General features: G+C 38.2%; 77 protein-coding genes (2 of these 77 running past the window's edge). 22 read left to right on the top strand and 55 right to left on the bottom strand.

Annotated features, from left to right (window positions below; translation table 11 throughout):
- Positions 1–246 carry the 3' end of a hypothetical protein gene (locus H1R81_RS10865; protein ID WP_181840732.1) on the top strand. Its footprint begins 1,392 nt before the window's first position, so only the last 246 of its 1,638 coding nucleotides appear in the window; the start codon falls outside the window, past its left edge; it ends in the stop codon at positions 244–246.
- 49 nt (positions 247–295) lie between these two features.
- Entirely contained in the window at positions 296–850 is a 555-nt protein-coding gene (locus H1R81_RS10860; RefSeq protein ID WP_181840731.1) for a DUF255 domain-containing protein, read from the top strand.
- 344 nt (positions 851–1,194) lie between these two features.
- Here H1R81_RS10860 and H1R81_RS10855 read toward each other — a convergent pair whose 3' ends face one another.
- Both H1R81_RS10855 and H1R81_RS10850 read right to left on the bottom strand, forming a co-directional pair.
- Complete coding sequence (locus tag H1R81_RS10855; RefSeq protein WP_181840730.1) at positions 1,195–2,454, bottom strand: MFS transporter; 1,260 nt, start codon at positions 2,452–2,454, stop codon at positions 1,195–1,197.
- A gap of 92 nt (positions 2,455–2,546) precedes the next feature.
- Positions 2,547–3,155, bottom strand: a complete 609-nt coding sequence (locus H1R81_RS10850) for a DUF1080 domain-containing protein (protein ID WP_181840729.1) — start codon at positions 3,153–3,155, stop codon at positions 2,547–2,549.
- A gap of 76 nt (positions 3,156–3,231) precedes the next feature.
- Here H1R81_RS10850 and H1R81_RS10845 point away from each other — a divergent pair, with 76 nt between their 5' ends.
- The 3 genes from H1R81_RS10845 to H1R81_RS10835 all read left to right on the top strand — a co-directional run bounded on the left by H1R81_RS10845 (position 3,232) and on the right by H1R81_RS10835 (position 5,661).
- Positions 3,232–3,975 carry a hypothetical protein gene (locus H1R81_RS10845; protein ID WP_181840728.1) on the top strand — a complete coding sequence of 248 codons (744 nt, stop codon included), beginning with the start codon at positions 3,232–3,234 and terminating at the stop codon, positions 3,973–3,975.
- A gap of 287 nt (positions 3,976–4,262) precedes the next feature.
- Entirely contained in the window at positions 4,263–4,721 is a 459-nt protein-coding gene (locus H1R81_RS10840) for a nuclear transport factor 2 family protein (RefSeq protein WP_229251093.1), read from the top strand.
- A 40-nt stretch (positions 4,722–4,761) separates the two neighbouring features.
- On the top strand, positions 4,762–5,661 hold the full coding sequence (locus tag H1R81_RS10835) for an SMP-30/gluconolactonase/LRE family protein (RefSeq protein WP_181840727.1): 900 nt from the start codon (positions 4,762–4,764) through the stop codon (positions 5,659–5,661).
- 123 nt (positions 5,662–5,784) lie between these two features.
- On the opposite strand, the gene H1R81_RS10830 is transcribed toward H1R81_RS10835, so the two are convergent.
- Positions 5,785–6,309, bottom strand: a complete 525-nt coding sequence (locus H1R81_RS10830) for an NADPH-dependent FMN reductase (protein ID WP_181840726.1) — start codon at positions 6,307–6,309, stop codon at positions 5,785–5,787.
- Between the two features lie 103 nt (positions 6,310–6,412).
- Between H1R81_RS10830 and H1R81_RS10825 the strand changes: the two genes are divergently transcribed.
- Together H1R81_RS10825 and H1R81_RS10820 are read left to right on the top strand one after the other, a co-directional pair.
- Positions 6,413–7,135: a DNA alkylation repair protein gene (locus H1R81_RS10825; RefSeq protein ID WP_181840725.1), complete on the top strand. Its 723-nt coding sequence runs from the start codon at positions 6,413–6,415 to the stop codon at positions 7,133–7,135.
- A 51-nt stretch (positions 7,136–7,186) separates the two neighbouring features.
- A complete protein-coding gene (locus H1R81_RS10820; protein WP_181840724.1) occupies positions 7,187–8,449 on the top strand; it encodes an aminotransferase class V-fold PLP-dependent enzyme in 1,263 nt (420 codons plus the stop codon).
- Positions 8,450–8,511: 62 nt separating this feature from the next.
- Here H1R81_RS10820 and H1R81_RS10815 read toward each other — a convergent pair whose 3' ends face one another.
- Positions 8,512–9,771 (bottom strand): DUF937 domain-containing protein, encoded by a 1,260-nt coding sequence (locus tag H1R81_RS10815; RefSeq protein WP_181840723.1) that lies wholly within the window; start codon positions 9,769–9,771, stop codon positions 8,512–8,514.
- Positions 9,772–10,109: 338 nt separating this feature from the next.
- On the opposite strand from H1R81_RS10815, the gene H1R81_RS10810 reads away from it, so the two are divergent.
- Entirely contained in the window at positions 10,110–10,415 is a 306-nt protein-coding gene (locus tag H1R81_RS10810) for an isoamylase early set domain-containing protein (RefSeq protein ID WP_181840722.1), read from the top strand.
- A 54-nt stretch (positions 10,416–10,469) separates the two neighbouring features.
- Here H1R81_RS10810 and H1R81_RS10805 read toward each other — a convergent pair whose 3' ends face one another.
- Complete coding sequence (locus H1R81_RS10805; protein ID WP_181840721.1) at positions 10,470–10,763, bottom strand: Dabb family protein; 294 nt, start codon at positions 10,761–10,763, stop codon at positions 10,470–10,472.
- 48 nt (positions 10,764–10,811) lie between these two features.
- Positions 10,812–14,255 (bottom strand): ThuA domain-containing protein, encoded by a 3,444-nt coding sequence (locus H1R81_RS10800; protein ID WP_181840720.1) that lies wholly within the window; start codon positions 14,253–14,255, stop codon positions 10,812–10,814.
- Between the two features lie 348 nt (positions 14,256–14,603).
- On the opposite strand from H1R81_RS10800, the gene H1R81_RS10795 reads away from it, so the two are divergent.
- Entirely contained in the window at positions 14,604–14,975 is a 372-nt protein-coding gene (locus H1R81_RS10795) for a DUF1801 domain-containing protein (RefSeq protein ID WP_181840719.1), read from the top strand.
- 129 nt (positions 14,976–15,104) lie between these two features.
- Here the strand turns inward: H1R81_RS10795 and H1R81_RS10790 are convergent, their stop codons facing one another.
- The 3 genes from H1R81_RS10790 to H1R81_RS10780 all read right to left on the bottom strand — a co-directional run bounded on the left by H1R81_RS10790 (position 15,105) and on the right by H1R81_RS10780 (position 19,959).
- Positions 15,105–17,537, bottom strand: a complete 2,433-nt coding sequence (locus H1R81_RS10790; RefSeq protein WP_181840718.1) for an ABC transporter permease — start codon at positions 17,535–17,537, stop codon at positions 15,105–15,107.
- A gap of 344 nt (positions 17,538–17,881) precedes the next feature.
- Positions 17,882–19,105 (bottom strand): rhodanese-like domain-containing protein, encoded by a 1,224-nt coding sequence (locus H1R81_RS10785; RefSeq protein ID WP_181840717.1) that lies wholly within the window; start codon positions 19,103–19,105, stop codon positions 17,882–17,884.
- Between the two features lie 44 nt (positions 19,106–19,149).
- A complete protein-coding gene (locus tag H1R81_RS10780) occupies positions 19,150–19,959 on the bottom strand; it encodes a sulfite exporter TauE/SafE family protein (protein WP_181840716.1) in 810 nt (269 codons plus the stop codon).
- 155 nt (positions 19,960–20,114) lie between these two features.
- Between H1R81_RS10780 and H1R81_RS10775 the strand changes: the two genes are divergently transcribed.
- Both H1R81_RS10775 and H1R81_RS10770 read left to right on the top strand, forming a co-directional pair.
- Positions 20,115–21,131 (top strand): sensor histidine kinase, encoded by a 1,017-nt coding sequence (locus H1R81_RS10775; protein ID WP_181840715.1) that lies wholly within the window; start codon positions 20,115–20,117, stop codon positions 21,129–21,131.
- Positions 21,128–21,817 (top strand): LytTR family DNA-binding domain-containing protein, encoded by a 690-nt coding sequence (locus H1R81_RS10770; protein WP_181840714.1) that lies wholly within the window; start codon positions 21,128–21,130, stop codon positions 21,815–21,817. Before H1R81_RS10775 ends, H1R81_RS10770 begins: the two co-directional genes overlap by 4 nt.
- Before the next feature lie 86 nt (positions 21,818–21,903).
- On the opposite strand, the gene H1R81_RS10765 is transcribed toward H1R81_RS10770, so the two are convergent.
- The 7 genes from H1R81_RS10765 to H1R81_RS10735 form a co-directional block, all read right to left on the bottom strand.
- Positions 21,904–24,264 carry an ABC transporter permease gene (locus H1R81_RS10765; protein WP_181840713.1) on the bottom strand — a complete coding sequence of 787 codons (2,361 nt, stop codon included), beginning with the start codon at positions 24,262–24,264 and terminating at the stop codon, positions 21,904–21,906.
- Positions 24,265–24,367: 103 nt separating this feature from the next.
- Entirely contained in the window at positions 24,368–26,761 is a 2,394-nt protein-coding gene (locus tag H1R81_RS10760) for an ABC transporter permease (protein ID WP_181840712.1), read from the bottom strand.
- Between the two features lie 76 nt (positions 26,762–26,837).
- On the bottom strand, positions 26,838–29,273 hold the full coding sequence (locus H1R81_RS10755) for an ABC transporter permease (protein ID WP_181840711.1): 2,436 nt from the start codon (positions 29,271–29,273) through the stop codon (positions 26,838–26,840).
- Positions 29,274–29,402: 129 nt separating this feature from the next.
- Complete coding sequence (locus H1R81_RS10750; RefSeq protein ID WP_181840710.1) at positions 29,403–31,841, bottom strand: ABC transporter permease; 2,439 nt, start codon at positions 31,839–31,841, stop codon at positions 29,403–29,405.
- Between the two features lie 202 nt (positions 31,842–32,043).
- Positions 32,044–34,491: an ABC transporter permease gene (locus H1R81_RS10745; protein WP_181840709.1), complete on the bottom strand. Its 2,448-nt coding sequence runs from the start codon at positions 34,489–34,491 to the stop codon at positions 32,044–32,046.
- A 194-nt stretch (positions 34,492–34,685) separates the two neighbouring features.
- Entirely contained in the window at positions 34,686–37,118 is a 2,433-nt protein-coding gene (locus H1R81_RS10740; RefSeq protein WP_181840708.1) for an ABC transporter permease, read from the bottom strand.
- A gap of 73 nt (positions 37,119–37,191) precedes the next feature.
- The gene (locus tag H1R81_RS10735; protein WP_181840707.1) at positions 37,192–39,582 is read right to left on the bottom strand and encodes an ABC transporter permease; all 2,391 of its coding nucleotides are present in this window, start codon (positions 39,580–39,582) and stop codon (positions 37,192–37,194) included.
- Positions 39,583–39,882: 300 nt separating this feature from the next.
- Here H1R81_RS10735 and H1R81_RS10730 point away from each other — a divergent pair, with 300 nt between their 5' ends.
- On the top strand, positions 39,883–40,065 hold the full coding sequence (locus H1R81_RS10730) for a hypothetical protein (protein ID WP_181840706.1): 183 nt from the start codon (positions 39,883–39,885) through the stop codon (positions 40,063–40,065).
- Here the strand turns inward: H1R81_RS10730 and H1R81_RS10725 are convergent.
- The 8 genes from H1R81_RS10725 to H1R81_RS10690 form a co-directional block, all read right to left on the bottom strand.
- Positions 40,062–42,431: an ABC transporter permease gene (locus tag H1R81_RS10725; protein WP_181840705.1), complete on the bottom strand. Its 2,370-nt coding sequence runs from the start codon at positions 42,429–42,431 to the stop codon at positions 40,062–40,064. The two genes, H1R81_RS10730 and H1R81_RS10725, sit on opposite strands and share 4 nt — an antisense overlap.
- Positions 42,432–42,513: 82 nt before the next feature.
- Positions 42,514–44,883 carry an ABC transporter permease gene (locus H1R81_RS10720; protein WP_181840704.1) on the bottom strand — a complete coding sequence of 790 codons (2,370 nt, stop codon included), beginning with the start codon at positions 44,881–44,883 and terminating at the stop codon, positions 42,514–42,516.
- 83 nt (positions 44,884–44,966) lie between these two features.
- Positions 44,967–47,387, bottom strand: a complete 2,421-nt coding sequence (locus H1R81_RS10715; RefSeq protein WP_181840703.1) for an FtsX-like permease family protein — start codon at positions 47,385–47,387, stop codon at positions 44,967–44,969.
- 74 nt (positions 47,388–47,461) lie between these two features.
- Positions 47,462–49,852, bottom strand: a complete 2,391-nt coding sequence (locus H1R81_RS10710; protein ID WP_181840702.1) for an ABC transporter permease — start codon at positions 49,850–49,852, stop codon at positions 47,462–47,464.
- 73 nt (positions 49,853–49,925) lie between these two features.
- Positions 49,926–52,355 (bottom strand): ABC transporter permease, encoded by a 2,430-nt coding sequence (locus H1R81_RS10705; protein ID WP_181840701.1) that lies wholly within the window; start codon positions 52,353–52,355, stop codon positions 49,926–49,928.
- A gap of 69 nt (positions 52,356–52,424) precedes the next feature.
- Positions 52,425–54,818, bottom strand: a complete 2,394-nt coding sequence (locus H1R81_RS10700; protein ID WP_181840700.1) for an ABC transporter permease — start codon at positions 54,816–54,818, stop codon at positions 52,425–52,427.
- A gap of 100 nt (positions 54,819–54,918) precedes the next feature.
- Complete coding sequence (locus tag H1R81_RS10695) at positions 54,919–55,881, bottom strand: alpha/beta fold hydrolase (RefSeq protein ID WP_181840699.1); 963 nt, start codon at positions 55,879–55,881, stop codon at positions 54,919–54,921.
- Between the two features lie 88 nt (positions 55,882–55,969).
- Entirely contained in the window at positions 55,970–58,363 is a 2,394-nt protein-coding gene (locus tag H1R81_RS10690) for an ABC transporter permease (protein ID WP_181840698.1), read from the bottom strand.
- A gap of 286 nt (positions 58,364–58,649) precedes the next feature.
- Here H1R81_RS10690 and H1R81_RS10685 point away from each other — a divergent pair, with 286 nt between their 5' ends.
- The 4 genes from H1R81_RS10685 (at position 58,650) to H1R81_RS10670 (ending at position 61,696) form a co-directional block, all read left to right on the top strand.
- Complete coding sequence (locus H1R81_RS10685) at positions 58,650–59,240, top strand: hypothetical protein (protein ID WP_181840697.1); 591 nt, start codon at positions 58,650–58,652, stop codon at positions 59,238–59,240.
- Positions 59,227–60,333 carry a sensor histidine kinase gene (locus tag H1R81_RS10680; RefSeq protein WP_181840696.1) on the top strand — a complete coding sequence of 369 codons (1,107 nt, stop codon included), beginning with the start codon at positions 59,227–59,229 and terminating at the stop codon, positions 60,331–60,333. The genes H1R81_RS10685 and H1R81_RS10680 overlap by 14 nt, the downstream gene beginning before the upstream one ends.
- Positions 60,333–61,088, top strand: a complete 756-nt coding sequence (locus H1R81_RS10675) for a LytTR family DNA-binding domain-containing protein (RefSeq protein ID WP_181840695.1) — start codon at positions 60,333–60,335, stop codon at positions 61,086–61,088. The genes H1R81_RS10680 and H1R81_RS10675 overlap by 1 nt, the downstream gene beginning before the upstream one ends.
- Before the next feature lie 86 nt (positions 61,089–61,174).
- On the top strand, positions 61,175–61,696 hold the full coding sequence (locus tag H1R81_RS10670; protein ID WP_181840694.1) for an META domain-containing protein: 522 nt from the start codon (positions 61,175–61,177) through the stop codon (positions 61,694–61,696).
- A 143-nt stretch (positions 61,697–61,839) separates the two neighbouring features.
- Here the strand turns inward: H1R81_RS10670 and H1R81_RS10665 are convergent, their stop codons facing one another.
- The 13 genes from H1R81_RS10665 to H1R81_RS10605 all read right to left on the bottom strand — a co-directional run bounded on the left by H1R81_RS10665 (position 61,840) and on the right by H1R81_RS10605 (position 91,431).
- Positions 61,840–64,236, bottom strand: a complete 2,397-nt coding sequence (locus H1R81_RS10665) for an ABC transporter permease (protein WP_181840693.1) — start codon at positions 64,234–64,236, stop codon at positions 61,840–61,842.
- Positions 64,237–64,381: 145 nt separating this feature from the next.
- On the bottom strand, positions 64,382–66,811 hold the full coding sequence (locus H1R81_RS10660; RefSeq protein WP_229251092.1) for an FtsX-like permease family protein: 2,430 nt from the start codon (positions 66,809–66,811) through the stop codon (positions 64,382–64,384).
- A gap of 12 nt (positions 66,812–66,823) precedes the next feature.
- Positions 66,824–69,223: an ABC transporter permease gene (locus tag H1R81_RS10655; RefSeq protein WP_181840692.1), complete on the bottom strand. Its 2,400-nt coding sequence runs from the start codon at positions 69,221–69,223 to the stop codon at positions 66,824–66,826.
- A 110-nt stretch (positions 69,224–69,333) separates the two neighbouring features.
- The gene (locus H1R81_RS10650) at positions 69,334–71,757 is read right to left on the bottom strand and encodes an ABC transporter permease (protein WP_181840691.1); all 2,424 of its coding nucleotides are present in this window, start codon (positions 71,755–71,757) and stop codon (positions 69,334–69,336) included.
- Between the two features lie 79 nt (positions 71,758–71,836).
- Complete coding sequence (locus H1R81_RS10645; RefSeq protein ID WP_181840690.1) at positions 71,837–74,251, bottom strand: ABC transporter permease; 2,415 nt, start codon at positions 74,249–74,251, stop codon at positions 71,837–71,839.
- Between the two features lie 84 nt (positions 74,252–74,335).
- The gene (locus H1R81_RS10640; protein WP_181840689.1) at positions 74,336–76,702 is read right to left on the bottom strand and encodes an ABC transporter permease; all 2,367 of its coding nucleotides are present in this window, start codon (positions 76,700–76,702) and stop codon (positions 74,336–74,338) included.
- Positions 76,703–76,827: 125 nt separating this feature from the next.
- Positions 76,828–79,215 (bottom strand): ABC transporter permease, encoded by a 2,388-nt coding sequence (locus tag H1R81_RS10635; RefSeq protein ID WP_181840688.1) that lies wholly within the window; start codon positions 79,213–79,215, stop codon positions 76,828–76,830.
- A 132-nt stretch (positions 79,216–79,347) separates the two neighbouring features.
- Entirely contained in the window at positions 79,348–81,735 is a 2,388-nt protein-coding gene (locus H1R81_RS10630; protein WP_181840687.1) for an ABC transporter permease, read from the bottom strand.
- Between the two features lie 69 nt (positions 81,736–81,804).
- Positions 81,805–84,222 (bottom strand): ABC transporter permease, encoded by a 2,418-nt coding sequence (locus tag H1R81_RS10625; RefSeq protein WP_181840686.1) that lies wholly within the window; start codon positions 84,220–84,222, stop codon positions 81,805–81,807.
- A gap of 73 nt (positions 84,223–84,295) precedes the next feature.
- The gene (locus H1R81_RS10620) at positions 84,296–86,740 is read right to left on the bottom strand and encodes an ABC transporter permease (protein ID WP_181840685.1); all 2,445 of its coding nucleotides are present in this window, start codon (positions 86,738–86,740) and stop codon (positions 84,296–84,298) included.
- A gap of 123 nt (positions 86,741–86,863) precedes the next feature.
- A complete protein-coding gene (locus H1R81_RS10615) occupies positions 86,864–89,287 on the bottom strand; it encodes an ABC transporter permease (RefSeq protein ID WP_181840684.1) in 2,424 nt (807 codons plus the stop codon).
- A 158-nt stretch (positions 89,288–89,445) separates the two neighbouring features.
- Positions 89,446–90,123, bottom strand: coding sequence for an ABC transporter ATP-binding protein (locus H1R81_RS10610; protein ID WP_130018924.1), 678 nt, complete (start codon positions 90,121–90,123; stop codon positions 89,446–89,448).
- Positions 90,124–90,180: 57 nt separating this feature from the next.
- The gene (locus H1R81_RS10605) at positions 90,181–91,431 is read right to left on the bottom strand and encodes an efflux RND transporter periplasmic adaptor subunit (protein ID WP_181840683.1); all 1,251 of its coding nucleotides are present in this window, start codon (positions 91,429–91,431) and stop codon (positions 90,181–90,183) included.
- A gap of 368 nt (positions 91,432–91,799) precedes the next feature.
- On the opposite strand from H1R81_RS10605, the gene H1R81_RS10600 reads away from it, so the two are divergent.
- On the top strand, positions 91,800–93,152 hold the full coding sequence (locus H1R81_RS10600; RefSeq protein WP_181840682.1) for a sigma-54 dependent transcriptional regulator: 1,353 nt from the start codon (positions 91,800–91,802) through the stop codon (positions 93,150–93,152).
- 38 nt (positions 93,153–93,190) lie between these two features.
- Here H1R81_RS10600 and H1R81_RS10595 read toward each other — a convergent pair whose 3' ends face one another.
- Entirely contained in the window at positions 93,191–93,835 is a 645-nt protein-coding gene (locus tag H1R81_RS10595; RefSeq protein WP_181840681.1) for a pyridoxamine 5'-phosphate oxidase family protein, read from the bottom strand.
- Between the two features lie 100 nt (positions 93,836–93,935).
- Between H1R81_RS10595 and H1R81_RS10590 the strand changes: the two genes are divergently transcribed.
- On the top strand, positions 93,936–95,396 hold the full coding sequence (locus tag H1R81_RS10590) for a PLP-dependent aminotransferase family protein (protein ID WP_181840680.1): 1,461 nt from the start codon (positions 93,936–93,938) through the stop codon (positions 95,394–95,396).
- A gap of 5 nt (positions 95,397–95,401) precedes the next feature.
- Here the strand turns inward: H1R81_RS10590 and H1R81_RS10585 are convergent, their stop codons facing one another.
- The 6 genes from H1R81_RS10585 to H1R81_RS10560 all read right to left on the bottom strand — a co-directional run bounded on the left by H1R81_RS10585 (position 95,402) and on the right by H1R81_RS10560 (position 99,316).
- Entirely contained in the window at positions 95,402–95,764 is a 363-nt protein-coding gene (locus tag H1R81_RS10585; protein ID WP_181840679.1) for a Spx/MgsR family RNA polymerase-binding regulatory protein, read from the bottom strand.
- Positions 95,765–96,025: 261 nt separating this feature from the next.
- Positions 96,026–96,571, bottom strand: a complete 546-nt coding sequence (locus tag H1R81_RS10580; RefSeq protein WP_181840678.1) for a DUF4136 domain-containing protein — start codon at positions 96,569–96,571, stop codon at positions 96,026–96,028.
- Between the two features lie 15 nt (positions 96,572–96,586).
- The gene (locus H1R81_RS10575; RefSeq protein ID WP_181840677.1) at positions 96,587–97,147 is read right to left on the bottom strand and encodes a DUF4136 domain-containing protein; all 561 of its coding nucleotides are present in this window, start codon (positions 97,145–97,147) and stop codon (positions 96,587–96,589) included.
- Positions 97,148–97,364: 217 nt separating this feature from the next.
- Entirely contained in the window at positions 97,365–98,390 is a 1,026-nt protein-coding gene (gene aroB, locus H1R81_RS10570; protein WP_181840676.1) for a 3-dehydroquinate synthase, read from the bottom strand.
- Positions 98,391–98,505: 115 nt separating this feature from the next.
- The gene (locus H1R81_RS10565) at positions 98,506–98,742 is read right to left on the bottom strand and encodes a hypothetical protein (protein WP_229251091.1); all 237 of its coding nucleotides are present in this window, start codon (positions 98,740–98,742) and stop codon (positions 98,506–98,508) included.
- On the bottom strand, positions 98,711–99,316 hold the full coding sequence (locus H1R81_RS10560; RefSeq protein ID WP_116982786.1) for an RNA polymerase sigma factor: 606 nt from the start codon (positions 99,314–99,316) through the stop codon (positions 98,711–98,713). The genes H1R81_RS10565 and H1R81_RS10560 overlap by 32 nt, the downstream gene beginning before the upstream one ends.
- A 346-nt stretch (positions 99,317–99,662) precedes the next feature.
- Between H1R81_RS10560 and H1R81_RS10555 the strand changes: the two genes are divergently transcribed.
- Positions 99,663–100,994 carry a hypothetical protein gene (locus tag H1R81_RS10555; protein WP_181840674.1) on the top strand — a complete coding sequence of 444 codons (1,332 nt, stop codon included), beginning with the start codon at positions 99,663–99,665 and terminating at the stop codon, positions 100,992–100,994.
- 60 nt (positions 100,995–101,054) lie between these two features.
- Here H1R81_RS10555 and H1R81_RS10550 read toward each other — a convergent pair whose 3' ends face one another.
- From H1R81_RS10550 to H1R81_RS10510, 9 genes are all read right to left on the bottom strand, one after another.
- Positions 101,055–101,747 carry a YjjG family noncanonical pyrimidine nucleotidase gene (locus H1R81_RS10550; protein ID WP_181840673.1) on the bottom strand — a complete coding sequence of 231 codons (693 nt, stop codon included), beginning with the start codon at positions 101,745–101,747 and terminating at the stop codon, positions 101,055–101,057.
- A 19-nt stretch (positions 101,748–101,766) separates the two neighbouring features.
- Positions 101,767–102,084, bottom strand: coding sequence for a ferredoxin (locus H1R81_RS10545; protein WP_181840672.1), 318 nt, complete (start codon positions 102,082–102,084; stop codon positions 101,767–101,769).
- Between the two features lie 83 nt (positions 102,085–102,167).
- A complete protein-coding gene (locus H1R81_RS10540; protein WP_181840671.1) occupies positions 102,168–102,599 on the bottom strand; it encodes a hypothetical protein in 432 nt (143 codons plus the stop codon).
- Between the two features lie 93 nt (positions 102,600–102,692).
- Positions 102,693–103,430 (bottom strand): shikimate dehydrogenase, encoded by a 738-nt coding sequence (locus H1R81_RS10535; RefSeq protein ID WP_181840670.1) that lies wholly within the window; start codon positions 103,428–103,430, stop codon positions 102,693–102,695.
- 2 nt (positions 103,431–103,432) lie between these two features.
- Positions 103,433–104,077 (bottom strand): VTT domain-containing protein, encoded by a 645-nt coding sequence (locus H1R81_RS10530; protein WP_181840669.1) that lies wholly within the window; start codon positions 104,075–104,077, stop codon positions 103,433–103,435.
- A gap of 445 nt (positions 104,078–104,522) precedes the next feature.
- Complete coding sequence (locus H1R81_RS10525) at positions 104,523–105,347, bottom strand: phosphosulfolactate synthase (RefSeq protein ID WP_181840668.1); 825 nt, start codon at positions 105,345–105,347, stop codon at positions 104,523–104,525.
- A gap of 120 nt (positions 105,348–105,467) precedes the next feature.
- Positions 105,468–107,201 (bottom strand): pseudouridine synthase, encoded by a 1,734-nt coding sequence (locus H1R81_RS10520; RefSeq protein ID WP_181840667.1) that lies wholly within the window; start codon positions 107,199–107,201, stop codon positions 105,468–105,470.
- A gap of 202 nt (positions 107,202–107,403) precedes the next feature.
- Positions 107,404–108,021, bottom strand: coding sequence for an inorganic pyrophosphatase (locus tag H1R81_RS10515; protein ID WP_181840666.1), 618 nt, complete (start codon positions 108,019–108,021; stop codon positions 107,404–107,406).
- A 63-nt stretch (positions 108,022–108,084) separates the two neighbouring features.
- Positions 108,085–109,572, bottom strand: a complete 1,488-nt coding sequence (locus H1R81_RS10510; RefSeq protein ID WP_181840665.1) for a sorbosone dehydrogenase family protein — start codon at positions 109,570–109,572, stop codon at positions 108,085–108,087.
- Positions 109,573–109,654: 82 nt separating this feature from the next.
- On the opposite strand from H1R81_RS10510, the gene uvrB reads away from it, so the two are divergent.
- Entirely contained in the window at positions 109,655–111,679 is a 2,025-nt protein-coding gene (gene uvrB, locus H1R81_RS10505) for an excinuclease ABC subunit UvrB (protein WP_181840664.1), read from the top strand.
- Between the two features lie 63 nt (positions 111,680–111,742).
- On the opposite strand, the gene H1R81_RS10500 is transcribed toward uvrB, so the two are convergent.
- Entirely contained in the window at positions 111,743–112,213 is a 471-nt protein-coding gene (locus H1R81_RS10500; protein ID WP_181840663.1) for a single-stranded DNA-binding protein, read from the bottom strand.
- A gap of 242 nt (positions 112,214–112,455) precedes the next feature.
- On the bottom strand, positions 112,456–113,898 hold the full coding sequence (locus H1R81_RS10495; RefSeq protein ID WP_181840662.1) for a PLP-dependent aminotransferase family protein: 1,443 nt from the start codon (positions 113,896–113,898) through the stop codon (positions 112,456–112,458).
- A 128-nt stretch (positions 113,899–114,026) separates the two neighbouring features.
- On the opposite strand from H1R81_RS10495, the gene H1R81_RS10490 reads away from it, so the two are divergent.
- Positions 114,027–114,986 carry a ketopantoate reductase family protein gene (locus tag H1R81_RS10490; protein WP_181840661.1) on the top strand — a complete coding sequence of 320 codons (960 nt, stop codon included), beginning with the start codon at positions 114,027–114,029 and terminating at the stop codon, positions 114,984–114,986.
- Positions 114,987–115,014: 28 nt separating this feature from the next.
- Positions 115,015–115,343 carry the beginning of an APC family permease gene (locus H1R81_RS10485; protein WP_181840660.1) on the top strand. The gene runs 1,144 nt beyond the window's last position, so only the first 329 of its 1,473 coding nucleotides appear in the window; its start codon is at positions 115,015–115,017; its stop codon lies off the right edge, out of view.

The following is a 115,343-nucleotide window of genomic DNA, read 5'->3' as shown; positions in this document are numbered from 1 at the left end:
GAAGAATATCGTTATAATTATGAAAACCCGGCAGACCCGAATATCAAGCGTACGAGTTGGGAAGGTAAAACCGGAGGCTATCCTTTCAGTGTTTTAAACCTTTCAATGGGATATGAACGTCAGTTTTTGAGACGTTTGACATTTCAGGCAGAGCCATTTTATAAGGCTCCATTGGGTAAAGTGGGTTATGGGAAGGTTCGGTTAGCGACTGCAGGTGTGTTTTTCTCAGTAAAATATCCGTTCTAATGTGTATATTGGTACACAAATTGCTATTTTTGATTAAAAACTCATACTCATGAAGAAAATCTTCTTACTAATAGCCTTATTAACAGGCACTTTTACCACTTTCGCTCAGCAGGCCAATTCCTCTGCGCAAACGAAAGAAATACAATGGATAAGCCTGCAGGAAGCCTATGCCCGCACCCAGAAAGAGCCACGAAAAACAATAGTTGATGTTTATACGGCATGGTGTGGCTGGTGTAAGGTAATGGACAAACAAACTTACACCAACCCTGATGTGATCGACTATCTGAATAAGAACTATTATATGGTAAAGTTGGACGCAGAGACGCGTCAGGAAATAGTAGTGGGCGGCGTGAAGTACATGTTTGACGAGAAAAATAACACTAATCAGGCAGCAATTGCTTTGTTACAAGGTAAATTGAGCTATCCAACAACGGTATTCTTAGATGCTCAATATAATATGATTCAGCCTTTACCGGGGTATCTCGATGCAAAAGCGTTTCATCAGGTAATTACTTTTATTGGCGGCGACAACTATAAAAAAGAATCGTTCGACCAATACAAGGAAGGTACTTACAAAGAAACTTTTAAAGGTACAAAATTATAGTCAAAAGCGTAAAGTGTTTTGAGTTCAAAGGGCGGCTGACTTCTTTTATAAGTTGTCAGCTCTTTTTATTTCATGACTATAATTGACTACCACAAATATACAAGCTATTGCTTTACACTCATAGCGTAAAAATACGCAATTCATCAGGGGTTTTTACGCATTGTGCATCTTATAAATTAATAAAGACATATTCCAGTAAGATGTATAAGTATTAATTGCTTAAAATCAGATACTGATTTACCTTCTGTAAAACCCTTTAATCAGAATTAATGTACACAATACACAAAACAAAAAAGTCCCGACAAATGGCTTTATCGGGACTTTCTGGAATTTTTAACCTGGAACTATTCTTCTAAAAAATCCAAATCTTTTCCGTGTGTTTCTGGTATAGTAAGCGTTGAGTAAAAACCTATCGCAAAGCAGATAGCCCCAACCAATGCGCCGGCTAAAATCACTCCCTGGTCAGGTTTAAAGAATTTGTATAAGATAGTCATGAAAACAACTGTTCCTCGCACCATATTAGGGACTGTTGTAGCCGCGGTAGCTCTCAGGTTTGTACCAAATTGTTCGGCACCTACTGTTACAAACATTGCCCAGTATCCTGTTCCTAAACCTAACCAGCAACATACGCCGTAGAGCATATTCGGGCTTTTGATAGCACCCGAAAACAAGAAAAATATTACCCCTATAAAAGCAAAAGCCATCATGGCGGCAATAGCTCGTTTCCGTGAATGAAATAAATGGCTGATGAATCCGCTCAGAAAATCTCCAACCGAGATACCTATGTATGCCCACATAATAGCCAGACCGGGATCAACTTTCTCTGTTATCCCCATCGCTTCCCCAAACTCATTACTGAAATAGGTGAGAATACCAATACAAAACCAGGTAGGAAGCCCGATACCTATACATTTCATGTATTTAATGAAACGCTCTCCGTTGGTAAAAAAAGAAAAGAAATTACCCCTTTGTACATGCTTTTTCCCGACTACATCTTTATAAATGCCTGACTCAATAACCCCTACCCTAAGCAACAAAAGAGCAACACCCAAGCCACCACCAATCAGATAAGCAATCGTCCAGTCTCCTGAAAGCTTTACTGTAAAAGTAGCCACTACTGCACCACACAGGCCAATACCTGCTACTAATGAAGTACCAATGGCACGGAGGTGTTTCGGCAAAACTTCTGACACCAAAGTAATGCCTGCTCCTAACTCTCCTGCCAACCCTACTCCCGCAATAAAACGAAGCCATTTATAAGCCTCTACCTTATCCATAAAACTGATATGGGGAATAAGACCACAGGCAATATTAGCCAGAGAATAAGTAATGATTGACCCAAAAAGTACAGAGAGCCGACCTTTTTTGTCGCCTAACACGCCCCATAAAATCCCTCCGAGTAAAAGCCCTATCATCTGAAAATTAATGATAGTTGTACCCACCGACGAGATTTCTTCTTTGGTAGAAAGCCCAAGGCTTTCAAGGCTTTGCACACGTACAATACCAAATAATTGCAGGTCATAAATATCAACAAAATAACCAAGGGCAGCAACAATTACGGGAAGGCTAAAAAGATATTGTAATGTAGATTTTTCTTGCTTCATAGTGTTTAGGTATTTGTAGTTCTTTTAGTTTGGCCAGGTTTCATAAAAACAGGTCGGATAAGGCTATCCGACCTGTTTTTATCCAATCTATATCAGAGTTCTCTCACAACAATGTTTTTCCACCTTACTTTAATTCCACCACCGCTATGAATCTGCAATGCCAGAATACCATCTCTTTCTCCAATTTTAGGGTCATCTAATTTAATCATTTCCGTACCGTTCAGAATAGTAGTAACCACATTGTCTACCACTCTTACAGTCATTGTATTCCACTCTCCCATTTTCAGAGCTTTGTCTTTTTCAGGTTCTGGTTTAATTATCCAGCCACGCCCATGCGACTCGTAAATACCACCTGTATTGTGGCCTGGAGGGGCTACTTCTGCCTGCCAGCCTGTGATTGTAGTGCCAGCAATTGATGAATGAAAAAACACCCCGCTATTACCATTTGCTTCTTGTTTAAAATCAAGTGTCAATTCAAAATTCTTGAATTTCTTTTCAGTACCCAAGTAACCGTATTGTTTATCAGGACCACTCTCACATACAAGAATACCATCTTCAACATACCATTTTTCTGTGCCATACACCACCCACCCGGTCAGGTCTTTACCATTAAAAAGTTTTTGTTTTTTGCTTTTTTGTGCAAAGCTTAAAGTAGAAATCAATAAAAAAGTAATAGTTAGGAAACTAAGTTTTGTTTTCATTTTGAATAGAGTTTATTTACTGTTACAAAGAAAAGATAAATTTCTTATCTTGCATCACCAAGCAAAAACTATTTCTATGATTAAGCGAATATTCAGCATTTTTCTTTTGTCATTTTCTCTTTTCAGTTCTTTTTCTTTTGCTCAGAATTCATTGTCGAAAGAAACTTTTGATGGTTTAATCAATAACAGAATTCCTATCTTAATGACCCTTACTTTCGATGACAACCTGATTTACGGAACCTTGGTTTATAAAAGAGTAGGGCAAGCCATAAAAGTAGTAGGCTCTTTAGAAAATGGCAATGTTCTATTGCATGAGTTTGACCCTAAAACTGAAGTTACAGGAATCTATTATGGAACAAGAAAAGGAGATGATATTACAGGATTCTGGTCTAAACCAAACAGTGAAAAAGAAATGAGTTTTAGCCTGAAAAAAGCTTCAGAAATTAAAATTGAATCTGAACCTATTAATACAACAGGTGCATATGCTTACAGCTACGGCAAAGAAGCTGGAACGGGAAGTTTATATGTAAACCAGATCAGCAAAGACAAAATCATAGTTGAGATGCAGGCTATCAGAGGGGCACCCAGCTATAATCAGGCTATTATTGAAAAAACGACACTCAAACTCAATGGTAATCAGGCGATTTATGAAAATACTGAATTTGGTAAATGCAAACTGAAACTTATTTTTTTTGAAGGTGGTGCTACTATCGTTTATCAGGAGGAAGCCTTTGAATGTGGATTTGGCAATGCAGCAACCGTAGCCGGAAATTACCTCAAATATGACAGTAAGGTTCCAAAATTCGAAAAGCAAGATTGATTTACAAGATATAAAATTATCATAATTTCTTTCCGTTTAACCTAATGAAACATTCTCATTAATGATTCATAAAATTAATGCCCCAATCTCATAAATGATTTTGGGGCTGATTTTTGTAAGTAATTGCATCCATTTTCTGGATTTTTTCATGGCCATAAATTTTTTCTAACAAAAAATTTATGGCACAAAGTTAAGCGGAGAAGATATTATATTTTAGCGTAAAAAGTCCCTAATCGTAGCGTAGAAATACTTATTTTCCTTATATTTCATTCAATTAAACTAAAAAAATGATGAAAAACTTATTTACCATTTTATTTTTATCAATTACGATTTCTTCTTTTGCACAAACCGACGAAGACCAGATCAAGGCAAGCATCAATCAGGTTTTTGATGGTATGCGTAAAAACGATACGACGCTTATCCGTCAGGCATTATACCCTTCCTGTTTTCTGAAATCAATCGGAAAAAATAAAAACGGTGAAGTAAAACTGCAGGAAGACCAGATAATTGACTGGTTGAAATCTGTAGGTACTAAACGTGACGGTGTGGTACTTGATGAAAGACTAACAGCCTATGATATAAAAATTGATGGCGAAATGGCTATGGCCTGGACCCCCTATGAATTTTATGTCAACGACAAATTCAATCATTGTGGCGTAGATGTATTTACTATGATGAAAACCGACAAAGGCTGGAAAATTGTAGGAATTGTTGATACACGGCGCAAGGATAATTGTAAGAAATAACCTTGTGAAACGTTCTCTATTATAGATATAAAAATATGCCATGAAAAAGATAGTCTTACTTGCAGCTCTATTACTTAACACTACTTGTATTTTTGCGCAAAAAAATATCTTTATTGCTACTGACCTAACCAGAGAAGGTGAATTTACCAATAACTGTGAAGGGCCATCGGTAGATAAAGACGGTAATATCTATGCTGTAAATATCAATCAGGATGGTACTATTGCTAAAATTACACCTGATGGAAAAACCACGGTTTTCCTGACCTTACCTGATGGCAGTGTAGGCAATGGGATTCGTTTTGGAGCAAAGAATACCTTTTTCGTGGCCGATTTCATGCAACACAATGTACTGAAAATTGACCTGAAAACCAAGCAGGTAGGTATATTGGCGCACGTGCCGGGCATGAATCAACCAAACGACCTTGCCATTATGAGTAATGGAACTATTTTTTGTAGCGATCCTAACTGGAAAGAAAGTACAGGACAGATATGGAAAGTAACCCACGATGGTAAAGCAGGTTTATTAGCTAAAGATATGGGCACAACCAATGGAATTGAGGTTAGTCCTGACGAGAAAACCTTGTATGTAAATGAATCAGTTCAGAAAAACGTATGGGCTTTTGATATTACCCCACAAGGCACATTGGCCAATAAACGTCTGCTGATAAAATTTGAAGATGGTGGTATGGACGGTATGCGTTGTGACGACAAAGGCAATTTGTACATAACCCGCCATGGATTAGGTACAATAGATATTGTGTCACCCGAGGGCAAGGTTATTCAGACCGTAAAAATGAAAGGCAAACTTACCTCTAATATATGTTTTGGTGGAAAAGACGGGAAAACCTGTTATGTAACCCTACAAGACCGTAAATGTCTGGAGACTTTCCGTACTATCAATCCGGGCAGAGAATGGAAAATGATGAAGGAATTTAAATAAAAACATTTTCAGTTCATTTCTCAGTTCCTCCACTCTATTAACCCGGTTTATTGAATCCTTCTTATAAAATCATTCTGTTACAGGTGGGTGAGCGAGTTGAAGGTATCATGCACAATGCTGGTGTCAGAACTCGATCAATTGCTTCGCTTGTCGCTCTAAAAAATTACGATACACTTCAAATGTAAAATCTTCTCCATTAAAATGGCTTCTGATACTGCCCAATTTTATGCGCAACCCCAGCACATCTGTACCCATATAACTCAGTATATCATTCAGATGCCCTAACCCTACTGCATTACCCTGTACACCTGATGAGATTCCTACCAACGCGGCTTTTTTATAATTAAAGCTATCGGGATAGCGTAAACCGTCCAGAAAAGTTTTCAGTACCCCCGGAAACGACCCATTGTATTCAGGTACAATAAAGACAAATTTCTCAGTGGTATCAACAATTGTCTGAAACTGATTAAAGGCATCGTTTGTACCTGATTTATGATACAATGCCGAAAAAGCAAAGTCTTCCGGCAAATCAGCCAGGTCTATAATCTGGCTTTCAGCACCTAATGATTCTAACAATTTCTGATAATATATACCAACTTTTCGGGAAAGTGAATTCTTACGGTTAGTGCCAATGATTACTCCTATCATTTTCGGAAAAATTATTAAAAACAAATTGAAGAATTACTATTTTGCCTCAACTTGTATCCTATCTTATTACTATCTTTAACAAAAAAAACCTCAAATCGTTTCAATGAACGAACTCATTTCAGAATTACAGGCGATTGCTACACCTGAACGAGCTAAAGCATCGGCATGGTTTTTCAAAACAGGAAAAGGTCAGTATGGAGAAGGTGATGTCTTTATAGGTATATCTACCCCGAACCTGCGCGCGATTTGCAAAAAATACTTCTCATTGACATTAGACGAATTACAGGTTTTACTCAACAACCCTATCCACGAATACCGCATGGCTGCATTGATGATTCTGGTGGGTCAGATGAAAAAAGCCAAAGCAGATGCGCAGAAAAGTATTTATGACTTCTATTTAAAGAACACAAAACAAATCAATAACTGGGATTTGGTAGATGCTTCGGCTCGTGATATTGCCGGATACTATTTATTTGACAAAGACCGGCAGATATTATATGATATGGCTCGCACCGACCATCTCTGGACACAACGCATAGCTATTATTGCGAGCTGGTATTTTATCAACAAAAATCAGTATGAGGACACTTTCCGTATTGCAGAAATCCTGTTATCCCATAAACACGATCTGATTCATAAAGCAGTAGGCTGGATGCTTAGGGAGATATGGAAAAAAGAAGAAGTTGGAGGAATTGAGACGAAACAGGTAGAAAAGTTTTTAGAGAGAAATATCAACCTGATTCCACGAACTGCATTAAGATACAGTATAGAAAAAATGACAGTCGCACGGAAGACCTATTTTATGAAATACCGCCCCAATCTCTAAATAGATGTATTTCTGTCAATTGATTTAAATAATTTATACACTATTCCATCAATGAACAAACGTCAGTTTATTAAAACATTAGCAGCTACCGGGCTGGTTGTTCCTGCCTTTGGGAAGGGTTTCGATAAAGCCTTAGCAAAGATTCAACTACAAACACCTGAGGACACTGCCAGGAATGAGGAATTCTGGGCGGAAGTCAGGCGTGGGTATAAAATTAAACCTGATTATGTGAATCTTGAGAACGGCTACTATTGCTTTACTCCGCAAGAAACCTTGCAGAATTTTATCGGACACGTGCAGGAGATTAATTTCCAAGGCTCTTATTATATGCGCACCAGGCAGTTTGACGATAAAGCTGAAATAAGAAAAAAGTTAGCAGCATTAGCAGGTTGTTCGCACGAAGAATTGATTGTTACCCGAAATACAACCGAATCCTTAGATACTGTTATTGCCGGAATAGACTGGAAAGCCGGCGATGAAGCAGTAATGGCCGAACAAGATTATGGTGCCATGCTTGATATGTTTAAATTACAGGCACGCCGATATGGCATCATAAACAAAATTGTTTCAGTACCCAACCATCCGGTATCTGACGAAGAAATAGTTTCTGTTTATGAAAAAGCTATCACGCCTAAAACCCGCCTATTAATGGTTTGCCACATGATTAATATCACTGGTCATATTCTGCCTATTAGAAAAATATGTGATATGGCCCATAGTAGAGGTGTGGAGGTAATGGTTGACGGAGCTCATGCTTTTGCCCACATCAATTATAAAATAAGTGATTTAGGTTGTGATTATTACGGAAGCAGTTTGCATAAATGGCTAAGCGTACCATTAGGCACTGGCATTTTGTATGTAAAGAAAGATAAGATTGCTAAACTCTGGCAAATGTTTGGTGATATGGGTTATAAAGATGATGATATCAGGAAACTGAATCATACCGGAACTAACCCTGTCCATACAGATTTAACCATTGCCGATGCTATTAATTTCTATGAAACAATAGGCAGAGATCGTAAGGAGGCACGCTTGCGTTATCTACAGGAGTACTGGACAAAACAAGTAAGAAACCTACCAGATATAGTTTTAAACACTCCAGCCGAAAGCCATAGAGCCTGTGGAATAGCCAACGTAGGTATCAGTAAAATTAAACCCGCCGATCTTGCCAGGACCCTATTAGAAAAATATAAAATCTGGACAGTCGCTATTGATTCGCCCACCGTAAAAGGTTGCAGAATTACCCCTAATATCTATACGACAACCACCGAGTTAGATACTTTCGTGAAAGCATTAAAAGAATTAGCTGCATAAAAAATGCCCACGAGTAAATCGTGGGCTCATAACAATAGCAATCACCAGCAGATACTGATTCTCTATTTTTTTACTTTTATGGTTATTTTCGCATCAACGTCGCCTACTGATTTAGACTGTACTTCAATCTGGCTTTCTCTTACCCCTCTTTCTAATAAAACTTCTCGTAAAGCATAGGCACGATCTTCACCTAATGTTCCACCACTGCTTTGTGCACCACCCGCAATGGTTATTTTAGCTTTTGAATTATTCTTCAAAAACCTTACCAAATCGTTTACATTACCCCTGCTACTAATCTCTGCACTGCCTTTTCTGAAATTCAGATTTGGTAAAGCAACCCAGGAATTACTGTTTGCTAACTCTTTACTTAATGATCCTGCATAGGTTGACTGAGTACTATTGCCTGTCGAATTTGCAGGCTTGGTCTCTACTTTAGGCAAATCTGCTTTTTTATCCTCCACTTTCGTATCAACAGGCTTAGGTTCGACCTTTTCTACGGGAGTAGTGATAGTCAAGGTATCTTTTGGTACTATATTGAAAGATGAGGTATCCGGCATTACACTTGCTGTTGAATCAACCCCTGGTAATACCTGTGCCTGATTTTCCTGTTGTTTCTTGTATTTGAATATATAAAACAGAATCGCAATTAATACTAAAGCCAATAAAACCCAAGGAATCCAGACAGCGGGACCTCCACCAGACGTATTAGGATTCAGATTAGAACTTTTATCTTTTTCCTTTTTCTTTTCTCTGTTCTGCTCTTTCGTTGTTTTTTTATCAATAGTCTCTTCTTTCGTAACCAGTTTATTAATTAAAACCGGAGGTAAGGCTGCCAATACAGCATCCCGTTGCTCATTCAATAACTTCATCAGGCCTGAGACTCCCATGCCTTCTCTTGCTATTACTTTACCCAAAGCCCCCAAAACCAAAGGAGTTGCCAGCCCAACCAGAGACGAAGCGGAAGTTTTACGTATATTACTCAAAGATGAGATTGACTCAACCAGACTATTGCTTTTATTGCCTAAAAAATGGTTGAAAATATTTGTTCCAATCGTAATCAATAATTGCGTTTTGTCGAAGTTATCTAAAAGATTAGGCAAATCGTCAAGAATTTCTCCTGTGTGCCCCCCATCTTTCAACACGTCCATTACCTTACCTGCATTCTCTTCAGTAGTAGTATTCTGAATAATACCCCCCAGTACTGTAGGAACGGCTTTATCTAAAGCAAGGCTGATATTCTCAGGGTGCTCTCCCAGAAAATTGCTTACTTTTTCAATTACCGAGTCTGTCAGTTTGTCTTTTATCAATCCAATTATATTCATACAAATCTTTTTCTCGTGGTAGCTAATGATTAATTTGGGATACTATCATAACAACTATGTTTTTACAAAAACTATGCCCAAAATCGAGGCATTTCTAAAAAAAAACATACCCGCTTAATAACAAAACGAAAAACTAAAGAAGCTATTTTCTGCTGTATATTGTTTATATTAAACTGTCTCTAAACCTGTAAAAAGGAGTATCCATTTAATACAGAAATATTACCATTTAAAAATAATATATAATTTTTTAAAGAATTTTACTATATAAATAACTGATAATCATTTAATTATGATTTTTATAATATAATTTTGTAGTGAAAATCAAACTTATGCACAAAATGGCACTTGTAAAACAATTTTCTAAAACCAAATCAGTTTGTAAAGTTACGTTCACGCTACCTTCAGAAGTGGTTAATGAAGCTAAGAAAGTAGCTCTTGTAGGTGAGTTCAACGATTGGAACTCAACTGCTACTTTGTTGAAGAAACAAAAAGATGGTCAATATAAAGCTTCGGTAGAACTTCCTATCGGTTCAGAATTTCAATTCCGATATTTATTGGATGGAACTAACTGGATTAATGATGAAGCTGCTGACAAATATGTGGCTAATGAATTTACTTCAGACAACTCGGTTGTTGTATTGTAATTTCAGCAAGAAATTAGAAAGCCCAAACTTTTACGGTCTGGGCTTTTTTTTGCACTATGAGAAAGGTTCATAATCTAATTCCAGAAAACCTTCCACATTTGCCAACCAGTATTGCTCAACAAATGCTACATGCTCAGGGTGCGAATTATACTTTTGATAGACCTCTTTATTGGCAAAATCCATAAACAAGCCATAATCAAATGAGCTATGAACACTTGTCTGGCGGTAACAAATAAAATTCTCTACCCCTTCTATTGTTGCCAGTTTATTGACGGCTTCAAAGAATAAGTGTTCTGCCTGCGATCCTACTGGGTGTTTTAATTTAAAAACAACAGAATGTCTTATCATGTAACTATTTATTGAGTGATTAATCTACTGACTATCCATTGATTTTACTCAATCAAATTTAATTGTTTTGAATTTAATTAAATTATCACTTGGTTTATCAGTTTTCACACCCATAATATACAAATCTCGGAAACCTTCAATCGGTTTATCCAGTTTACTTTCTACCCATTTCATTTTTCCCCAACCCTCTGTAGGGCTAAAGGTTGTTCTGGCAATAACAGGCCCGGCTACTGAGTTTTCTCTTACCTCTATGACGCCTGATTTATCCTGCGAAGCGTATTCAACGGCAATGGTTTTGATGTTGGTCAGGTCTATATTCTTAAATACGAGATATGCCTTGGATGGCCCCTGGCGAAGCTCCCCCCAGTCAAACACAAAACCAGGGTGTCTGTCAGAATCCATTGCTCTCAGTTGGTGATAGCGTAGGCGTATAATATCTTCTGCTTTCTCAGGTTTAGCACCGGCTACGCCATTATCTGTATAAGTAGCCTTAACAGTATAGTATCCGGTAGTTTTGTTTTCCAGATGCTCTTTTAAAGGAATAGTCCCACTTATACTGATAGGTTTAAAGTTCTTATTAGGGTCGTTAATAGCCAAGATATACTTCACCATTTCATCGGCATCTTGCGACGAGATCTGAGGATGCGCACTCATTACATGGACACTACCCCAGCTGCCACCACCACCTTCTATAATCTTCTTCGACAGAGTTCTGATAGTTTTATTATCACCACTGCCATACTTCTTTGAAATAGCCAGGAACGACGGTCCGACTGAAGTCTTATCAACTGTATGACAAGCCTTGCAATCACTGGCATCAACCAATGTTTTACCTAACGACCCAAGCTCTACTTTAGAGTCTGATTTTGCTCCTGTAACAGGTTGGTAGGGATTTGGATAATAATTATATTCTATCTTTCGCTTTTTGGCATTAATAGCTTTATCTTCCACATCACTTACAGACACATGATATTCAAAGGGCTGATTATCCCAATAAAACGATTTATTCTTCTTGGCATTGATAGACACAACCGGAACAGCATTACCTACCCTTACACTCAGTGTATCAGTACCTGTTTTTCCTGCCGCATCTTTGGCTAAAAACACTACTTTATAATTTCCATTTTTAGTAAAAGTATGCGTGTACATTGGTTTATCGGCAGATAGTTTTGTTCCGTTGATATACCATTCATAACTGAGTTTGTCATCAAAGTCTAAATCTACTCCTCTACCCGAAAAACGTAATTTTAATGGAGCTTTGCCTGCCCATTCCTTATATTGCGGCACATCTCTGATTTCGGAAGTGATAAAAGATTCTTTATTTTTCTTTACTGCCATTACGGTATCTACAATACTTGCTATGGCTTGTGGAGCTCTGTTATCATAGTTATATTCTATTTTCACCAGACGGGCATCTGTATTATCGGCACCATAAACCGATCCATATTCTAACACATACATAATGCCTTCCTTACTGAATGCCAAATCAATTGGGCGTCTGAAATCCCCTTTTGTTGGCATAAAAGCCTCCGTCTTTAAGTAGTTTTCATTTTTATCAAATCTGGTTGCCAACATCCAGTTACGCATCCAGTCAAAAACAAACAAGGCTCCATCATAATATTTCGGTATCTTGTTTTTAGTGGCAGATGCTTCGTTAAAAGTATAAAACTCTCCTGCCATAGCACTACGGCCACCTGTACCTAATTCAGGAAAATCAGGGGATAAAGCATAAGGATACCATATCATAGGTGGTGTAGCCGGAGGTAGTTCTTTCAGACCTGTATTATTAGGCGAGTTATTAAGAGGCTTTTCAGGGTCATAGTTAGGGCCGGGTTTTCCTGTTTCAAAGTCCCATTCAGCATAAGCATAGTTGTTCCCCACAAAATAAGGCCAGCCAAAGTTACCCGGCTTTTTCGCCTGATTAAATTCATCATACCCTCTTGGCCCCCTTGGGCTGTCTTCCCCGGCATCAGGCCCGATTTCTCCCCAATAAATAGTGCCTGTCTGCGGATTGATGGCAATTCTATAAGGATTCCGACAACCCATTGCATAAATTTCAGGCTTGGTATTCTCCTGCCCTATCTCAAACAGATTTCCTTTCGGAATAGTATAAGTTCCATCCGGTTGAGGATGAATACGAAGAATTTTACCTTTAAAGTCATTCGTATTTGCGGCCGAACGTTGCGCATCCATCGGATAATATTGTGGGTCTTTACGTTCATCAAGTGGTGCATAGCCATTCGAAGGAAAAGGTGTAGTGCCGTCTCCGGTTGATAAAACCAAGTTTCTGTCTTTATCAAAAGCCAGAGACCCTCCATGATGAGAACCACTGTTGATTTGCACAGGCACTTTCAGTAAAATTTTTTCTGAACCCAAATCAATTTCGTCTTTGGCTGAAAGCGTAAATCTCGACAAATTAAAGTAAATAGGTTCACCCTCAATTGGTGGCGAATAATACAGGTATATCCAACGATTGGTATCAAAATCAGGGTCAAGGGTAATACCTATTACACCTGTACCGCCTTTCATCACCACCGGAAAGCGATGAATCAATCTGAACTTATTTGTTTTTGTATCAAAAACTGATAAGTTTCCTGCAAGTTCGGTCATATATACTTTGCCAGCATTCGACACCGCCAATTCCATCGGATTATTCAGGTCATTTACCAGAACCGTTTTTTCAAATCTGTTTTCTTCCGGCATGGTTATCGAATAAGCTTTTGAGTAATCCAGAGGTTTGCCGTTACCCATTGCATAGTTGATACCCCCTAAGAGATGTTTCAAAAACAAAGGCTCTGAAAAGCTTTCGTCAGCGTGCCCACCTCCTGTGAAGAAAGACCTGCCACCGTCAAACTCATGATACCAGGCAATCGGGTGATTCCCCCCGTTAGTCCCTCCATCATAGGTACTTTCATCTAAATAAGCCAAAGGTTTTATGTTTCGGTAGATAGACTTGTAGTTATACCATTCGTCAGTACGTTCCCAGGAATCCGGCAAATGACTTGTTGAAATATGTGTTTTATCTGTTACCAACACAGTTGCCTTTCTGACATTCGAGTTATTAGGGTGGCTTTCAAAATAAGCTCCAACCAACTGTCCATACCAGGGCCATTCATATTCCGTATCAGCAGCCGAGTGAATGCCCACAAATCCACCCCCTGCCTGTATATATCTTTCAAAGGCAGCTTGCTGGTCATTATTAAGAATGTTTCCGGTAGTTGAATTGAATATAACGGCACTATATCTTTTGAGATTTTCGTCGTTGAAATCATCAGAATTTTCTGATATATCAACCCCGAAATTATTCTCCTGTCCAAGCTTTTTAATAGCTTCTTTACCAAACGGAATACTTGAGTGTCGCCAGCCTCTTGTTTTAGAAAATACTAAAACTCTTTTTTGCTGAGCCGATGCGCCATGATAGACGAGAGTCGTTAAGAATAAGGCACAAATAACAGATAAGCTGAAAAAAAATCTTTTAGCAGGTTGTTTCATTGTATATGGTTAAATAGAGAGATTCAAATATAACTATTTCCTGCTAAAACTATCCTATTTTAAGATAATTCAGAATAATTATGAGATAAAAAAGCAGAAGTACGCAATAAACAATAGCCTATTGATTTACTTGGCAGTATTTTCTTTGAAATAACAGGAACTTACGGTGAATCATATTACAATGAATGAGATAGCAACTAAGTATTACTTTCTGATGAATTTTTGATTAGTTTTGATAGCCTGTAAGAGTAGTATTGATAGCTTATACCTAAGTACTTATGTGAAACTTCGTTTTAAGTACCAAACCTTAATAATCTCTAAAAGTTATGCCCCTTCATTCTATAATATATGCTAAGCCCTGTTGATAATTATTTTGAACAGCAAGAAGAGCCGGCAAAAAGTTGTCTGCTATTTCTGAGGTCTCATTTGCTGAATTATAACCCAGCAATTACAGAAACCTGGAAATACAAAATGCCGGTTTATTGCTACAAAGGTAAAATGCTGTGCTACCTCTGGACTCATAAAAAATATAAGGTCAATGGTATGTCGCTACCCTATATTGGCATTATTGACGGAAATCTGATAGATGAGCCCGATTTAATTAAAGAAGAACGAGCCAGGATGAAAATCCTGCTTATTGACCCCAATTCAGATATTCAGGTTGAAAGGATTGAGAGGCTTTTGGTGGCAATGTTGGGTTTGAGAGATTCTGAAAAATAATCCATCCCTTTTCCCATTGTTGAGAAAGGGATGGATTATTGATAATTTATATCACTATGTGTTCAGACTAATTATTACAGAAATATTCCTTGTTTTTATCTTTGCTACTGGCTTCAACTTCTTCTCTGATCACTCCGTTTTCAAGGATTTTACCGGATTCATTAAAGCCGCTTTAATAGATTGAAAGCTGATAGTAACAAAGGCAATGATAATGGCCATTACTCCTGCCAGAACAAATACCCACCAGTTTATTTCCGTTTTGTAGGCAAAGTCCTGTAACCAGCTATTCATAAAATAATAGGCAATAGGCGATGCTACCAGCAGGGCAATCAACACCAGTTTTAAAAGATCTTTCGAAAGTAATAGTATAATGCTCGGCACAGTAGCCCCTAAAACCTTTCGGATACCTATCTCTTTGGTGCGTTGCTGAACAATATAACTCACCAAACCTAACAGGCCCATACATGCTATAAGAATTCCTAAACATGAAAATATCCAGAACACCTGCTGAGAAACCTTTTCATTTCTGTATAGTTCGGCCAGATCGGCATCCAGAAATGCGTAATTAAATGGTTGCTCAGGCAGAAATTTCTTCCATGTCTTTTGCAATTGGCTTACCACCGACTCGAAGTCGGGCGTATTGATTCTTACACCTATCAGGTTACTTGTTCTGGCAAAAAAGCGATTATTGACAATAAATAAAGGCGTAATTTTTTGATGCAAAGATGAGAAATGGAAATCCTTAACTACCCCTACTATTGTATAAGACACCTCGGGGCCATCGCCTTGCACAAAATTATCAGGGCTGAATATTTTCTGTCCGATCGGATTCTTTAGTCCTAAAGCCTTCACGGCTTCCTGATTCAGAATAATAGATAATGAATCATTAAATTCTTTGTTAAAAAATCTTCCTTCTGCCGTTTCCATATTCAGCGTTTGCAGATAACCCTCATCGGCAATCATAGCCTTACCCGTTACTGTTTCTTTCTCTCCTCCCTTACGAAAACTAATACCAAAAAAGTTTTCCTGACCCGGTTCAGCACTTGTTCCACCTACTTTTTCAACGCCTGCAATTTTCTGTATCTCGTCTTTAAAGACTTGTGTACGATCGCCTAAAAAACCTGCACCTCTTAGGTGAATCACAAAATCTTTTGAATACCCCAGTTCTTTATTCTGAATATAATTTAATTGTCTGTAAACTATAAGCGTACTGATAATCAGAATAATAGAAATAGAAAATTGAAAAACCACTAATCCGTTTCGTAAAGCATGACCCTGTTTTTTAGAAGTAAACTTACCCTTCAAAACCTGTATTGGTTGGAACGAAGACAAAACACCTGCCGGATACACGCCTGCCATTAAGCCCACTGCTATTGATAAAATCAGCATTAAAGGGATGGTTTTCAAGGTAAAGAAATTATCTAATATCAGGGTTTTATTGGCTAAATTATTAAAAAATGGCAATACTAATACCACTATCAGAATAGCTACAAACAGACTTGCTACACTCAGTAAAACTGATTCTGTCAGAAACTGAATGGATAACTGCGATTTTGTTGAGCCCAGTGTCTTACGGATACCCACTTCTTTTGCTCTTTCGGTTGAACGCGCAGTGGCTAAATTCATGAAATTGATACAGGCAATCAATAATACAAAAACCGCGATCACCATGAAAATATACACTAAATTTTTACTCCCGTTTGCCCCTAATTCGGCTTCTAAATGCGATTCCAGATGAATATTCTGCAAAGGTTGTAAGAAATAAAAGTACCCGTTACCAGCTTTCAGGTAATCTTTAAATGATACCCCGAAATTCCGCTGTACTTCACCTGCGGCATATTTTTCTACAATGGACGGGAATTTTGCCTGTACCTGCTCAGGAGAAGTATGAGGTTTTAGCAATAGATAGGTTGAGGCCGCAAAGCTGATATGATTGGTAGCTTCGGCAAAACGATTTCCTTTTACCGAACCTAAAAAATCGAATTGGAAATGGCTGTTTTTAGGAACATCAGCACAAATGCCAGTTACCTGCAACTTGGGTCCCTGCACCAGTTCGAGGTATTTGCCCATCGCATTAGTAGTTCCAAAAAAACGCTTGGCTGTGCTTTCGGTCAATACTATGGTGTTTGGTGCTAATAATGCTTTATCAGGATTGCCAAAGAGTAATGGCAACTTAAATACCTTGAAGAAATTAGAGTCGGCAAATAATACATGATTCTTCTCATATACCTGATTATTATGTCTGACGAGGGTCCCGCCTCCATTATCAAAGATTCTGACGCTTTCTTCTACTTCCGGTAATTCTTTCCTTACCGATTGGGCATACGAGGGTGGAATAATGGCATATTTTGTAGCCCTGCCCGGATAAATACGTTCGAGTGCCATACGATATATCCTATCACCATTCTCCCAGGATTTATCATAACTCATTTCATCAAATACAAACATCAGAATCAGAATGCATGATGACATACCAATCGAAAGCCCTGTAATATTAATCAGGGTTTGCAGTTTGTTCTTCAACAAGTTCCGCCAGGCAATTTTCAAGTAATTTCTTATCATAGTACTTTAGTCCAAAGGGTATTTAAGAGTTGAGAAGTTATCATTTTATCTTAATTTTACACTAAATCGGGTTTACAAATCTTAGCATAAAAGCGTGAGTCATGTATTCAGTAATAGCTTTATTTTCATACCCCTCAAAAAACATACCTAAAGAACTAAATCACTTATTATCAATACATTACAACAAAACTCACGACTAATATTCGTCCAGAAGCGGACATTCTTTGTACGCCAGCGTACAGTGCAATTTTAAAGAAAAAAGATTCTGTCATTAAAAGAATAATAACAGAATCTGATAACTCAACAAACTGTATAAGGAAATATATACTTCTATAAAAAGTATCTTATAAATTATCTGATGGCACATCTACTACCCATTTCATCAGGTGTGCCAAACCTTTAATATTAGCCGCTTTCCATCTGACATTCCATAAACCGCCAGTCAGTACTTTTACTTTTTCAAAACCGTTATCAGCCAGAAATTTTGCGGCTTCAAATGCCTCAGGATTATTAGAAAAAGCATAGACCACAATGCTTTTATCCTTATAAGCTGCCATCTCCGTTAACTTTGCATTTAATTCTCCCAAAGGTGTATTCACCGCATTCTGAATATGCCCCCTATTCAGGTAAGTTTTAGTCTTTTCCCGATTAGTAAATTCATCTCTGGTTCGCACATCTAATAGTAAGGCAGGAGGATTATGAGCCATCGAATAGTCGAACTCTTCGGCCGTGATAAATCCATAATCTTTTGAGTGAATCCACAATTTTTCTTTTTCAGGCATTGTTTTTTCACTAACCCAGTTATCCAGGCCATTAAATAGCACACTTACATCAGTATAACCCTGTTCGCTTAGCAGCTTTGCTATTTTAATGCTCTCATCGCCGTAATTATCAACCAATAGAACCGGCTTGTTCTGAGGTATTTTTGAAAGAGATTCGCTGATTTTTGAGGAAGGAATATTGATAGAGCCTCTAATATGCCCGAAAGCATTCAGTTTGGCTATTTTCGATATACTTTTATAAGCAGAATCAGCACGAACGTCTATTATTGAAATGTCTCTTCTATTAGATAGTAAGTGTACTACATCTCCGGTCGAAAGTATTTTGAAGTGATTATTCGTAGCATACAAATCCTGTAAGCAAGGGTCTGCTGAATTTCTTAACAAGTTCATTTCTGTCATACCCCCATTTACATTTACGACGTTCGTAAAACCACTATCGGCCAACATTTTAGAAGATACCCTGCTCCGTTGGCTATGTGAGCAATAGACATAAACAGGCTGATTTTTATAGTCTTTTAACTCTCCTAAACGCTTACCTAATTCTCTGACGTTGATATTAACCGCACCTTTCAGATGTCCTATATTCAGTCCGGTATAAACCGAAGTATCGCTGTATTCCCCTGCCGACCTGACATCTAACAAAAGAGCGTTCGATGACTTTCTTAGTTCATTACACAAATCATTAATGTAGACTGTCTTGTACGCCGTATTATCAAATTTATATTGGGCTGATGCCTTAGAGACTGTAAACAGCCCGATGATGAAGGTAAAGAATAAATTTTTCATATTTGTTTGCTTTAGTTTTGAATCGGTTTTAGATAGAATCTGATTTATACAAAAGAACTTATCAATTCTTTGGAAATAATATACACCCCCATCACCAGTACAAGCCACCCGAAAGTTTGTTTCAGTTTCTGGTTTTCTACAAATTGAGACAGATAAGACCCGACGAATATGCCAGTGACAGACAGAATAGTAAAAGCTGAAAGGAAAGTCCAGTCAATTGAGAGACCTGATAAATCGCTTGTAAATCCTATCAACGATTTAACAGCAATAATCAGTAATGAAGTACCCACAGCCATTTTCATAGGCAATCGGGCTATTAAAACCAAAGTTGGAATAATGAGAAATCCACCGCCAGCACCGACAAGCCCGGTAATGATACCTATAATAAAACCACTAATGGTAATCAACAGGAAATGAGGTGCGTCCGAATGACTTTTTTCAACTGATTGAACCTTGTTCTTAATCATAGAATAAGAAGCGGCTACCATCAATATCCCGAAGAAAACCATGATAGCGACATTTTTTGGAATCTCATAATCAGCTATAAGAAAAAACGGTTTGTTAATAACGCTCAATAAGTATTGGCGGGTAAAGTAAACCCCCATAAACGACGGAATAACAAAAACGAAGGCAATCGTATAATTAACCTGCTTCTTTCTCATGTAGGTCAGCGAGCCAACCAAAGAAGTAGCACCTACTACAAAAAGCGAGTAAGTAGTTGACAGTAATGGATTGATACCCAATAAATACACCAACACTGGAAGTGTCAGGAGACTCCCGCCCCCACCGACCAGACCAAGGCTGATACCGATAAGGACGGAAGACATAAAACCCAGTAATTCTGTTACGTTCATAATTTTGTATGAGAAAAATCTCATATCAAAAATCACTAAGTTTTTTGTATAATATTAATATACTATACCAACGACCTAAATAATAGACCAATAGCAGGAGAGCTCGTAACAAGCAGCGATTTTAATTGGTAATTTTGCATCATAAACAGAAAACAATGAAGAAACTCTTACAGAATGACAGGATATATCATCTTTGGATATGGCTCTTGCTGATAGTTCCCAGGGGCATAGGAAGTATGTATATTGTAAAAAATAGTTTGTGGTTGTATCTGTTGAATTTACTATTGCAAAACGGGCTTTTATTACTCTTGATTTATATTAACCTGCTTTATCTGATTCCGAGATTATACGAGCATAAAAGATATAAACCTTTTTTTACGATTCTGGCAGGGCTGACTATTCTGCACGTCATTTCTGTTCATTTTCTGAATGAATTCGTCTATAACAAAATGGGGTTCAATGAAGAAAGAAACACGCTAATTGAAATTCCTTTCTATTTTTTCAATACAGCCCAATATCTTGTCATTTCTTTTTTATTATATGGATTACAGGAGAGATTCAGACAGAAAAAGCAAATCAGTGAAATGCAGGTAGAAAAACTGAATACTGAAATGAACTATCTGAAAGCACAGATCAATCCTCATTTTTTGTTTAACACTCTCAACAATCTTTATGCGCTTTCGCTTGAAAAATCAGACAAAGCCCCTGAAACGATTCTGATGTTATCAAAAATGATGGATTATATGTTGTATGAAACTTCTGAATCGAAAGTGAGCCTGAAAAAAGAGATTGAAAATATTGAAAATTATATTGGTCTTGAACGAATCAGGCAAGGAAACCAGGCTAAAATCAATTTTTTATTAAAAGGTGATATAAGCGATCAAAAAATAGTGCCGCTAATCCTATTACCGCTTATTGAAAATGCTTTCAAACATGGGGTAAATCAATTAATTTATGGTGCTTATATCAGTATTATATTAACTATTAATAAGGAAAATCTGGAACTGTCAGTAGAAAACAATTATAAAACCAATGAAACACATAAAAGCCACGGTATTGGTTTGATAAATCTTAATAAACAGTTGGCTTTGTTTTATAAAGACACCCATAAACTATTGATTCAGAAAGATACAAATCTTTACAAAGCCCTTTTAACGCTGGATTTATCATGAGCTACACTTGCATAATCGTTGATGATGAACCACTGTCGCATCAGGTTTTAAAAAATCATATAGCGCAAGTCAAATCATTGAAAACACCTATCAGTTTTTTCAACGCCATTGATGCGAAGGCATTTTTAGCTGAAAATGTAGTAGACATTATGCTACTTGATATTCAGATGCCTGAAATAACAGGGCTTGAGTTTTTGAAAGGTCTTAACAATAGACCAGTTACTATCTTTTCAACTGCTTATCGTAAATATGCCCTTGACGGCTTCGATCTGGGCGTGGCAGATTACCTGCTCAAACCCATTAGTTTCAAGCGTTTTGAAGTCGCTATTCAAAGAGCTATTGATTTAGTAGAATCTAAAAAAACTGATAAAAATTACGAAATTGAAATCAGGACTGGTACACAGACAATTTTATTGGATTATCGGGAAATCGAATACGCCAAAGGTCTAAAAGATTATACGATTCTCTACCTGCCTGATAAAAAATATGTAGTGTTGGGTTCACTCAAAAGTTATGAAGAGAGCCTACCTACTCAATACTTTATGCGGGTGCATAAATCATATATGATAGCCAAAAACAAAATAAAAAACATCAACCAGCAGAAAATCCTCTGGAATCAGGCCGCTATTCCTATTGGCAGAAGCTATAAAGCAAAGGTTGAGGAGTTTCTGAAAGGAAATAAATAATGCCTCTAATCTATCAAGGGCAATTGTAATGAAAGAAAAAGTAACACGCAGAAAATACATTTTCCTTTCTTCGTGTTACTCTCTCCCTATTCTGATTTCAATGACCTTACCGGATTCATTAATGCAGCTTTGACCGCCTGATAACTAATCGTTAATAAGGCAATTGCTACTGCCATTAATCCGGCCAAGGCGAAAGTCCACCAGCCTATAGTTATCCGGTAGGTATAATCAGAAAGCCATTGGGTCATGGCCCACCATGCAATTGGAGAAGCTACCGCAAAAGCAATAATTACCAACCGCAAGAAGTCTTTTGAAAGCAGGGTTGTCAGATTAAAAGTACTTGCTCCCAATACTTTACGGATACCAATTTCCTTGATGCGGTTTTCGGCAGTAAATGTTGCTAAACCAAACAAACCCAGGCAGGAAATAATAATGGCTAAAGTAGAGAACACTCCTGCAAAAGTACCAAAGCGTTGTTGATTACCAAATTTTTTGCCGTAATCGTCATCAACAAACTGATATTTGAACGGATAGGCAGGGTTATACTTTTTGATTACAGCCTCTAATACCGCCAGATTCTTTTGAGTAGAGCGGCCCTTATTAAAACGAACCGTGATGACGTTGTCCCAGTTGGCAGGCTTTACGATAAGTTGTTTCATTTCTCCATATGGCGACCGCAATATGAAATCTTTCAGCACACCAACAATTGTAAAGGTTTTGCCATCATTCTTCACCCACTCTCCTATTGGATTTTTCAAACCCATGACTTTTGCAGCCGATTCATTGATAAGCATAGATAGAGAATCTGTTTTATAGGTATATATGTCTATATCCCTGCCTTCCACGAGGGTCATACCCATCGTTTTGGCAAAATCAGCAGATGATGCTATAACGTCAAAATCAATTTTATGATTCTCAGGACTACCCTTCCATTGCACACCCCAGGTATCACTCCACCCCTGTGAGACGGGTGAATTTGTTTTACAGATACTTTCGGCTGTGCCATTATTCAGTAATTCAGACCTGATCAACTCATAATTTTTCCCCATATCTCCGGTCATATACATAAATATCAGATTTTCACGGTTATATCCGGACGGACGGTCCTGGCCATGCCTGATTTGTCTGTAAACAATAATAGTACTGATAATTAGCATTATAGAAAACGAAAACTGAATCACCACCAATACCTTTCGCGGAGTAACCGCCTGCTTACCTGCCTTGAAAAATCCTTTTAAAACTTTGATAGGTCTGAAAGAAGACAGATAAAAGGCAGGATAAGACCCTGCCAGTAACCCTGTCAGCAATATAATTGTTACAGCTGCAATCCAGTAATAAGGATTCAGGAGATCAAGTGTTAATTGCTTGTTTGTAAGCGTATTGAAGCTTGGTAAAGTAGTATAAACCAATAATAGAGCTATACCAAAAGAAATGGTCGCCATCAGTATTGACTCACCTAAAAACTGCCAGATAAGCCCTTTGCGCTCGGCCCCTACCACTTTTCTGACACCCACTTCCTTGGCTCTTTTTTCAGAGCGCGCCGTACTCAGATTCATGAAATTAATGCAGGCTATCAGCAATACAAATGCCGCTATAATTGCCGACAATCTAACATAAGTGATGCCTCCACCTACTATTTTACCTTCTTTAAACTCTGAATATAAATGCCAGAATTTGGCCGGGTGCAAAAATACCTCAGTATCTTCCTCTTTATTAGAGTGATTAATGGTAATATCTTTAATCTTTTTGTTCACCAGATCTACTGATACATTAGGTTTTAGCTCTACGTAGGTCTGATAAGAGTTATTGCCCCAATACGAGTTTTCATTCCCTTCTTTTACTAAGTATTTCCAGGGGAGCAAATAATCAAAATTAAAGCGGGTATTATTCGGTAAGTCTTTTAATATGCCTGTTACTTTAAAATTATCCTTATTATCAATTTTCAGAATTTTGTTCATGGCAGGTTCATCACCAAAGACTTTCTTAGCCATTTTCTCGGTAATCACAATGCTATAAACACCATCCAGGGCATTTTTAGCATTACCCTCTTTAAAAGGAAATCCGAAAATAGTTAGTAAACCGGGGTCACAGATATTACCTGAAATAAAAACGCCTTTTTCTTTGTAGCTCACCAGGCGCTCACCTCCCCAACTTACAAATCTGGCTGTTTCGGCTATATCAGGATATTCCGCTTTTAAAGCAGGCCCTAAAGGGGCAGGCGTTGTTCCCCAGCAATATAGCTGCCCATCGAAAGTATTACGGTTGTAAGCCTGATAAATCTGGTCTTTTTTTTCATAAAACTGGTCAAAACTCAACTCATTTTCAATCCAGAGTAAAAGCAACATAGTACCTGCCAGACCTACCGCAAGCCCAATAATGTTGATAAAAGAATAAACCTTGTTTTTAAACAGGCTTCTGAAGGCGATTTTGAAGTAGTTTTTAAGCATAATTTTGTAGGTAAAAGGAAAAAGGTTAACAGAGAAAGGAAGAAGATGCCTCCATCTAAAGAATAATTAAAAGGATAATACTCTTCAGATTCTTCTTTCCGTTTTACTCCGACTTCAATGACTTCACCGGATTCATTAATGCCGCCCTGATGGCCTGATAAAGAACTGTGAGCAAGGCAATGCTGATAGCTAAAATACCTGCTGTTACAAAAATGCCCGCACCTATATCGGTTTTGTAGGCAAAGCCTTGCAGCCAGTCATTCATGAAATAATAAGCTATCGGAAAAGCAATACCATTGGCGATTAATACGAGGCGAATGAAGTCTCTGGATAATAGACCCACAATATTCCCAATAGTTGCACCTAATACTTTTCTGATACCAATTTCTTTTATTTTTTGCTCGGCTGTAAAAGTAATCAGCCCAAACAGACCCATGCAGGCAATAAGAATAGCCACAGTTGTAAAGCCGGCAAAAAGGCTTCCCATACGTTGCTCTGAGCGATATTGTTTGTTAAAGGCATCGTCTAAGAAATAATAATCGAAAGGCACATCGACTTCGTATTTTTTATAGACTTTTTCAATAGAAGCTAATCTTTTTTGCAGGTCTACTTTCGGGTCTATTTTCAGATATAGCGTCCGTAGTTGAGTAGTATCTTTTACCACCATTAGCAACATACCATCTATTTTCTGCTGTAAAGAAGTAAAGTTAAAGTCTTTAACTACCCCCACAATTTCCCGGTTGTGTCCGGCTAAATTCAAATGCTGCCCGATAGGCTTCTCTACTATTTTAAGCTTTTCGACAGCCGTTTCATTAATCACAATCTTATCGTCACCAAAAGCTAACTGTTCTATACTGGCAGGTTTCACTTTCCAGTCCAATTGCAGAATTTTCAGAAAATCTTCGTCTACTTCCATATTATTGATACTCACATCTTCGTTGGTAGTCGGGGTTTTGGTAAAATACATATTCCAGCCACCCGAAAACATCGATAAGGAAGAAGCACCTATCTGTTGAATACCCGCCTCTTGCTTTAAGTCGTGTCTTAATGCAATTGGGTGCTTGCGGGCTTCATTCGGGAGAGGTAACACCAATACCTGTTCTTTGTTCAAACCTATTTTCCTGGTTTGGAGATACCTTAATTGTTTCTGCACCACCATACTACAAATAATCATCACCACTGATGCCATGAACTGAAACACAATAAAGACACGACGTAAATTAGTGCCTTGATTACCAGAGGCAAACTTACCTTTCAGTACCTGAATAGGCGAAAATTTAGACAAAAGCAAAGCCGGATAACTACCTGCTACTAAAGATGTGAAAACCAGTAAAGCCAATAGGATACTCAAAAACAGTGGGCTTGTAATGAAAGAATCATCAATATTAAGGCTCAATAAATTATAAAAAGGCTGTTTTAAAAGCTGAAATAAAATCAATGCCAGTACAAATGAAATCAGGCTTACTATAATAGACTCTCCATAAAATTGCGTGGCCAAATGTTGACGATTAGCTCCTAAAACCTTGCGTACTCCGACCTCTTTTACCCTAACCGTAGACCGCGCTGTTGTAAGGCTCATATAGTTAATTAAAGCCAGAAGCAATACAATTCCAGCAATAATCAGGAATATAGAAACATATTTGGTATTAGAAAAATCGCCCCAGTTATTGCCTAAATGAGAGTCAAGAAATGGTGTTAATACAAAAGTAGAATGCGAAATAAGGCCATTATTTTCGTCTTTGGTTAACACTTTCGGGATGACCTTTTCTACCTTAGCAACTGATTCAGGCTTATTCAATAAAAAATAGGTTTCATAGCTTCCTGTTCCTACCATCTCATCCGACTCATACATTTGCACCCTTTCCCGTTTCATAATGGCATCATAAGTTAAAAATGAACCTATGAAATCAAAATCAAGCGTAGAATTGGTAGGCAATTTCCTGAATATACCTGTAATAGTCAGAACATCTTTTTTATTATAAGTAATGGCCTTGCCTACAGGGTCTGTTTTCCCAAAATATTTCTGCGCCATTTCTTCATTAATCACCACTGTATTTGGTTCGGCCAGCACAGTTTTCGGGTTACCCTGCAGAAGATTTATCGAAAAAAGATTAAACAAAGAGGGTTCTGAGAAAACGAATTTACGCTCAAAAAACTTGTGATTTTCGTCAGACTTAATCACCACATCATCTCCAAAAGGAGTACCGATACGTACATAATCAAGCACCTCAGGATTCGTCTGTTTTACGGCATTACCAAAGTTTTTTGATACCAGATTAAACTGTACTTCATTAGCACCAAACTTCATCTTCACCAGAGTTTGAAAGATATTCTTCCCATTCCTGTGAAATTTATCATAACTTAACTCGTGTGAAACATACAGCAGAATCAACATACAAACAGCCATCCCTATGGCCAGCCCTACTATGTTGATAATACTGAAAACCTTGTTTTTCAGTAAATTTCTGAAGGCGATTTTGACGTAGTTTTTGAGCATAGTTTTTTGCTTTGGACAAAGAGCAGGGAGCATAGGGCAAGGCTATCTCCCTGAACTCTATACTCCCGACTCATTGCTATTCTGATTTCAAAGATTTTACCGGATTCATTAGTGCAGCCCTGATAGTCTGGTAACTGATTGTAAGCAAGGCTATTGTTATGGCTATCATACCTGCCAGCGCAAATACCCACCATTTTATGTCAATATGATAAGCAAAGTCTTGCAGCCAGTTGTGCATGGCCCACCAGGCTATCGGAAAGGCAATGAGAGCTGCTATCAATACCAGTTTTACAAAGTCTTTTGTCAGAATCACAATGATGCTACCGATACTTGCTCCTAAAACCTTGCGGACACCTATTTCCTTTATACGTTGCTCGGCTGCATAAGTTGCCAGACCAAACAACCCTAAGCAAGCAATCAGAATTGTGAGTATTGCTACAATCAAGAAGATGGTTTGCTGTATCTGGTCTTGTTGATAGAATAAATCCCATTGCTTATCCAAAAAATGGTATTCAAACAAATGATCGGCATCTATGCTGTGTAGAATATTATCCATCTGCTTGAGGGTCTGGCTGATATTATCTGAGTTAACTCTGCTGCTGAAATAATCAATACTTTGAAAAGGATTATTTCGAAACCCTAATATCATGGGGGAAACGGACTGATGTAATGACTGGAAATTGAAGTCTTTAACTATACCTACCACCCTTACATTAAACGAAGCATCGAGTTTTTCGATACTACCACCATAATCAACACTCGGAATCTCAATTATCTGGTTTGATGCCTGTGTAATACCCAATTGTTTAGCAGCACTTTCATTAATAATAACAGCAGTAGAGTCAGTTGTACCTGTATTAGTAAAGTTTCTACCCTTTACTAACTGAATATCATAGGTTTTCACGAATTGGTCATCTATGCCTAAAAAATACATATCCTTACCTTCTAAGGAGGTAATATTCTCATTTTTCGCCCGTACTTTCACCAGATTTTTCCATTCACCGGGCACACGAGAGCTAACTGATACATTTTTTACCTGAGATAGTTTAGCAAATTCTCTTTTGATGGTTTCGGCACCACGTCTTACTTTACCACTATTTATATCTACTATTACTAACTGATCTTTCTTAAAACCCATATCTTTTGTGTCTATATATCTCATTTGAAGATACACTATGGCAGTAGCCACTATCATAATAATAGACAGAGAAAACTGGAAGATAACAAGCAGGCGGCGGATTGAAAGACTACCTTTACCTACGTTGATTTTATTTTTCAGCAATAAAATCGGCCTGATACTGGATTGAAACAAAGCAGGATACATCCCTGACATCAGACTGGCTACTACTACAACAATACCTACACCAACCCAGATACGATAATCTGTATTAAAATTAAGTGTGAGTTCTTTATGGGTAAAATTATTGAAGTAGGGTAACAATGCCTGCACAACCAATAAGGCTAAGAATAACGCAATGGCTGTCATCATAAATGCCTCGGCTATAAACTGTTTAATCAGGTTTTCGCGAGTAGCGCCTGCTGTTTTACGTACGCCTATTTCTCTGGCACGGTTAGCAAACCTGGCTGTTGTAAGATTCATGTAATTGATGCAAGCAATCACCAATACAAAGACTGCCAGTACAGCAAAAATATAGATATAGGCAAGGTTACCTCCCGATGCTCCCTCAAAATCGTTTGAGTAAAAATGAATGTCTTTTATCGGCTGAAGCGAATAGGTGTACTTATCTTTTTCGTCAGATGAGCGTTTAGATTTTATTAACTGGTTGAGCTTTGACTCCAGACTTTTCGGTTCAGCTTTTGCGTCGAGCAAAAGATAGGTCGTAAAGTTATCAGAACTCCAGTCTGAACTGATGAAATCACGGAAACGCTTACCCGTAATACTTGACTCCGAAAAAACTATATTGAATGAAATATGCGAATTGACAGGAATATCTTTCAGAACGGCTGTAACTGTATAAGGAAGAGAATCGCCGTCTACTTTAATCGCTTTACCGATTACATTGGTAGAATTAAAGTATTTCATCGCAGATTCTTCAGTGAGAACTACTGAATTTGGAGCAGTTAAAGCCGTCTTTCGGTTGCCTGACAATAAATCGAAGTCTAGCACCTCTAAAAAATCGCTATTGGCAATTGAATAATTTTCATAAAAAACGTTCGTATTTTCCTGTGTCCCTACATTGGTTCTACCCGAGGTAGTAAATCTGGCTGCTTTTATGATTTCCGGAAAAGTAGTTTTCCCGGCCTCTGAAATCTGATAGGCTACACTGGCCACTTTAGCCTCTTTGCCTTCAGCAGAGACTTTTTTATTCACTAACCGATAAATATTATCGGCATGGGTATGAAAACTGTCGAATGTCAGTTCATCAAAAATGTATAAGGCAATTAAAAGAAAGCTGGTTAAGCCAACCGTTAAGCCAAAGATATTGATGAAAGAAAACACCTTGTGTCTCATCAAATTCCTCCAGGCGATTTTGAAATAGTTTTTTAGCATAATTTTGTCAGGTTAACGAAAAACGGAGAAAGGAAAAAGGATTGAAAAAATCCCTTTTCCTAATCTATTCTAATTTAAAAACTCTAATATTTAAAAAATCCTTTCTCCGTTTTCCGTCTCCTTTCTCCACTATTCTGTCTTCAACGATTTAACCGGATTCATCAGGGCTGATTTAATAGCCTGATAACTTACTGTCAATATAGCAATCAAAATAGCGATTACACCTGCTAAGGCAAAGACCCACCATTCAATATCAATACGATAAGTAAAATCTGTGAGCCATTTGTTCATTAGCCAATAAGCTATCGGACTGGCAACAAGCAAGGCTACTACCACTAATTTGATAAAATCTTTGGTTAGCAGTGTCGTAATACTAAAAACCGATGCTCCCAATACCTTTCTTATACCTACTTCTTTAGTGCGTTGTTCAGAGATATACGTTACAAGGCCAAATAACCCAAGGCAAGCAATCAACACCGTAAGAATAGCAAAAGTGATGGCTATTTTACCAACTCTCTGCTCGGCACGATACATCTGGTCAAAGCTTTCATCTAAAAAATTATAGCTGAATGGCATTTCAGGAGCCATAGCTCTGTATTTCTGTTCTATTTTATTGACCAGTGCTTTCAAGTCGTCAGTACGCACTTTAAATGCCATTGACCAGTTGCTTCTGCCCAAACGCATACTTAAAGGCCCGATGGTTTCATGCATAGAAGAAAAATGAAAATTTTCAACTACTCCAACTATTTCATAGGTTATATTCTGACCAGAATTGGGTGGCCCATCTGAAGTGTACAATTTTTTTCCAATCGGATTTTCATAACCTAATATCTTTGCGGCTGCTTCATTGATAATAATGCCGCTTGAATCAGCACCAAATTGCCTGGAGAAGTTTCTACCTTTTACAATTTTCATTCCCAAAGTAGGAATATAATCATAGTCTACCCTCCATACCTGCATATTGAAGCCATTTTTCATATCCATTACAGCTTCTTTAGAAAAACTGTTATCATTACGGGAAGAATTGGATACCGGTAGATAACCTGCATTAGTACCGTTCTGAACACCAGCCAGCTTCATAACTTCATTTTTGAAAGATTCAGATTTCTGGCCTAAGGCACTTGTCCCATCAATAATTAAAACCTGATCTTTGTTGAAACCTACATTTTTGGTCTGAATATAGTTTAACTGCCGATAAACAATAATGGTGCTTATAACCAGAAATATTGAAGTAAAAAACTGGAAGGTCACTAAAGCATTACGAAAATTACTTTTCTGGAATCCGGCATTTATCTTACCTTTTAGCACAACAATCGGTCTGAAAGAAGAAAGAAAAAATGCAGGATAATACCCTGCTATTATACCCACTGCCACAGGTAATAATAAAAGCAAAGGTAAAGTTTTTAATGAGAACAAGGTGCTAAAAGTAAACGACTTAGCGGCCAGATCATTAAAGTAAGGTAAGATAAGCCAGGTAAGCAATAAGGCTACCACAAAAGCAAGATAACTCATCAAAGCCGACTCCGCCATAAACTGACTCATTAAAGTACCTTTGCCAGTACCTAAAACCTTGCGGATGCCTACTTCTTTAGCCCGATTGGCTGAACGGGCAGTTGAGAGATTCATAAAGTTAATACAGGCCAATAATAGCACAAACAAGGCAACTGCCGAGAAAATATAAACGTATTGTATATTTCCATTCACACCTAATTCAGGGAATCTATCAGATTTCAGATGAATATCAGTAAGAGGCATTAAGCTATATTCTAATTTATTGCCCGACTTCCTAAATTCCTCAATGCTGTTCACCTGCATAAATTCTTTGGCTTGCGGAACCACATATTTAACAATTACCTGTTCTAATTTTTTTTCAAAGGCCTTATAGTCAGTTCCTTTTCGCAGAACAATATAAGTATGAAAATTATGGCTCAGGAAATTCCCGAAACCATAATCCACATTATCCATTGAGAAAATCATATCAAAATGAAAATGTGAGTTCTTCGGAATATCCTTCATTACTGCCGTAATATTATAGAGTGTCTTTTCCTGAATCCCCACTTCAAGGCTCTTTCCTAAAACATCGGTATTACCAAAATATTTTTTTGCAGTACTCTCACTAATAACAACCGTGTTAGGCTTGTCTAAGGCAGTTTTAGGATTACCAGCAATTACAGGCAAAGTAAATACATCAAAGAGTGTAGAGTCGGCATATACAACGTCGTTTTCTGTAATATACTCATTACCCTTTTTTACAAACTTAGAGCCTTCGCTGGCATAGAATCTTACATATTGTTCTACTTCAGGATAATCTTTTTTCAGTACAGCTCCGGCGGGGTCAGCACTTACAGCGAGGCGTAAATCAGTTCCACCGAAACGTATATCGGCTTCAAGGCGGTAGATCCGGTCAGCTTTTTCATTAAATTTATCGTAGCTGAGTTCATCAATCACATATAAGCCAATCAATATAAAGCTGCTGAAACCAATAGCCAGCCCTGAAATGTTAATAAGCGAAAATGTTTTGTTTTTCAACAAATTCCGCCAGGCGATTTTCAAGTAATTGCGTATCATAATTTTTTAGGAGAATGGAAAATGAAAGAAATGAAGGTAATCTAACCCTGAAGTTTTCCTCAATTTTCCTTTATTGGTTTATGTTATTAATAATATCTTTTACGATACTTTAGATGCAAAAAAAGGCTACTAAGTTGCAGTAAATCAATACATTTCACTTTCTTTTTCATTCCACCATCTCCAAGCCCTATCACCAATACCTTTATTCTGTTTTTAAAGATTTCACCGGATTCATCAAGGCCGCTTTGATTGATTGAAAACTGATGGTGATAAGTGCTATTATGAGGGCTGAAATACCTGCTGTCAGGAACACCCACCATTGTATATTAATCCGACTGGCAAAATCCTGAAGCCATTGATTCATAACCAACCAGGCAATCGGAAAAGCAATTAAGGAAGCAATGATTACCAGTTTCAGAAAATCTTTAGATAGTAGTACCACAATACTTGAAATACTGGCGCCTAATACTTTTCGTACCCCAATTTCTTTGGTACGTTGCAGAACATTGTAAGAAGATAAACCCAAAAGCCCTAAGCACGCTACAAAAATGGCCAGCATGGCAAAAAAACCGAATACTTTTCCGAACAGAATATCTGATTTATACTGGCGGTCAAAATGCCTGTCCAGGAAGAAATAATTGAATGGGTCATTCGGAAAATAGCGATTCCATAAGCCTTGAATTTCAGCCAAGGTTTTGCTTACATCTGTTGTTTTCAATTTAATAGAATGAAAACCCCCATTTTGAAGGTTTATTCGGGCTACCATCGGGTTAACCGCTCTCTTCAAACTTTCCTGATGAAAATCTGCCATTACCCCAATTACCTTTACGGTATCACCACCTACTACTACGTTTTCATTGATAGCTTTCTGTGCACTTTCTATACCCAAAGCTTTTACGGCTGATTCATTCAGCAATATATTTTTGCGATGCTGGTCTTCTCCAAATTTTTCAGAGAAAGCTCTGCCTGCTACCATTTTCATATCGTAAGCCGGAACGAAATCATAGTCCATCGACATGATATACATAGTTGTATTAAATTCCTTAGGTTTGCGCATCCATCTTGCGCCATTTGTCCAATACACTTCATCGCCAGGCACTGTAGAAGAAATACTGATATTTTCAGCGCCATTCAGTTTTAGTATATCATTTTTAAATGGTTTGAACGAAGATTGGAATACTGAATCCCTAACAGAGCTTGCTCCTTCCAGTACCAGTGTTTGTGCAATGTCAACGCCCAACTTCTGATTTCTCATATAATTGATTTGCTGATACACCACGATAGTTCCTATGATTAATGCAATAGAAGCCGAAAACTGAGAAACAATCAGTATCCGCCGCATAGATACCCCACCAGTCAACCTTGGCATAATACCTTTCAGTACGATTATTGGCTTTACTCCTGACATAACAAAGGCGGGATACATGCCTGAAAGGAAAGTACCTGCCACAAAAACAAGTAACATAATGAGCCAGAAACCTACATTATTGCTAAAATTGAAAGCAATCTGCTGCTCTAAAAAATTACTGAAAGTTGGCATGGCAAAGTGAGCAACGGTAAAAGACAGTGCTAATGCCGAAAGATTAAGAATCAGGCTTTCCATCATAAACTGACCAACCAACTGTTCTCTTAAAGCACCCATTACTTTACGCACTCCTACTTCTTTTGCACGTTCTAATGAACGAGCAGTGGCAAGATTAATATAGTTTGTCCAGGCAATAGCCAGAATAAAGAAAGCAATCAGAAACAACCACGATACAGCCTGTCCATTGCCATTCACTTCTGCCTCCTGATTAAAGTTGGCATATAAATGAATATCAGTCATTGGCATCAGGTAAGCTTCGGTTTTACGATTGCTCTTAGGATCTCTCTTTGAATTAATATAGCGGTCACACAAAGCCGGAAGCTTTGCTTGTACCTGCGCTATAGTCGCATCAGGACGCAGCTTAAAATAGGTATAGAAATCATACCAACCCCAAGCCGTTTCAGTAGCGTTTTCTGTATCACCCTGCTCTTTAAGGTATTTCCCAAGCGTGGAATATGAGACCAGATAATCAATTATAAGATGAGAATTTTTAGGATAATCTTTAAAAACACCTGTCACCTCAAAGGCACGTGCATTTCCCAAACCATTCACTTTTAAAACTTTACCTATAGGATTTTCATCAGTAAAATACTTTTTCGCATAGCTTTCTGATAACATTATCTTTTCAGGCGCATTTAATGATGTGGCAGGATTCCCCTTTACCATCGGTATTGAGAATATTTTCAATATGGAAGGGTCGGCAAAATACCCTTTTTGCTCATTGAACTTGATATTACGCGCCTCGTTGGTAAGTAATACATTGGCATCAATCAGCCTACCGGCTTCTTCAATCTCCGGAAACTCTTTCTTCATGGTCGGCGCAAAAGCTGGAAAAACCGTGGCAGATTTCCAAAGCAATTTGCCCTCATTATAACTATCTATACGTAAGCGTGCAACTCTGTCGGCATCCTTATGAAATTGATCAAAACTACGTTCATAATTCACATATTGCAAAATAAGCAGACAGCAGGTCATACCAATAGCCAGGCCGAAGATATTGAGTAGTGTAAAGCCTTTCCTTTTCAAAAGGTTTCTTAAGGCGATTTTCAGGTAATTGCGTATCATAGTTTTACAGGTCAATGAAAAGCAGAAACGAGAATGGAAAGTTGAAATTTCACATATCCCATATTAGTTTCTTCCTTATTAGTTTAAGTTAAGATTATTAATACTTACAAAATACTCGGTACAAAAAGACTTAATCGTTGCAGAAAAAATCGTATTCTTTTTTCTTGATTAATTCTCCATTTTCCTTTCTCCACCTATTCCGCTTTCAACGATTTCACCGGATTCATCAACGCTGCTTTGATGGCCTGATAACTTACCGTGAGTATCGCAATGGCAACCGCCACGATACCTGCCACTACAAAAAACCACCATTCCATATCAATTTTGTAGCTAAAATCCTGTAGCCATTTATTCATAAAATACCAGGCTATCGGGCTTGCTACAACAATAGCTATCACTACTAATCTGATAAAGTCTTTTGTAATAAGCGTAGTAACACTAAAGATTGAAGCACCTAATACCTTACGGATACCGATTTCTTTTGTGCGTTGCTCGGTAGCAAAAGAAGTGAGTCCATATAACCCAAGACAGGCAATCAACACTGAAAGAATTGAAAAATACAGGAATATTTTAGAGAAGCGAGCTTCTGCTTCATATTGCTCACCCAGTCTTTTATCGACAAAATCATACATAAAAAGTGCATCAGGAAAATGTTTTTTCCATTCACTTTCAATCACAGCAATAGCCTTTTGTGCCTGGTTCATATCAATTTTCAGTATTACACGGCTAAAGGTTTCTCCGCGTAACAACATCGCCATTGGCTCTACTTTGTGTTGGAGTGAATTAAAATGAAAATCTTTTACAATACCAACCACTTTCCCTTTTCTGCCACTCATAGCAAAAGGCTTACCTATACCTTTGTCAGGGGTTTCCCAACCATATGCAGCCACGGCTGCCTCATTCAGAATATAATTTTGTGTTGAGTCAGTGCGGGAATCAGAAGGAAATTCACGAGAGAAATTCCTTCCGGCTATCAGCTTGATACCCATGGTATTCATATAGTCATAATCAACCATCAGCCTATAGGTGTTCGACCGTATCTCTTTTCCCTTATTATCAATTGTTTGAGTCCCATTATTGCCCATGCCTCCAACCAGAATACTATTTGATGTAGTCATGCTTTTTATATATGGGTTTCTTAATATGTCATTCCTGAAACCTTCAATACCCTTAAATACTTCTTCATTCGGATATGCCGTTACTGTCAGAAGAGCATCTTTGTTAAAGCCTAAGTCTTTATTCCTGATAAAAGACATTTGAGAGTTTATAACCAATATACCTACAATAAGCACTATTGTAACCGTAAACTGCATAACAACCAAAGATTTTCTTAACCATACGCCCTTGCCAGAAGTAGCAAAAGAACCTTTTAAGACTGTCGTAGGTTGGTATGATGAAATAAAAAAAGCAGGGTAAATACCGGATAGTACACCTAATAACAAGGCAATACCTGCCATAAATGCTATCAGTTCAGTAGAATTGAAGAGGCTGATATCCTTATTAGTAATCTGATAAAAAACAGGTTGAAGAAAATAACATAAACACAGCGCAAATACCAAAGAGCTTACTGCCAATAAAACAGCTTCAAGCAGATACTGTCCTACTAACTGGCTTTTTAAAGCTCCCATTACTTTTTTCACACCTACTTCCCTGGCTCTTTGTACCGAACGTGCCGTAGCCAGATTCATGTAATTAATACCTGCGATCAATAAAATAAATAAACCAACCGTGCCAAAAATATACAAGTTTGTCAGGCTACCAGTAGGGTTAATCTCATACCTGCGATGCGATTTCAGATAAATGTCTGGTAATGCCTGTAAAGAATAATCTGCGCCCCATTTACCACCATATTTACTCGATAAAGGGTCAAGATGTTTTGCTTTAAATTGAGGAAATTTGGCTTCAAAAGCCTTAGAATCACTTCCTTTAGTAAGCATCACATAAGTATAGTAACTATTGTTCCCCCAAACATCATCTGAGTAGTAGCTACGGCGGTCAAAAGCAATTAATGTCTCAAAAGAAACCAGAAAATTGAACGTAAAATGAGCGTTCTTAGGCGCATCTGGTATTACTCCGGTTACTTTGTATGGCACACCTTTTCCGGTGCTGTCATATAAAACGAAATCAAGCGTTTTACCAATAGGGTCTTCATTCGGGAAGTATTTTTGCGCCTTGCTTTCAGTTAATACAATGCTATAAGGTTCTTTTAAAGCTGTTTTGGGGTCACCTTTTGTGAGTTTATAACTAAATACATCAAAGAAAGAATGGTCGGTCAGTAAGATTTCTTCTTCAACAAACTGCTGATTTCCTTTTTTTGCTATGGCATCGTTTTCATCAAGACGCACAAAGTTTTCAACTTCGGGATAATCATTTTTTAACGCCGGCCCCATAGCCGCACCCGTAACAGCCTGTTCAAAAACTTCAGAGTCAGAACTTACAGTACCTACCACCCGATAGATTCTATCGGCATTTTCATTAAAACGGTCATAACTCCATTCATCTTTAACCCAAAGAACAATAAAGGCAAAGCAGGTCAGACCGATAGTTAAACCGAGAACATTCAACAAGGTGTAAGCCTTATGATTGATAAGATTCCGAAAGGCGATTTTCAAATAGTTACTTATCATATATTTGTACGGGTTAGAGCAGAGCAGGGAGCAGAGGGAGTTCTATACCATGCCCTCTGCCCTTTGCTCCATCCTATTCTGTTTTCAAACTCTTCACCGGATTAGCCAATGCAGCCTTAATGGCCTGATAGCTTACTGTCATTAACGTAACTATTAATGCCACTACCAGCACTAATAAAAATACACCCACACCAATGTCTATTTTATATGTGTAGTCGTTTAACCATTGTGTCATACCATACCAGGCGATAGGTGAGGCAATGGCACAAGAAATTATGATTAGTGTTACGAAATCTTTTGAGAGTAATCCCCAGAGATTGGCTACGCTGGCACCTAATACTTTTCTTACACCGATCTCCTTTCTACGTTGTTCGGCCATAAATGAAGCTAAACCAAACAAGCCCAGACATGAAATAAAGATGGCCAGAATCGAAATAATGGCTGCCAGATTACCTATCAGTTCTTCGTAGTTGAATTTTTTCAAATATTCGCTGTCGGCAAACTTATATGAAAATGGGAAGCCCGGATTGTATTTATCGAAAATAGGTTGAATACGTTTAATGGCTTGAGCACTCGAAACATTCGGGTTGATTCTTATATTAATAAAGTTTACCCAGTCTTTTTCAAATACGATAGTCAAAGGTCTGATATCGCGGTAAGGAGACTCCATCATGACATCAGATACAACCCCTACTATCTGGCGGTTTTGACCGTTCCATTTCACCATTTCTCCTACGGGATGTTTCAGTCCCATGCGTTTAACAGCAGCCTCATTCAGAATTACTCCGGTAGAATCAGTCGAAAATTCTCTTGAAAAATCCCGACCTTCTTTTAATTTAACACCTATTGTCTTTACATAATCAAAATTGGTAGCAATAGTATTAAAAATGGCTGATTTGTCTTCTGGTGTTGAGCCTTTCCACTCCCAACCGCTATTATTGCTATAGATGTCGGTTGGAGGTGAATTGGATTTGCATATAGAAGATACCACGCCAGATGCAAGCAATTCGTTTTGAACTGACTGAAAATTATCACCCAGGTCTTTAGACCATTCTACTGAAATAAGGCCCTGGCTATTAAAACCAATCGGACGGTTCTTGGCATGTTGTACCTGCTGATAGATAATCGCAGTCCCAATCATCAATACAATTGAAAAAGTAAACTGTATTACTACCAGAATTTTGCGCGGCAAAGAGGCACTCTTGCCTACATGCACTCCACCCTTAAGAATTTTAACAGGGTTGAATGAGGATAGATAAAGCGCAGGATAGCTTCCGGCTAATAAGCCTGTAAATAAGGTAAAGCCTAAAATAATTGCCCAGAAAACAGGATTACCAAACTGAATAGTCATCAGTTTTTCAGTCAATTTATTAAAATAAGGCAAAGAAATTGCTACCAAAACAATGGCTACTAACAAAGCCATAACTGCAATCAGGATAGATTCGCTCAAAAACTGGCTGATTAATTGTTTTCGGGCTGAACCAACAGCTTTGCGAACACCTACTTCTTTGGCACGTTTTTCTGAACGGGCCGTACTCAGATTCATGAAATTGATACAGGCAATAACCAAAACGAAAATACCGAAAATACCAAAAAGTTTTACGTATTTGATGAATCCACCTGAAGGTTTTCCATCTGTAAAATCCGAATACAAACGCCACTCTGACATTGAGTGAATGAAAACCTCCGGCTTAATGCTTTTTTGCATTAGCTCATTATCTTTAAAATGGTCTAATACTACATTCTTGATTTTAGCATTCGTTTTTTCAGGAGTTACCCCATCTTTCAACTGTACGTAAGTCTGGTGTGAATTATTACCCCAGTTAGTTTTATGAAATTTAGCAATCCAATCATAAACTTTTTCCTGTAAATGCCAGGGTAATAGATAATCGAACTGAAGAGTGGCATTCTTGGGTTGTTTTTCAACTACAGCTGTTACTTTCAGATTCATTGTATTATCTACTCTCACCACCTTGCCAACAGGGTCTTGTTTACCAAAAAGGGCCTCGGCAGTTTCTTCTGTCAAGACAATTGAATAAGGTTCTTTCAATGGATTCTTATCTCCATTTTTAACCTTTAATGAAAACATATCAATAGCCTCATCACCAATATAATGACCATATTTCAGGAATTTCTGATTACCTACCACCAATGAACGGGTACTTCCCCAGTCACACATGGCTACCGCTTTGAAATCAGGGTACTTAGTTTTCAACTCCTCTCCCATCGGATAAGGTAAGGCATCTTGTGTACCCCTGCGCCCATCAAAAGTCTGGTGCATTTTTACCTGATAAAGTGTAGCATAATTGGCATGATGCTTATTGGCGGACATTTCATCGTTTATCCAAAGACCAATCATCATTGCAACGGCCATACCTACTGCAAGACCAAAGACATTAATAAATGAGTAAACTTTGCTCTTAGCAAGATTCCTCCATGCGATTTTCAAGTAATTGCGTATCATAATTTGTACGAGTAATGGAAAATAAAAATTAGAGAATGGAATAAGGAAAAGTTTTCTCGAGCGGGGTACTCCGTTCTCCAAGTTATTCAGCTTTTAAACTCTTTATAGGATTAGTCAGTGCTGCTTTGATAGCCTGAAAACTAATCGTAAGCAATGCTAAACCGATAAGACCTGCACCTACTATTACACATACAGGTAATGAGATTACATTATTATTATAGCATCTAAAGCCATGCCAAAATCACAATATCTTTATTATCAGCACATTACATCCGATTGACAATAAAATCCTGTCCGAAAATGGACAGGATTTTGTACAGTAACGGACAAGCACTGCTGATAGACTTTATCATGATTCTTATCTATGATTTTTATAGATATTTTGCGCCAAACTTATACTATGATTATAAAATCAACTATAACAATTCGCAACAAAAAATCTCAGGCATAAGTAACTTTCCTTTAGTGGCAGGGGGCGTTTAGTTATCCTTCAAAAACTCTGTGGGATTTGCCACAAAAGCTTTATACAAATGCCAGGAAACACTAAAAATTGTCATTAGTACCAAGCCAGCAAGTGTTGCCACAAGTGGCAGAAACGAAACTTGCGATTCAGGAGTAACCTGCCCGAAAATAGCTTTGGTCAATAAATAAGAAATTGGTACGCCGATTATGAAAGCAATGCCTATAGCAAACAAAAACTCTTTTACAATCTGATAGCCAATGTTTCCCATTCCAGCGCCAAGTACTTTCCTGACAGATATTTCTTTCATTTTCTTACTCAATATCAACAATGCCAGACCAAAAATACCGGTAATAGAAACGATAATCATGATAAAAGAAGCGGCAGAGAGTATCTGAATTACTTGTGTAAAACCATAATAATAATTATCAAACACAGTATCCTGATAATAATAATCGAATGGCACATTTGGGAAAGCCTTTCTCCAAACGCTCTCAGCAATTAAATGCGCTGTATTTAACAAACCTTTTTCGGTTTTCACGTAGGCATACTTAACCTCTTCCTTACCGCAACCCATCAACATCAAAGGCTGTATGGTATGTTCAAAATTTTCGTAATGAAAATCCTTCATTTCACCTACAATTAGGTATTTTTTGTTTTCATATTCAACTGTTTTTCCAATGCCTGTTTTCCAGTTTAATCGTTTCAAAAAAGTCTGATTCACTAAAACCGAAGTCGTTTTATCAGTTTGATAGGCATCACTCAAATCCCGCCCGTTTATAATACTGATACCCATAGTATTCGCAAAATTTGGCAATGCTTTTAAACCCTTGATCTGATAGTCTTGTCCCTCAACTTTTATCACCATCTCTTTAGCCCATTCCAAAGGCAATGTAGTGCCTGATAAAGATTGTACCTTAACATTATTCCTCAATTCAGAATTCAATACATCAAAGCCATGCTCAACATCAAGTTTCACTACTACATTATTTGTTGGGTCATAACCCCACGATTTTGCTCTTGAAATTTTATTCTCTTGCACAAATGCCAAAGCCATAGAAATACCTAAGAATGTAAGGAAAAACTGAAATCCTAATAGCATTTTCCTGAACCGATTTTTGCTTCCTAAAGCCATGCTTCCTTTTACAATACTGATAGGCTTAAGCGAAGAAATATAAAATGAAGGGTAAGCAGCCCCTCCTAAAACGGTAAGAATAATCAAGGCAAGAAGGGTCATCCAGATATGGCTATTATTCAAGAATTTTTGAGTCAGGTCAAAACCTGCAATTCGTGAAAACCAAGGTAAAAAGAGCATATTAGCTAATAATAAACCGAAACCAACACCAACTGTGCAGAGAATTAAGTTTTCTAAAATAAACTGAAAAATGATTTGTTTTCTATTACTCCCCATCACTTTTCTTACCCCAATTTCTTTTAAACGATTGGAGGCAGAAGCTACAGCAATATTCATAAAATTGAAGCAAACGAGAAGTAAAATAGCGATAGCTATTGATATGAGCATCACCAAACCAATGATATGTGTATTGTTGAATCTTGTAGAGCCTAATTTATAAGAATGAAGATTCATCGTTTTCAAAGCCTGAAAATGATATTTCAGAATTTTATTATCCTTATTGGCTGCATTATAAAGGTTCAGGTATTTTTTGCTTTGAAGTTCATTCGGTAGGCCCGAATCATCATTTTCTGTTTCAATGAAAGTCATATCAACATTCCTGCTCCAGTCATCATTTATATTAATACCTAACGAAGCCATCTTCTGGAATGGAATCAAAGCAGAGAAATAAAACGATGTTTCAAAAGGTCTTTTTTCAAAGACACCTTTTATTGTGAAATTTTCAACAATTTCTCTCCCGTTTACATTAAATCTCACATTCAGGTTCTTACCTACTGTATTTGCTTTTCCATAAAGCTTTTCTGAAAGTTCTTCGGTAAGAACAATAGAATTAGGTTCAGTAAAAGTTTTAGTATTACCCCATTTTACCGGAAAATCAAACATATCGTAAAAAGAATCATCAACAAAACTGATACTTTCTCTGAAAACATTATCTCCTTCTTTGATGATAGACTCCTCAAAATCAATCCGTGCCGAATTTTTTATTTGCGGAAACTCATTTTTTAGCATTTCGGCAATTGGAGCAGGAGAATCACCTCTGAACTCTTCGTTCCCATCTTTCAATGCTATCTTTTCTACTACATAGAGCTTGTCAAGTTTTGAATGGAAAGTATCCTGAAAGAAAGACCAATCTAAAAAAACGGCTACAACCAGACAGCAGCCTACGGCCAATCCAAGTCCACAAATATTAATAATGGACGATAATCTGTTTTTGAGAAGATTACGTAAACCAAGTTTTAAGTAATTGCGTATCATAATTTATATGGGTTAGTGCAAAGGGCAGAAGGCAAGGGGCAGAGGGGAATTTTACCCAACGCCCTCTGCCCTTACCCCCATGCTATTCCGTTTTCAAACTCTTCACAGGATTCATTAATGCGGCTTTAATGGCCTGATAACTTACTGTTAATAAAGCAATAAGTGCGGCAGCGACTCCTGCTATAATATAGATGGGTATTCCGATATCAATGCGATAGGCAAAGTTTTTCAACCAGTCAGTCATTACCCAACCGGCAATCGGGAAAGCAACCACGGCCGCTATTAATACCAATTTTACAAAATCGCCCGAAAGCATTCCGACAATACTACCTACACTTGCCCCCAATACCTTGCGGATACCAATCTCTTTCGTGCGTTGCTCAGCTGTAAAAGCTGCCAGACCAAATAAACCAAGGCAGGAAATGACAATAGCCAGCAGGGCAAAATAACCTGATAATCTGCTCACCATTTGCTCACTTTTATACAATTTTGCATACTCTTCATCTACAAATTTGTAGGTAAATGGAAAATTCGGGTTAAAATCTTTAAAAAGTCTCTCCAGATTATCTATTGCTTCTTTTGTTTTTCCTTTTTCAGTCCGGATCAGAATATTTCCATCGTTTATGGTGGGTTCTAAACGAATTACTAATGGCTTAATGTCCTCATGCAAAGAAGTAAAATGAAAATCTTTCAATACACCTACAATCTTTCCTTTTCTTCCCCACATAGTTAGTGGCTGGTCAATCGGATTTTTATAGTTAATCCGTTTCAAGGCAGCCTCATTGATAATAAGCCCAACTGAATCGGTAGAGAAAGTTCTGGAGAAATCACGGCCGTACGCCATTTTCAAATCCATTGTTTTTACCCAATCATAGTTGATAAAAGCAAATGTAAACTGAATGTTTACATTCGGGTCTTTGCCTACCCAGTTTAATCCTCCTGTGCTATTTCGGATACTCGTTGGATTCTGAGAAATAGAAGACATACTTTTGATACCATTAGCTTTTAGAGCCTCTTCTTTAAATGAATCATATTTCACCACTAAATCTCCTTCTAATGGAATAGAAATCAGATTTTCACGATTATACCCAATATTCTCTGTCTGAAGATATTCTACCTGCTGATAGACAACCACCATTCCTATCATAAAAACTATTGACAGTACAAATTGAAAAACAACCAGTCCTTTCCGAAGAAATGAGGCATTTGCACTGAATTTCAGACTTCCTTTTAAGACACGAATCGGACTTAACGAGGATAAGAAAAATGCAGGGTAACTACCTGCTAAAACACCTGTGAATAGCAATAAACCTATAATGCCCAAGGCAAAAAATGGTTGGTCTATTGGCAAACTCATTTGCTTGCCTGTCAGGGTATTAAAATAAGGTAAAAGGAAATATACCGCAAAAACGGTAATAATGGTCGAAAAGAAAGTCAGCAAAACAGCCTCTCCTATAAATTGTCTTATCAGAGCAAACCTTACAGCTCCCATCACTTTCCTGACACCCACCTCTTTTGCTCTTTTGGCCGAGCGGGCAGTTGCCAGGTTCATAAAATTGATACAGGCAATCAACAAAATAAAGATAGCGACGATGCTAAAAAGGCGCAGGTAGTCGACACGTCCTCCGGCCTGTTGACCATTTTTGAAGTTATTATAAAGATAGGTATCTCCGAAATTCTGCATACTAAGCCTGATATAAAAGGCTTTATTCTGGTCTTTATTCAGGTTATCTAAAAAGCGTTCTATTTTAGCTTCAAATTGAGCTGGTTTTGCATCATTGCGTAATTGAACATAAGTAAAAGGCGAATTGTTTCCCCAATCTTTTGCCCATTCATTTTCTTTTAAGAAGGTATCCCAACTCAACACATAATCAAATTTCTCGGAGGCAGCAGCAGGAACATTCTCAAAAACAGCCGATACTACCAGGTTTTCCCGATTCTCATATCTGATAGCCTTACCAATTGCTTTTTGGGGACTTCCAAAAAACATTTCTGCCATATTACGGGAGATAGCTATACCTGTAGGATTCGTCAGAGCTGTTTGAGCAGTTCCTTGTAAGATGGGGTAACTGAACATCCTGAAAAAATCATCACCTGCATAACACCCTACTACTTTATTAATTTTGTCGTTCACCTGAAAAGTATAGCGATAGTCCCATTCAACCCCGCAAGCATATTTTACTTCTGGCAGCACTCGCTTCATTTCATCAGCCATAAGAGCTGGGGTACTGAAATGAGTATCTATTTTCCCATCATGATACTGGCGTTCATATATAGCATATAAATCCTTACTATTGTCATGAAATTTATTCTTCTTATATTCATCTTCTATCCAGAGATAAATCATCAGGCTACAGGCCATTCCCATCGAAAGACCTAAAATGTTGATAAGGGAAAAGCTCTTGCTTTTCCACAAATTCCTCCAGGCGATTTTTAAATAGTTACGTATCATAATTTGTAACGGTTAGAGCTAAGAGCAGAGGGCATGAAGCAGAGGGAAATTTCAACCCCATGCCCTCTGCCCTTAGCCCCACGCTATTCTGTCTTCAAACTCTTTATAGGATTCATCAGAGCCGCCTTAATTGCCTGATAGCTCACGGTCAACAAGGTAATACCCAAAGCACCCATGCCAGTTAGTACAAAAATCCACCACGAGATTTCTGTGTGGTATTTATATTTCTCCAACCACTGGTTCATAAAATAATAGGCAATTGGAGCGGCTACAACAGATGATATAACAACCAATACCACAAAATCTTTAGATAACATCCCCCACAAGCTACCTATACTTGCGCCTAATACTTTGCGGATGCCTATTTCTTTCGTACGTTGTTCTGCTACGAAAGAAGCCAGACCAAACAGGCCTAAACATGAGATAAGAATGGCAAGCAAAGCAAAGAAACTGGCTAATTTACCAATGCGTTCTTCCTGACTGAATTTATTGCCATATTCCTGATCAACAAATCGATAATCAAATAAAGCAGATGGTACTATTTCTTTGAAAACCGCTTCTATTTTTGGCAAGGCTTCACTTGCACTGACAGTAGGTTTAATCTTAATAATCATCTGGCTGACATCAACATACTTAGGGTCAAGGAAATAGAAAGAGCGTTTCACAGGGTCATAAGGGGACTGCATCACCAAATCTTTAACCACCCCGATAATCTGCCAGGTTTCTCCTGCACCTTCATCAGGGTTGGTAATAAATTCACCTATAGGGTTCTTTAAGCCCATATATTTTGCAGCCGTTTCATTAATGATTATGGCATTGGAATCTGTTGCATAGGCTCTTGAGAAATCACGACCGGCAATAATTTTCCAGTCAACCAGTTTACCAAAATCATGTGTTACATTGATTACTGCAAAATCAGAAGCTAATTCGGGGTCTTTGCCTTTCCAGTTATAGCCACCTGCATTGCTCCATATCTCGGTCATAGGGCTTGAAGATAAGGCCATGTTTTTTACCATGCCCGTATTAATTAATTGTGTCTTTATCACATCCTGTTTGCCCTGATAATTAGGGTCATTCAACGATACTTTAATCAAGCCTTCTCTATTGTAACCCACTGGTCTGTTACGGGCATGTTTAATCTGCTGATACACCACAATAGTACCTACAATCAACACAACCGAAACTGTAAATTGCACAACTACCAGAACCTTACGTGGAAGAGAAGCAAAACGCCCTAATTTGAAAGTCCCTTTCAATACCTTGACAGGTTGGAAAGATGAGAGGTAAAATGCAGGATATACGCCAGCCAACCCGGCTGTAAATAAAATAAATGCTATACTGATTGCCCAGAAAACCGGATTTGTAAACGGTATCGACATATCTTTATCAGCCAGATTATTAAACCACGGTAACGATAATAAAACAAGGCCTACAGCCAAAGCAAAGGCGAATAAAACAACCAGGAAAGATTCACTTAGAAACTGTTGAACCAATTGCACTCTGATTGAACCGATAGCCTTCCGGATACCTACTTCTTTAGCACGTTTTTCTGAGCGTGCCGTGCTGAGGTTCATAAAATTGATACAGGCCAACAGCAAAACAAAGATACCTACAATCCCAAACAGCCATACAAAGGTGATGCGCCCTCCTGCTACCTTACCATCTTTAAACTCTGAGTATAAATGCCATTGTTTCATCGGATACAAGAATATACCCGGATTATATTTTCTCCACTCCTCAGCTATCTGCTTAGGCGCATTTTTATCATAAAAATCTTTCAAGGCTATATTCGCCTGCTCTACCGAAATATTCGGTTGCGTTTGTACATATACATTAAACGAACTGTTTTCCCACTCGTTTTCACATGATTTTACCCAATCATTTGACGATACCCACAATGCCCAGGGAGAGAAAAACTGTACCTCATTGAAACGATTGTTTTTTGGCAGATCTTCATAAACACCCCTTACTACTACATCCATTCGGTTGTCGATTTTGAGGTTTTTGTTTAGTGGATCAACGCTCCCGAAAATGGCATCTGCCGTAGATTTTGAAAGAATAATTGAATGTGGGTCTTGTAAAGATGCCGCCGAACCTTTCAGCATTTTCAGCGAAAGCATATCAATCACCTCTCCATCAATAAACTCTCCCTTTTTAGGGTACTTCTCATTTACTGAAGAAAGCGTATAATCACCTACCCAGAATGCCAGCAATATATTTTTAAAATAGTGTTTATAGTTGTTCTTAAGACTTGTACCTATCGGGAATTGTAAGGCTGTACCACTTCTGGTAATCCCTGTATTAGGGTCGGTGCCTATGCTGCGTATCTGTGCAATAGACTCGTAATTTTTATGGTATTTATCGTATGATAATTCGTCATAAATCCAAAGGCCTATCAATATGGCTACAGACATACCTACGGCCAGCCCACCAATATTGATGAATGAATAAACCTTGTTCTTAACAAGATTTCTGAATGCGATTTTGAAATAGCTTAAAAGCATAGTTTTGTGCTTAGGGCATAGGGTGTGGAGCATAGGGTAGGAAAAAACCATTACCCTATGCCCTTTGCGCCATGTTATTCCGTTTTTAATGATTTAATCGGGTTCATCAAAGCCGCCTTTATTGCCTGATAACTCACAGTCAGTAAGGCAATTGCAGTTGCTGAAACCCCTGCTAACACAAAAACCCACCACTCAATATCAATCCTGTATGCAAAGTCCTGCAACCACTGTTTCATACCATAATAAGCTATAGGAGAAGCAATGATAATACTGAGGAAAACAAGTTTCAGGAAATCTTTCGAAAGCAATGTTGTGACACTCAGGATAGAAGCCCCTAACACTTTTCTGATGCCGATTTCTTTGGTGCGAGTTTCAGCTGCGAAACTTGCTAAACCAAAGAGCCCCAGACAAGCTACCAATATGGCCAAACCAGCAAAAATACTTATGACTTGAAGCAACCGTACATCTGATGCATAATATTGATTGAGTCTTTCATCTAAAAAATAATAATTGAATGGATGCTTGCTTTCCAACTCTTTCCATGTTTTCCCTACAAAAGCTAATGTTTCTTTAATCTTGCCTGTCTTTATTTTGAGTGTCAGATATAGAGGGTTATCTTTTAAGATAAAAGCTGCCGGTTGGATGGTTTCGCGCAACGAAACCACATTATAATCTTTCATGACACCTATTACTCTGGCATCTATTCCTCCGCTAATCTTGAATCTTTTTCCAATAGGGTTCTGCCAGTTCAGGTATTTAACCATCGCCTCATTAATAACAATTGAGTTAAGCGTATCAGTTGGAAAATCCTTTGAGAAGAATCGTCCTTTTACCATAGGAATATTATAAGTGGCCGTATAATTGGCGTCAGATTGTTGCACCCCTGCCATCAGGTTATCTTTTTCGGTGTATCCTTCGGGAATAATTCCAAAACCCATATACCCTTGCCCTGGAACTCTTGCGCTAAGGCTCAGCTTTTCGACTCCATCAAAACTCTGAATGTTTGATACAAACAGCTTTGCTTTGCTCTCCATACCTGTATCAGTCAATTGTATAATAATTTGCTGGTCTTTATCAAAGCCCAAATCTTTCTTTACCAGAAAATCAATCTGATTATTAATGACAATCATACCAATAATCAAAAGGGTTGATAAAGTAAATTGTGTTATGACCAACGACTGGCGTAGCCAGGAGTCTTTACCAACCTTGGTTGTACTTTTGAAGACATCAACAGCCTGAAAACGGGTTTGAAAAAGCGCAGGATATAAACCAGCCATGAGGCTCACAATGATAATAAAACCGACAAGAGCAAAAAGAATACCTGGCCGTAGTAATTGAGAAAAATCTATATGAGCATTTGCTAACTGGTTAAAGTCTGGCAATAAACCTGAAACGAGTAGAAGTGCCAGCAAAAACGCTGTTAAGCAAACCAATGACGACTCAATGAAAGACTTAAAAATCAACTGTTTACGAACCGCTCCCAATACTTTTTGCATACCTACTTCTTTAACTCTTTTGAGCGATAAAACTGTAGAGAGATTGATAAAATTGAAGCAGGCAATGAGCAGAATAAATATAGAAATACCAATGAGTGCGTAAACTATTTTATCGCTATTTGACCTGAAACTCTCAGAAAATTTAACATCGGCCGAACCTAAATAAATATCATTAATCGATTGCAGATAATGCTTGTACTGGTCTTTTCTTTCAGGAAGATTTTTATTAAAAAGCGTTGCGATTTTTGACTCAACTAAGTGGTTATCTGCATTTTCCTTCACCAGTACATAGGTATAAACTACTTGAGTCAACCAATTATTTAACCAGGGAAAATAGTCTTTGTTTGGTCCTGATGTGGTAGTTTTCCAGGAAATAAGCATATCAAATTTGATATGCGAATCAAGTGGAACATCTTCTGTTACTCCCGTAATTGTTACAGGGGTTTCATTCAAAGTAATAAGTGTTTTACCGATAGGATCATTGTTACCGAAAAAACGCTTGGATGTTTTTTCGGTAATAACCGCAGTATTAGGTTCAGATAAAACTGTTTGTCTATCTCCTTTTAACAATTTAAAGTCGAAAATCTGAAAGAAATCAGCATCAGCATAAGCCACATCGCTCAATTTATTCTGGGTAGTCCCATAATTGACTCCCATTTCATTAAACCAGGGGCGAAACCGCACAGCGTACTCAATCTCAGGGATCTCTCTGGGCAATACCGTTGCCAAAGCTCCCGAAGTAATACTATGTTTTTCAGGGGTTTTGTTTACCTCAGATACAACTTTGTTGATACGAAAAATCTGTTTGTTTTTCTGATGAAATCTATCAAAAGATATTTCAGAATAGGCATATAGCCCAAGCACAATGCAACACGCCAGACTAATGGCAAGTCCGGAAACATTGATAAGCGTAAAAGTCTTGTTTTTGAACAAGCTACGCAGCGTGATTTTCAGATAGTTTCGTAGCATAATCTTTTTTGTTTAGGGCAGAGAGCATGGGGCATAGGACGAAAAAACTCTGCCCTAAGCCCCTTGCCCTATGCTATTCAGTTTTTAATGATTTAACCGGATTCATCAAAGCCGCTCTGATAGCCTGATACCCTACTGTAATTAAGGCCAGTCCTATCGCTCCCAAGCCAGAGGAAGCAAAAATCCACCATGATATATCTACTTTGTATTCAAAGTTTTCCAGCCATTTATCCATCATATAATACGCAACAGGGCTTGCAATCAGAATGGATATCATTACCAGTTTCAAAAAATCTTTACTTAACAATGCTGTAATACCCAACACCCCTGCCCCAAGTACTTTTCTGATTCCGACTTCTTTTGTACGGCTTTCGGTAGTAAAGGTAGCTAATCCGAAAAGGCCCAAACAGGCAATGATAATAGCCCAGATAGACGATGTAGTGAATATTCTGCTGTATTGTTGCTCAGTAAGGTATTGCTTGTTGAAGTTTTCGTCTACAAAGAAGTATTCGTAAGGATTACCCGCAAAATTCGCTTTATATAGTTTTTCCAGACTTGCTATCTTATCCTGCACTTTGTCAGGCGTTAGTCTTACAGTAAAATAAGCTGATGAATTCTGCGGATAGAATATGATCGGGTCAATGGCTTTCTGAACACCCTGATGATGATAGTTTTTCACTACGCCGATAATCTCCAGCGTTCTTCCGTCCCATTGAACTTTTTCATTTACTGCTTTTTCAGCCGAAGTAAAGCCAAGAGACTGTACTCCTCTTTCATTAAGCAATATTTTATTATTATTCATCCAGTCTACATTGCATTCGGCAGAGGTAAAATTTCTGCCTGCTTTCAGGTCAATTCCATAGGTTTTCAGGAATCTGTCTCCAATAATTGCGAATGAATAAGTTTTCAGTTCATCACCGGATTTTGATTTTGCCTGTGTAACGCCCGAGGTAGTGAAATTATACCAACCACTGGGGATACTGCCTGATGCACAGTAATCTTTTATAAAACTTTGTTGAGACAGACCATCGATAAAGGCTGTTTTACGTATTTTATAAGTACTATCCTTCCCTACTTCAGGCCCTTTAATAACCAGTAACTGATGGGTATTCATACCCAGATTTTTGTTTTGCATAAAATGCAACTGGCGGTAAATCAGAACCGTTCCTAAAATAAGCATGATAGAAATACTGAATTGCGAAACTACCAAAGCCTTACGTAAGAATACGCCCTTTAATTGTTTACCTAATTTACCTTTCAGCGTTTCGATTGGATTGAAGTTTGATAAAACAAAAGCTGTTAAAGCCCCTGAAAGGATTGAACCTATAAATAGTAAACTTAACCCTAAAATAGAAACTAACGAAAACTGAATAGTCTGGATAGATAATTCTTTACCGATCAGTTCATTGAAGAACGACTGAAACGAGTAGATAAAGAATACAGATAAGCCAAAACCCAGCAGGTTCACTACGATTGATTCTCCTAAAAATTGTGCAATCAGATTGATTCGAGTTGCCCCTATTACTTTTCTAACCCCCACCTCATTGGCCCTTTTTAAAGAATTAGCCGTTGAAAGATTGATATAATTAAACCAGGCCACCAGGAGTATCAAGAAGGCAATACCGCCCAACATATATACGTATTTCAGATTTCCGGTTGTCTGATAGGTATCGCTCAATGAGGAGGCCAAGTGAACATTAGCCAAAGGCTGTAACCTGAAACGGGTATCATCATTTTCTTTGCCTGATTTCTTGCGTAAATCTGTTAGTTTGCTTTCAAACGCCTTCGGGTCAACACCTTTGTTGAGCAGAAAGTAGGTATTGATGTATTGAAAATCAAGGCTGGTTAAAGTAGCCCATTCATTGCCATTCAGATAGCCGGGGCTTTTCATGGTTTCTAATGAAAATACCATGTCGTATCTGATGTCTGAATTGTCTCCCATATCAGCAAAAACTCCCTCTATTTTATGGGCCGAAGTACCAAACTGATTATCCAGCATCAGTATCTGTCCTACCGGATTATTGTTACCGAAATATTTTTTCGCAGTTTTCTCAGAAATAAAAACAGTGTTGGGCTTATTAAGGGCTTTAGCATTACCGGATATCAGGGGGAAAGAAAAAAACTCAAAGAAATTACCTTCTGCAAAACCAATATCTGACTCGCGGAATGGCTCACTATTGACGTTGGCTTTTTTGACCACACCTTTAGAAACGCCCGATTCAAACCGGCAAAAATCTTTAATTTCAGGGAAATTTTCTTTGGCTTTTAATGCCCAGCCAGGTCCGATATCCGGCGAGGTAATTCCGTGAATATCCTCATTCAGCAGACGGTAAGTATCTGCCGAATTTTTGTGGAAATTATTAACACTTTTTTCAAGACTGATGTATTCCAGAATAAATAAAAAAGCAGTAATACCCATAGCTAAACCAACAATATTGATAAAGCTATATACCTTGTTACGAACAAGATTTCTAAAGGCGATTGTTAGATAATTTCGTAGCATATTTTTTTGCTTTGGGCAGCGGCATGGGGCATGGAACAGAACCCTCTGCCCTCCACCCAATGCTGTTTGCTATTCAGTTTTTAATGACTTAACCGGATTCACCAATGCTGCTCTGATGGCCTGATAACTTACTGTTAGTAAGGCAATTAATAAAGAAGTAAAAGCAGACCCAACAAACACCCACCAATGAATCTCCACTTTGTAAGCAAAGTTCTGAAGCCATTTGTTCATCAAAACTACGGCTACTGGTATGGCTATTACTGAGGCCAGCAATACCAGTTTTATAAAATCTTTATTCAATAAAATGAATATAGAGGCCACACTGGCACCTAATACTTTTCTTACACCTATTTCTTTTACTCTTTGCTGTGCAGTGAAGGCGGCTAAACCGAATAAACCAAGACAAGCCAATAGAACCGATATGATGGCAAAATACAGCGAAAGTGCTCCTTGTTTTTGCTCTGCTTCATACTGACGGGCAAAATTCTGATTCAGAAAATTGATTTCAATCGGACTTATTTTATCAAATTCGCGATAAGTCTTTTCAATATAAGCCAATGCTTCCCTGGTTTGTGAAGTATTGAGTTTTACGTAAAGATTATCCTCCATGCTTGCTTGCACAGGCATTATCAGCACTACAGGCTCTACCTTATGTTGCAAAGAATACGTATGAAAATCTTTGAATACACCTATGATTTTCCGCTCAACAGTAAGGTCATTATTGATTTTCACCTGCATCCTTTTTCCTATCGGATTTGAGAACCCCAGTTGTTTCATTAAGGTCTCGTTGATGAGTGCAGCGTCGGTAACGTCGCTTGGTTTATTTTCTGAAAAATTATCCCCTAACTTCATCTTAATATCCATCGTTGGCACAAAGGAGGCGTTCACCACCAGCTCTTGTACTACCGTAGAATTAGTTGAAATAGAACCATCCGGTTTTTCAAAGTAGTAGGGCATCTGACCCAGATTATTATTACCGATAGGGTTGCCGGCTGTAGCCACGTTTTCTATCAAAGGACTTTTCATTAACTGCTCCCTCAACGATTTCACCTTTGTGCGTAAATTTCTATCATCGATATGTATCGTCACCACCTGTTCTCTGTTAAACCCGAGGTCCTTATTAGCTGAAAACTGTAATTGCTGATAGATAATCCATGCTCCGGCAATTAAAATCATGGTTGCAACAAACTGAAATACGACCAGCGATTTTCTAAAAATGATACTTTGGTTTAAGTTCCCTGAAAGCCCTTTTAAGGCTAAAACAATTTTGAATCTTGAAATAAAGAAAGCAGGATAACTTCCACTCAGCAAGCCAATAAAGAGACTGAAAAGAACGAAGCCAGCTATTGAAACTCCAAAACCAAATCTATCAATGCTTAAAGATTTGTCTGCCAATTGATTGAAAAATGGCAGAAGTGAACTTATTAAAAATACTGAAATGAATGAGGCGATGATGCTAAGTGTCATGGCTTCCATAATAAATAAGCCCATTAAATCAGTTTGAGTAGAACCGATTGCCTTGCGAACACCCACTTCACGGGTTCTTAAACCTGCTCTGGCTGTGGCCAGATTCATATAATTAATGATGGCGATAATGAGTATCAAACCTGCTAAGGCCATGAATAAATATACACGGTTGATAGAACCATTGGCACCTATTTCGTATTGCAGGTTAGAATGTAAATAAATATCTCTCAGCGACTGCAATTCCATTCTGTAAGAGACTACAGGCATTTCTTTCAAAATGGTTTTCTGCGCAAAGGCCGGGAATTTTGCTTCTAACTTACTCTTGTCCACTCCATCGCTCAGAAGTAAATAGGTATATAAATTAGACTCCTGCCAGCCTGCAGTATAGTTGGTCGGCAGAGAACGTAAGCCCTCAAATTGTAAATGAGAATTGGCAGGCATATCCTGAATAACGCCAGTAATTTTATTGGCTACTGTTTTATCAAACATGATCGTCTGATTCAACGCCTTTTGTGCACTGCCGAATATTTTTTTTGCCAATGTTTCATTGATAACAATGGTATTAGGCTCTGAAAGCGCAGTTTTAGGATTACCTGCCAAAAAAGGAAAGGTGAAAACCTCAAATACATTTTTATCTGTAAAAACTATATTACCAGCCTTCACAGTTTTATCTCCGAAAGTGATAACCCCACCACCTTCAGGTGAAATTCTGACTGCCTCTTTTACCTCTGGAAATTCAGCTTTCAATGCCGGAGCAAAGGCTGCTGATGTAACTGCATGATGTGCCTCACCACCCTCCCATTCGGCATGATGCACCAATCTTACTATATTATCCCCCTTTGCATGAAAATTATCAAAACTTAGCTCATCAAATACATATAGCGAAATCAGACAAAAGACGGTAAAGCCAACGGCTAATCCACCGATGTTGATAAAAGAGTAAACCTTGTTTTTTATAAGGTTACGTATGGCGATTTTTAAATAGTTGCGTATCATAATGCCCATAGCCCCAAATAGGGGACTTTTTAAAAAGTTGAAAATTAACCCCTAACCTCTAAAGGGGAATTTAATATAATAATGCGTAAGCAACTCCCCTTTAGGGGTTGGGGGCTTTAATACTTTCTTTCAATGCCTTCTCAAACGCCTCAGGTTGGTCGAACCATAATAAATGTCCTGCGTTTTTGATGGAAATAAACCGACTATTTGGTATTTCATTATACCATTTTGGCATTAATGTATTTCCAAAATCAAGAAAATCATTATCGCCCATAATCACTCTTATCGGAAAACCTGTTTTTTGAAGTGCGGTGAAAAAATTAAAGCCATCAGGAGGATAGGTTCTCGTAGTCAGGTTATATACATTGAATTTAAAAAGTGGACCGCCTCCCTGAAATTTCTTCCAGTTGCTCACATCGTAAACCATTCTGCCACAAAGATTTATTCTGTTTTTAAAGGTCTCCTGTCTTGAATTCAGATTATCTCCGGTCAGGTTATATTTTTCTAATTCAGCTCTTATGTCGGGTCTGACTAAAAAACTCTCAAAAGCCGGTCGGCTTACGCTCAGAATAGCTATATCACCTTTCGACAAGGGTTCCTTTAAATAGGCAGGTGCTAAAAGTATTAGTTTTTTGATTCTTTCAGGGTATCTTGACGCATAAGCCCCTGCTAAAAGCCCACCCATTGAATGACCCACCACTATCATTTTTTGTATCCCCAATTCTTTTCTTAACCGCTCCAAATCTTCTATATGTGCATCAAAACTTATCAGTGAATCGGCACATGGAGACCTGAGCGAACCTCTTTGCTCATAAAATATAAAATGAAACTGAGAACCCAGATTTCTTACAGCATCTACCAGTTCATCATGCGCACCACCCCATCCTCCATGCAACATCACAATAGTATCTTTTCCCATGCCCATTTCTTTTACATAAAGCTGTGGGGAATTTTGAGAACTACCTGTACGCAAAAACCAGTCTATTGTTGTCGGAATCTGCTGACCTGATAGATTTGAGCTCAGAAAAGCTGCAAAAATTATTAAGATTATTTGCTTCGCCATATTGTCCCTAACCCTAAAAGGGAATTTGCTTTAATAGTAAGACAATCTGTATCCCAGCTCCCCTTTAAAAGAAAGTGGCCGGGGGATTTTATTCACTTCTCAACGATTTCATCGGATTCATCAACGCTGCTTTAATTACCTGATACCCTACAGTTAAAGCTGCCACCACAAACGTTGAGGTAATAGCTAAAATAAATACATCTATTTTGATGTCGATACGGAATTTAAAATCCTGTAACCAGTTGCTCATCAACCACCAGGCAAGTGGTGCGGCCACCAGAAAAGCGATAATTATCAGTCGGGAAAATTCTTTTCCGAAAATCCAGATAATACTACCAATACTACTGCCTAAAACTTTTCTGATACCGATTTCTTTCGTCTTCTGGGTAACCATAAACGAAACAAGCCCGTATAACCCTAAACAACCAATGAATATAGCAATGCCTGAAAATGCCTGTATCATTTTCAGCATGATACTTTCTGTTTCATAAAACTCGGCAATGCTTTCATCTAAAAACTGATACTCGTAAATCTGGTCAGGGTGCGCTTGCGTCCATATTTTTTCTACAGAGGCAAGGGTTGTCTGCGCATTGGCCATATTTAGTTTCACACCATAGCTGTCATAATTATCAGCCAGAGTCGTAATCAAAACCGGATTAATTTCTTCATGAAAAGAGCGGTCATGAAAATCTTTGACAACACCTACAATCGGCCCTGTGCTGTGCCCGCCATTCATTGATATGGTTTTTCCGATGACTTCCTGAGGAGATGCCAGATTAAGTTTGCGGACAAAGGTTTCATTCACCAGACATTCTCTCATACTATCGGCAGGAAAAATATTCCTTCCGGTTACCAACTCGAGGTCAAAAGTTGAAAGGTATTCGTCATCTCCTGATTTTACATTTACTCTGAACACCTCGTCTTCAGTCCGGTTGTCAAACTTTACAGAGGTGCTCCAGTTTGAACCTGAAGCTGGAGGTCTGAAAAAGAGAGATACTTTTTCAACACCACTTAATGCAGAAAATTGGTTCTTAATTGTCTTCTGTTTATTAAAATCCGTTCCAGAAGCTATCGGAATTGTTACGATAGCCTCTTTTTGAAAACCGAGGTCTGATTGTTGCGCATATTTCATCTGATTCGCAATAATAACCATGCCGATAATCAAAACCTGAGAAATAGCAAACTGAGTAATAATTAGTGTACGTCGTGTGTTAAAACCACCTATATTTTGTTGAGATAGTTTTCCTTTAAGAGCGAGAACAGGCTGGAACCCGGCCAATATAAGACCGGGATAAGACCCTGAAAATAAAGTAACTACTACAATTAATGAGACAATAAAAAGCATTAACTGCCAGTCATTGACCAGATTAATACTGATTTGTGAACTAAACCAGGTGTTCACATAAGGTAAAGCGGCAAAAGCCAATACAATCGCAACCACCGCCCCTAAGATGCTTATCAGGCTTGTTTCTGAAATAAACTGCCAGAAAAGTTGCATTCGTACACTGCCTAACACTTTTCTTACGCCTACTTCTTTAGAGCGTTTCAATGCCTGCGCTGTGGCCAGATTAATAAAATTAACACAAGCTGTAATAATCAGAAACAAGCCGATGAATGATAGTACCCATAGATTCTTCTTGTCCATTGGGCCATTGTAACGGGCATCAAAGTGCATTTCTGCCAAAGGCTGAAATTTATAATGATGAACGTTTTTGGAGGTCGGACGATACTTTTTCACATAGGCAGGCATCACTTTTTCAACCTGAGCAGGAGAAATACCGGGGCGAAGTAATACAAAGCATTGCATAGAACTCGAAATTCCTCCCCAGGAATCATCGCTGGCGGCCCATTCATTATAAGATTTTAAGGTCAGATAAGACGCATAAATATCCGTTTGTCTGTCACTATTGGCTGGCAGATCTTTTAGGATACCCGTAACCTTAAATTCAATACGGTTATCAAGTTTAAAGGTTTTGTTAATGGGGTTTTCGTTGCCAAAATACTTTTTAGCGGCTCTTTCGGTCATGATTGCCGTATTGGGCTCACTTAAAACTGTTTTTTTATCTCCAATCAAAAGAGGATAATTAAAAATGTCAAAAAACTCTGTTTCCGTAAATGCAATACCTTCATCATCTTTAAATTTCTTTATTTCATTCCCTTGCTTTACAGTAATCAGTTGGTCGTCAAAAGTACAGATACGGGCAACTTTTTCACCGAAAGTATAATCATTCCGAAATGCCTTTCCTAAAGGATTCGGCACACTATTCGTATAACTGATATTATCCCGGTGTTGCTCAGTAACAATGCGATAAATACGATCAGAATTTGCATGGAAGTTATCGAAGCTCAAGTGGTGTTTTACTAAAGCAAAAATAAGGATTCCGCAACTCATGCTCAATGCCAGCCCCATGACATTGATTAAGGCATAAACCTTATTTCGTTGCAGATTCCTTATCGCTATTTTAAAATAATTTTTCAACATAGCTTTTTCATAATTTTGTATTGTGTATTATAATTATCTAAAGCCATGCCAAAAACATAAACAATTAATAATCAAAACCTTACGATAAAATACCCAAAAGAATCTGTCCGTTTTCGGACGGCTCTCGTACGTTCACGGACAAGGTTTTTCAGGTCACTCTGAAATACTTCTATGTATAGTTTTATGTATTCTGTACGCTGAATTCTGTATTATAACCAAAACCTGTTTTTCGCAGAGGTTTTTCATGGCTGTTTTGTGCTGAAATTATTAAACAGCTACAAACTTTATGCAATCAAAATCATCTATTCTCGACAAAAAATTCTGGGCTATCTGCCTTGTATCAGGGCAATTGATTGTTATCATCAGTTCTTTTTTCTGGAAAGAAAATGGTCGTCATACCATCAATGGCTCAGTTCTGGTCTTCTTTTCAATGCTCTTTCTGGCTATAGGTCTTATCGGCATTTTTGATTCACTGAAACCCAAGCTCCCGGTGTATTCACGTCTGGGATTACTGTATGTTCTTTATGGAATATTCGGTGGGATAGCGTTTGCATTTGAGGGCTTATATTCCGATATTTTCAATATTTCAGACAAAATTGGAGTAGAAGCAGCAAAACTTTACCCTACCCAGTTAAATCTGGTTTTATTCTGGAGCGGGCCGGCTTTTCCATTAAGTTTACTTGTACTTGGGATTGTACTTACACGCACAAAGCTTGTCCGATGGTGGGTAGGCACGCTGCTATCTGTAGGGGGAGTTACTTTTCCGGTAAGCAGAATATTGCGTATTGAATGGTTGGCACATTTGAATGATCTGATTCTATTTATACCTTTATGTATCATCGCCTATCTATTCTGGAACACCAATGAAGCCGAATAATTTTTTCAGTAATTCATTCTTTCAGTTTATTATCATCACCCTTGTCAATTTCGGGTTAGGGGGAGGCCTTTTTCTTTTATCCACCTTGATGGGCTACATACCTGATTCAAATGCTCCTCTTGGTGCTGCCAATGACTTTATTTTTTATGATAACCTTCTGGAGTCATTTATGGCTGTTGTGGTTATCTACCTTTATCGCAGATACACATTCATCAACAAACAAAAAACTTTTTTAAATTACCTGGCTTTAGGTATTCTCTTGTATTTGGGCAAAGGAGCACTTGTACTTTTAAGTGCCAAAGACCTTCCTTTTCATTATACCTTACAAGATTTGTTCTTTAACTTTAATGGTTCTATTGTATTCAGGTTGAATTTAGTCTGGGCCGGTTTATTTGCTTATTATTGGGTTGAAAATGAGAAAAGCCGTGAACAGCATTTTTTATTGAAGGAATTAGAGGTAACCCAACTAAAAGAACTAAAAACCAAAGCTGATTTAGAAGCTTTACAAGCCAAAATCAACCCCCATTTTTTGTATAATTCGTTAAACTCTATTGCCAATGCCATAGACGATGAACCACAGAAAGCCAAACAAATGACCTTGCTATTGAGCAGGTTTTTCAGATTCACTACCAACGCTCAAAGCCAGTATTACTGGACATTAGCCGAGGAATTAGATTTAGTACGAACATATCTATCTATTGAAAAAATAAGGTTTGGTGAAAGACTTGATTTCAGGATTCCTGACCTTGATTCTGATTTATCTGCCTGCATCATTCCACGTTTCCTTATTCAACCTTTAGCCGAAAATACCATAAAACATAGTATCTCAAAAATGCCAGATAAAGGAATAATGGGCATACAGATAAATTCTGATAATGATTTTATAGAATTAAAGATATATGATAATGGTCAGCCTTTTCAATCAGGGTTTCAGTATGGGTATGGTTTACGGAGTGTGAATGAAAAAATAAAATTATTGGGTGGAGAAAATGCTTCTTTTGCCGTTTTCAATGAATCTCCGACAAACCAAGAGAAATATCATGAAAATCCAACCAAATATATTTTGGTTCATCTTCCTAAAAAGTACGCATAATGAAAACAGTTATTATAGAAGATGAAGAGCTGGCAATTAAAGGATTAAAAAATCTGCTGGCAAATTATCCTGATTTTTTCGAGGTAGTAGCCATCGCCCGCAATGGAGATGAGGCTATTGAAATAGTAGAAAGGATTAAACCCGATCTGATTTTTCTCGATATTGAAATGCCCGTGTTTAACGGTTTTGAAGTGTTAAAAAAGCTCCGAACCATGCCCTTAATCGTATTTACAACCGCCTATGATGCCTTTGCCGTAAAAGCATTCGAAGAAAACTCAGTAGATTATCTATTGAAGCCCATAGAGAAACAACGCTTTGATTTGACAGTAATAAGATTAAAACAAAAGAAATCGGAACAACAAACACAATTTAATTTTCAGAAGTTTGCTAATTTATTATCTTCCATCGGAAATAAAAAAGAGATTCATTCACTCACGGTTAAGGCTGGCGAAAAAATGCTTTTCATTTCCATTACAGAAATTGCATATTTCTTTGCCGAAGAACGCTACGTTTTTCTGAATACTTTAGATGGTAAGCAATACCTGACAAATTATACTATTCAGAATCTGGAAGATATTTTGCCAAAAGAGTTTGTCAGAATAAGTCGCTCTACTATCATCAACTCAAAACATATCTTAGAAGCACAGCGTTTTTTTACAGGCAACTATATAATTACTCTCAAAGACGTGAAAAAATCAAAAATCGAGACAGGCCGTAAATACGTTGAAAACTTCTTCAGGTTATTTGATTATTAAGGATTTAGCTTAAAAATATTTCTATCAGATTCCAACTATTTTTCAGATAACCGTATCATAGTAGTATTACCTTAAATCTATTCTTTATGAAAAAATTAATGCTATTATTGAGTTTCATGGCAATTATGATGTCTTGTGAAAAGGGAGCAGAGGATATGTCGGCTGATGCCGACGATTTACCTGCTAAGGCAAATTCAAAAGATGGAGAGAACCCTAATGAACCTGTTTCAAGCAAAGACCCGGGCGCTGTCTCAAAGCCTACTGAATATTATTTTGCAGGCTATCAAAACAGCAAAACACAGGGTTCAGAAAAACTGGGGATGGATATAGCTAAAAAAGCCCCAGATAATATGGCATATCTGAATATCAGTGGATTTAGCTACGTAAATATGTATGGGGCTACTTATACCCACAACGAAGCTGATGGCACTATTAAAAGTACTGAGGTAATCACAACCGAAATGGCAGGACCTGCTGAGGCGATGAAAGCGGAAGATGAATTTTATAAAAATTTAGGTAAAGCAACCAGAATAGTTTTTGAGACAAACCAAGTAAAATTATTTATCGGGAATCCGGCAACAGAGGTAATGACTTTTAAAAAACGATAAGATTTGGAACTGAATGATATAAGAAATGGCAAAAGGGCTTCCCTCTTGCCATTTTTATTTATTGAATTTTGACTATTAACCTTTTTATATCTCAAAAAAAGAAATGGAAACTCCTTTCCCCTGTTCCATTCTCCCTACTCCGTCTACTCCGTTTTCAACGATTTCACCGGATTCATTAAAGCTGCCCTGATAGCCTGTCCCCCTACTGTCAATAGTGCAATCATTATCGTAACTATAGCCGTAACAATGAAGATAGATGCGCTGATAGAAATACGATAAGGATAGTTTTTGAGCCATTCCTGCGCCGCATAAAATGCCAGAGGAAAAGCAAATATGAACGAAAGGCTTACTAATTTCAGAAAATCTTTAGAAAGCAACTGAACGATACTACTTACCGATGCACCCAATACTTTACGGATACCAATTTCTTTGGTACGTTTTTCTGCCGATAAGGTAGCTAAACCAAACAAGCCTATACAAGAAATGAAGATGGTCAATACGGCACCAAACATCATGATTTGCTTCCATTTAGCTTCTGATTCGTACCTTTTCAGGTTTTCGGCCTCTACAAACTTGTAATCATACGAGTTGATTGGAAACAGCTTCTTGAAAGTCTTTTCAATGTGCTTCAGACTTGCCACCTCCGTTTTTGGCTTGATTTTAATATATACGGTTCCATATCTGTTACCTGGTTTCATAGTAAATAATTGCGCACCGATTTCCTGATTCAGTGAATTGAAATGATGATTTTTTACTACGCCTATCACCTTATATCTGGTATTATTATCATACCAGAAATTCACTTCCTGCCCAATCGGAGTTTTCCAACCTGCTTTCTTCACAAATGCTTCATTCACTATTACAGATTGGGTTGAATCAGATGGGAAATCAGCTGAGAAATTACGCCCCTTTATAACTGGTATTTTTAAAAGTGGCAAGAATGTAGGATTTATTGTTTCATAGGCAAATTCAATCTGTTTTTCTCCATTTATCCGAGCTATAGTGCCCCATTGTCCACCATTTTTAGGCGCTACTTCAATAATATTAGGGTCTTTTTTCAATTCATCAATAAACAGACGAGCCTCACTATGGCTCATACGCCATCTATCAACCGTAATCAGGTTTTTATCATCATAGCCCAACTCCTTGGTAGTCAGATAATCGAATTGCGAATATATAGTAAGCGTAGCAATAATCAGAAAAGAAGCCAGGCCAAACTGCACCACAACAAGGCTTTTCTGCAAGTAATTTTTACCAGTCAGATTAAATCGGCTGTACAAAGTCTTCACCGGATCATAGCCAGACAATACCATAGCCGGATAAAACCCTGCCAATAAGCTTGTAATAAAGAAAAGTATAATGTATCCGACCACAAGTCTGAAATCAAATAAATACGAAAACGCTAATGCTTTATTAGCTAACTGATTAAACGTGGGCAATACAGCCTGCACAATAACAACAGCTAAAACAAAAGCTATCGAACACAATACGAACGACTCACCCAGAAACTGCATAATCAATTGCTTCCTATCGCCCCCTACTACTTTTCTTACACCGATTTCTTTAGCGCGTTTTAACGAACGGGCAACTGTAAGATTAATAAAATTGATACAGGCAATTAATAAAATAAAGAAAGCTATTCCGGTCAGGATATAAGAGAAAGTCGGGTTGCTGGCATCTGTCAGCCCATTTTGTGCAGCAAATTGTGTACTCAAATGTATTTCAGTTAATGGCTGAAGTGTATATTGAGCACGTTCTTTTATCTCAAAGTCTTTTGCCATCTTGGCAATAGAAGCCTTTGCTTCAGATTCATATACTCTTTTCATTTTTGCCTCTGCTGCAATTTCATTGGCATTAGGCGACAATACTACGAAAGTATTCAGAAAGAAATTAAACCAGTTTTCATTATTCTGATATTCTTCATTCTTAACAATCATTGGTAATAAGAAGTCGAACTTGATTGAAGAGTTTTGTGGAGCTTTTTTGGCTACTCCTGTAATCAGATAAGGTACGAGTTTATCTTCTTCAACAAAATCAATAGTTTTACCCAATACATCAGTATCCTTAAACAGTTTCAAAGCCATTTCATCTGATACCACAATTGACTGAGGTTTTTCAAGCGCCTTGGCAGGATTACCGCTTATTAATTGGAATGTAAATACAGAGAAGAAATTAGCATCTGTCTCAAGTACACTATATCCTTTTATTTCAGTACCCTGACGGATATTCCTGAAATCGCTTCTCAATCTTACATAAGACTGAATTTCAGGTACACCCGCTTTAAATTTAGGACCTTGAAAATAGCCCGTAGTACCATCGGCTTGCTTTATGCTTCCATCAGGATTAATCCATTCAGTAGTAACCCGATAAATATTCGGATTATTGGCATGGAACCGGTCATAGCTTACTTCATCTTTGGTATAAAGCATAATCAGCATAGCCGCAGCCAGACCAATACTAAGCCCCGCAATGTTAATAAAACTGTAAACCTTATTGCGGAAAAGGTTTCGTAGTGCGATTTTTAAGTAATTCTTTAACATAAGCCCCTAACCCCTAAAGGCGGATTTAAAATTGAATAATGAAATATTTAGTATCCCCTAATTGAAATATCAATCCTATCAGAAAAAATACTAAAATAGGTGTTCGAGATATTTGTAGTCCCCCTTTAAGAGTTAGGGGCTCGTTTTATTCTGATTTCAAACTCTTCACCGGATTCATGAATGCGGCTTTGATGGCCTGATAACTGATGGTCATGATGGCAATCAGTATAGCTACTGCTCCGGTGGCTGCAAATATCCACCACTCAATAGACACACGATAGGCGAAATCCTGCAGCCATTGTGCCATGAAATAATAGGCCACTGGCATAGCAACAAACAAAGCAACGAAAACCAGTTTCAGAAAATCAACCGAAAGCAAAGTGGTAATGCTGAAAACCGAAGCGCCCAGTACTTTTCTGATGCCAATCTCTTTGGTGCGCTGCCTGATAGAAAAAGTAGCCAGCCCGAACAGACCCAGACAAGAAATAAAAACTGCCAATGTTGCAAAAGTCTTGGTAAGATTACTGATTAACTCCTCTCTTTCATAAAAACGTGCTACATCATCTTTAAAATAAGAATATTCAAATACATTGTCGGGATATAATCGCTCCCATATTTTAGCAATATCCTGAACACTCTTAGAGTTATATGCTTTTAATTGAATAGCTGCATAATGATAATGAACACGTGATGTCATAATTACCGTTGGTTCAACTCCGGTGTAAAGGTCTGTATTATTGAAATCCGCCACTACCCCTACCACTATCCCTGTTTTATCCAGATCACCTACCAACAATTTTTTATTCAGAATTTCTCCCGGTGTCTTTAGTCCTAAATCTTTTACCAGCTTTTCGTTCACCAACAACTCACGCAAGGTATCAGAAGCCACAGGTTTACGCCCCGCTATAAGTTTTATACCATAGGTATCAACATAGGCCTCATCGGCCATTTTAGATCTTGCCATGAATTTCTCCCAATCTCTTCCTTCGTATTTAATACTACCGCCACTACCCGCTTTTGAAGACGGGGCAGTTCTGAAAAACGAAACGTTTTCAATATTAGCCTGTTGAAGCAATTGATTTTTAAAAATGGCTAATCTGGTGCTTTCAGAAGTTGGTATATTTACATGTAAAACCAGTTCTTTTCTAAGTCCTAAATCTTTATTGTTCAGGTAGTCCAACTGCAAAACCACAAGTATTGAAACAGCTATCAGAATACAGGCAATACTGAATTGCGTTATTACCAGACCTTTTCTTAATGTAAATTTCCTAGGCAGTTCTGTAATACTTTTCAGTGCTTTTAAAGGGTTAAAACTGGCAATAACCATTGCCGGATATAACCCTGCAATAAACACAATAGCAATCACCAAAAACACAATAAAACCCATCAGTTTAACATCGTCGAAAATATTAATGCTGACTGGGGTCTTTAACCACTGGCTCAATATCGGGGCAGATACATTCGCAATAATCATTGCCAGAACTACCGACAACACAGCCACAACAGTTGTTTCGGTGATAAACTGCCAGAAAATCTGTAATTCAGAACTACCCAAAGTTTTTCTGACACCTACTTCTTTATAACGTTTGAATGCAAGTGCCGTTGACAGATTGATAAAATTAATACAGGCAATTATAATCATCAATGCACCTATCACTAAGAGCAAATCAATAGTAGATTTTTTAATTTTTCCACCATAATCAATATTAAAGTGAATGTCTGATAAACTTTGAAGATGATACCTGAAGACTTCGCTATCTGCACCATAATATCTTTTTGAAAAAGCGGGCATTTGTTTTTCAAAATCCTCTTTCAAATCTTTTGAGCGCAGTAAAACAAATGTTTCTCTACCGCTGTTAATCCATCCCCAGTCTTCATAGCCATAATTAGGCATTAAAATTTTAAGTGTTGGCAATGAAACAAATATATCAGTTTTCAAATCAGTATTGGTAGGGTAATCTTCTAAAAGACCCGCTACTGTTACTTCCTGCTGATTTTCAAGTTTGATACGCTTCCCGATTGGGTTTTGCGAGCCAAAAAACTTCTGAGCATAACGTTCTGTCAAAACCACCTTGTTAGGCTCATTTAAAACTTCAGGGGTTCCAATCTTCCACGCATAATCGAATATGTTGAAGTAATCGGCATTCGTAAATGCCGCAGATTCATTTTCTAAATATTTATACACTGCGTTATTGGCGGTCACTGCAATTGTCATTGACTTAGGTGCAAGATAAGCAGTACGTTCAACAGCAGAAAAATCTTTTTTGAGGGTGCTGTGTAACAGATATGCACTTCCTCTTTCTCTTTCTATTGAGCCATCTTCCAAATGTAAATCAACTACTGCCCGGTAGATTCTATCGGCGTTTTTATGATAAGCATCTACGCTTAAATGGTATTTCACTAATTGAAAAACCAATATCCCTCCCGCCATACCCAAGGCAAGCCCGGCTATATTCAGCACAGTAAAGAGCTTATTTCTGGTTAAGACTCTGAGTGTAAATTTGAGTTTCATGATTTTTTGCATGAGGCATAGGGCATGGAGCAAAGCATTTTTACCCTGTGCTCCAAGCCCCATGCCCGCTGCGATTTATTCCGTTTTTAATGATTTTACCGGATTCACTAAAGCAGCTCTGATCGCCTGTGAGCTAACTGTCAGCAGTGCTATTAATACGGCAATCAACCCTGTAATGACAAATACCCACCATTGAATGGTAACCTGATAGGCAAAACCTTTGAGCCATTCTTCCATAAAATACCAGGCTAAAGGACTGGCAATCAGAACTGAAATAATGATTAATTTCAGAAAGTCTTTAGATATTAAAGTAGTGATACCTGCTACTGAGGCTCCCAATACCTTACGGATACCAATTTCTTTCGTGCGTTGTTCGGCTGTGTAAGCGGCCAAACCAAATAATCCTAAACAGGCTATCAGAATAGCTAAGCCCGAAAACAATAAGACTACATTAGCCGTCTGGGTTTCGGCTCGATAGAGCGTATCCAGGAACTGGTCAAGAAATACATATTCAAAAGCTGATGCCGGAATACTCTTTTTGAAAGTAGCCTCCAGTTGCCTCATGGTTTGCCCTAAATCGCTTGTATTAACCTTAACGAGAAGGTAAGGTCTTCCCTCAGTATCGCAATTGTGAAAAGCATAAGAACCAATAGGTTGATGAAAAGAATTATAGTGAAAATCTCTTACCACCCCTACAATTTCAGCCTTGCGATTCCAGAATAAATTATCCGAAAACTTACCGATTGCTTGCTGCGGCGTTCTATAGCCTAACAACTTTACAGTTGTTTCATTCACTACTATTTGCACAGTTGTATCTTTTTCATCTTTGATAAGAGGTAATGTTTTCCCTGCTAAAAATTTCAGGTCTAAAACCTTTGCAAAATCTCCTGTTACACGATTAGTAGTAACAGCGAATGACTCTTTGGGGTTATCTGCCTTACTCATCGAACGGCCACTTCCGCCAAAGCCTAAATAAGTTTGGGCTCGCGATGTTTCAACTACATTGCTCAAAGCTTTATAGCTATTAATCAAACCATCAATCTGTTCTTTATTTTCAGCACCTGAGGTCATCACAGCCACAACCTGCTCTGGGTTATAGCCCAATTTTTTATTCTGAATAAATTTTAACTGCTGAAAAAAGATAAAGGTGCAGATAATCAGAACAATTGAGGCAGAAAACTGTATAACAACCAAAGACTGACGGAAAAATCCGGCTCCTGATTTTTTAGTAATTGATGTCTGTAACAGGCTTTTGGGTGCAAAAGAAGAGAGGTAAAATGCAGGATATGAGCCTGAAACGAAGGTAACAAAAGCAAAAACCAATAGTAACCCTATGCCTACTTCAGGCGTAAAAATATTAGCAATTGATAAGTTCTTACCCGCCAACTGATTAAATACTGGTAATGCCAGTATCAGGAAGCTCAAACTTAACAATAATGCCAGAAAAATTGTAAGTGTGGTTTCAGTATAGAAACGCCCAATTAACTGGCGATTAGTAGCCCCTATAGTCTTGTTAATACCTACTTCTTTAAAACGCTTTTGTGAACGTGCCGTTGCCAGATTCATGTAATTAATACACGCTATTACCAACACAACCAGAGCCAGAATCAATAATATTTTTACCTGACTGGCATCACCTTTACGAGTGGTATTACTATTTGAAATATCGCCCGATTTCAGATGTATATCTGTCAGCGGTTGTAACCAGAGCGAAAACCAACGATCTTCTTTATTCGGAATATTCTTTTCCAGAATCTTTGTCATTTGCGCTTCTACTTTTTGCTGACTCGCATTAGGTGTCATCAATAAATAGGTTTCATAACTCGAATTACTCCAATACAACCGTTTAGCTGCCCATTCTACACTATTGAATGAGCCCATTAAATCAGCATCCAATGAAAAATTATGAGGCAGGTCTTCATAAACCCCTGATACTTCTAAAGAATACTTGCTACCTACTTTTAATACTTTTCCTATCGGGTTTTCATCACCAAAATATTTTCTGGCTGTCGATTGGCTCAGTATAACTTTGTTTGGGTCTTGCAATGCTACTTTCGGGTTTCCTTGCAGGAGTTTTATATCAAAAAGCTCAAAAATCGTCCCATCAACCCAGTATAGTCTTTTCTCTGCAAATTTCTTGTCCCCCGCATTAACAAAGGCAGTCTGACCAAAGTCATTCCAGAGTATTCGTGTCTGCTCTATTACCTCCGGAATCTCATCTTTCATAGTTGGGCCTACTATATTAGGTGCATTAGCCCATTTCTGGCTTTTACCATCAAAAGTAGCGGTTACCCCAACCCGATAAATATCCTTAGCCTTTGAGTGGTACTTATCAAAAGATAATTCATCTTTTACGTAAAGCATCAACAAGAGTGATACCGTCAGCCCTAAGGCCAGACCTAATAAATTGAGAGCAGTAAAAAGCTTGCTTTTTAATAAGCTCCTCCAGGCGATTTTTAAGTAGTTTTTAATCATGCCCCTAACCCCTAAATGGGGATTTTGTATTGGTAAAAAAAAAAATCTCTATTATCTTCGTCGAGGCAGGGCAATGCCCTGTCTCGACCTTTGCATTCGCCTCTAAGAAACTACTCAGACTTCAAACTTTTCACCGGATTCACCAATGCAGCTGAAATAGCCTGATAGCTTACTGTTGCTACGGCTATCAGGATTGCAACCAGACCTGCTGCAGGGAAAATCCACCATTCGATATCAATGCGATAGGCAAAATCCGTCAGCCAGCCACTCATAGCGTACCAGGCAATAGGTGAGGCAATCAGAATTGATATAACTACCAGCTTGATAAAATCTTTTGAAAGTAAAGTGGTAATGCTACCTACTGAGGCACCCAATACCTTGCGAACTCCAATTTCTTTGCGGCGTTGTTCAGCCATAAAAGCAGCTAATGCAAATAAACCTAAACATGAAATAAAAATAGATATACCTGCAAAAATCATGAATAATGATCTTTGCTTCTGCTCGGCTTCATATTGTTTATTAAAACGTTCATCTAAAAACTGATAACTGAACGGAGTATCGGGCATATATACTTTAAATGTTTTCTCAATATTGGCAATAGTCTTCTGAAAATCTCCTGCTGCCATATTTATCGAAAGCCAGCTTCGCCAGCCCTTATTAAAAAACATTACCATAGGCACAATTTTCTGATGCAAAGACTCGAAATGAAAATCTTTAACAACTCCAACTACTTTACCTTTCTTACCCCCATATTCAAACGCTTCGTCAATAGCATCTGCATTGCTTTTCCAGCCAATCGATTTTACTGCCGCTTCATTTAGAATATAAGCTGTTGAATCATCTGATTTGAAATCCCTCGAAAAGTCTCTGCCAGCCACCAATTTAAGTTCATACGTAGATAAATAATCATGGTCTATTGAGAGTGCTTTTATTACAGTACTCGTGGGAGCCATAGAATCTCCCTTTGCTACTTTTGCACCTTGAGAATCAAGCAATCGCCCAGTAGGTGTTCTTGAAGAATGGCTTACATTTTTTACCCCTGTCTGACGTTTCAGTTCTTGTTTAAAACTCTCAAAATCTACCGAACTATCATTTCCCACACGCATCACAATTACCTGATCTTTTTTGTACCCAACATCTTGAGTAAGCATAAAACTCAATTGTTTGTAGATAATAGCAGTACTGATAATTAGGATATAGGCAATTGAAAACTGCATTACTACTAAAACCTGCCGTAGACGCCCGTTCTTCATGGCATTTTTTATTTTTCCTTTCAGTACCTCTACAGGCTGAAAAGCAGTCAGGAAGAATGCCGGATAACTCCCTGCCAAAATTCCGGTAAAGAATATAACCCCAATAATGAGGAGAATAATTTTATAATCGAATAAATTAGTGAAAGTCAATGATTTATTAGTGAAATCATTCAAAGCTGGAATCAATAACACGGTAGCTACCAATGCAATTGCTAATGAAAAAAGTGTAAGCAACAATGATTCACTTAAAAATTGCCCTATCAATTGCGCCCGTATAGCACCTACTACTTTGCGAAGCCCCACTTCTTTAGCTCTGCCTGCCGAGCGAGCCGTAGCCAGATTCATGTAATTGATACAGGCAATTAACAGAATAAAAAAAGCGATAGCAGAGAAGGTATATACGTATTTAATGTTCCCATTTGCTTCATGCTCCGAATCCAGATGCGAGTACAGGTGAATATCAGTCAATTTCTGAAAAATCAGGTTTGAATACTGAGACCCCTTCCTGCCATCATATACTGGCAGGTGTGTATCAAGAAATGTTTTCATCCGGCTTTCAATTCTTGACATATCATAGCCTTTGGGCATCAGAAAGTAAGTAGCAAAATTATTTCCCCCCCAGTCTCTGTTCATATTGTCTTTGCCATAAATCTTGTCATCATTCAGCGTATTCATCGACAACAGAAAATCAGCATGAAAATGAGATTGGGTTGGTAAAGGTTCAAAAACACCAGTTACTCTCAATTCATACTTACTATCAGCTTTCAGCAGTTTGCCTATAGGATCTTCACTACCAAAATACTTTTCTGCCATGGGTTTAGATAAGACTACCGTAAATGGTTCAACCAGTGCTTTATCCGGATTACCCGACAACATATTAAAAGAAAATACCTTAAAAATATTTGCCTCCGCAAAATACATACTTGATTCCTGATATTTCTTTTCAGGATTTTCAGGTCTGTTGACTACAGATTGCTGACCAAATAATCGGGTAATTTGCTCAGCTTCCGAAAAATCGCTCTGGAAATACTGCATAAATGCCGGAGCTACGTGTCCTAAATGCAGGCTAACAGTCCCATCGTTTGACTTAAAAACACGTGTTACACGATAAATGCGGTCAGCATTTTTATTGAACCGGTCGTAGCTCAATTCATCTTTTACATACAATCCAATCAACAAAAAGCAGGTAATACCAATAGCTAACCCTGCGATGTTGATAAAAGTGAAACCCTTTTGCTTCCGCAGGTTTCTGAAGGCGATTTTTAAGTAATTGCGTATCATATTTGTATTTGGTAAGGGCAGAAGGCATAGAGCGCGAGATACAAGGTTTTGCTCCTTGCCTTCTGCCCTTAGCCCTCAGCTATTCAATTTTCAGACTTTTCACCGGATTCAGCCTGGCTGCTTTCAGAGTCTGGAAACCTACTAACAAGGCAACCATCATTACGAAAACAAACCCGACAAAGGCAAAGGTAATCCAGCTTAATTCTACGCGGTAGGCATAGTTTTGCAACCAGCTATTCATGCTCAGAACCGCTAAAGGGAAAGCAATCAGGATGGCTAATGCCCCCACAATCAGAAACTCTTTCAGAAACAAAAAAACAATACTGATACCCGAAGCCCCTAATACTTTACGGATACCTACTTCTTTGGTTCTTCTGACTATACTTAACGAGACCATACCTAAAATGCCGGATAAGACTATCACAATGGCAAGGGTAGTGGCTACTTCCGCAGCTTGCTTCAACTGTACCTCCGACTGATAGAGTTTCTGCAAGGTCTCGTCCATGAACGTATATTCAAACGGTGCATCAGGTAGTAATTCATACCATTTTTTTTCAATATTTTTCATGGCTTCTCTCAGGTTCGCTGAGTTCAGCCTGAATGATAAATAACGATAAAAGGGGTTATCTTTTACCTGCATAAATGCCGTTGGCCCTATAGCTTTGTGCATAGATTCAAAATGGAAGTCTTTGGTTGCACCAACTATCGTAAAGGGTCTCGGAAAATAATGAAGCCTTATTTGTTGCCCTATTGCCTCTTGTGCATTTTTAAAGCCTAAGGCCTTAATAGCTGCTTCATTCAACACCATTCTCTCAGGCTGATAAGTACCTTGTTGAGCTTGGAAATACTGCCCTGCAACTATCGGTATTTCATACGTTTGAGCAAATTTTTCGTCGGTTATCAGCGTAGGTGCATAAAAGGCTTTGGTTGAGTCTTGTCCTAACCTGTAAATCGCACTGCTGAATCCTGTAGCCCCGTCCGGAATCTCCCAGGCTAAGCTTCCGTTTTTGATTTCTTTCAGTTTTGCAATCTCATTTCTTACTGTTTCCATTTTCTCGACTCCTCTGAGCGACCAGTCACGAGGAACTCTGACCGAAAAAACAGATTCTTTATTATAGCCTAAGTCTTCCGTAAAAAAATAATTCACCTGTTGAGAGATAACTGTTGCTCCACCAAATACAAATAAGGCAACTGTGAACTGAGAAGCCAGTAAGACCCGTCTGAAGAAGATGTTTTCTTTCACCGTTTTCAACTTCCCTTTCATTGAATCAACCAAGGGCAGATTCGCCAAAACAAAAGAAGGATAAAGTCCACCTAATATCCCAATAAATAAACTTAAGCCAATAGCTCCCAGATAGAAGTAAGTCGAAGCACTAAATAGAGAAGCAATGTCTTTTTGTAATATCTGAGAGAAAAATGGCCTGAAAAATTGGTAGAACAATAAAGAAACCAATAAACTAAATAAACTGATAATGACAGATTCTGTTAAAAACTGACGAAGTACCTGCCCTTTCATACTACCTAATACTTTTCTTACACCTATTTCTTTTAAACGGGAAGAAGAATTGCCAATAGAGATATTCACAAAATTAACAACGGCCATTAACAGGATAAACAGGGCCACTAAGCTCAATGTCAGAATTGTTTTTTTAACCAGACCATTGTTTGCCTCCAAATAAACCTCCTTTAAAGGCTTCAGATAAGCGTGTAGGTTATCGCTGATTTCTTTAGAAGCATTAGTAGCAATTAATTGCTTCATCGGTTTTTCTAAATCCTCTTTTCTGATTCCTTTTTTTAATTCAATATAATTAACGATATAAGCATTATTCCAGAAATCATATCCATTGCGCCCTAAGAACTGCGCATTATTAAACGATATCAGAACAGGAAGTTTATGATTGGGAGTAACAAGATTAGTGACTGAATTGTAAGGTATATCACCCAACACACCTGTAATCATAAAATCCCGTTTCTCACCAGAAAAAGATTCAATCCTGAGCGTTTGTCCAACTACATCAGTTTTACCAAAGTATTTAATAGCCTGATCTGTCGAAATCACCATAGTATTGGGTTCATTCAATGCTGTTTTCGGATTGCCTTGTATTAACGGGAAGCCATACATTGTCAGCATGGTTGAATCTGTCAATTGAAGATCTTCTCTGAAAACCCTATCCCCTTTTGAAACAATGGTGGTTACAGCATCGAAGCGATGATAATTTTCTACCAGAGCCGGATAATTCGCTTTTAATGCTTTTCCTATAGGTCCTAAGGTTGTAATCTCTCCACCCATATTTTCCTTATTCCATTTGCTCTGAATCATATATTGATTGTCCAGATTCCGTAACTTGCTATTCACACTTAATTCGCCCCATACATAGCTCCCTATCAACAAAGCAAATGTGATTCCGACCGAGAGACCGAAAATCGTAACCATAGTATAAAACTTACGTTTCATGAGATTACGCCAGGATATTTTCAGATAGTTTTTTAACATAATTTTGAAATTTTGATGATTAAAATTTGAAGTTACCACCTCAACTAATCATTCTCATTTCATTTAAGTTAATTTAACAGTTTATTACTCCACTTTCAAACTCTCTACCGGGTTGGTTGACGCAGCCTGATAAGTCTTGAAACCAATAGTCAATAAGGCTATCAGAAAAATCAATCCGAAGCTACCAATCAATAACCCGAAGTTTAAGCCCGGATTAAAAGTAAAGATACTCAATACCAATGCGCTACTTAAATAGCTGATTGGAAAGGCAATTAAAGCCGCTATCAATAAGAGTTTCAGGAAGCTCCAAGAAAGCAACCGTATCATCTCATTCGCACTTGCTCCCAACACTTTACGGATACCAATTTCCTTGATTCGTTTCTCGGTACTATAAGTAACCATGCCTAATAAACCCATAATGGCTATGACAAAACCAACTAAAATAGTAATACCAGAAAACTGCATATCCTCTGTTGGGAAATAACGTTCATACAATTCCTGCGCATACCACGAGTAGACCATTGCTTCATAAGGGTGATAGCGCTTCCAGATTTTCTCAACAGAGGCCAATAAGGCTGACTCATCAGCTGCATCGGCTGTTTTGACAGAAAGTATGCGAAACTGCTTGGGATTGTATTGAAAAACCGCTGGATTTACGGCAAACTCATAATTTGAAAAACAGAAATCTTTGAGTACGCCTGCTACCAATACCTCAGTTTGATTATTAAGGAAAACCATCTTTCCGATAGCTTCTTGTGGTGTGCCTAAATGGAGTGTTTTAACTGCTTTTTCGTTTAACAACACAAAGTTGCCGCTCGAATCTACCGTAGCATCAGGTAGGTTTCCCCCTGCTATCAGATCAAGCTTCATGTTATTAATGAATTGCTTATCTACCGAAAAATGAAAGGCCGCTATGTTTTCGTCTGTTTTTCTGGCTTTTATGGCATACTGACTCGCCCCACTGCCAAAAGCATCAGATGTCAAGCCAATGTTTTCTATTCCCGATAAATGAGAAAGCTCGTTTTGGAGTAGTTTATAATCATTACCTGTTAAAGTAATATTAAGAATATTTTTGCGGTTAAAGTTATCATTTTCAGTAGCCATGTATTCAAATTGGCTATACATGGTTACATTCAGTGCCATATAGACCAGGGTTACTACAAACTGAATTACTATCAGGCTTTTACGTAAACTAAGTTTCCCGAAAGTACCTGGGCCTAATTCTCCTTTCAAAACCTGTGCAGGTTGAAACCTTGATAAAATACGGGCAGGGAATACGCCTGCAATAATACCTGTCAGCAAAGCAAATCCTGCGAAAATCCCCCACATCAATAGTTTATCATCTACCTCCCATACAATCCACGAAAGATGAATGTACTGTTTGATAGCAGTGAAACTTGTAAAGGCTATCAATAAGGCAAAAAATGCTAAAACGATGGCTTCTATCAGAAACTGACTTACCAACTGTCCTCGTACCGCACCGGAAACTTTTCTGACACCCACCTCTCGCGCTCTACTTAAAGAGCGAGCCAGAGTAAGATTGGTATAATTGAACCCTGCCAGAATAATAATAACCAAAGCCATCAGAAAATTGACAGATAAACTAAAGACATCGTCTACATAGGCGTTTTTCTCTAATCTCTCAAAATCAGGAGAAATATCTCTAAGCAACTGACGACGGTACTTATGGCTTGTTTTGCCAAAATCAGTCTCTTTTGTATTGTCTTTTGCAACGGTAGTTAAAGCTCGTTCGAGTGTAGCAGGAGTTGTATTCTTGTTAAGCAGTACAAAAGTGTACGTATCGAATTTTGACCAGTTTTTGAGATCTTCTTTATCTTTATTCAGATTAGTAAAAGTAGCCATTGACACCATAAGGTCACTCCTGAAATGCGTACCTCTGTACTTGTATGGCTTCAATACACCAGTAATCGTAAATACACCATAGTCGTGATGAGTAATAGTTTTACCAACTGGGTCAGTTGTACCAAAAAACTTTTCGGCTGTTTCATGATTTAAAACAACCGTATTGGGAGCAACAGGATATGCGCCTTTTTCTAAAGGGAAACCAAAAATCTCAAAAAATGAAGGGTCTACATAAATGCCATTCACCCGTATCGTTTTGATTCGATTGTTCATTTCTCCCGAAAAAAAGCGAATGACCCTGGCAGATTTTTCTACAAATCCATAATCGTTTTTGAGCTTTTCTGCCAGCAAAAAAGGAGAGGTAGCATAAGAAAGTTCTTTGCCCTTTTCATCTTTAAAATCTGTCAGAATCCTATAGGTCTGATTCGGATATGGATGAAAATTATCAAATTCAAAAACATTCTGAACCTGCATGAGACCTATAAGCCCGAAGGTCATAGCGAGGCCTAAGCCAACAATATTGATGAAGGAGAAAAGCTTATTTTTCCACAAGCTTCTGAAGGCTATTTTGAAGTAGTTCTTAATCATACAACACGCACCTAACCCCTAAAAGGGGACTTTTAAAAGTTGAATAAGAGGCCCGTCCCTAAAGGAAAACTCTTTAAAAGATCATAATAATACTCGTATGCAAACAGCCCCCTTTAGGGGATGCTTTACTCCGATTTCAATGACTTTACCGGATTCATCAATGCGGCCCTAACGGCCTGATACCCTACTGTCAGTAAGGCCAGCAACGTTATACCAATACCTCCTGCTGCAAATATCCACCATGACAATTCAATGCGATAGGTAAAGTCCTGTAGCCATTGAGTCATGGCATAATAAGCAATAGGGACAGAGATACCAATAGACACCATTGCCAGCTTTAAAAACCCTTTTGAAAGCATAGTAGTAATATTGAATACAGTTGCCCCTAATACCTTTCTGATACCTATTTCCTTAGTTTTTTGCTCGGCCATAAAGGTTATTAAGCCAAATAAGCCTAAACAGGCAATAAAAATGGCTATGCCCGTAAATGCTCCGAAGATATTAGCAATGCGGTCTTCTGATTTGAATAGCTTATCGAACGAATCATCAGCAAAATAGTAGGTAAAGGCACTTTCCACCTTATAACCATTATAGGTTTTTTCAATTTGTGCAATGGTATTGACTATATCTGCCTCTTTACTGATTTTGATATTGATGTGATTCATTTCCTGCGTATCTGTAATGAATTTTAACATTAAAGGTTTTATTTCATGTTTCACATCGATATAATTGAAATCCTTGAAAACCCCTACTACTTCTACAGGTTCGCCTTGCCCCATTTCCAAATTTTTAATAATATCCACATTCCCACCAAGTGCTTTCACAGCCGATTCGTTCAATAAGATTTTGTTTTTCAGATTACTTGGCAGTCTTTCAGGCTTCACTTTCCATTGAATCGCAAATAAATCCATATAAGAAGTATCCACATCAAAAATAATTGTGCCCACCATTGATGCTATGGAGTTATCCCTAGCACCAATTTTCTTTAGTCCTGTTACATTATAGCCCTCCGCGAAAATTCTATGTTTAGAACCTGATACATTTTGTACTCCGTCAATTTGCTTAATTTCATTCAACAAGGCCTGATTTTTCGTGCGAGCCTGGCCATCTAAATTGATGGTTACTATCTGATCTTTATTCAAGCCTAAATTCTTGGCTCGCATCTTCTTGATTTGCCCGAAGATGATAATTGAACAGAAGATAAGTACCGACGAGACCGCTAACTGAAAGACAGTTAAGGATTGCCTAATAGCTGCATTACCCTTGCCCTGAAATTTACCTTTTAAGACCTCAATAGGATTGAACTTAGACAATACGAAGGCCGGATAGCTTCCTGCCAACAATATGCTGATTAGTAAAACTGAACCAAGAGAAACCAAAAAATAGGGATTGAGTAAAAAGCCAATATCTATTTTTAATTCAAGTAATTTATATAAAACAGGTTGAAGGGCTTTAAATAAGACAATAGCTAATGTACAAGCAATAAAAATCGTCAGGGTCGATTCTACATAGAATTGAGTAGTTAATCCAAGTCTGTTCGCCCCAATTGATTTTCTGACACCAACTTCTTTGGCACGGGTAGTGGCTCTTGCGGTAGTAAGATTCATGAAATTGACCAAAGCTAAAAGCAATATCAGAATAGCTACTGCAGAAGAAATATATACATACATCAATCGGTCGCTCAATTTTTCTCCCCCCACACCTAAATGATTGGCAAAGTAATTAAGTCTAAAAGTAATATCCTTATTCGCCGAATCTTCCGCAGTGATTTTCTTAAGTATATTTAATACATTCGGCTCACTTTCAGCAGCATCAAGTAATAAGAAAGTTTCATAATCTCCAGTGGCAATCTCGTTTAATTTTTTGTCCGTATAGTAGTCGGGATAATTCTTTTTATTCTCTAAAATATTTGTAGAAAGAGAGGTAAGGAAATTAAACTCAATGCTTGAATTTGAAGGATTCTTTTCAACGATTCCAACAACCTCCAAATCTGTTTTTCTATTCCATTTTAAGGTCTTTCCTATCGGATTCTCTTTGCCGAAATATTTAAAAGCCATTTCGGGCGTCAGAAAAATTGTATAAGGTCTGGTAATAGAAGATATATTCCCCTGCAAAATCTTAAAATCAAATACCTTGAAGAAACCCTCATCGGCAAAAACAAATCCTGATTCATCAAAACGGTGTTTCGGGTCAGTTTCTAAAGTTACATTCCAGGGGGCTGCTTTTCTTCCGACAGCCTGCACTGATGCTGAGTTTTCTTTCAGTGCATCCCCTAATCTTGGCGACATATTAGAAAAGTTAAACTGCTGCTCGCCCATCTTCAATGATGCCCCTACCTGATATATCCGCTTGTAATTTTTATGGAATGTATCATAGCTCACCTCATGCGAGACAAACAACAAAATAAGTGTAGACACAGCCAGACCAAGCGCCAGCCCTATAATATTGATAAAACTAAAAACCTTATTCCGGATAAGGTTTCGAAAGGCGATTTTGAGATAGTTACTAATCATAAACCCCTAGCCCCTAAAGGGGGACGTTTAAAAAGTTTGAAAATCACCCCTATAATTATACTATGAGCATCCGTAAAGGAGAATTAAATACTCATGCGTAAGCAACACCCCTTTAGGGGCCGGGGGCGGCCTTTATTCTGATTTCAATGACTTAATCGGATTCATCAAGGCTGCTTTGATAGCCTGAAAACTCACGGTTAATAAAGTAACAGCCAATGCACCACCGCCTGATACTGCAAAAATCCACCAGGAAATACCCGTACGATACTCATATTTCTGCAACCAGTCGTTTAAGAAATAGTAGGCAATTGGTATGGCAATCAGGCAGGAAATAATTACCAAAAGCACAAAATCTCTTGACAATAATGTCCACAAATTAGTTACGGTCGCCCCCAATACCTTGCGGATGCCAATTTCTTTGGTGCGTTGTTCGGCTACAAAAGAAGCCAGGCCAAACAAGCCCAGGCAGGAAATAAAGATAGCTAAAGCTGCAAAGAAAGAAGCCAATTTACCAATACGCTCTTCGGCGGCAAATTTTTGTCCGAACTCCTGGTCAATGAATTTATAATCGAACGGGCTACCCGGATTGTGTTTCTTAAATACTGCTTCCACTTTGCTTATTGCTTCATTAGCACTTAAAGATGGTTTCAGTTTAATCGTGATGACATTAGCCCATTCATAATCCAATAAGAATACAGTAGGTAGAATAGGCGCATACGGCGATTGCATCACCATATCTTTAATCACACCCACTACATGATACTTTCTTCCATTCCAGGTAATAATTTTATCTACCAGGCCTGTTTTTGTTGGCGAAATCATTTTGGCAGCTGATTCATTCAGAATGATAGCGGATGAGTCGGTGTTAAATTCTCTTGAGAAATCACGCCCTTCTTTAAACTGAAATCCTACCGTATTACCTAAATCGTGCGTACAGGCTATTGTACCAAAAAGCGGATTAAGGTTGGGCTCCATACCTTCCCACGAGAAACCAAAATTATCTGCCCAGACACCTGTCATAGGGCTTGATGATTCGGCCATATTTTCTACCACTCCCGTATTCAATAAATCATTTTTTATGACATCATACTTACCGTATAAATCTGGTGTATTCATATCAATGTAAATCAAACCGTTGCGGTCATACCCGATGGGTCTGTTCTTGGCATACTGAATCTGATTATACACAATTATAGTACCGATAATTAGTGTAATTGAAACTGTGAACTGTACAACTACTAATACTTTACGTGGGATTGAAGCGAATTTACCTACCTTGAAGGTGCCTTTGAGTACCCGAACAGGCTCAAACGAGGAAAGATATAAAGCAGGGTAACTGCCAGCTAATAGACCTGTGACTACGACAAAAGCCAGACTGATAATCCAGAATACAGGATTCGTCCATAGCATTGTCATTTTTTTGCTTGCCAGCTCATTAAACCAGGGCAATGAGGTATTTGCTAATGCAATGGCTATAAAGAAGGCCAACAAAACAACCAACATAGATTCGCTCAGAAACTGGTTAACCAGTTGTGAACGAACCGACCCGATAGCTTTGCGGATACCTACTTCCTTGGCTCTCTTTTCTGAACGGGCTGTGCTCAGGTTCATAAAGTTGATACAAGCCAGTAGCAATACAAAAATACCTATGGCACTAAATAACCATACAAACTGAATGCGTCCGCCAACATTGAACCCATTTTTAAACTCAGAGTATAAATGCCATTTACTCATTGGATGCAGAAAGAGCTCCGGTTTTGAATGTCTGTCCTCTTTATTACGTTTATTTAGCACAATATTTTTGATTTTTGCCGAAACCTGCTCAAAATCTGCTTTTTCATTGAGCTGAATAAAGCATTGAAAAGAGTTATCATTCCATCTGTCGGCAGAGTTTTTTACCCACCTTTCCTGCGACATATAATAAGCCCAGGGAGTAAGCATATCCACTGTAGCAAAATCTGAGTTATTCGGAAAGTCTTCAAAAACGCCTGTCACTTTTAAATCAGACTTATTATCAGTTTTAACAATTTTTCCAATCGGGTCCTCAATGCCAAAAAGCGATTGCGCCAATGATTCGGTAATCATTACCGAATTAATTTCTTGTAATCCATCCTGCACGCCCTTTACCATTTTCAAAGAAAACATTCTGGTAAACTGCGGCTCTACGTGCAAGCCTACACGAGAAAATTTAGCATCTTTATAGGCTATAATATGTGTATTTCCCCAATCAGCCATAGCAACATCTTTAAAATCGGCATATTTCTCCCGCAGTTCTTTACCTAAAGGGTGCGCCATAGACATTTGTGAACCTACCTGACCATTAATGGTTTGATTCATATAAGTCTGACCTAATTTGCTATAATTAGCAAAAGACTTATTAAAGCTCAATTCATCATTAATCCAAAGACCAATCAACATGGCAACGCCCATACCTACGGCAAGCCCCATGATATTGATGAAGGAATAAACCTTGTTTCTTACAAGATTCCGAAAGGCAATTTTGAAATAGTTGCGTATCATATCTTTTTGCTTTGGGCATAAGGCAGAGGGCATGGGGCATGAGTTTTCCCCTATGCTCTTTGCCCCTCGCTATTCTGACCTCAACGATTTAATCGGATTAACCAGTGCCGCTTTTATGGCCTGATAACTTACAGTAAGCCACGCTATCATGATAGACCCAACAATAGCCATCAGAAATACTCCTGCACCAAGGTCTATTTTATATTCAAACTGTTTCAGCCAATCATTCATAAAATAATATCCTACCGGGGCTGCTATCAAGAAAGCAACGCCAATCAGTATCGTAAATTCTTTAGAAAACAAATAAACAATATGCCCTACAGAAGCACCTAAGGTCTTGCGGATACCTACTTCTTTGGTACGCTGCACGGCCATAAATGATACCAAGCCATATAAACCCAGACATGAGATAAAGATGGCAATACCTGCAAAAAGTTGATAAAGCGTAGAAAGTTGTCTTTCTTGTTGATAAAGATTTTCTATGTTTTTATCGACAAACTGATACTCATAAATATAATTCGGAAAAAATTTAGTCCAGATTTTTTCTACTGCATCCAGGCCGCTTTGCATATTTTTGGCTTCTAACTTTATACCTATAGTATTAAAGAAATTTCTATTACTGGCAATTACTAATGGAGGGATAGCCCCATGTAACGAAGTAGCATGATAATCTTTAATAACCCCTACAATAGGCGCTTTCATTTTTCCTCCCCAGAAATTAATCTCTTTGCCTAACACCTCATCAGCACTTTTTGCACCCAGTTTTTTCACCATTGTCTCATTCACCACATAACCCTGAACGGTATCGCTTGGAGAATATCCTTTGCCTGCTACGAATTTCAAATCAAAGGTTTTGAAATAATCGGCGTCTGCCCAGTTTAAAAAGCCGGAAAAATCAGTATCCTTTGGGCGATGGTCATATTGAAAAGGGCTATTCCAGTTGTTATTATCTGCCGGCAATCTGAAAGCGATACTCACATTTTTTATGCCTGTTTGCTCTTGCAATTGTGTTTTGAGCGACTGAAATTTAACCTGATCAAGACTATCGTTTGGAACCGGCACCCTGATAACCGCTTCTTTATCAAAACCCATGGAAGCCGTCTGAAAATAGTTCATCTGGCTTACCACAACTAAAGTCGCAATAATCAGAAACTGAGCAATCACAAACTGAGATACCACCAGTCCACGTCTGAGAGAGATACCACCGATAGACTTAGCCGTTACCTTGCTTTTCAACGCCAGAATAGGGTTAAAACCAGAAATAACCATAGCCGGATAAAACCCTGACAGGAAGATTACAACGACAGCTGCTATTAATAAAAATAGTAATAAAACAGGATTATCTGTAAATGAAAGACTTAGTTTATAATTAAGTAGCGTATTTAAGAAAGGTAAAGCGATGATTGCTAATAGAATAGCTAATAAAACAGATATAACCGTGATTAAAGCACTTTCTCCTAAAAACTGGCCTCTTAATTGCGCTTTATTGCTCCCAAGTGCCTTTCTCACACCTACTTCTTTTGAACGATTTACCGCTTGCGCCGTGGCTAAATTAATAAAATTTACACAAGCAACTAAGAGTAAAAATGCGCCTATTATCTCTAATACCCAAATCATTTCAGGGCTTATAGTATGGTGCGCAAAGTTGCCAAAGCGGCTATCATAATGCGATTCACTTAATGGGCGGATAAAATTACGTACACGGCTTCTTTGCTCGGGTGTTTTATGCTTTTTATCGAAAGCAGGCATTAAGGCATTAAACTGCTTTTCCGACATCTGCGGAGGAAGCAGAATAAAGCAATTCCAGCTACCCGATACACTCTCCCAGTCATCGGCATTACCTTTATTATTAATCAGGAAGTTCTTGTATGAGAGTACAACTTTTAAGGGGAAATCAGTATTCTTAGGAATATTTTTCAAAACACCCGTAACCCGGTAAGGTTCTTTCTCATTATCTCTTGTAAAAGTCTTTCCTATGGCACTTCTCCAGTCGCCAAAAAGCTTCTCTGCCATTTCCTGAGTCAGAACAGCCGTATAAGGTTCAGCCAGCATCGTTTTAGGATTCCCTGAAAGCAACGGAAAATCAAATATTTCAAAGAACTCAGATTCGGCATAAAACATACCTCCTTCATCTTTAAATTTCTTTTCTATGCTTTTGGTTTTAGCATCATAGATATTTATCTGAGCGCCCGTACCCGCTATCCCTGCTACTTTTTCCAATTGTGGGTAATCGGTTCTCAATGCTAATGGCACTGGCATTGGTGCTCCTCTGCCATAGCTGATACCCCCATAATGAAACTCGGAAACCACCTGATGAATCCTTTCTTTTTTTGTATGAAAATTATCGAAACTCGACTCAAACTGTACAATCAAAAAAAGAAGCAGACAAGCGGCGATACCCACTGCCAAACCAATAGCATTAATAAAGGCGTAGCTCTTATTGCGAAGCAGGCTACGAAAGGCGATTTTTAGATAGTTACGAATCATAATTTTGTAAGGCTTGGGGCAGAGGAGGTAAAGGCATAGGGCAAAACTCTATGCCCTATGCCCTTTCCCTCTGCTATTCTGTTTTCAATGATTTCACCGGATTCATCAAAGCCGCTCTGATGGAATGATAGCTTACCGTAAGTAGAGCTATTATTACTAAAAGCACGCCTGCCAGTGCAAAAATCCACCAGTTCAAGTCAGTGCGATTGGCAAAGTCCTGTAGCCATCTCTGCATGGCATAATAAGCTACCGGAGTTGCTATTATAAAGGCAATACTAACCATTTTCAGGAAATCAACCGAGATAAGATTGACGATACTGCTGACACTTGCACCTAAAACTTTGCGCACGCCAATCTCCTTGGTACGTTGCTCAATAATCATTAAGGCAATAGCAAATAAACCCATACAAGAGAGCATTATGGCAATACCCGCGGCAAGGCTGAAGATCTGCGAGAGACGTTCTTCTTTATTAAACCAGCGGTCAACGTTTTCGTTGATGAATGAGCCTTTAAACTCTTCGTTAGGGGCTAATTTCTTCCAGGTATTTTTTACTAAATCCATTGACTCTGCCAGATTCTGATTGCCAGTTCTTATTAAAACATAGCTAACTCTCCCTTTCGGTGCCATTTCCAGGGTGATAGTTCTGTTTTCTCGGCGCAAAGAGTACAAATTAAAATCGGCAATAACACCTATAATTTTTTGTTTACCAACTGATGAATCAGGCATCAGAAACTTATCTACCCCATGCTTTTCACCCATTTGTTTCAACATACTCTCAGTTACAATCAAAGCTGTAGAGTCTGTACCAAATGAAGGGCTGAAATCTCTGCCTTCAATGGTTTTGATGCCCATCGTTTTTATGAAGTCATAATCTACGCGTACCCAGTCCGTAAGGATACTCTTCGAGTTTTTGGTATCGCTTGCATTCGGATAATAATCAAATCCGTAAGTACTTCTTGAGGAACTTCCATCCAGGCCATTACCAAAATTGATTTGTGAACCAGATACTGATTCAATGCCCGGATATTTTGATAATTCATTACGGAATTGCTGTACAGCCGTCTGGCTATTTAAGGCATTACTAATAGGTACACTAATCACCTGGTCTTTACTATATCCCAGTGGCTTGTTTCTCAGGAATTTTAATTGCGTGAAAATGACCAGCGTACAACTGATTAGCATGCAGGAAATAGAAAACTGAACAACGATTAAAGAGTTGCGCAGCAAGCCGGGCTTTTTCCTGGTCAGTTTTCCTTTTAATACCTGCACAATATTGAAACGGGAAGAAACAAATGCCGGATACCCCCCGGCAATAAGGGTGATAACAATAAAGCTTATAAGGCTTATGATTAAATTATCAGGAATTAGGAAATTATCTAACGAAAGACTGGAATCAAATAATTTATTGAATTGAGGCAAGAAAGCATAGGCCATACCTAAACCCATCACTAAAGCAACAACACAAACCATAAATGCCTCGCCCCAGCCTTGTAGGAAAAGCTGCCCTTTGTTGGCACCTAAAGATTTACGAACCCCTACCTCTTTGGCTTGCGTGAACGATTTGGCAATGGTAAGGTTAATAAAATTAATAGAAGCGATTAAGACAATCAGTAAGGCAATGGTCAATAAGGTGTAGATGTAGTTCTTACTCACACCACTACCCCAACCGGTAATTTCATCGAAATGAACCTCTTTTAAAGGCATCATTAATAAGCTGAGATACTGTCCTCTTGCATTTTTTAAGCGACCGTTCTTCTTCGCATCTTCTTCTGAGGTCTTCATGTATTTATTTACCAAAGACTCAAAACGCTTTTCGGCAGTAGCTTGGGAAATATTAGCAGCCAATTTTACATATACCTGATGATTCTGACTTGTCCACTTATCTTTGATTGGTTCATAACCCGGATTATTTTCGGTCCGTATCAAAGCGTCGTATCTCACAGTAGAATTTTTTGGAGCATCATCTATTACAGCTGTAACAATAAATGGTGTTTTCTCATTTGATAAGGTTACTAATACTTGCTTGCCAATAGGTTCTTCTTTACCGAACATATTTTCTGCCGTTGTCCTGCTGATAACAATATTGTTTTTATCAGCAAAAGCTGTATTAATATTTCCTTTTAACAGAGGGAAAGAAAATATTTTCAGAAAATCAGCATCAACTGTTTGGATAGTTTTTTCAAATTTCTTTTCCTGATACGTTAGCTCTCCGGCTCCCCAACTATAACTTGTAACCGCTTCTACTTCCGGGTATTCAGTCTTTAAAACTGGCGTAAGCGGATAGGCCATGGCAGCGCTGTATTCCTGCTTTCCGCCTTTATCGGCTGTATTGAAATATAAACAATACACGCGGTCAGCATCTTTGTGAAACGTGTCGTAAGAAAATTCGTAAGAGGCTGTAAGGTACAATAAAATACTGCTGCCAAAAGCCACAGCCAGTCCTGCTATATTAATAGCCGTATGCACCTTGTTTTTCCAAAGCTTACGAAAAGCGATTTTTAGATAATTTTTGATCATAATGCCCCTATCCCCTAAAGGGGGACTTGTTTAAAAGTTGATTAAGAGCGTCTATCCCCAAAGGGGAACTCTTTAAAGATTTTAATACTCGTGCGCAAGCATCACCCCTTTAGGGACGGGGGGCTATTCCGACTTCAATGACCTTACCGGATTCATTAATGCTGCTCTGATAGACTGATAGCTTACAGTAAATAAGGCTATCAATAATGCCACTACCCCTGCCAGGCCGAAAACCCACCAGGTGATTTCGGTACGGTAAGCAAAGTCCTGAATCCATTTATCCATCAGATAGTACGCCAATGGCGTAGCAATGAGAATGGCAATCACGACTAATACCACAAACTCTCTTGAAAGTAGAGCCACTAAGTTTGGTACGCTGGCCCCTAAAACTTTTCGGATACCAATTTCTTTGGTTCGTTGTGCCATCATCATTAAGGCTATGGCAAATAAGCCCATGCAAGAAAGGATTATAGTTAAAGTAGCTGCGCTCATCACAATTTGCGACATTCTCTCCTCTTTCTTGTACTGATTGTTGGTGTTTTCGTCTAAAAACGAAGGCATATATTCAGATTTCGGTGCAATTTCTTTATACGCCTTACCAATCATATCAATGGTTGTTTTCGGCGTTTCAGGAGTCAGTTTTACGAATATGTAGTTGATGCCAAAATCGCCTTGGTAAAGGAAGGTTATTGCTTCGATTTTGTTTTTTAATGACTCGAAATGATAATCTTTCACTACTCCCACAATTGTTTTACCTATACTATCACCTAAAGCTACTTTTTTGCCAATCGGGTCTTTGTAGCCAAGGTGTTTCACCATGGTCTCATTCACGATACAGGCACGGTCTTTATCTGATGGGAACTCACGTGAGAATTCTCTACCCGCTACTAAAGTCAGACCCAATGTTTTTACATAGTCATAATCTATGCTTAGGCCATTGGTGCGGTAGGTTTTGCCTTCCATTTCAAAGCTATAAACAGATTTATAGCCTGACCCATCTTTGCCTCTGCCAATGTTTATATCTGCACCCGTTATACTCACAATCGGTGACGCATTGGCCAGCTTGTTGCGCATAAACTCTAATACTTTGCCCCCTTGTACCTCATTTCCTACCGGTATGCTGATTACTTGAGTTTGGTTAAATCCAAGAGGTTGGTTACGCAAATAGTCTATCTGTTTCCATATAATAAGGGTACAGCTTATTAATAAAATAGCTATGCTAAACTGTGCCACAATTAATGCACTTCTGATACCACCTGACCGCGAGCTTACTTTTATTTTTCCTTTCAATACTTCTACCGTGTTGAATTTAGCCACTGCTAAGGCTGGATATCCTCCGGCAATCAGAGTGATAATTAAAAAGCTGATTAGCAATAAAATACCTACCACCGGGCTAAGAAGATTGTCAATAGTCAGGTTACTTCTGAATAAGGTGTTGTATTGTGGCATTAAAGTAGTGGCTAATACGCCTCCGATGCCAAATGCCAGAATACAGATAATAAAAGCTTCGCCCCAGAATTGGCCTACAATCTGGGCTTTTAGTGCGCCCAATGCTTTTCTCATGCCTACTTCTTTAGCACGTGTCATAGAGCGGGCAATTGAGAGATTAATAAAGTTGATACAGGCAATCAATAGCACCAGGCCACTTATAACTAATAATATATATGGATAAGCAATGTCAATTGAGCGGCTGCCGCCAGCTTGTTTATTGAAGTGCATTTCAGGCATAGGCAATAAGCGCAGGCTTCTGACTTCCCCTCTTTCATCAGGTTTTGCACCGTCTTTTTTTAGTTGCTCAATACTGCCTTTATAATATTTTTCAGTGAACGATTTTAATCGTCTTTCAAAATTCAGGAAGTCGACCTTATCAGCCAGTTGCACATATACATCGTGATAATTGGAGTCCCATTTTTCTTTCGAGTCCTTATATTCAGGATTATTCTCAAAACGCATCAACATATCATTCTCAATTGACGAGTTTTTAGGCGCTTTCTCCATTACGCCCGTTACCACAAAACTTTCTATTCTTCCGCCAAAATTCAATTGCACAGTTTTGCCTACAGGGTCAGCTTTATCAAATATCTTTTTAGCTACTTCTTCATTCAAAACTACACTTCGCAAATCATTCAAGGCTATATCAGGATTTCCTTTCAACATTCTGAAAGAAAATATTTTCAGAAAATCCGCATCAACATAGCGAATGTCTTCATCAATTGTTTTTTCGCCTTGCACAATCTGCACGCCACTGCTTACGATACGTGTAGCATATTTGATTTCAGCACTGAAATCAGTTTTTAGGGCAGGAGTTACAGGCGTAGAAAGATTAGATTGATATTCTATTTTTTCAGGTTGATTAATTTTGAAGTAAACTCTGAAAATGCGGTCTTTATTAGTCTGGAAATCGTCATAGGTAAACTCAAAATAAGCTGTCAGAAACAACAGAATAGCACACCCAAAAGCAATTGAGAGCCCAACAATATTGATTGAGGTATATGCTTTGTTCTTCCAGAGATTACGAAGGGCGATTTTGAAATAATTTTTTAGCATAGTTTTTCATAATTTAAAATATGAAGTAGAGCAGGCTTAAGATATGGCAATAGCAAATGAAGCTTACTATGATTTATTTCATAATAAGCCCATTTTACAGCATTTAACGTTTATTAACTCGTCTTTTTCCTGACAGTTCGTCGGGAAGTATCTTTAAATTATACGTGGAAGTTTTCCGTTACTACCTTACCATCAAACAGGTTAATGATTCTGTGCGAGAAACCTGCATCATAAGGTGAGTGAGTAACCATGATAATAGTAGTGCCTTCGTTGTTTAATTCCTGAAGCAATTTCATTACTTCTTCGCCGTTGGTTGAATCAAGGTTACCAGTAGGCTCATCGGCAAGAATTAATTTTGGTTTGGCTACCACCGCACGTGCAATAGCTACACGTTGTTGCTGACCACCCGATAATTGTTGCGGGAAGTGATTGCGACGGTGCATGATGTTCATTCTCTCCAATACTTCTTCTACCTTTTTCTTACGCTCGGTAGCAGGTGTTTTCAAGTATAAAAGAGGAAGTTCTACATTTTCGAAAACTGTTAATTCGTCAATCAGATTGAAGCTTTGGAAAATGAAACCAATATTACCCTTGCGGTGTGCTGCACGTTCTCTCTCGCTCAATTTGGCTACTTCTACGCCATAGAAATCATAGCTCCCTTCAGATGGGTTATCCAACAAGCCCATGATGTTGAGCAAAGTTGATTTCCCACATCCTGACGGACCCATGATGGCAACGAATTCACCATCTTTGATATTCATGTCAATACCATTCAGGGCGGTAGTTTCTACCTCTTCGGTAGTGAACACTTTTTGAAGATTAGATACTTTTATCATAATTTTTGTTTTTTATTTCTTGAATATCAAGGGTATTTGTTTATAAGTTTATACAGATTATTTTAGATCAAGAACTTCATTATCTCCAAAGTTTTCATAAGAAGAGGTAATTACTTTATCTCCCACTTCCAAACCTTCCAACACCTCAAAATATTCAGGGTTTTTACGACCTAAGGTAATTTTGCGCTTTACGGCCTTACCACCCGATTTATCTAACACATACACCCAGTTTCCACCTGTATCAGAGAAGAATCCACCTACTGGTAAAAGCACTGCTTTGGTAGCTTTACCTAACTCTAAACGGATTGGAGAAGACTGCCCTCTTTTGATACCGTCTGGAACAGTCTTTGAGAAAATCATATCTACCTGAAAACGTCCGTTACGAATCTCAGGGTATATCTTGGTTATTTCCAGCGGATATTCTTTCCCGCTGAACTCAAAAGTACCACTTAAACCTGCAAAAATTCTTCCGTTATAATGTTCATCTATATCTACACGCAGTTTAAAACCATCTAAGTCGTCAATCTGCCCGATGTTTTGCCCCTGGTTAATATTAGACCCTACCTCTACATCAATTGATGATAACAAACCTGATACTGGTGCTTTTACCACTAAGTTTTCAAGAGTTTCACGCCACAATTGTACGTTTTTCTGTGTACGCTCCAAAGTACCTTCCAGTTGTTTAATCTGCATCGCAGCATTTTCTTCCTGATATCTCTGCGACTCCAGATCAATCTCTTTCTGGCTTACTAATTTCTCATAATCACGCTTTGCTTTCAGGTAATCAGCTTCAGGAATTACCTTATCATCATACAACTTCTTGTTTCTTTCGTATAAATCCTTGGCCTGTGCTGTTAAGAAATCAAGGTCAGACATATTCTTACGAATCGTAAACTTCTCTACTTTCAAGCGTTGGCGTGTATTCTGTAAGTCATTCACTAATCGGCTCGCTTCTGTCTCCGACTGTAAGAAATTCAGCTTTAAATTCTGATTCTCTAATTTCAATATAATCTGTCCTTGTTTTACTATATTACCGCCATCTACCACCTTTTCTTTTACGTATCCTCCTACGATGGCATCTAAGCGAATAATTCTCAAAGGCATTACCACTCCTGTAACTACGATAAACTCATCAAAAGTACCATTAGTTACTTGTGAAATAGTCATTTTATCTTTTTCAGCATTCAGTGTCGAGCGCCTGTCTGCAAAAAGCAGGCTGTAAGCTGCAAATGAGGCAAACAATACGCCACCAATCGTTAATAAGATTCGTTGTCTACTCCAGAATTTCTTTTTTATCTGCTTGTCCATTGTAATTTTAAATTGCTATCCAACTTGTGTTTAGGCAAATTGTCTCTGTTACTGATTGTTAATTAAGTCTAAAAATAAGATTTAAATCTGTTCAATCATAATTCACAATGTGTGCCAAATATTTCAAATTATTGACTATCAGCTATTTAAGAAATAAACACCTTTTAAAATTGTCCGAAAACGGACAACACTTGTACGCTCACGGACGAATACCTAAAGATAGGAATTTTCTTAAAAAAAAATAATCTGTTTATTATCAATCAGTTATCTTAGCTTTCTGACATTTACACTTTGAAAGGAATAATTTTTGTCGTAAAATGCGTAAAAAATGCCTTTAAAATAAGAATATACTAATCTGAACCTGAATTATGTCAAAGCTTTTAATAATTGATGATGATGTAGATGTATTAAGTGCAGCTAAATTATTTTTAAAAAGACATTTTGGTCAAGTAGATATTGAAAAGAATCCAGAACGGATTCCTTTTTTAGTTTCCAATGGCAATTACGACGTCATATTACTGGACATGAATTTCACACGCGATGTGAATACAGGAAAAGAGGGTTTTGAATGGCTCGACCGTATTTTAGACATTGACCCACAGGCATCAGTAGTATTATTCACCGCCTATGGAGATGTAGAAATGGCTGTGAGAGCCATTAAGGTAGGAGCCTCTGACTTTGTATTGAAACCCTGGGAAAATGAGAAACTGCTGGCCACTATGCAGTCGGCCTTAGAAATAAGAGAGTTACGCACAGGCAAAACACCGACCCTAAAACGCAAAACAGAGAGCAAAGTCGAGATTATCGGCAAAAGCCCGGCCATGCAGAAAATCTATGAGACCATCGATAGAGTAGCGGCTACCGATGCCAATATTCTGATATTAGGTGAAAACGGAACTGGAAAAGACCTGATCGCCAGAGCTATTCATGAAAAATCAGACCGTGCGGATAAGCCTTTTGTACATGCTGACCTTGGTTCTATCTCCGAAACATTATTTGAAAGTGAACTCTTTGGCCACGTAAAAGGGGCTTTCACTGATGCGCGTGAAGACCGTATAGGCCGTTTTGAAGAAGCCAATGAAGGCACTATCTTTCTGGATGAAATCGGCAATATCCCGTTGCCTCTTCAGGCTAAATTACTGACTGTACTCCAGAACAGAAGTGTAACAAAGGTAGGCTCTGGTAAAGCTAAGAATATTGATGTACGCCTGATTTGCGCCACCAATGAGCCAATCCATGCACGTGTAGCACAACGTACGTTCCGTCAGGACTTACTCTACCGTATCAATACTATTGAAATCAAACTTCCTCCTTTACGTGAGCGCATTGAAGACATTGTGCCTTTGGCCGAGCATTTTCTTAAAATGTACCGTAAAAAATATAATCGTCCGGTTAGTTCTATCAGTGCGGCATTAATCAAGCAACTGCAACGATACCATTGGGCCGGAAACGTTCGTGAGTTACAACATGCCATTGAGCGCGCTGTAATTTTATGCCAGGGTAGTGTGCTTCAGCCCGAAGACTTTTTCGAAGGGCAACCCTTTGAAAATCAACCCGATACTGTTCCATCTTTTGACCAGACCTTCCAGTTAGAAGAAATGGAAAAAATGCTGATTATCAAAACCTTAAAGAAATTCAACGGCAATATCACCGAAGCTGCCCGTGAAATGGGTCTGACAAGGCAGGCTTTATATAGAAGAGTTGAGAAATATGGAATATAATATTTGTATCACGATTTTTAAATCGTGATACAAATAAATCATTTCTTATAATTAATTACATAATCAGGCACGGGTGTTTCATACACCATCTTAGGGTCAGTGATTGGTGTTTGTGCTTGTAATTTTAAAGGTAGTACTCCTGCCCATACAGACAATTGGTAGTCTTCCTCATCATCATTTGGTCCTCCCGTTCTTACTTTAGCAGAGGCCTCCTCAATAGTAAAAGCAATTACCATCGTTCCCTTCATTTCTTTGGCATTAGGTTGTCTGATTTCTTCCCAACGACCCGGAATAACATGATTGGTAAATGCTTCTAAAGCATCCCAACGTTCTTGTTCATCGGTTACTACAGTAGCAGGGCTGAACAAAACTACTGAACGATAATTGACCGAGTGGCTAAAAGCCGAACGTGCCAGTACAAGCCCATCAACAAAAGAAACCGTAAGGCAAACCCTCCGACCATCAGCTAAACTCCGCATAAAATGGCTACCGACCGACCCATGAATATAGATTTTATTACCTATACGGCAATAGCCTGTAGGGATCATCATAGGTTGCCCGTCTAATACATAAGCAATATGGCAGAAAAGCCCTTCATCTAAAATCTGATAAATGGTTTCTTCGTCGTAAAAGCCTCTTTTAGGGCTTCTGCTGATTTTGGTATTGGGAGTAACCGGGTACATATTATAAAAAATTAAAAAAGATAAATAGAAATAATAAGACAAAGCTATACTTTTACTGGATTACTATACTCATCCAATTTTACACCACCAGATAGTCCAGATGAAAATTCCTTTTAAGAGCCTTATTAGTTTTGATAAAAACTCATCCATTCCATTATATATTCAGATTACCAATGCTATTATTAAAAACATACAGGCTGGTATTTTACAAACCAATACGAAACTGCCTGGTACAAGAGAGCTGGCTGAATTACTTGATGTACACCGTAAAACGGTAATCGCAGCCTATGATGAGCTCCTATCCCAAAACTGGGTAGAGGTTATCCCCCAGAAAGGAACCTTTATTGCTACCAGATTGCCCATAATAAAACCATCAATCCTTATCGAAAACATTTCGAAAGAAGACTGGCGGAATAAACTGAAAAAACGAATCAACGATAATTCAGCAATTTACCTACCGCCTCACATTCAACAAAAGCTGGCTTTTAATGATGGGTTGCCTGACGTAAGATTAGCCCCTCGTCATGAATGGGCAAGGCTTCAGTCGCACTATATCCGTTATGCAGACCCCATGAGTGTAGGCTATACCGACCCACAAGGAAGCATCAGATTCCGAACACTTTTTGCCAAATATCTAAACGAAACCCGTGGCATTCAGGCTACTCCAAAGCATATTATTACTACACGTGGTAGCCAGATGGGGATTTACTTAGCCGGAATGGCTATTCTACAAAAAGGCGATACCGCTATAGTAGGTGAGTTAAGTTACAGAGCGGCTAATCTGACTTTTATGCAATTAGGAGCCGAATTAATAACCATTCCGGTTGATGAGGATGGATTACAAACTGATGTCATTGAAGATATTTGTAAACACAAAAAGGTAAAAATGATCTATATAACTTCTCATCACTACCACCCCACTACAGTTACACTAAAACCTGAAAGAAGACTCCGGTTATTAGCATTGGCCGAGAAATATCAGTTTTTCATTCTTGAAGATGATTATGATTACGATTACCACTACGCCAATACGCCTATTTTACCTCTGGCAAGTGCTGACAGACATGGCTGGGTTATCTACGTAGGCTCTTTCAGTAAACAGATTGCTCCTACATTCAGAGTAGGCTATGTAACAGCGCATGAAAGCATTATTGAAGAAATGACAAAAATCCGCCGTATCATTGACCGGCAAAACGATACCATTTTAGAATATTGTCTGGCTGATATGCTGGAAAACGGAGATCTGAAACGCTACGCTACTAAAGCCATAAAAGTATATAAAGAAAGACGTGACTTTACATGTCTGATATTGAAAGATGCTTTAGGGGATAAAATAGACTTCAAAATCCCCGACGGAGGTATGGCTATCTGGGTAAATTATGATACCAGCATACCACTCCAATCACTCTCAGAAAAGGTAGCAAAGCAGGGCTTATATTTAGCCAACGGACAAACCTATAAAGAAGAAAACCCCACACTTAATGCCTGTCGTATGGGGTTTGCCAGTATGAATCAGAAAGAAACCGAAGATGCTGTAAGGATACTAAAGAAAGCTATTTAACCCGATTACTGTGCTTCAGGCGTAAATATGGCTTTAAACTTATCAGCCTTGAAACCTACAGCCATTACCTTACCATCATCATCAACCACAGGTCTTTTTATAATAGAAGTACTTCCCATCATTGCTTTAATGGCCGACTCCTCATCTATTAGAGTATCTTTTATCTCAGCTGGTAGTTCCTTGTAGGTTGTGCTGTTTTTATTAAATATGGTATCTAAAGGCACTTGTGAAAGCCATTCTTTCAATTTTTCGGCACCTATCCCTTCCTTCCTGTAATCATGAAAATCATAGGCTATATTATTGGTCTTAAACCAGTCCATTGTCTTTTTTATCATATCACAGTTCGGGATTCCGTAAATCGTAATCATGGGTAAATTTGGTTAATTATAAAAATTTGGTTTCAAAGTTAGCTTTTCACCCGGTAAAAACCCTATTATGCTCTTAAAACTATGCTATTATACCCTATTGAAAACAAACAACAGGAAAGTTTTATCTTACACAATTCGTTATGAAGAAACTTCGTGTAACTTATTGTGTTTTAGCTATATAGTAACAAACAGTAGTATGCCCTAAGAATTAAAAAATGAGGAATGCCACACATCCCTCATTTCGTAAGCAAATATAATGTCTTACAAATTTTCTTTGATTTTATGTGCTTTCTGTCCTGCGGCAAAAAGCGGATACTGGTCGAAAATATTGCGGACAATACTCTTGAAATAGTTTTTTTTAGACGAGGCCTTATTAAAAATTCCGGTAGCGTATCCTCGCCAGACAACCTCGCTTGACTCAGCCTCTATCAACGAAATCATCAAAGTACCTCTGCCTAACTCATACTTTACAGGCCGGTATTCCGTATTGTCGTCTTCTGTTGCCAACCAGTTTGTCAATGAGGGTTGTTCGTAGCCCTTATATCTTACAGGATCGTAATAGATAGCAAAGTTAACAAATACATTAGGAGCCTGGGCATTAAATTCATACCCACGCGCTCTCATCTGATACTGTATGGCTTGCTGTACGTCTTCACACATTATAGTAGTATCTCGTTCGCAGTCTACAAAAGCGTATGAGCGGTATTTACCGAAATGATTGGAGTAACGATAATCATTTTCCACAAAAACCTTAGCACAGCTTCCTGAAAAGAGCATCAGGCTCATTAGAAGCATTAACCTTTTCATGATAGAATCAATTAATTAATATTCGTCTATCCTGCGAGGTTTTTCCCCTGCGGCAAAAAGCGGATACTGATCGAAAATATTTCGTACTACACTACGATAATAATTGATTGGCTTGTTGACATTTTTATTGAAAACCCCTGAAGCATATCCACGCCAGATTAACCGGCTACTTTCTGCATCTAATAACGACACTAAAATCATTCCGCCACCAAAATGAAAATTCTGTGTTTTATAGGTATCATCTTCATCAAAATGGTTTACCCAACGATCTAAAGCAGGCTGAAAATAGCCTTTGTAATCTACACGGTCACGAATGATACTATAACTCACCAGCAAACCCGGTTCTTTATCAGTTACTTTGTATCCACGGGCTTTCATTTGTCGGCGAATAGCATCCTGAATTTCAGTACAAACAAACGAAGTATCAATTTCACAATTCAGGAAGTTGTATGTTTTATACTTAGTAAAGTCAGTTTCATAACTATAATCGTTATCGACCAACAATTTAAGGGAATTACAACTCGTAAAGGCGAAACCTAAAGCGATAAGAGCAGAAAATAAATACAGTTTTTTCATACGGCATACAGATTATTTTTGGTTAAATACAGCTTATTCAAACTCATTCAGAAACAATCTCACCTACATTACTCAACGGGCATCCATCAAATATAATAAGTGTTTTCTAAAAAGTCAAGATAAGTTTATTGATTGATTTTACTTGTTTTTTACTCAAATAAGATACGTTTCAATTACCAAAAGGTCTTCTCTGTAGTATTCCCAAAAATCTTTGCCGTCATTTCACATAATATTCCAAAGCTCTTTTCATTTCTCCTTTTGATACAGCAATATCGAACAAACAACTGCCCGCACCATTAATCAACGAAAAACGTATTTCTTTACCTTTATTTTTTTTGTCTTGCTGGGTATTCCTGATAATCGCGTCAAAGTCGTCGGCTTTCATAGCCACCTTACCATATACCGAAAATATAAACTCTTCAATCCGGGCTAATGTTTGCTCATTTATCAGTTTTCTTTCAAAAGATATATACGACTCGCAAAGCATTCCGGTTGCAATTGCTTCACCATGAAGCAATCTTTTTTTTCCTTTATCTAAAAAATAGGTTTCAATGGCATGTCCAAGCGTATGCCCGAAGTTCAGAATCTTACGTAAACCCTTCTCAGTCGGATCTTGTTCAACCACTTTTTTCTTGATTTCGACAGAGTGCGCAATCAGATCAGAAAAATCCTGCTGTTCTAAATCTTTCCTTCTGATTTCATCCCACTTATCACCGTCCTGAATCAGGCAATGCTTGATAATCTCGGCAAAGCCTGAGCGTTTTTCTCTTTCCGGAAGCGTTCCCAAAAAAGCCGGGTCTATCAATACCGCTTTTGGCAAACTAAAAACACCTAAATGGTTTTTAAGCCCCCGAAAGTCTATCCCCAATTTTCCTCCTACACTGGCATCTACCTGTGCTAAAAGGGTGGTTGGAATCTGAATAAAATCTATTCCGCGTTTATAAGTAGCTGCACAAAACCCGCCCATATCGCCAATGACTCCACCACCCAGATTAATCATCAGGGCATGGCGGTCTAATTCATCAGCAGTCATAGCCGACCAGATTTGTTCACAAGTGATTAGGTTTTTGTATTCTTCACCATCTTTAATTGTAATAAGCGTGTGTTTGGGCAAAGAATTTTTGATGAAAGGATAACAGAATTTTTTGGTGTTAGTATCTGCCAGAACAACAATTTTAGAATAGTCTTTCTGACCCAGAAAATTTTGCAGACTTTCGGTGATAGGAGAAATAATAACAGACATTTTACCATTGATTTTTTAACGAATCAAAGGTAATGAATCATTTAAAGATTTACCAATTTGCCCTCCTGTCATTTCATAGTAACATTGAAATGAATCCAAAACAAAAAGCCCAAAATTAATTTTTGGGCTGGTAATTTCTTGAAAAATTTAAAATCTTGTCAATCGCTTTGTCTGAAGGCGAGAGTTGAATCTGGTCTAATCCTAATTTAATATCTGCACAATCAAGGTAGAAGTCAAGCAGTTCGCTATCATGAAGTAAAGTTCCTTCAATCAGTTCATTTTCTTGATTCGATGTCTCGTTATACAAATAGCGAATTACATCATCTTGCGTATTGGTAAAGGTTTGTATCATAAGCATATGCGGTTTTACTCATCATTTTTCTAAGGTTGATGAGAGCGTAACGCATTCTACCTAACGCTGTGTTGATACTGACACCAGTAGCGTCTGCGATTTCCTGAAAACTCATGTCGTCATAATGACGCATCACCAGTACTTCGCGCTGCTGGTCAGGAAGACGTTTTATCAAATCTCTTAAATGCTCGTGAGACTCTCTTTTGATCTGCATCGATTCAATCGAGTCCTCGGCAAACTCAAGTGTGTTAAACACGCTACTTCCGTCTTCAAACACTACGCTCGGGTAGCGTTTCTCTCTACGGAAAAAGTCAATTGCTAAATTGTGAGCTATTCTTAGTACCCATGGAAGAAACTTACCCTCCTCGTTGTATTTACCTTCACGTAAAACTTCTACAGCTTTTATAAAGGTATCTTGTAGCAAATCTTCTGCTACATACTGATCTTTTACAACAAGATAAATGGTAGTATAGACTTTTGACTTATAACGCTGCACAAGTGTGGCAAAAGCCTTTTCGTTACCGCGGATATACAATGATACGAGCTCACTATCGCTAACTTGGATTTTTCCCATTTCTGTATTTCAATTTAGTTAACGTAGAGCTTTATATCATATTGTATATTTTGGTTTTAAATTCTGAAGATTTTTTTTGAATGTTTAAAGATAGTAAATAAAAATGACTCTTGTCAAGTCTTTAATACAAAATTTTAGTTAATAATTTGTTAACAAACCAAATGATATTTCGGATTTATCGTTATATACCAAATAAAACCAAAAATTATACCGTTATAATTTGCTTAATTTTGCTATAATAAATAACTGAATATCAATGCCTTATGCACGCATAATATCGCATTGATGTTTTTCGGTATAGTTTTTGTTCCATGCTAATGTATCTATCAAAAAGTATAATTATCAAATGTTACGATTGACTAACAACTTTTCTCTGAGATTTCCTGAGTTCTTAAAATCAGAAAATACAAGTCTGCAAAGAGCTATTTTCGTACACTCAGGAGCGTTTAGCTTAGGGTCTGCAAAAATTCACTTCTTAAGAAAACTGACAATTGTATTTTTCTTAGTTTCAGCGTTTTCAATCGGGCATTCATTTGCACAAAGAGATCAGATAACTACTCAGGCCGGAGAAAAAATCCGGTGCAGGATTTTAGATGAAACGCCTACCCGTTTTATTTATGCTTATATAGCCCCAAACGGAAAAGTTCTCAGAAACGAAATCTTTAAAAACCTCGTAACCGATTTCAAGTATAATTTCTATGAGGAAGATCTCGTTACAAAAGGAAATAAGATTGCCTCTAAATCAGTCTCATCAAAAGAACCATCAAATGCCAGTCCTAAAAACACTGATAATCAAAAAACTACTAAAGAAAAAACCGACACAGATAAAAAAACCGTTCCTGACAATAAAGTGACTGATAACAAGCTCAACTCTCAGAAAGAAACAATAGAAAATAAAGAAAAAGAACAACCAAAGTCAGAAACAACCATACCTAAAAGCACACCCAAAAAACAGGAGAAAAAGACAGTAGCAAAAAAAGAAGAGAAAACCGAAACACCTCTGGCTACTAAAAAAGCTAAAAGCGAGTATGACGATTATCTGAAGTTTAGGATTGGGGTAAGAGGGGGCTTTGGAAATATGCTGGCAAAACTCAATTCAGAAGATGAATTTGGACTTTATCAAGAAAAATTACTAAGAGGCTGGACATGGGGTGCCGACTTTGCCTACTTCCCTAAAGACAACTTCGGTTTCGGAGTTATGTTCAATAATTTTCAGAGTAAAAATAGTGCTGAAAACATTAATTTCAGATTTATTGAAAATGGTTTACCAAAAGATACTTCAGGCAGTATAACCAACAAACGCTTAGCAAAATTTGTAGGGCCTGTTTTCTATTTCCGTAAAAATATTGACTTCAAAACAATGGTTATCTTAGGCTTATCGCCTGGTGCTTACTTTTATAATGATAAAGGCACCTATAATGGTGTAACAATACCTTATAAAGGTTGGGATTACGGTGGTGCTGCCACTTTAGGAATAGATTTTCTGCTTGGCAATGATATTACAGGCAGAGATATTATTCTAAGTCTCGAAGCCGGCTATAACTATGGCAAGATACGCTCAATGAACTTCAATGATGGAAATGGTACGGTAAAGTTAGCAAATCCGGTCGATTTAAGCAGAGTAGATTTTACAGTAGGGCTACGCTTTACCCGCTATCCGAGGTATTTCCGTAACTAATGAGATATAAAGAATTGCTTAATAAAAATGCCTGATGTTTGTCAGGCATTTTTTATTACATCAGAGAATCTCCTTCAACTCAATGAGCCTTTTTATCTCGAAGGTAGGATTCTGAGTAACTTCAATATTATCAGGATTATAGAAAATAGAATCCATCTGTGCATTGATAGCACCTAAAATATCCGCTTCAAAATTATCACCAATCATAATACATTCAGAAAGCTTCGCATTGGTTACTTTAACTGCGTAGTCAAAAATCTTTTTATCAGGCTTACGTGCCTCAGCTCTCTCAATCGTAATTACCTCTTTAAAATAATGATCAATCTTAGAGCTGCTTATTTTTCTTACCTGCACGTGCTGCCAGCCATTGCTGAGAATATGTAACTCATAATTTGGTGCAAAAAAATCAAGAACCTCTATAGCACCATCTATCAGATGTGATTTTTGCGGAAGTAGCTCTAAAAAGGCCTCATTTAATTGTAATCCGAAAGTTTCATCGGCATCTACACCTAAATTTACAAGCGTATCTCTGAATCGACGACGACGCAGTTCTTCATGAGTAATCTCATTTCTTTCAAGCAAAGACCAATAGCGTTTGTTAACTACCGAAAACTCTTGCTGAAATACACTCAGTTCAGCTATATTCGACGTTTGGAGGCTAAAGGCCTGATACAAATCTGCCAAAGATTCTCTGGAGTTTTTTTCAAAATCCCAAAGTGTATGATCAAGGTCAAAAAAGAGATGCTTATACATATAAAAGATATTTCCTGCCTTATACTCTGGCCGGAAATTTAAGTGTCAACCTGTCAACAGGCTCATTATTAACTAAATGGCTTTCAACGATTTCCTCTACATCACTCAACTGCACATTGCCATACCAAACCCCCTCAGGATACACTACCATTGATGGTCCGAAGGCACAAATATCCAGACAACCTGACTTCTGCGCCCTGATGTCAAGCTGCAATCCCTTTTCTTTAATTGAGGCTTTAAAGGCCTCCACTAATTCCATACCGTGCACACTACCACATGATTTCTTAGGAGCTTCCTTATCGTTGGTACAAATAAATACGTGTTTCTTAAACTTCATAATGTATTGTTAAAATAATAAACGCCACAAAGGTACAAAAACTTTGTGGCGTCTGGTGTATTTAATCTATCTTCTTTATCTTATCAGAACCAACCAAACGGATCCCAGAAACCCCCTATCCCCCAGAGTAAGGTAGCTATAATACAACCCCAAAGTGCCTGTCTTACCTGGTCACGGTCATTGTCTGTAATAAAATAAACCAGACCCAGGCCAACAATACCCAGGCAGCAACCCCACCAGAAACCACCTACAATGGGCATTTCCTTAGTAGGCGAAAAATTCGTTTCAGTAGTGGCAATCAAATCAAAGCCCTCTAATAATTCCGGATTGGTTTTCTTAATGCTCTCTAAAGTAGCTTCGGGGTGAATCGCCAGATATTTTTCCAGTTTCTCAATCTTAGCAAATTCATTATCAATGCTTTGCTCCTTATATTCCAAATCAGCAGTAGTGGCAGCAAACCCTGAAAAGGTAATACACAAAAGAAGGATTAACAGAAGGTTCAGTTTTGTTTTCATTGTAGAGGAAGTTTAAATTCAATAAACTAATTTATTGTAAGATGTTTATTCTTCCAAAAGGGTTGCTTATACAAATACGTCTGAAAGGCAAAATCATGAGTTCCATATTTCCCACGCTTTTTCGGCTTGCAGGTGTAGCATTTTCAGGCCATTGTGTGTTTTAGCCCCTTGCTCATCTCCTTTCTGTAAAAAGAGCGTCTGTACCGGATTATACACCAGATCGTACAAATAATGATCTGGCGTCAGTTGCTCATAAGGAATATCCGGGCAAACATCTGATTTAGGGTAAGTACCAACAGGCGAAGAGTTAATTATGAGTTGATAATTCCCGATTTCAATTGCTAAATCTTCATATCCAAGCGTACCTTCCGATTTGATACGTGACACTATCTTAAACGCGATTGCCAAGTCATTAAGGGCAGCCACAACAGCTTTAGCAGCTCCTCCATTGCCCAGAACAAGAGCTTTTAAGGAAGAATTGGCAGGAATAAATTCTTCTAACGAAGTTTTGAAGCCATAGTAATCCGAATTGTAGCCTATCAGTTTTCCCCCCTCTCCTATCTTGATCACATTTACTGCTCCAACTTTCTCAGCAGAGGCATCTAAGCCGTCAAGGAAGGGCATAACAGCCTGCTTGTGAGGAATAGTAACATTTAAACCCTTTAGATTGGGTTGGCTTTCAATTAATTGAGGCAAAGCCTGAATATCAGGTAATTCAAATAGCTCATAGGCATTGGTATCAGCAATGCCCATTTGACCAAATTTCTCAGTAAAATATTTCTTTGAAAACGAATGGCCCAGAGGATAGCCAATCAGTCCGTAGATGTTCATTCTTATTTATTAAAAAATCTGGCTTTAATAATTCCCCAGATCATAGGAGCAATTGAAATAAAGACAATCCCCAAAACTACATATTCAAAATTCGTTTTCACCCAAGGATTATCCCCTAAAGAATAGCCAAGCAATGTAATGGTTGTTACCCATAAAATAGCCCCTAAAATACAGAATAGGATATACTTAGGGTATTTCATACTACCTGCACCTGCTACAAACGGGGCGATTGTACGTACAATGGGCATAAAACGGGCTAAAATAACTGTTCTGCCGCCATGTTTCTCATAAAACTCTTCGGTTTGGGTAATATATTCACGCTTCAGAAAAAGTATCTTTTCTCTTGATTTGATATAGTTACTGAAATTTTTTCCGACAAAATAATTTACATTATCCCCTAATAAAGCTGCTATAATTAACAACGGAATCATTAAGGTAACATCTAATTTTCCGGTCGAAGAAGCCAATAAACCTGCGGCAAAAAGTAATGAATCACCAGGCAGTAATGGCATTACAATCAACCCGGTTTCTACAAATATTATCAGGAATAATATGCCATAGGTAAGTGTATCGTATTTATCAAGAAACCCCTGTAGTGTCAGTAAAGGGTCTTTGAGCAGGTCTATCAAAAAATGTATAATTTCCATAAAAGTCGGTTCCCTTACTGAAATTGATGAGGGATATGTGTTTGGTTTGAAATTTAAGCGGATTTATTTTTAATGTGCGGTAAAATTATTAGCTACCTAAAATAAAAAGAGCATTTTATATTTTACGCTCACTCTGCCAACACTTATTCAACAAAAATAACAACTAAAAATTTTAACCTTAAAACATCATTTCCTGTTTGAGTACGATTAAAAACTTGGAAGAATACTGTGCATTTAGAAAAGATATTACAAGTTTTTAATTGTACGAGTTTAAATGATGTCCGGACTGGAGGTCCTGCTTTTTTGGTTACTTTTTTTCAGGTAAAAAAAAGTAACACCAAGGACTATGCAAATCAAAATACTACAAGGCATAGCAATTATTTATATCAATATTAGAAGCAATAATCGCTCGTTTCGAGCCAAAATTTAACCACACAGTAAGTGTTTATTCGTCCTGGACTATTCTTCTGTCACTACTATATTTACCCAGTTTGAAGCGTTTTTTTGCTTTTTCGGTCAGGAATGTGCCAAAGGTATCACCTCGCAATCCTAAGCGGATAGTTTCTAACGGAATCACTTCGTTAGGAGCAATATTTCCAACATTTACATTAGCTCCAACTAATTTCACGAAATAAACCTGTTGCGATTTTTGCGGAGCCTCCCATATAATTTTCTCAGCCGGAATAGCATGAATAATCTCATCAACCAGCCCCTGACGCACCTCTCCACTACTACGAAACAACCCCACGTTACCGCCCTCTCGGGCTTCACCGATCACTTTCCATGCACCTGCATTCAGTTCGGCCTGCATCATTTCAATCCATTTATAAGGGGCAAATATCTTTTCTGCATCTTTTGATCCTACTTCCGAAAGTACTTTTGCACGAGTAGCCAGACGAGCAATATACTCACATTTTTCATCGTGAGGAATCTCAATAGAACCGTCTGAAACTTCGCAATGCTCTAAGCCATAATCGTCTAATACTCTCAGATAATCCTCAAACTGGTCTCTCACCACAAAAGCTTCAAAAAGTGTACCGCCAAAATAGACGGGTATCTCGGCATCTTTGTAAACTTTTAATTTATCTTTCAGATTAGGAGTAACGAACGAAGTTGCCCAGCCCAGCTTTACGATGTCTATGTGCGGTGCAGAAATAGACAACATATCTTCTACTTCTCTGATGCTCAACCCTTTATCCATTACCATTGTTAGACCTGACTCCCGGGGCTTACCTGTACGTTTAGGAACTTGACTTAGGTTATAATTCATTCTTGCAATTACTTTTTTTGCAAATGTAATAATTTTTAGATAATCGTTGGTATTAATATAGACAAGTGGCAGTAATAAAAAATGCCGGAACCGCGAGTTCCGGCATTTTTAAAATCTATCTTAAATCATATATTTTAATCTGATCACCTCTTTCTCTGTCAGGAATCTCCATTTACCACGTGGCAGGTCTTTCTTATTCAAACCTGCATAGGTTGTTCGGTCAAGTTTCAGAACTTCATAGCCAAAATGCTCGAAAATCCTGCGAACAATGCGGTTTTTCCCACTATGAATCTCTATTCCTACTACTTCAGCATCAGGTGTTACCAAACCCAGATCATCTGCTTTAATCAAGCCATCTTCCAATTCAACTCCGTTTTTGATCGCCTCAAAATGTTCGTCCGTAATAGGTTTGTCCAATTCTACCTGATAAATCTTTTTTATTTCATTAGACGGGTGAGACAACTTTTCGGCCAATTCCCCATCGTTGGTTAATAGTAATAAACCTGTAGTATTCCTATCCAAACGTCCCACCGGATAGACTCTTTCTTCACAGGCATTCGCCACTAAATCCATTACGGTTTTGCGCTCGTTCGGGTCTTCGGTAGTCGTAATAAAATCTTTTGGCTTATTCAACAAAAGATAAACCAGTTTCTCACGGTTCAATATCTTCTTGCCATATTTCACCACATCATTAGGCTTTACTTTGTAGCCCATTTCTGTGATTTCCTTACCATTTACTGTAATCTGCCCTGATGCTATCAGTTCATCGGCATCACGGCGCGAAGCAATACCTGCATTAGAAATATAACGGTTCAGTCTTATCAGGCCATCTGACTCTTTTTCTTCCTGCGCAACTTTTCGTTGCACTCTTGCAGGCAAAGAGCTTTTCATTTTATCAAGGTTATAAGTCGGGGCTGTTGTTTTAGAGGTACTTGCCTGATTCTCTTTTCTTTCTACCTTCCCACCTCTCCCAGAGCCTCTTTCTTCTCTTTTATCGAACGGACGATCTGAACGGTCATTAGAAAAAGTTTTCTTATCACCATAAGGACGTTTCTCAAAACTTCTACTGTCTCTTTTCTCAAATGAACGGGCCGGGCTGTCACTTGAAAACGGTTTCTTATCACCATAAGAACGTTTTTCAAAACTACCTCCTTCTCTTTTCTCGAATGAACGTTCCGGGCGGTCACTTGAAAACGGTTTCTTATCACCATAAGAACGTTTTTCAAAACTACCTCCTTCTCCTTTCTCGAATGAACGTTCCGGACGGTCGCTTGAAAATGGTTTCTTATCACCATAAGAACGTTTTTTATCAAGGCCGCCGCCTTCTCTTTTTGAGAATGGACGGTCTGAGCGGTCATTACTAAATGGTTTTTTATCACCGTATGCGCGTTTTTCAAAACTTCCACCATCTCTTTTCTCAAATGAACGACTTGGGCTATCGCCAGAAAAAGATTTCTTTTCTCCGTAAGGACGTTTTTTATCAAAACCACCTTCTTCTCTTTTTGAGAATGGGCGGTCATTTGAAAATGATTTCTTTTCTCCGTAAGGACGTTTACTATCTGAACCTCTCTCTGCTTTCTTCTCAAACGGGCTTTCTGATGGCTCATTAGTAAATGGTTTTTTAGCACCAAAAGGTCTTTTTTCACCGAAACGAGGTTCGGAGAAACTTCTTTCAAAACCATCTTTTTTAGGAAAATTGCCTTTGGGTCTGGCAACTGAAGGAGATTTCTTCTCGCCGTAAGGGCGTTTTTCATCTGAGAAGCTTTTTTTGTCTGAGCGCTTTTCTGCTCCTGGAGAGAAAGATTTATCTTTCGTGTCTTTCCTCGGTCTTTGAGGTCTGTCTGTATTCTTCATTGAGTTTGCAGCATCACTGCTGTAATATATTGATTATCAAGCTGCAAAGGTACAATAATAAAATGGTAATCCTATTACTTATCTGTCAATTCAATGTAGGCATACAATACTATTGGTGTTTTATAGGTATTTTAAAATACAAAACGAGGCATAGCTCTCTTAAGAACTATACCTCGCCTCTTTATATAAATCTGACTTTAGCTCAAATAGGCCTAAAAATCAAATCACGGTAATCCATCATTGATTTTCTGATTACTTCATGTGCCCCTTCTCTGCCATACACATTCGAGATTTCAATAGCATTTTTTTCGTCCGGCAAGCTCTTGTAAGTCAGGAAATAATGCTTTAATCTGGCCAGAATAGCTTCTGGTAATTCGCTGATGTCCTGAAATTTCTGATATATCGGGTCAGCTACCAATACGGCAATGATTTTATCATCGGCCTCGCCTTTATCTAATAAACACAAACCGCCAATCGGAATAGCCTGCAATAAAATATCACCATGAGGAATATTATGGCTTGATAATACACAAATATCCAACGGGTCTCCGTCGCCCTCTGTTACTTTATCAGAACCACGCTCACGCGCCAGTTTAGCTACTTCTTCGCCACAATAAGTCTGTGGAATAAAGCCGTACAAAGACGGAATAATATTAGAATATTTTTGCGGACGATCTATTTTCAAATAACCCGACTCTTTGTCTATTTCATATTTAATGGTATCTGATGGTACAATCTCAATAAATGTCGTAACTGTCTCGGGGGCTTTTTCTCCAATCGGAATACCATGCCACGGGTGTGCTTTGTAAACTGGCTTCATAAATTTTTTTTTTGGCAAAATAAATACAATTCCGGCATACTTACACAGGGTTTTTATCGAATCCTAATTTGCCATAGGCTTTATTTCTATCAGTTGGTCATTATTACTGCCATTGCTGGTGCATATATAAACCTTACCATCAGGCGAAACTGCGATGTCGCGCAGGCGGCCAAACTGATTCGTATAATACAAAGTGGGTTGCCCCACAATGCTATTACCATCATTACTCAATTGAAAAGCATAAAAAGTCTGGTTCTTTAAAGAAACCATCAACAGATTATTTTGCCAGGCTGGGTACGAACTGTTGTTATAATAATCTAAACCACAGAATGCCCATGTAGAACCACCCGAAGAGAAAATCGGCTCAATCACATTATTAGCACTGCAAAAAGCAGGTTCAGAACCACTATCACAAGGCCCATTTACGCTTGGCCAGCCATAATTACCTTTCTTCTGAATCAGATTTATTTCATCTTCAATCAATGGGCCATGCATCGACGTATAGAGTTTATCATTGGCATATACCATTCCCTGCGGATTTCTATGACCAATACTCCACACAGCACTACCAACATAGGGGTTATCGGCAGGAATACTTCCATCAAGATTTATTCTCAGAATTTTACCGTTTACTTTTGTAGTATCCTGCGGCAGGCTTGTATTATTCGCATCTCCGGTGGTAATAAATAATTTTAAATCCGGCGTAATTACCAATCGACTACCATTATGAATACTCGCACCCACAATATTATCTAATAAAGTTTGTGGATTTATCAAAGTAGTACCATCATAAGTAAACCTGACTATTTTCTCTAAAGGTGCAGAAACACCATAATTATACACCAAGTACACATAAGGAGAATTAATAAAATCAGGATGTAACACCATGCCTAACAAGCCTCCCTCTCCATTGTTCAAAACTTCTGCAATGCTGAATACAGAAGTAATCTGTCCTGTTTGTGGATTTACCCGACTGATTTTCCCGGATTTCTCAGTCATCCAGATAAAATCATCCGGCCCCCACAAAATCTCCCAGGGTAAATTAAGCTTATCCGCTACACGGCGGGTTTGTAAATACAAAGTATCCGTACATGCCCCGATGGTTGCCTTAAACACACTTCCCGGCTTTGCCTCAAAACCTGTGCTCAACGACACCTGTTTCCCTGCTTTAAAATGTACATTTGCTCCGGCATTAATAAAACTGATACCCGCTATCTTATTGTTTGCCTCAAAAACATACGTGCCGGTTGCTATACCACTATTTACATCAACATTTTCTTCACAAGACCTTACTTCAACAATCACTTCATTGGTTGATTGACCACTTGTACTACAGGTGGCCGAAATCTTGGTCGAAACCACCGGAGAAACCGTAATACTGATACCAGTCTGGCCTGTTGACCAGCTGACAGTACCAGTACAACCAGAGGCTGTCAGATTAACACTTTGCCCTGTACTTATCACAGAATTGGCCGGAGACAAGTAAAAAGTGTTGTACTGACCAAACGCAAAATTTGTACTTAAAAAAAGTAGGATGGAGAGGTTTTTCATGGCGGTTTTTATTAGAAAATACGAAACTATAACTACGAAACTTTTGTTTTGTTTGATAGGCCTATTACAATGATTCTCACATATGCAATACAAACTCACTTCTACTTATAAACCTACCGGCGACCAACCACAAGCTATTGAGAAACTGGTAGAGGGAATTAAAAATGGAGAAGAAACCCAGGTTTTATTGGGTGTTACAGGTTCGGGCAAAACCTTTACAGTTGCCAATGTTATCGCACAACTCGACCGCCCTGTTCTGATACTAAGCCATAACAAAACTTTAGCTGCCCAATTGTATGGAGAGTTCAAGCAGTTCTTTCCCGAAAATGCTGTAGAATATTTTATCAGTTATTATGACTACTACCAGCCTGAAGCCTACATTGCTACCACCAATACCTATATTGAGAAAGACCTTTTGATTAATGAAGAGATTGATAAACTAAGGCTTTCAACCGTTTCTTCTTTGTTATCAGGTCGTCGGGATGTCATTGTGGTTGCTTCGGTTTCCTGTATTTATGGTGCCGGAAACCCTCATGAAATGCAACAAAGTATTATTCAGGTAAAAGTTGGACAAAATTTCAGCCGTAATCAGTTCCTTTATAAATTAGTTGAGATTTTATATTCACGTACTGAAGCTGAATTTACTCGCGGAAATTTCAGAGTAAAAGGTGATACTGTTGATTTATACCCAAGTTATGCCGATTTTGCCTACCGTTTCATTTTTTTTGGCGATGAAATAGAAGAAATTCAAAGAATTGACCCGAATAATGGAAAAAAATTATCTTCAGAAAAGCAGATTGCTATTTTCCCTGCCAACTTATTCGTAACCGGACGAGATGTGATGCAAACGGCTATTCATGAGATACAGGATGAATTGGTAAAACAAATCAAATATTTTGAATCTGATGGCCGGGTGATGGAAGCTCAACGCATACAGGAACGTACAGAGTTCGATTTGGAAATGATGCGTGAATTGGGCTATTGCTCAGGTATTGAAAACTATTCAAGGTACTTCGACAGACGTTTACCCGGACAACGTCCCTTCTGTTTATTAGATTACTTTCCACAGGATTTTTTAATGGTGGTTGATGAAAGCCATGCTTCTATGCCACAGATCAGAGCCATGTGGGGTGGCGACCGTTCACGTAAAGAGTCTTTGGTCGAGTATGGATTCCGGTTACCCTCCGCGATGGATAATCGCCCATTGAAGTTCCAGGAATTTGAAGATTTAGTGGGACAGACTATTTTTGTAAGCGCTACCCCTGCCGATTACGAAATCAGAAGAGCAGAGGGTGTAGTTGTAGAACAGATTATCCGCCCCACTGGGTTACTTGACCCTGAAATTGAAGTAAGACCAAGCATCAATCAGATTGATGATTTACTGGAAGAAATTCATATACGGGTAGAGCGTAAAGAACGGGTACTGGTTACTACGCTTACAAAACGAATGGCCGAAGAACTAAGCAAATTTCTGGATAAAGTCGGTATTAAAGGCCGGTATATTCATTCAGAAGTTAAAACTTTTGAACGTGTCGAAATCCTGCGGGAATTAAGGTTAGGCGTATTTGACGTTTTGGTCGGTGTTAACTTGTTGAGAGAAGGGCTTGACTTACCAGAGGTATCATTGGTAGCAATTATGGATGCCGATAAGGAAGGCTTCCTGCGAGACATACGCTCTTTGATTCAAACCATTGGTCGTGCTGCGCGTAACGAAAACGGCAAAGTATTGATGTATGCAGATACCATAACAGGATCAATGGCTAAGGCAATTGAAGAAACGAATCGTAGGAGAGCTATTCAAATGGCTTATAATGAAGCTAATGGAATTGTACCTAAAACGGTATTCAAGAGCAAAGAAGCAATTATGGAACAAACCTCTATTGCTGATAGCAGACCAAGCACAAAGAGTTATTATCTTGAACCACAGGAAGTGAATGTAGCGGCCGACCCGGTAGTAGGCTATATGAACAAAAGTCAGTTACAGAAACTACTGGAAGAAACTCAGAGAAAGATGGAACGTGCCGCCAAAGAGCTTGACTTCCTCGAAGCAGCCCGATTCAGAGATGAAATGCTTCAATTGAAAGAAAAGATTGAAAGGGCAAATTGATATAAATGATGTAGGGGTTCAGAATTCTGAACCCCTACGTATTATACCGATATGCTATTTCATTTAAAACGGTAAATCATCGCCTCCGTTTCCGGCCATTTCAATTGGCGGAGGGGTTGGTATGGGGGCCGGCTTAGGCGCATATCCGCCACCGCTATTGCTGCCATAAGAAGAGGTCGTCTCATTTTCTTCTACTGCATTACCTCTACCACCTACCAATTGCATAGCAGTACCCCTGATTTTCTGCGTATATCTTTCTTGCCCATTCTGGTCAGTCCATTTCTCAGTACGGATTTTCCCTTCAACATAAGCCATGTCGCCTTTCTTCAGATATTGCTCTGCAACATTTGCGAGGTTATCCCATAACTCAACTCTATGCCATTCTGTTTGCTCTACTCTTTCTCCGTTTTTGTTTGTATAGTTTTCTGAGGTAGCAATGCTAAAGTTTACCACTTTACCACCACTCGGAAGTGTGCGGACTTCGGGGTCTTGCCCCAGTCTTCCTAATAAAATAACTTTGTTTACACCAGCCATTTTCTAAAAAAGTTTGAAATATTGACGTTTTATATAACTAATCAAATTTACAAAGAAATTATTGAAATTTTATTAAATATTTTAAATTTTTCGTGTGTTTCAGGGGCTTTTTATCGCACTTTTTTAAGCAGATGTAAGGGTTTCTCTATTTTTAATAAAATAGAGAAAAAAGCTCAGGCCAAATACTTGGGTATAGACACTTTTTATCTTTTTTGTCAGATTATCAGGTCAATCCTTCAATTCTAAAGCAATAAATCTTTGGCCAGTTGCCCAAGGATTCGTAATGCTCCAGAAGTCTGTTCATCCCAGTTAAGTCCGAAATTCAGACGTAAACAATTACCGAACTGGTTTCTTAAAGTAAACATCTTACCCGGAGCAATACTTATTCTCCGATTAATAGCTCGTTCATATAGCTCAACAGTATCTATTCTCTTGTCGAGTTCCAGCCAGAGAACAAACCCACCTCCTGGTCGGCTTGCTTTAGTGCCTTCAGGGAAAAACTCATTAATAGCCCTCACATAATGCAGGTAGTTCAGATGAACCTGATTTCTTAATTTTCGTAAATGAGCCTCGTATCTTCCGTTTTCTAAAAAAATAGCTATAGCCTCTTCTGTAATACCTGTCGTTGAAATACCATGATAGAGCTTTTTCTTCAATACCTGCTCTTTAAATCGGCCAGGCTCAACCCACCCTACTCTATAACCCGGAGCCAGACTCTTCGAAACAGAGCCACACCAAAGCACTAACCCGTTTTTATCAAATGTTTTACACGATTTGGGTCGCTGGCTCCCAAAGTAAACATCGGCATTAATATCGTTTTCAATCAAAGGTATATGATACTTTTCAATCAACTCTACCAGTAATTTCTTATTTTCATCAGGCATACAACTTCCAACAGGATTACTGAAATTACTAATCAATAAAATGAGTTTTACTGAAGTTCCACGCAATGTTTCTTCCAGCATAGTAAGATCAATTCCTGTTTCGGTATGGCATGGGAGTTCTATTATATTCAGCTTTAAACTTTGCGCTACCTGTATCATGCCAAAAGAGATGGGGCTCTCAAGCACAATCGTATCACCTGGTTCTGTCAATGCCATCAGGCAATACGAAATAGCATTCAGGCAGCCACTCGTAGTAATAATATTATCTTGGCTCAGATTGGCCTCCATAGCAAAAGCCCATCTGACAATCTGCTTCCGAAGCTTTTCATTACCTTGTGGGTGTTCTAAGCTTACACCACACCCTTCCATTTGCCTTGTAGCCTGTACAAGACACTTATTTAATTTGGCAGTCGGTAATAATTCCATTGCAGGTACTCCCAGAGAAAGTGGAATATATTTTTCATTAAGACCAATATTATCATAAACCCGCGACACAAGACTATCAATTGTCCCTTCAAATAGATAATCTGATGGTTTGCTTGCAGGGGGTATATCAAGCATCTTTTTAGGAGAATTGCAAACAAAATATCCTGACTGGGGTCTTGCTTCAATGAGTGATTGGCTTTCCAATAAATAATAAGCCTGTAAAGCTGTACTCTGGCTCACACCATATTCTCTGCAAACAATACGTAGCGAAGGCACCCTATCTCCTATTTTAAGGATTCCTTTTAAAATCTGTTGCTCAATGTTTTTAGCAATTCTCTCATACAAAAAGTATTTGTCTGGCGCTTTATTCTTCATAACTGCTATGGTTAAAAATAACAAAACTGCATCTGTTATTATAAAGTTCTATTACTGAATTTTGCCCCACAAATAAATTATATAATCAGCCATCAATCGCATAATTAAAATATGCCTTTTAAAGACAAATGAAAAATCAAAGAAATATTTATGTAGTGGGTGCAGGTGCTATCGGAAAAGCGCTGGCTATTGCTTTAAAATCTGCTGACAGAAATGTAGTATTATTGAGAGCAACAGTTACAGAACCGCAAGAAACTGAGAAAGACCTAAGTCTGCTTTTAAATACCGGAATTGAGCTATGCGCTACTATAAAAATTTCTTCCATAAATCATTTTGAGAAATTAAACGGCATTGTCATTCTGACCAATAAATCATATGGAAACAAGTATCTATGTGATTCCCTGAAAGAGAAAACAGGAGATTCGCCGATAGTTATTCTACAGAATGGTCTTGGCGTTGAAGACATCTTTATTAAAAACCTTTTCCCGCTGATCTACAGATGTGTACTTTTTGCTACCAGTCAGGTAATTGACAATCATAAGATAAGTTTCAAGCCTGTTTCACCGTCCGCCATAGGGGTTGTAAAGGGAAATTCAAGAGAATTATCTGAGATTGTAGAATTTCTGAACACTGACCTATTCCCATTCAAAGCAGAAGAAAATATTCAAAAAGTCATCTGGAAAAAAGCTATTATTAATTGTGTTTTCAATTCAGTTTGTCCACTAATTGAGGCCGATAATGGTATATTCTACCGGAATTCTGATGTATTAACACTTGCTAAAAGAATTGTAGATGAATGCACTCAGGTGGCTAATGCTTATACTATTGAATTGACTTCACAGGAAGTTTTAGAGAGTCTGCTCACTATAAGTAAACTCTCTGATGGTCAGCTTATTTCTTCCTATCAGGATATTCTCAACAAAAGAACCACCGAAATAGAGACGCTCAATTTTGCAGTATCTAAAATGGCAGAAGCCATCGGCAAGGCACATCTGGTAAAAGAAACTCGTTTATCAGGTGAGTTAATCAAGCTAAAATCAGATTTAAGCAAAAACAATCTGACTGAATCGATACTTTCTCCCATTTAAAATATCACCCTAACAACACCATCTTTTTATGTCATTAAAAAAATATTTCAGAAAAAAACCTCTTGAATCTTATAAGAACGACCTGCAAAATAGTGAGCTGAAAAGAGTACTTGGCAAATGGGAACTAACAGCCATTGGTATCGGAGCTGTTATTGGCGGCGGCATTTTTGTACTCACCGGAGTAGCCTCTAATCTTTATGCGGGTCCTGCCTTAACTATTTCATTTATATTGGCAGGCATAGGATGTTTGTTTGCAGGCTTATGCTATGCCGAATTCGCCAGTATTCTACCCGTTTCTGGTTCTGCATATGCTTATTCTTACGGTACAATCGGCGAATTCTTTGCATGGTTTATAGG

Source organism: Emticicia sp. BO119 (assembly GCF_013912375.1).
In the GTDB taxonomy this organism is placed as follows: domain Bacteria; phylum Bacteroidota; class Bacteroidia; order Cytophagales; family Spirosomataceae; genus Emticicia.
Note: the sequence above shows the minus strand (reverse complement) of the source record. Positions and strands in the feature narration are given on the sequence as shown.

Bases quoted from the DNA above. Each gene is read 5' to 3' on its own strand.
- H1R81_RS10680 (WP_181840696.1), top strand. From the start codon at position 59,227: ATGAAGCCGAATAATTTTTTCAGTAATTCATTCTTTCAGTTTATTATC.
- H1R81_RS10730 (WP_181840706.1), top strand. From the start codon at position 39,883: ATGGACAGGATTTTGTACAGTAACGGACAAGCACTGCTGATAGACTTT.
- H1R81_RS10770 (WP_181840714.1), top strand. From the start codon at position 21,128: ATGAGCTACACTTGCATAATCGTTGATGATGAACCACTGTCGCATCAG.
- H1R81_RS10835 (WP_181840727.1), top strand. From the start codon at position 4,762: ATGAAAAAGATAGTCTTACTTGCAGCTCTATTACTTAACACTACTTGT.
- H1R81_RS10750 (WP_181840710.1), bottom strand. From the start codon at position 31,841: ATGATACGCAATTACTTGAAAATCGCCTGGCGGAATTTGTTGAAAAAC.
- H1R81_RS10690 (WP_181840698.1), bottom strand. From the start codon at position 58,363: ATGTTGAAAAATTATTTTAAAATAGCGATAAGGAATCTGCAACGAAAT.
- H1R81_RS10575 (WP_181840677.1), bottom strand. From the start codon at position 97,147: ATGAAAAAACTGTATTTATTTTCTGCTCTTATCGCTTTAGGTTTCGCC.
- H1R81_RS10760 (WP_181840712.1), bottom strand. From the start codon at position 26,761: ATGCTCAAAAACTACGTCAAAATCGCCTTCAGAAATTTACTGAAAAAC.
- H1R81_RS10555 (WP_181840674.1), top strand. From the start codon at position 99,663: ATGTTACGATTGACTAACAACTTTTCTCTGAGATTTCCTGAGTTCTTA.
- H1R81_RS10670 (WP_181840694.1), top strand. From the start codon at position 61,175: ATGAAAAAATTAATGCTATTATTGAGTTTCATGGCAATTATGATGTCT.
- H1R81_RS10620 (WP_181840685.1), bottom strand. From the start codon at position 86,740: ATGATCAAAAATTATCTAAAAATCGCTTTTCGTAAGCTTTGGAAAAAC.
- H1R81_RS10695 (WP_181840699.1), bottom strand. From the start codon at position 55,881: ATGGCGAAGCAAATAATCTTAATAATTTTTGCAGCTTTTCTGAGCTCA.
- H1R81_RS10820 (WP_181840724.1), top strand. From the start codon at position 7,187: ATGAACAAACGTCAGTTTATTAAAACATTAGCAGCTACCGGGCTGGTT.
- H1R81_RS10640 (WP_181840689.1), bottom strand. From the start codon at position 76,702: ATGATTAAGAACTACTTCAAAATAGCCTTCAGAAGCTTGTGGAAAAAT.
- H1R81_RS10815 (WP_181840723.1), bottom strand. From the start codon at position 9,771: ATGAATATAATTGGATTGATAAAAGACAAACTGACAGACTCGGTAATT.
- H1R81_RS10845 (WP_181840728.1), top strand. From the start codon at position 3,232: ATGATTAAGCGAATATTCAGCATTTTTCTTTTGTCATTTTCTCTTTTC.
- H1R81_RS10550 (WP_181840673.1), bottom strand. From the start codon at position 101,747: ATGTATAAGCATCTCTTTTTTGACCTTGATCATACACTTTGGGATTTT.
- H1R81_RS10495 (WP_181840662.1), bottom strand. From the start codon at position 113,898: ATGAAGAATAAAGCGCCAGACAAATACTTTTTGTATGAGAGAATTGCT.
- H1R81_RS10765 (WP_181840713.1), bottom strand. From the start codon at position 24,264: ATGCTTAAAAACTACTTCAAAATCGCCTTCAGAAGCCTGTTTAAAAAC.
- H1R81_RS10520 (WP_181840667.1), bottom strand. From the start codon at position 107,201: ATGAAGAATACAGACAGACCTCAAAGACCGAGGAAAGACACGAAAGAT.
- H1R81_RS10825 (WP_181840725.1), top strand. From the start codon at position 6,413: ATGAACGAACTCATTTCAGAATTACAGGCGATTGCTACACCTGAACGA.
- H1R81_RS10790 (WP_181840718.1), bottom strand. From the start codon at position 17,537: ATGATAAGAAATTACTTGAAAATTGCCTGGCGGAACTTGTTGAAGAAC.
- H1R81_RS10560 (WP_116982786.1), bottom strand. From the start codon at position 99,316: ATGGGAAAAATCCAAGTTAGCGATAGTGAGCTCGTATCATTGTATATC.
- H1R81_RS10725 (WP_181840705.1), bottom strand. From the start codon at position 42,431: ATGATACGCAATTACTTAAAACTTGGTTTACGTAATCTTCTCAAAAAC.
- H1R81_RS10515 (WP_181840666.1), bottom strand. From the start codon at position 108,021: ATGAAGCCAGTTTACAAAGCACACCCGTGGCATGGTATTCCGATTGGA.
- H1R81_RS10615 (WP_181840684.1), bottom strand. From the start codon at position 89,287: ATGCTAAAAAATTATTTCAAAATCGCCCTTCGTAATCTCTGGAAGAAC.
- H1R81_RS10720 (WP_181840704.1), bottom strand. From the start codon at position 44,883: ATGATACGTAACTATTTAAAAATCGCCTGGAGGAATTTGTGGAAAAGC.
- H1R81_RS10665 (WP_181840693.1), bottom strand. From the start codon at position 64,236: ATGTTAAAGAATTACTTAAAAATCGCACTACGAAACCTTTTCCGCAAT.
- H1R81_RS10630 (WP_181840687.1), bottom strand. From the start codon at position 81,735: ATGATACGCAACTATTTCAAAATTGCCTTTCGGAATCTTGTAAGAAAC.
- H1R81_RS10580 (WP_181840678.1), bottom strand. From the start codon at position 96,571: ATGAAAAGGTTAATGCTTCTAATGAGCCTGATGCTCTTTTCAGGAAGC.
- H1R81_RS10660 (WP_229251092.1), bottom strand. From the start codon at position 66,811: ATGGGGCTTGGAGCACAGGGTAAAAATGCTTTGCTCCATGCCCTATGC.
- H1R81_RS10830 (WP_181840726.1), bottom strand. From the start codon at position 6,309: ATGATAGGAGTAATCATTGGCACTAACCGTAAGAATTCACTTTCCCGA.
- H1R81_RS10850 (WP_181840729.1), bottom strand. From the start codon at position 3,155: ATGAAAACAAAACTTAGTTTCCTAACTATTACTTTTTTATTGATTTCT.
- H1R81_RS10705 (WP_181840701.1), bottom strand. From the start codon at position 52,355: ATGCTACGAAATTATCTAACAATCGCCTTTAGAAATCTTGTTCGTAAC.
- H1R81_RS10585 (WP_181840679.1), bottom strand. From the start codon at position 95,764: ATGATTACGATTTACGGAATCCCGAACTGTGATATGATAAAAAAGACA.
- H1R81_RS10780 (WP_181840716.1), bottom strand. From the start codon at position 19,959: ATGAACGTAACAGAATTACTGGGTTTTATGTCTTCCGTCCTTATCGGT.
- H1R81_RS10795 (WP_181840719.1), top strand. From the start codon at position 14,604: ATGCTAAGCCCTGTTGATAATTATTTTGAACAGCAAGAAGAGCCGGCA.
- H1R81_RS10540 (WP_181840671.1), bottom strand. From the start codon at position 102,599: ATGAAAACAAAACTGAACCTTCTGTTAATCCTTCTTTTGTGTATTACC.
- H1R81_RS10715 (WP_181840703.1), bottom strand. From the start codon at position 47,387: ATGCTTTTAAGCTATTTCAAAATCGCATTCAGAAATCTTGTTAAGAAC.
- uvrB (WP_181840664.1), top strand. From the start codon at position 109,655: ATGCAATACAAACTCACTTCTACTTATAAACCTACCGGCGACCAACCA.
- H1R81_RS10545 (WP_181840672.1), bottom strand. From the start codon at position 102,084: ATGAAGTTTAAGAAACACGTATTTATTTGTACCAACGATAAGGAAGCT.
- H1R81_RS10610 (WP_130018924.1), bottom strand. From the start codon at position 90,123: ATGATAAAAGTATCTAATCTTCAAAAAGTGTTCACTACCGAAGAGGTA.
- H1R81_RS10655 (WP_181840692.1), bottom strand. From the start codon at position 69,223: ATGATTAAAAACTACTTAAAAATCGCCTGGAGGAGCTTATTAAAAAGC.
- H1R81_RS10675 (WP_181840695.1), top strand. From the start codon at position 60,333: ATGAAAACAGTTATTATAGAAGATGAAGAGCTGGCAATTAAAGGATTA.
- H1R81_RS10525 (WP_181840668.1), bottom strand. From the start codon at position 105,347: ATGAATTATAACCTAAGTCAAGTTCCTAAACGTACAGGTAAGCCCCGG.
- H1R81_RS10755 (WP_181840711.1), bottom strand. From the start codon at position 29,273: ATGCTAAAAAACTATTTCAAAATCGCCTGGAGGAATTTGATGAGACAC.
- H1R81_RS10590 (WP_181840680.1), top strand. From the start codon at position 93,936: ATGAAAATTCCTTTTAAGAGCCTTATTAGTTTTGATAAAAACTCATCC.
- H1R81_RS10860 (WP_181840731.1), top strand. From the start codon at position 296: ATGAAGAAAATCTTCTTACTAATAGCCTTATTAACAGGCACTTTTACC.
- H1R81_RS10745 (WP_181840709.1), bottom strand. From the start codon at position 34,491: ATGATACGCAATTACCTGAAAATCGCCTTAAGAAACCTTTTGAAAAGG.
- H1R81_RS10605 (WP_181840683.1), bottom strand. From the start codon at position 91,431: ATGGACAAGCAGATAAAAAAGAAATTCTGGAGTAGACAACGAATCTTA.
- H1R81_RS10600 (WP_181840682.1), top strand. From the start codon at position 91,800: ATGTCAAAGCTTTTAATAATTGATGATGATGTAGATGTATTAAGTGCA.
- H1R81_RS10510 (WP_181840665.1), bottom strand. From the start codon at position 109,572: ATGAAAAACCTCTCCATCCTACTTTTTTTAAGTACAAATTTTGCGTTT.
- H1R81_RS10565 (WP_229251091.1), bottom strand. From the start codon at position 98,742: ATGATACAAACCTTTACCAATACGCAAGATGATGTAATTCGCTATTTG.
- H1R81_RS10735 (WP_181840707.1), bottom strand. From the start codon at position 39,582: ATGATACGCAATTACTTGAAAATCGCATGGAGGAATCTTGCTAAGAGC.
- H1R81_RS10810 (WP_181840722.1), top strand. From the start codon at position 10,110: ATGGCACTTGTAAAACAATTTTCTAAAACCAAATCAGTTTGTAAAGTT.
- H1R81_RS10805 (WP_181840721.1), bottom strand. From the start codon at position 10,763: ATGATAAGACATTCTGTTGTTTTTAAATTAAAACACCCAGTAGGATCG.
- H1R81_RS10785 (WP_181840717.1), bottom strand. From the start codon at position 19,105: ATGAAAAATTTATTCTTTACCTTCATCATCGGGCTGTTTACAGTCTCT.
- H1R81_RS10685 (WP_181840697.1), top strand. From the start codon at position 58,650: ATGCAATCAAAATCATCTATTCTCGACAAAAAATTCTGGGCTATCTGC.
- H1R81_RS10710 (WP_181840702.1), bottom strand. From the start codon at position 49,852: ATGCTACGAAACTATCTGAAAATCACGCTGCGTAGCTTGTTCAAAAAC.
- H1R81_RS10740 (WP_181840708.1), bottom strand. From the start codon at position 37,118: ATGATAAGTAACTATTTGAAAATCGCCTTTCGGAATCTTATCAATCAT.
- H1R81_RS10490 (WP_181840661.1), top strand. From the start codon at position 114,027: ATGAAAAATCAAAGAAATATTTATGTAGTGGGTGCAGGTGCTATCGGA.
- H1R81_RS10775 (WP_181840715.1), top strand. From the start codon at position 20,115: ATGAAGAAACTCTTACAGAATGACAGGATATATCATCTTTGGATATGG.
- H1R81_RS10500 (WP_181840663.1), bottom strand. From the start codon at position 112,213: ATGGCTGGTGTAAACAAAGTTATTTTATTAGGAAGACTGGGGCAAGAC.
- H1R81_RS10800 (WP_181840720.1), bottom strand. From the start codon at position 14,255: ATGAAACAACCTGCTAAAAGATTTTTTTTCAGCTTATCTGTTATTTGT.
- aroB (WP_181840676.1), bottom strand. From the start codon at position 98,390: ATGTCTGTTATTATTTCTCCTATCACCGAAAGTCTGCAAAATTTTCTG.
- H1R81_RS10700 (WP_181840700.1), bottom strand. From the start codon at position 54,818: ATGATACGCAACTATTTAAAAATCGCCATACGTAACCTTATAAAAAAC.
- H1R81_RS10645 (WP_181840690.1), bottom strand. From the start codon at position 74,251: ATGTTAAAAAACTATCTGAAAATATCCTGGCGTAATCTCATGAAACGT.
- H1R81_RS10840 (WP_229251093.1), top strand. From the start codon at position 4,263: ATGATGAAAAACTTATTTACCATTTTATTTTTATCAATTACGATTTCT.
- H1R81_RS10855 (WP_181840730.1), bottom strand. From the start codon at position 2,454: ATGAAGCAAGAAAAATCTACATTACAATATCTTTTTAGCCTTCCCGTA.
- H1R81_RS10625 (WP_181840686.1), bottom strand. From the start codon at position 84,222: ATGATTCGTAACTATCTAAAAATCGCCTTTCGTAGCCTGCTTCGCAAT.
- H1R81_RS10650 (WP_181840691.1), bottom strand. From the start codon at position 71,757: ATGATACGCAATTACTTAAAAATCGCCTTCAGAAACCTGCGGAAGCAA.
- H1R81_RS10635 (WP_181840688.1), bottom strand. From the start codon at position 79,215: ATGATTAGTAACTATCTCAAAATCGCCTTTCGAAACCTTATCCGGAAT.
- H1R81_RS10535 (WP_181840670.1), bottom strand. From the start codon at position 103,430: ATGAACATCTACGGACTGATTGGCTATCCTCTGGGCCATTCGTTTTCA.
- H1R81_RS10595 (WP_181840681.1), bottom strand. From the start codon at position 93,835: ATGTACCCGGTTACTCCCAATACCAAAATCAGCAGAAGCCCTAAAAGA.
- H1R81_RS10530 (WP_181840669.1), bottom strand. From the start codon at position 104,077: ATGGAAATTATACATTTTTTGATAGACCTGCTCAAAGACCCTTTACTG.